Source organism: Pseudorhodoplanes sp., from assembly GCF_050250235.1.
Classification (GTDB): Bacteria; Pseudomonadota; Alphaproteobacteria; order Rhizobiales; family Xanthobacteraceae; genus Pseudorhodoplanes.
The window spans coordinates 1-111458 of record NZ_JBFWPA010000008.1 but is presented as its reverse complement, the minus strand read 5'-3'; the positions used below and the strand labels follow the sequence as shown (position 1 = coordinate 111458).

Here is a 111458-nt window from a genome sequence, read left to right as displayed (position 1 = left end):
GTCCTGTCGCAGTCGGAAATCCATCCGCGCGTCCGGCTGAAGACGGTCGGCAGCATCTGACGCCGCAAGCGATCGTTTCAGCGCCTGTTCGCAGCAAAATTTGCGGATTCAAAGCATTAACCCCCGGCGCAAAAGGCGCGCGACTGGGGCACAACAGTCACGTAGTTTCACATCTGGTCAACGAGATGTGAACGCCCCCTGCGGAACCGAGGGAGGCGCACCACGTTAGGCCCACGTCGAACGGGAGTTGAACCCGGAGACGGCAGATCCCGACCAATCGGGACAAGCAGGACAGGCAAGGGACGTGTCATGAACAATTCCTCGCTGCGCAGCGCTGACGGCGCGACCCATCTGAAGGTGGTCGCTGTGTCGTTGATCGCCGCCATCATGGTGGTGGGCGTTGGCATCCTCGCAAAGCCGAATTTCTCGGACGGCACCGATACCTTCGCGTCGCGCTTCGACGCGGCCGGGCCGGTGATCCGCGCCGGCAGGACGACCGCCACCGCAACCGCGGGCGACCTCGTCAATATCCGCTAGTTTCTGACGTTGAATCTCCCTCCCCCCAGGGATCAACGTTACGTGTTGCGCCCCCTCCCCCCAAGGGGGCGCAACTTTTTTGTGCGGCCTCATGGGTCGGCGTAAGCCGCCTCCACGACCGGCCGGGTCAGCCGGCGGCCCGCCGTTTCGCTCCGGCGCCGACGATATCACCAAAGGTGGCAATCGAAGCCGGACGCCCGATCAGATATCCCTGCACGCCGCTGCACGCTTCACTGATCAGGAACGAAAGCTGATCCGAGGTCTCGACACCCTCCGCGACCACCGGAAGATCAAGCCCTCGGCCGAGCCCGATGACGGCGCGGATGATGGCCGCCGATTGCCCACGCTGCTCCAGATTGCTGACAAAGGCCCGGTCGATCTTGATCTTGTCGAACGGAAATGCCTGCAGATAGGACAGCGACGAATAACCGGTGCCGAAGTCGTCCATGGCAATCCGGACTCCAAGGGTTTTCAGACGCCCCAGAATTGAAATTGCGCGCGAATAATCTCCGATCAGGACGCCCTCGGTAATTTCGAGTTCGAGCCGTCCGGATTTCAGGCCGGTCTCCAGCAGTATCGCATGCACCAGCCCGGGCAGGTCGCCGTGCTGAAACTGCACGGGTGACAGGTTGATCGCGACTTGCAACGGATTGGGCCAGGAGGCGGCCTCGCGGCAGGCTTCGCGCAGGATCCACTCGCCGATCGGGATGATCAGCCCGCTTTCTTCCGCGATGGGAATGAAGGTGCCCGGCGCAATCAGACCGCGGGTCGGATGGCGCCAGCGCACCAGCGCCTCGAAGCCGGTGATGGTACCGGCCATGTCGGCCTGCGGCTGATAATCGAGGTAGAGTTCATGGCGCTCCAGTGCCGAACGCAGGTCGAGCTGAAGCGCGCGCCGCTCGCGCAGGCTCTCATCCATGTTCGGCTGGAAGAAGCGAACCAGCCCGCGTCCTTCCGACTTCGCGCGATAGAGCGCGGCATCCGCATTCGCCTGCAATGACTGCATGTCGCGGCCATCCATCGGATAGATTGCGACCCCGACCGAGAGGCCTGCCCGAAGCAGGTGGCCCCCGATTTCGATATCCCGCGCCATCGCCGCAACCAGCCGCTCGCAAAGGGCTTCCGCTGTTGCGGGCTGCGGGCCCTCCGCCGAGATCAGAGTGAATTCATCGCCGCCCAGGCGCGCGACAAAGGCGCCATCGGCGGCGGCCTGCAGCCGCTCTGCGACCTCGCGCAGCAGGCCGTCGCCGGTCTGATGGCCGAACACGTCATTGACCTCCTTGAACCGGTCGAGGTCGATGCACAGCAGTGCGAAGTTCGCTTTTTCCCGGGCCGCGTGATCGACGCTCCTTTGCAACTGCTCGACGAATAGCGCGCGGTTGGGGAGGTCGGTGAGGCTGTCGTGATGCGCCATATGCGCGATCAGCCGCTCGGTCCGCTTGCGGTCGGTGATGTCCTCGTGGGTGCCGACCCAGAAGCCGTTCCCGATCGGCCGGTTGACGATGTAGATGACCCGGCCATCCTCATATTCCACGGTCGCGCTGAGCGTGGATCCAGACGACATCGCGGCGACGAGTTCCTCCTTGTATCGCTTCGGATCGCGCTTCAGACCATTGCGGCGCACCCGCTCATCGATCAGTTGCTCCAGCGTGCAGCCGGGCTTCACGACATGGGGCGAGAGATCGTACATCTCGAGATAGCGGTCGTTGCAGACGGCAAGGCGATGATCGTCGTCGAACATCACGACGCCCTGCGCCATGTTGTTGACCGCGGTCGCGAGCTGGCGCTCCTTGTCGCGCACCCGCCGGTCGGCAAGCGCTCCCGCGAGGCTCGCGAACAGAATGGCAAGCGCGGCGTTCGCGACCGCAAGCGCAAGCATGGCAGGCGACATCGATGATGTGTCGACGATCTGCGTCGGGTCCGGGACGATCGAGGCCGCTCCCATGGCGGTGAAATGACACGACAGAATTGCAAGCATCAGCAACAGCGCGGACGCCGTCAGGTGCCGCAGTCCGTCGCCGCGAACCGCCACAGTCAGCGCGGCCGCGCCAAGGACCACCCCGAATGCGATCGATGCGACGACAATCGGGATATCCCAGGTGACGCGGCCCGGCACTTCCAGTGCACTCATGCCGGTATAGTGCATCACGGCGATTCCGCCACCGACGACCGCGCCGCCGAGCGGAGCGGCGAAATGCCAGTCATCAGCAAGCGCGATCCAGAATCCAACCCCGGTGATCGTGATGGCCGCCACGAGCGAGAGCGCGGTGAGTCCGATGCCGTAGCCCAGCGGCACGCCCGGCGAATAGGCCAGCATCGCAATGAAATGCGTCGCCCAGACGCCGCATCCCCCGGCCGCCGCCGCGGTCGCGATCCAGACCAGGCGTACGCGGCCGCGTGCGGCGCGCGCGCGGCTGAAAAGACTGATTGCAGTCACGCTGGCGACCAGACAGGTCAGCGCGGCGAGCGCCACCAGACGCCAATCGTGATCAACCGTCAGACAGGTGAGAACCTTGAACATCGCAGAAACCGTTTCTGCGCAAGCTGTAGCGAGCCACCGGAAACAAGCCGTGACCAGCACGCCCCCTGATCCGGGTTCCACTCCGTCAGGTTAGCAACGGGTTGAGAAAGCCGCTTCGATTTGTGCCTTGCGCGGCCCGCGTCCGCTACGGCACAGCCTCGATGAGCTTGCCGACATAGACGATCGGTCCGGTCGCGACGCCCGTCGGCGAGCCGCCGGGAGGCTCGACCGTCACCGCATAGGTCGCCTCGTTGATGATCTGCCGGTCATAGGCGGAGAGTTGCGCGCGGGTAAATTCATGATCCCCGATCACGCCAAGCGAGCGCGGTTGCGGGAACTTGTCGTGCACCAGCCAAAGCTCGAAGGAACGATCGCGCTGCGGGTCCGCACCGACCCGGCGCACCGTGAATTCCTTGGTCTTCAGGTCCACCGAAAGCAGAAATCCGGGCGATACCTTGTCCGCCTGCAGGACAGCGACATAGCGGCCGCTATCGGGCTTCGGCAGCGTGGCTTCGCGCACCCCGATGAACAGCAGCAAAGACGCGGCGAGCGCGCCGGCGACATAGGTCGCGGTGCGCCAGCGCTTCAGGCGCCGGCCGAGATCGACGATTTCCGCATTGCCGGATGGCACCCCGGGAAGCAACGATGCGCCCGGCAACGCAGCGGCGATCCTGTTCCAGACGCTGGCGGGCGGCTCGACCGGTTCCACCGCTTCGGCGAGCAACGACAGCCGGCGCTCCCAATACGCCACATGCGCCGCAAATTCGGGATCGGCCGCAACCAGACGCTCCGCCTGCGAGCGCTCGGACGCATCCAGCGTACCGAGGGCGTATTCGGCGGCCAGGATTTCGCGGTCCTCGTCCATGCTCATGTCCGCCATCTCATGATCCGAGACAGTCCCGGATCTCGATCAGGCTCCGTCGCAGCCAGGTCTTGATCGTGTTGACAGGTCGTTCGAACTTCGCCGCCAGTTGCTCGCGGCTCAGCCCATCATAATAGGCCAGCAGCACCATCTGCTTGCGGTCGGAATCAAGCGCGCCGATGCAGGTCATCAGGCGCTGGAGATCCTCGCTCAGCTCGCGAGCGGCGAGCGGGTCGGGCGAATCTGCGGCGACATCCATGGCCTCGGGCTCCTCTTCGAGCGAAGCCTCGCTGCGCTTGCGAACAAGGTCGATCGCCCGGTTGCGCGCGATCGTCACCATCCAGGTGATCGGAGACGCCCGCGACGGGTCGAACGATCCGGCGCTGCCCCAGATTTTGAGGTAGGTCTCCTGTATCACCTCGTCGGCGAGGTCGTTGCGCCTCAAGATACGGAGCACGACGCCGTAGAGTTTCGCCCGCGTCGCGGCGTAAAGCTGTTCGAACGCAGCCTGGTCGCCCTGGGCCGTGGCGACCAGATAGGCGGTGAGGTCGGCGGGCGTCGACATGAGGAAGTCCGGACAATTTGGGTATGCATAGCACGGCCCCGGAGCCGCGGCATGAGACACGGTGGCCGTTGACTTCCGGTTTCAGACTACTACCTAATTTCCGTGATGATCGCGCACCAGACCCGTCTCCTGCTTCGCGCCGGACGCCTGCACGAAGGCTCCTGACCCGGACGGCTGCGCTTGTCAGCCCTCCGGGCTGACTTTTTTCTGATCCTGGCCTCAGGGCCGACGGCTCCCCGATCCCGAAAATTCGAATCCTGGCCCGAGCCGGTGCTTCGCGCCGCTTCGGCCCGCTCACCGCTTCAAGCGAAGGAGAACAACAATGAGCGATTTCCGCCCCGAACTGCCCCCGATCGCCATGATCCGCGCGGACGCCGAGAAGCTGTCCCGGATCGCCAATTCGTCCGCCGGCGCGTTCGCGCAGACCGCCGAATTCCTGGCGCGCGAGATCGACCGCGCCCAGGTGATCGAAGAATCCCAGCGCCTGCCTGGCCTGGTGACGATGGGTTCGCGGGTGACGTTCCGCGACGACGTCACCGCTGCGGTTCGCACCGTGAGGCTGGTCTATCCCGGAGAGGCCGATGTCTCGCAGGGCACCATTTCCGTGCTGACGCCGATCGGCGCAGCGCTGATCGGCCTGTCGGCGGGCCAGTCGATCGAATGGGAAACAGTGAGCGGCGGTCGACGGTCGCTGACCGTCCTGGCTGTGGAAGCGGTGAACTGACCAGGACCGAAAGATCTCGCTCGTCACCGCAGAAAGTGGACGAGCGGCAATCAGATGACGGCGCCGGCCGTTCCATGCCCTTGTTCTTGAGCACGGAACGGCGAGCGCCACCCCGCCCCTACATGGAATGCTTGTCTTTGACCGGCACGGCCGCTCTAATCATTCGACAAAGCCCGCCGTAAAATGGGCAATCGGGGAGGACGTCATGCTGCGAACCCTCAGGTCCTGGGTCGTCTGCATCAGCGCGTTGCTGTTGCTGTGGCCCCGCGGAGCCGTCGCGCAGGATTATCCCTCAAAGCCGATCACTTTCGTCGTCGCATTCGCCGCCGGAGGGGTGGCGGACGGTATCGGCCGCATGATCGCGCAGAAGCTTGGCGAAGTGCTCAGGCAAACGATCATCGTCGAGAACCGCGGCGGCGCCGGCGGCAATCTCGCAGCAAGGCAGGTCGCAGCCGCCGCGCCGGATGGGTACACCATCCTTGTCACCACGACCGCGCTCGCGATCAACGAGACGCTGCACCGGAGCAAGGGCTTCGCCGCCGACGACCTGACCACCGTCGCGATCGTCGCCTCGTCGCCGGAAGCCTTCGCGGTCAACAAGGCGAATTCCGCTTCGTCGCTTGCCGAATTCCTCGCCAGCGCCAAAGGCAAGACCATCAATTTCGGCTCGGCCGGCGTCGGCTCCGGCTCGCATATCGCGGGCGAATACTTCTTCAAGGAGATTGCCAGGGTCCCGGCGACCCATGTGCCGTTCCAGGGCGGCGCACCCGCAATCAACGCCGCAATCGGCAACCACATCGACCTGCTGTCGATCACGCTCGGCGGCGGGCTGGTTGCGCAGGTCCGCTCCGGAGCGCTGAAGGGCCTTGGCGTGATGCATGACAGCCGGGTCGGCACGATGAAGGATGTGCCGACCTTCGACGAAGCCGGCTTCCCCGGCTTTCACGCGGCGTCATGGGTCGGGTTGTTCGTGCCCGCCAAGACGCCGGCCGATATCGTCGCCAAGCTGAACGGCGCGGTCGACGCCATCGTCCGGCAGCCGGACTTCCAGCAGCGCCTCGCCGCCCTGGGATTCGATCCGGTGACCGGCAATCAGGCGGCGGCCGCGAAGCGCTTCAAGGACGATGTTGCAGAATGGGGAAAGCGCGTGAACGCGCTCGGCATGAAGATCGAGTGAGCGGCGCAGCGCCTGATAAGCGTGCCGGATATTCCGCTCCAGTCCGAGCAACCCCACGCAAGACCTGGGCATGACCGGTAAGGTTAACGCGCCCGGGCCTCGCGCGGCAGCCGCGTTCAGCAAGAAATCAGGTAACGCTCGACACTCGCCTCAATCCTGTCATTTGAATCCATATTTACGGGAGGTGGCCCCAAGCGGCAAAGCCGGAGACCACGCCCAAGTCCAGCGTTCGAGCATCGTCATGATCAGACTGCCCGCAGGTTTCGATTTTCAGAAAGTGCCGCGCCTCGCCGTTTACGCGGTCCTGGCCGTACTCGCCACGACGGCCCTGTTCGCAGCCGAGGGCGCGTATCGATGGATTGTCGATGCGGACGAGACCGCCACCGTGCCATCCACCCAAGAACTTGCGGGCACCCAGGAACCTACCCGCTCTCAAGAACCTACCCGCTCTCAAGAACTTGCCGGGACCGCGCCCGAACCAGCGCCGGTCGCCGTGCAGCCCGAGGACATTGCGTCGCAGGCGCCAGTTCCGCTGCCGAAACCAGAGGTCGTTGGGCAAGAGGTCGTTGAAGCCAAAGACCGCCTTGAGAATCGAACGGCTGGCGAGCCGGTTCCGAACCCGGTCGTCGCTGCCGATCCGCCCTCAGCGAGCGTCCCGTTTTCGAAGCCTGCGGATGGCCGGTCTGCCGGCGCCGCCCGCACATCCGCTCCAACCGAGGCTTCGCCACGACGCGCGGAGCCCAAGTCGCCGCGGCAGCCCAGGCGACCGCAGGCGCGGCGCCCTTCCGCGAAGCAGGCCGCGCCTGACCGCGCGGCGCGGCGCCGGCCGGCGCAGGCACAGAAGCCGAATGTCTATTGGGAACGCGACAATCAGCTGGGCTTCGCGCCCCAGCTCAGGAAGCGGACCTGCAATCCGGCAACGGGCCAGATGCCGATGCAGTGCTATTATCCGCGCGAGGGCCGCGAGCGGTTCCCGGCCAAGCCGCTGAATTGAAGCGGCGACTTCGCGCTACGCCCGCGCGGCGTTCTTGATCCGCATGATGCCGATGGAATCCAGTTCCACCTGCTCGCGCATATTGGCATCGGCGCGCTCGCGCGCCTGATCGCGCTCGTCCAGCAATTCCACCTTCTTCAGTTCCTCGAAGGCTTCGCCGAGGGCTGCCTTGGCATCGTCTAGCTGCACGCGCAGATCGTCGATCGAGCGCTTGAGATTCTCTTTGCGCTGGTTTGCGGCCTTGGCGTAGGTCGGATAGGCGAAATGCGAGGGATCCTGGATGCCGGCGCGATCCTGTTCGGACTTCACCTCGCGATCGAGCTCGACCGTCATGCGTTCAAACTCGGCGATCATGGTCTCGATCTGCAAGGTCCGGCGGCGTTTCTCGTCCACCTGAAACTTGCGCAGCCGGATCAGCGTCTCACGCGACTTCATCGACACATACTCCCCGAAGCCCCAATTCCAATTGCCGCGCGAAACACGCACGGCGACATATGGCGGCATTGTGCCGGCCTATCGTTATTTTTCGGTTTCCAGACTGCCGAGAATACTTGCAAGCCGCTGATATCCTTCGGCCAGAGTGGTGGTTTCCTCCTTCTGCTGCCCCAGAAAAGCCTCCAGCGGCTGGTGCAGGCGGATCGCCTCGTCCACTTCGGCACTTGAGCCCGGCCGGTAGGCGCCAAGCCGGATCAGTTCCTCCATGTCGGCATAGGTCGCCATCACCTGCTTGGCGCGGGTGATGACCGGAAGAAAGTCCGGGTCGGCGGAGCGCGGCATGGTGCGGGAAATCGACTTCAGGACATTGATGGCCGGATAGCGTCCGCGCTCGGCGATGGCGCGCTGCATCACGACATGCCCGTCGAGAATGCCGCGCACCGCATCCGCTATGGGCTCGTTGTGGTCGTCGCCGTCGACCAGCACGGTGAACAGACCGGTGATGGTACCGCTCTCGGTGCCAGGGCCGGCGCGCTCGAGAAGACGCGGCAATTCCGAGAACACCGTCGGCGTGTAACCCTTCGCGGTCGGCGGTTCACCGGCCGACAGCCCGATCTCGCGCTGCGCCATCGCAAAGCGCGTCACCGAATCCATCAGCGCCAGCACGTCGCGGCCCTCGTCGCGGAAATATTCGGCAATCGCGAGCGTCAGATAAGCCGCCTGGCGCCGCATCAAGGCTGGTTCATCCGAGGTTGCGACCACCACCACCGCGCGCTTCAGCCCCTCTTCCCCCAGGTCTTCCTGCAGGAATTCCTGCACCTCGCGCCCGCGCTCGCCAACGAGGCCAATGACCGACACATCGGCCTCGACATTGCGCGCCAGCATCGACAGCAGCACCGACTTGCCGACGCCACTCCCTGCGAAAATGCCCATGCGCTGGCCCCGGCAGCAGGTGAGAAAGGTATTGAGCGCACGCACGCCCAGATCGAGCGGCGCACCGACGCGCCTTCGGGCATGGGCCGGCGGCGGCGGTGCACGGAACGGATAGGGCGAGGCGCCCGCCGGCAATGGTCCCTTGCCGTCGATCGGCTCACCCATGGCATTGACCACGCGGCCGAGCCAGCCATCCGAGGGCCGCACCGCAGCAGGCGCCGCACTGACGATTGCGCGGCAGCCGCGCCGCACCCCGTCGAGCGCCCCGAACGGCATCAGCAGCGCATTGTCGCCGGCAAAGCCGACCACTTCGCCCGCGATCACCCGGCCGGGCGCGGTCTCGATCGATAGCTTGCAGCCGACCGACATGGCGTGGATCGGACCCGCTACCTCGACCATCAGTCCACGCACGCCGACCACCCGGCCATAGATTTCGACGCCGTCGAGTTCCGCGATCTCTTCGGCCAAGGCTTTCATGATGCGGTCTCGAAAGAGCGCACCCCGGCGCAACGAACTCGGTCCTCACCCTCCCCCTTATGGGGAGGGTCGATCGACTGAGCGCAGCGAAGGAGATCGGGGCGGGGGTAGCTGCGGCGAATTCCTGCAATCACCCCCATCCCGCCTCGCTTCGCTCGGCGACCCTCCGCACAAGGGGGAGGGTAAAAAATCGCAGCTGAAGCCGCGGTTTCTTCACCCGCGCTTAAAGTTACCGCCGAAGCGGCCACCTTAACTTCGTGTTTACCCGCGTCGTTAATCATTGCGACACCGTTCCTGTGACGGTGCGAAGGTGCCTGCCGGAGACACAAATCAAAGGCTGGAACCCGGGAGTCGGTTAACGCCGGCTCTTGAGACGGAACATGAACTCTCGCTCGGGGAAAAAACTGTATCCCGGTAAGACTTTAGGCCGATTCGACTGCTCCTGCCTAGAGAAGCCTTGCAGACGGGAATCAGCATTTGTTAACCATGCGGGAATAGTGTTTCCGAATCGTATTGTTGCAAGGCGTTTGAAAGGCCGCCGCTCCGGCGTGCCGACCTTTGGGGCCCGCAGCGGCGAGAGAGGGCACTGGCATGCGCGTTTTGCTGATCGAGGACGATAGCGCGACCGCGCAGTCGATCGAATTGATGCTGAAGTCCGAGAGCTTCAACGTCTACACCACCGATCTCGGTGAAGAAGGCGTCGATCTCGGCAAGCTCTATGACTACGACATCATTCTGCTCGACCTGAACCTGCCCGACATGTCGGGCTTCGAGGTCCTGCGCTCGCTTCGCGTCGCGAAGGTGAAGACACCGATTCTGATCCTCTCCGGCCTCGCCGGCATCGAGGACAAGGTCCGGGGCCTGGGCTTCGGCGCCGACGACTACATGACCAAGCCGTTCCACAAGGACGAGCTGGTGGCGCGCATCCACGCGATCGTGCGGCGCTCCAAGGGCCATGCCCAGTCCGTCATCAATACCGGCGATCTCGTCGTCAATCTCGACCAGAAGACGGTCGAGGTCCACGGCCAGCGCGTGCATCTGACCGGCAAGGAATATCAGATGCTGGAGCTGCTCTCGCTGCGCAAGGGCACGACGCTGACCAAGGAGATGTTTCTCAACCATCTCTATGGCGGCATGGACGAGCCCGAACTCAAGATCATCGACGTGTTCATCTGCAAGCTGCGCAAGAAGCTGGCGAATGCCTCGTCCGGCAAGAACTACATCGAGACGGTGTGGGGCCGCGGCTATGTGCTGCGCGAGCCGTCCGACGACGAGGCCAGAATTCCGGCGTGAGGCCCTGGCCGGGCTTCCGGCCATCCGTCGCGCGACACGAGTTTCGTCCCTGGGGATGTAAGACGTGCGTTGAACTCTCCTCTCAAGGTCACCCAAACTTGAAACCCCGCCGGCAACGGCGGGGTTTTTTCTTGGAGTTTTTCATGGCGCTTGCCGGCTCTTCGCGACGATCGGCGCGGGAACCCGCTTCATCTCGCAGGTATTGTCCGTACCGGAGGACTTCACATGACCCATGATCCGCATCGAGACGAACCCGTAGGCCGGCGCTATCGCCACCCGCGCGATGCAAACCGCGCCAGTGCGAGCGTTGCCATTCTGCTCGGCGCGCTGCTGCTCGCGGCCATCGGCAGCTTCATCTATTTCTATGCCGGTCCCGGCGAAAATGTCGCGACCAACGATATCCGTCCACCGATCACCCAGCCGTCGACCACGGGCTCGGCGCCCGCGCCGGACGCGACCGATGCCGCTGAAACTCGCTCAGCCCGTGAGCCGAAGGCAGAACCCAGGATGAAGCCGATCGACTGACGGGTTCACCCCCGAGGAAAAACAGCGCGGCGGTGCTTCTTTGGGAACTTCCGCCCGCACTCCCCGTTCACCTTGGCGACTGGAGACATTCATGCCGACGCCTAGGGAACTCGAAACCAAATTCTGGAAGGCGCTGAAATCCGACATGACCGTGATGCTTGGCGTCGACGGCGTCGAAAACCGGCATGCGCGACCGATGACGGCGCAGGTCGAGGAAGAGCGCAGTCCGATCTGGTTCTTCACGGCACGCGACAGCGAACTGGTGAAAAACCTCCGCAACGGCGCGCATGCCGATGCGACCTTTGCGTCGAAGGGCCACGATCTGTTCGCCACCATTCACGGCTCCATCGCGCTTGACACCGACCGAGCGGCGATCGAGCGGCTTTGGAATCCGTTCGTCGCGGCGTGGTTCAGGGGCGGCAAGGACGATCCCAATCTGGCGCTGCTGCGCTTCGATGCCGAACGCGCCGAAATCTGGCTCGACGAATACAGCCTGATTGCCGGCGTGAAGATGCTGCTCGGCGCCGACCCGAAGAAGGATTACCAGGACAAGGTGGCCGAGGTGAATTTGACTTAGATGTAAGCGGGCTTCGAAAGCCCGAGAAACTAACCCGCATTCTTGATTCGGCGCCCGGGGAGTAGCTTTCGTAATGCTGCGTTGAAGCCATCAGCCAACAATTCGCGCCGCGCTTCCCAAAACTCTTCGGCTCTGTCGATGCGCCACAACGTTGGATCGTTGGGAATACATTGGCTTTGACGAACCTGCTCCCCCACCTCTGCCAGATAAACGTCCGGCGACGGGGCCCCGAGCGAACGATTTGCGGCGCCGGTTACGAAAGCGATATTTGCGATCGTATCCGCGCCCGCTCTAGACTTCTCTGGAAATTGCGCTCGGGGCAAAAGGTGATGGCGATCCACGTTCGCCTGCAGAAGGATCGACTCGCCCGAAAACAAGTCGCGCAACCCCATCTCTCTGCAAGCAACATAGGACGCGAACATCGCGCCCTTGTCGTTCAAACGACCAGCAAAATCAGTGGCAGTCGCTCCGAAGAACTCAAAGTCTCGCCGAACATTGGTTAGCAGCTTCCCGATCGGATCGTCCGCCCGGCAAGCTTTTAGATCTTGATCGAGCGCGGATTCGCTGGATTTGCTGTAGCGATGCAACAATGCTGCCATCGCCAGCCAACCGGCAATTCCTTTGGGATCGAGTTGTCTCGCTGATTTTGTGGCACAAAGTGCGATGACAGGAACCAAAAGCGCTCCGCTCCAGAGAATATCCATATTCACAAGACCGAACTGATTTCTGACTAAAGCAATCGCCTCCTTCGTCGCACGTTTGGTTTGTGTCCACGCAGCCCCAACTTCTGATCGGGTAAGCTCATTTAAAGGCGTCCTACTTCGACCATCAGGCAAAGCAATGAACGCGCACGCGCGGAAAAGGTGCATTACGTTGAGGCGCGAAAATCCCTCCCGACGCAACTCGCCGACAAATGGAGCGACTTCATCTGCAATAAATCCGGTGTGCTTCGCAGCTACGCGAGCGCTCTCAATGTCCTCCGTCTTTAACTTCACCCCAAGCGTATTTATTCTTGTGAATGCATCAACGGCCTCTTCGAACTCGTAGTTCAACATTCTGACTGCAGGAATTTCGTAGTCCAAGATCGACCTAACCCGGTCAAATTGCTTCTCAAGCCTCTCCCCTCTGGAAGTTTCAGGCAACGCCCGTCTAATTTGACGATATGAATCTTCGTCGAGAATTTCACTTACTCGAACCCAGTTATTATCTTTCGCGGTCGCGGCGTTCGAAAGCCTAAATTCGTCGTCGACCGGATTGAAAACGACATCAATGCCTTCATCACCGCTCAAGATTCTTGACAGAGTAATGACCCGCTGCTGCCCATCGATTAACCAAGAGATCGTACCGGATCGTACGGGGCGCGGCTCTCGACGGCGGGCTCTCGCCTCAGCATCGCTTGTCCAAAGCAACAATACCGAGATCGGGTAGCGGCGGTAGATGGAATCCACCAGTTTCGGTGCTCAGCTAGGTTTCCAAACATACTCCCGTTGAAATTCGGGTACAACCAGCCTGCCGCTACGGTAATCCTCGACGACGTCCTTGACCTTTAAATTCTTTATTTCGAGGCGGGCGCCTTCCATATTGTCCACTCCGATCCACTGAGCCAAATTTTTCGCATAAAACCTAAAGTTGACAAGCGCCAATTCCTATGCTTATATTCCTATCGCCTGCTCAACGAGGGGCGTCAACCGGTGACGCCAGTTGATGGAGCAGGTGCGGCGCCCGCGGGCATGGCTTCGTCGGCCGTGCTCCCGGGGGATTTCGGGACCCCGCTCTACGGGCAACACGACCCGTGCGCGAGGAGCTCGCTGAACGGCCTGTGCGAAGTTGGCGCAGGCACGCAAACGCGGCCCGGGATTCGTGCGGTCAGGCTGGAGCCGCGCACTAAAATCGCCGCGGGCGGTGCGCCGAGAGGCGGCTGCGCCCGGCAGATCGTTTGCGCAGGCTGCGTAAACTTGTCTGCGACGGGACGCAGCAATTCGGAACGGCCCGCGTCTGTCGGCGCGCCGTCCCCCTCACCCATAGCTCGGAGGTTTCAACACCCCGCGAGAAGGATGGTCCATGCCCGCAATCAGGCCAGGAATCCGCAAGGAGAGACAGCGCGGCCCGCGCCGCGGCAAACGCAAGCGCAGCGACCCTTCCGAAACGCGAACACCCGCCCAGATCGCCGCTCAGGCGCGACTCGATCGCGAAGCCGACCATGACAATCGCGCGCTCAGCAACACGTTCAAATTCTGGCGCATGTGCGCCAACCGGCGCTGCCGTCGCATGCATGCCTGCGCCGGACTGCCGGATTGCTTCTCCGACAAATGGCGGAATGTGCATCCCGATGACCGGTTTCTGGTGCGCGAGGCCTCGCTGGCGCGCGCACGGGGCGCCGATCTGCAACGTGCATCGGAGATCGCACAGGAGAAGCTCGCGGAGCGCGATGCGCTGTGGCGAAAATACGATGCGCCAAAGGCATCACGCGCCGCGCAGCCGCCAGAGCAGGAGGCGCCCTCACCGCAGCCGCGCATCAGGAGGCTTTGATGTCTGTTCCCGGTCGTCCCCGCGAACGCGGGGACCCATATTCCAGAGTGGTGGCTATGGGTCTCCGCTTTCGCGGGGACGACGTGGAGATATTCGGCGCCCTACTCCTTCGCCCCGCAGCTCTTCTCCACCGCGTTCCAGCGCTGCTCCAGTCCCGCATTGGAAATGCGCGTCACCTGCGTCCTCGCCTCGGGCGCACCGGCGTTCAGCGTGATGCGCAAATCCATCACGGGCTGGGCGGCGAGCGCCGCAATCTCGGGGGTCGGCACCGCGACCCGGCGGCGCAGATAGGGTGCCGCCGGCTCGGTCGGATTCTTGTGCGTCGACATATCCTTCGGTGAGAATACGAACTTTCGCTCGCCGGCGGTCAGTTCCACTTCGGTTCCGGCGCCTTTGTCACCGTCGATCGCCGGACGCACGAACACGATCGACGAAGCGCCACCGGCATCGCATTGCAGTTCGAGCCAGCCCATGCGCTTGCCGCCATCGGCGCCGGTGGCCTCCAGCAGCACCTTCAACGTGACCTGCGCCGATCCCGGCTTGCCCATCCAGGGGGTCTCCGCGATATCGCTCTGGTCGATGCCAAAACGGATGAGCTCTTCGCGCGTCAGGTAGCGGATCTCGTTGTGCGGCACCTTCTTCATCGCCTCGACATATCCCTGGCCGATGCCCATCTCGCGCGCATAGCGCGCCAGCTGCTCCGCGCCTTGCGCGGTGAACTTGCGGCACTGGGCGGCCAGCGAGCCGTCGCCCTTTTGCCCAACGATGCGCCCGCTTCTCAGGAAGCAGTAATAGGCCGGCGAGTGGATGCCGATGGCGCTGCCCGGCGGAATCCAGCGCTCGACTGCGCCGATCAGGGCAATTCCGCAGGCCGAGTTGCAGTTCGCGTCGAAGCTGGTCCATTCGGCGGCAAGAGGTTTGCCGGATTTCTTGGCGGTCTCGCACACCGCGCGATCGTTCGGACGGCGCACGCAGATATCCGGCCGGGTCAGCGCGATTCCCGCGCGCATGCCCCGCTCGCGCATGATCCGCCCGATCGCAATCGCCTCCTCCTGCAATCCGCCATTCGAATTGAAGAAAACCGGCAGCTTGCCGGCCCGGGTCCTGGCGAGGAAAACGCGGAACCGCGCGGCCGAACCTTCATCAAACTGGCCGTCGGCTGCAATCCATTCCCGGCACCCCGGGCCGCAGGAATCTTCCGGCCCGCGCCCCAGGAAGAAGGTCAGCGGCTGCCGTGCGAGCTTCGATTGCAGGTCGGCCTTGCGGGCAACGGGTTCGCGGCCAACGGGTTCGCGGGCGCCTGCCGCGAGGCTGGTGGCGCCGACCAGTATTGCCGCCAGGGCGATCCGACCGATCATGGGGCTGTTCCCGCCTTAACCAAGCCTAGCGGCAATGGCATAAAGCGCAAATCCGAGTAAGATTTTGACAGGCTCCGCCGCGATCCTGTCACAGCTGCGTGCGAGACGTTCGTCATGCCCCGGTACTATTTCAATACCCGCATCGACGGGGAACTCATCCGCGATCCCGATGGCGCCGAATTGCGCGATCCCGATCACGCCTGGACCATGGCCCGCGCCATGATCCGCGACATCCTGCATGACGAGGATGCGGAGCCGCGGCTGATGCGCGCGGCGATCGAAGTGACCGACGAGGAGGGCGAGGTCGTGCTGGAATTTCCCTTCACCGAGGCACTGATCGAGCCGGGACAAGGGTCGCTGCGGCTGCACTGAGACGCAGCCTGTAGATGGGCTAGGCCGGACGAGAGCGAAATCCGCGACCGGTCATCCCGCATGTCGCTTCGCTCATGCGGGCGAAACATAGATCAAAAACCCTACTGCTTCCACGCCGCGAACGCTTCGGCAAAAGCGCGCTCGCCGGGAGTGCCCTTTTCGATCGCCAGGATGGCGCGGCGGTTGTTGTTGTAGACAATCGGAATATCGAACCAGGCCCGCTCCTTCAGCAGCTGAATATTGCGGGCCTGGTCGGACTCCACCGCCGACAGGCCGATCAGAAAGAAATTGTTGGTCACCTTCACCGCCAATCCTGCGAGCGGCGTTCCGCGAGTCTGCTCGGCCTGCTTCATCAGCACGCCCGGCACGTTGGAGATGCCGCCAGCCGGGAAATCCGGCGGCAGGTTGAACATCACCTCCATGGTGTGGCTCGCGGGCAGGGTCTGGTCGGTGTTGCGCCGGATCGAGAACGACATGGTCATGCGCCGCTCCGGCACTTCGACATCGGCGCGCACGACCAGTTCGGGTGGACGCCCCGGCCCCGGGGAGACGGTCTCGGTGCGCCAGATCGCCGAACCGACATAGCGCTTGCCCTGCGGATCGTTCGGCTCTTCCTCATACAGGACAACGCGCTGCGCGACCGCGGGTCCGGATTGCGTGTCCTGGGAGCCCAGCCGGTCGGAAATCTTGGGCCGTCCGGCGGTCGGCTGGCCGGGCTTGCTTTCGCCGGCCACCTCGGGAGTCGAAGAGCCGCGGAAGGATTGCATCAGATCGGTCACCAGCCCGCGCTGGGACCAGGCAAGCCAACCGATTCCCAGAACCAGCACCACGGCGACCAGCGCCTTGACGATGGCGCCGATCGGACGGCGGGGCCGGTCCTCCTCTTCCTCGTCGAATTCCTCCTCCGGATCGCGCATGTCGCGCGGCGGGCGGCCGCGCGGCGGCGGCGCCTCGCGGAACGGATCCATCTCGATCGAGGATTCGTCGCGTCCGGGGGGACGCATCTCGCGGCTGAAGTCCTCCTGCGCGAGCCGTGGCTCCATCAGGCGGTCGAAATCATGCGCTCCCGGGATTTTCGCAAACGGATCGCGCCCGGGATCGCGCCCTTGCCGCGGCGTGCCGGGCGGCGCAAATTTTGGCGGCACGGCAGCCTTGGGCGGGGGTGCTGCGGCACCCGGCCTTCCCGCCGGAGCAGCGGCCGGCGGTCGTGGCGGCGGAGGCCGGTTCTGCCCGGGACCGGCCGCTCCCGGGAAACGTGGCGCGGAACCGACAGGTGAGGAGGCGGTCGGTGCCGGTTGCTCGACCCGGGTGCGTCGCGCGGAATCCGCTTCGACCTTGCGGATCGCCTCCTCCAGGGCCAGGCGCTCGCGCGTGATTTCCGCTTCCTGCAGCGGCGGATTCACGCCTCGCAACTGGGCGACCAGAGCCGTCCGCGCCCGCTCATAGAGGGCGCGGCGAGCCTCGCCGGTGTTCTTGTCGAGACCGGCAATGGCACGCTGGATCAAAGGGTAATAATCAGCCATGCGTCCCCGATCGACCTCGGATCACAAAGCAGTCCCGATTCGCCATCGTGTCATGCCTCGAACGGATTCTGCACAAGAATTGTATCCTCGCGCTCGGGTGAGGTGGACAAAAGGGCGACCGGACATCCAATCAGTTCCTCGATCCACCGTACATACTTGATCGCCTGAGCCGGCAAGTCCGCCCATGACCGGGCACCGGCGGTGGCATCCTGCCAGCCTTCGATGGTTTCGTAGACCGGCTCGACCAGGGCCTGGGCGCGCTCGCTGGCAGGCAGATAATCGATCGGGCGCCCGTCCAGCCGGTAGCCGACACACACCTTGATTTCCTCGAACCCATCGAGAATATCGAGCTTTGTCAATGCGATCCCGTCAATCCCGCTGGTGCGGACGGTCTGGCGCACCAGCACCGAATCGAACCACCCGCAGCGCCGCGGCCGGCCGGTCACGGTTCCGAATTCGCGTCCGCGCTCGCCGATCAGACGTCCGGTCTCGTTGTCCTGCTCGGTCGGGAACGGCCCCTCGCCTACCCTCGTCGTATAGGCCTTGCAGATGCCGAGCACATACCCGATCGCGCCGGGACCGAGCCCCGAACCGGTCGCTGCCTGGGCGGCGACCGTATTGGACGAGGTCACGAACGGATAGGTGCCGTGGTCGATGTCGAGCAGCGCCCCCTGGGCGCCCTCGAACAGGATGCGGCGGCCTTCGCGGCGCTTCGCATCGAGCATCGACCAGACCGAGTCCAGATAAGGCAGCACCCGCGGCGCGACGGCGGCAAGTTCATCGTAGACGGTGTCGGACGAAACTTCGGGCAGCCCGTTGCCGCGGCGCAGCGCGTTGTGGTGCGCGAGCAGCCGCTCGATCTTGCCACGCAACGCCGGCAGATCGGCAAGGTCCATCATGCGGATGGCGCGCCGGCCGACCTTGTCCTCATAGGCCGGACCGATGCCGCGTTTGGTGGTGCCGATGCGCGCAGCACCCGCTTCGCGGATTGCTTCCAGTTCGCGATGCAGCGACAGGATCAGCGTGGCATTCTCGGCGATGCGCAGATTGTCCGGCGTGACAGCGACGCCCTGCTCCTCCAGCCGGTCGATCTCGGCCGTCAGCGCATGCGGGTCGACCACCACGCCGTTTCCGATCACCGACAACTTGTTCGGCCGCACGACACCGGAAGGCAGGAGCGAGAGCTTGTAGGTCTTGCCGTCGATGACCAGCGTGTGCCCGGCGTTGTGCCCGCCCTGGAAGCGGACCACGATATCGGCCTGTTCGGACAGCCAGTCGACGATCTTGCCTTTGCCTTCGTCGCCCCATTGCGCTCCGACGACAACTACATTCGCCATCCGTCCAGTTTCCTCCCGCGGGCCCCTGATCAAGCGTGTGCCCGGCGAGGGCCCGTTCCCGATACGGCAAGCAGGGCGCTGAGGCAAGATGAAGGCCCCGCCGGACGGTCGGAAATGGGGCGATAAGCGGTTGAAAAAGATGAAATTTTGGGAAGGTTGGCTGGTTAACGCGCGGCCCGCATGCAGCAGGCGGGCCTTCCGGCACCAGCGATGCTTGTGTAGTCAGGTCAGCGCCGCCGTCCGGCGGATGCTCATTCCCTACGCTCCCCGGGGGCATGCAATGGCCAGTCTAATCGGCCGGTTCGGCGGCTGGCTCTATCAGCAAGCCTTCCTGCTGGCGTGCCTCACCTATCTGATGTGGTCGCTCAATATCGTGCTCGGACGTCATGTCGCCGGCGCGATTCCGCCGGTCACGTTGAGCGCGCTGCGCTGGGGCATCGGCGCGCTGATCCTTCTGCCATTCGTCTGGCCGCATCTGAAGCGCGACTGGCACGCGATCCGCACCCACCTGCCGATCCTCTGCCTGCTCGGGCTGACCGGCACGACGGGCTACGCGATCCCGTCCTACTGGGGCCTGCAATACACGCTCGCGATCAATGGGCTGCTCATTCAATGCACCATGCCGCTGGTGGTCGGGCTCATGTCCTATTTCCTGGTCGGCGACCGGCTGAACCGATGGCAGGTCATCGGGATCATCGTGTCCTTCATCGGCGTCATCGTCATCCTGACGCGCGGCGACCCCGACGTGCTGCATTCGATTTCATTCAACCGCGGCGATCTCTGGTTCCTTCTCGCCGTGCTGATCTTCGCGACCTATTCGCCGCTGCTGCGCAAACGCCCGGCGATGCACCCGATCTCCTTCCTCGCCGTCACCGCGATCGCGGGAACGGTGCTCATCCTGCCGCTCTGCGCCTGGGAATTGTGGCGCCTGGGCGTCCCGACATTCGGCGCGCATGAGACCGTCATCGTGCTCTATATGGCGATCTTTCCCTCCCTCATCGCCTATCTCTGTTTCAATCGCGCCGTGCAGTTGCTGGGTCCGAACCCGGTTGCGGCGCTCTATCCGCTGATCGTCGTGTTCGGATCGATAGAGGCGCTGCTGTTGCTGGGCGAAGTGCCGCAATGGTTCCACTTCGTTGGAACCGTGCTAATCGTCGGCGGCGTGCTGCTGGCGACCTGGCTGGCAGGAAAGGTCAGAACACCTTAGCTAGAGCTTCAGGTCCTCAGCGCAAATTCTTCGGAGCGATTCTAAATGTCACAGACCGCGACGGCCGAACCCAAGCATAGCGATCATCGTACGCCTTACCGGGTTCGCCACGACACCAGACGCCGGCGCCTCGTGGTGCAGGATGTCAGGAAACTGACTCCGCATATGACTCGCGTGACGCTTGGCGGAGACGAACTTGCGGGATTTGTCAGCCTCGGCTTCGACGACCACATCAAGCTGTTCTTCCCCGAGGTTGCGTCGGACGAACGCGACGTCAACGGGGAGCCGAAGCCGGTGAGCCGCGATTACACCCCGCGCCGTTACGATGCCGCCGCGAATATCCTCGAGATCGACTTTGCGCTCCACGAGGCCGGCCCTGCGACGCAATGGGCCGAGCAGGCCCGGCCCGGCGATGTCCTGAATATCGGCGGTCCGCGCGGCTCGCTGGTGATACCGACCGGGTTCGACTGGCACCTGCTGATCGGAGACGACACCGCCCTGCCGGCGATCGGGCGACGTCTCGCCGAGCTGCCGCGAAATGCCCGCGCCGTTGTGCTGGCCGAAGTCGACACCGCCGCGGACGAAATTCCGTTCGAGCATGCGGCGGATGCTTCGATCACCTGGGTTCATCGCAACGGCGCGGAGATTGGCTCACCTCATCGTCTGGCTGAAGCCCTTCGCGCGCTCGAATTGCCGAGGGGCGACTATTACGCATGGGTCGCGTGCGAAAGCCTGACCGCCAAGGCGTTGCGCACACAGCTCGTGGAAAGGGGCGCCAACCCGAAATGGTTGCGCGCTGCCGGCTATTGGCGGCGCGGCGCGGCTGCCGTTCACGACACGTATAACGATTAGCGATTCCAACACTCGGTTACGAAACGACTCGGCTGAGCAAAGGGACGCGCGGGAGGCCGTGCAAGTCCTGCCGCGAGATCATTCGATCAGATCGTCGGCGCGAGACAGAAGCGCCGGTGGCAGCGTGATCCCGAGCGCTTTCGCAGTCTTCAGGTTGATGACCAGAATGAATTTGGTCGGCATCTCGACCGGCAGTTCGGCAGGCTTTCGGCCCTTGAATATCTTGTCGAGGAAAATCGCAGATTGACGGTAGACCGACGCGATGTCCGCGGAATAAGATAGCAACCCTCCCGCATAGGGGAATTCCGCGTTGGCGCGAACAGCGGCAGCCGATGCCCAAGCGCAGTCTCAGCCGCAAGAGCGCGCGGCAGGCTGGGTTGCACCATCACCGCTCCGACATGTTCTTTTTTCAAATCTGCAAAGGCTGAGACCAGACCGTCGGCGCCTTGCGCGAGAACGACGCTGACCTCGAAACCAAGAGATCGTCCCGCGGAATTTACGTATTCGAGAAATGGCTTGTGAAACGGGTCGAGCGCATTGCCAATGATTCCGACACCTCGCACGACCGGGAGCGCCTCGCGCACGAATTCGAGACACTTGCCCGCGACCTCGGTCGTGGCCGTCGACATTCCCGTTATGTTTCCTCCCGGACGCGCCAGACTTGCCACCAGACCGGAACGTATCGGGTCGGCGGCCGGACACATAACGATCGGGATAATCGCGGTGGCTTCCTTGGCTGCAATTACCGAGGGAGTCTGAAATCCGACGATAGCATCGACGTTCGACGCGACCAGCTCATGGGCAAGCGACTTCAGCGCTTCGGTCGACCCCTTGGCATCGCGCAATTCGAGAACTATCGTCTCGCCCTCGACATAACCCAACTCTCGCAGCCCGTTCCTGACCTCTCGCAAAAACGAGGCGAGATCGGGGTTGCCCAGCATCAACACGCCGACACGCGGCACTCTCACCGACTGCGCTGCGGTGCGCACAGGCACGGTGATGGCCGCGCCGCTCAGGAACACCAGGACGTCCCGTCGTCTCATGACCATTCCGGTGAGCCATAGGCCAAAGCTGACATTCGCATCAGCTTACGACGAACACTGCCGCGATGCACCTCTGGCGACCGAACAATTTCGAAGTTGCGAACCGTGATACAGTCCGTCAGAACCGCAGCGGCTTGGCCTGCTGGACTTGCGGCAGCGCGCGCACCTTCTCCAGCACCGCCTCGGGCAACTCGCCGTCGATCTCGATCAGCGCCACCGCGTTGCCGCCCGGCGCGTCGCGGCCGACATGGAAGGTCGCGATGTTTATTCCGGCCTCGCCGAGCGTGCCGGAGAACGTGCCGATAAAGCCCGGCTTGTCGAGATTGGTGATGTAGATCATCGAGGGACCGAATTCCGCGTCCATCCGGATGCCCTTGATGTTGACGATCCGCGGGCGGCCATCGGCGAACACGGTGCCGGACACCGAGCGGGTCTGCCGCTGCGTCGTGACCGTCACCGTGATCAGGCTCTCGTAATCGCATTCGCCCTCACGCGTGATCTCCTCGATCACGATGCCGCGTTCCTTGGCGACCACCGGCGCCGACACCACATTGACGTCCTGCAGCATCGGACGAAGGAGCCCGGCCAGCGCGGCGGAGGTCAGCGCCTTGACCTTCATCTGCGCCACCGCGCCTTCATAGGTGATGGTGACCTTCTCGATCCCGGTCTCGGTGAGCTGGCCCGCGAACGAACCGAGCTTCTCGGCAAGAGTGATGAACGACTTCAGACGCGGCGCCTCTTCCGCAGTGATGGAGGGGAAATTCACCGCGTTCGAGATCGCGCCGCGCAAGAGATAGTCCGACATCTGGTCGGCGACCTGCAGCGCGACATTCTCCTGCGCTTCCGAGGTGGAGGCGCCGAGATGCGGCGTGCAGATCACGTTCGGATGGCCAAACAGCGGATTCTCGTTCGCCGGTTCGGTCGAGAACACGTCGAAGGCCGCGCCCGCCACCTGCCCGGAATCGAGCGCCGCGCGCAAAGCCGTCTCGTCGACAAGCCCGCCGCGCGCACAATTGACGATGCGCACACCCTTCTTCATCGCCGCCATCGCCCTGGCATCAACGATGTTCCTGGTCTTGTCGGTCAGAGGCGTATGCAGCGTGATGAAATCGGCGCGCCGGAACAGTTCATCGAGCTCCACCTTCTCCACGCCGATATCCATCGCCCGCTCCGGCGACAGGAACGGGTCATAGGCGATCACCCGCATGCGAAGACCTAAAGCGCGGTCGGCGACGATCGAGCCGATATTGCCGGCGCCGATGATGCCGAGCGTCTTGCCGGTGATCTCGACGCCCATGAAGCGGTTCTTTTCCCACTTGCCGGCCTGTGTCGACAGGTCGGCCGCCGGAATTTGACGCGCAAGCGCCAGCATCAGGGTGATCGCATGCTCGGCGGTGGTGATCGAATTGCCGAACGGCGTATTCATCACGATGATGCCTTTTCCGGTCGCCGCCGGGATGTCGACATTGTCGACACCGATGCCGGCGCGGCCGATCACCTTCAGGTTTTTGGCGTTCTGCAGGATTTTCGGCGTGACCTTGGTCGCGGAGCGGATCGCGAGCCCGTCATAATCTCCGATGATGGCGGCGAGCTTGTCCTTGTCCTTGCCGAGATCGGGCTGAAAATCGACGATGACGCCCCGGTCCTTGAAAATCTGGACGGCGGCAGGCGACAGGGCATCGGAGATGAGAACGCGGGGATGGGCGGTCATGGGCTTGGTCTCTTGCGTCGGGCGCGTGAAGGATCAGGGAAGAGCGTATTCGACGGCGAACCAGGTCGATTCGTCGTTGTGGGAATCGGGCTGCGCGCTCGCGTAGGAAATCGCCAGCGGGCAGATCACGGTGTCGCCGCGGTACAGCTTCTCGATCTCGACAAGGAAACCCTGCGGCCGGTAATGCATCAGCCAACTCGCGAAGTCCGCCGCGAACGGATCGGCGCGAAGATGCGCCGGCACCAGCTTGCGCTCGATGCCATGATCCAGCATCCAGTGCGCATCGCGGGCAGCCAGGCTGACTTGGGTGCCGAGCGCGTTGAAGCGCACGGATTCGAGTCCTTCGCTGCTTTCAGGCGAGCCCTGATCCTGCGGACAATCGAGCAGGAACGCGAACATCATCGGTGCGATGTCGGCCAGCGCCTTGATCTGTACGTCGATCCGCACGGTGCGGTCGACCCGCATGCCGGCGGGCAGTTCGGGATGCGCCTCCGACACCGTCGCGGAAGCCGAGACCTGCGCATGGATGGGCAGATGCAATTGCGCACGCCCAAGCGGCGTATCGACCTGCGCGATGACATTCGTCTCGTCGCTCATGGCGGTCTCTGGTTGAACTGGGCTCGTTTCTCTTCCGCCTTGCGCGGAGAGAAACGATGGTCAGGCCGCTTTCGGCCGCGCGTCCCTGGCCTTCGCATAGGCCCAGTCGAGCCACGGCAGCAGCTTCTCGACATCGCCGGTCTCGACGGTCGCGCCGCACCAGATTCGCAATCCGGGAAGCGCATCGCGGTGATTGGCAAAGTCGTAGGCGACGCCTTCCTTTTCGCACGCCGCGACGAGGTCCTTGACGAACGCCCATTGTGCATCGACGGACAATGCCGTGACCGCCGGATCGACGATCTTCAGGCAGACCGAGGTGTTGGAGCGCGTTTTCGGATCGCTCGCGAGATTGTCGATCCAGGCCGTCTTTGCAATCCAGTCGTGGATCGCCTTCGCATTGGCGTCCGCGCGCGCGATCAGACCCTTGAGCCCGCCGACCGATTTCGCCCAGGCGAGCGTATCGAGATAATCCTCCACGCACAGCATCGACGGCGTGTTGATGGTCTCGCCGACGAAGATGCCCTCGTTCAGCTTCCCGCCCTTGGTCATGCGGAAGATTTTCGGCAGCGGCCAGCCGGGCTTGTAGGTCTCGAGCCTCTCAACAGCGCGCGGCGACAGAATCAGAATGCCGTGAGCAGCCTCGCCGCCGAGCGCCTTCTGCCAGGAGAAGGTCACGACATCGAGCTTTGCAAAATCGAGTGGCTGCGCGAACGCCGCGGACGTCGCGTCGCAGATCGTCAGTCCCTTGCGGTCGGCCTTGATCCAGTCCGCATCCGGAACGCGCACACCGGATGTCGTGCCATTCCAGGTGAAGACGATGTCGGTGTCGCTGTCGACCTTCGACAGGTCCGGCAACTCACCGTAAGGCGCTTTCAGCGTGGTGACATCCTTCAGCTTGAGCTGCTTTTCGATGTCGGTGACCCAGCCTTCGCCGAACGATTCCCAGGCCAGCACGGTGACCGGACGCGCTCCGAGCAGCGACCACAGCGCCATCTCGACCGCACCGGTGTCGGAGGCCGGCACGATGCCGATCCTGTAGTCGGCCGGGACTTCAAGGATTTCACGCGTCAGGTCGATGGCGCGCTTCAGCTTCACCTTGCCCTCTTTCGAGCGGTGCGAGCGGCCGACCAGTGCGTCTTTGAGGGCTTGCAGGCTCCAGCCGGGGCGCTTGGCGCAGGGGCCGGAGGAAAAATGCGGGTTTGCCGGCCGCAATCCGGGCGTCGTCATGGTCATTCAGTCTATCCTTCCAGATAGCACGCCCCTCGTTGGGGAGGGGTGGCCCGCCGCGGCATGTATAGGAATGCCGCGAAAACCGCAAGAAGCCTCAGTTCACGACTTTCGGACCTTGCGGCTCTTGCGGATTTCGCGTGGCTCATGCGATCCGATTTTCGTTGCGGGCACGGACTGCAAATGGGCCGGTCGGAAGGAAGCAGCCCGCCCTGGTCGTGTCGGGCGGGCCATTGTTCACTGCGGCTTTTGCTCTGGCGCGGGCGCAGCGGCCGGCGGAGCAGCCGGTGTGGTGGTCGGTGCCGGTGTTGTCGGTGCCGGGGTCGCGGGTGCCGAAGTCGTTGGCGCCGGTGTCGTTGGTGCTGACGTGGTGGGTGCTGGCGCAGTGGGTGCTGGCGCGGTTGCTGCCGGCGGTGGCGGCGTCGCTGGTGCCGGCTTGGTCGGGGCTGAAGTCGTTGGTGCCGGCGTTGCTGGCGGCGTCGGTTTCGTCGGACTCGAACCGCCAAGGTACATGTAGCCGATCACGAGTATGACGATTACCACGGCGGCACCGATTAGAATGTTTCTATTCGTCGGCGTCATTCGGGTACTCCTTCTCAAGTTCGTCGCCCCGAAAAACCTTTAGCCAATTCGATCACCTGCTCCAGTTTGAGTGGATGACAGATCACAAGGCTTTTCCGATTAGCGACGAAATGTCGCCGCGAAATGTCACGGAAATCGACGGATGTGACTACGATGAAGCGCGCCGCATGCAAGCAGAAGACTGCAGGCGAACGGCTGCCGAAATGGAAAGAGCGAGCTGACGGCGGCGCTTGCCGATACCGTCATCCACACGCCGACACGGCAGCGATCACGGACGCGACCTCATCGCACCTCCTGCCGTCACCAGTGCGACACGCGTCCGGCCCTGAAGCGTCCGTCGACCCCGCACCGTCGCGAGGCTGGCGATCAGTCGAAATTGTAGCGCAGACCGATGCGGAATTCGTTCGCCGTGAGATCTTTCAGCGTCAGCTCGTTGGCAAGCAGCGGGTTGAACGTCACCTCGCCCATGTTGAGACGCCGATAGCTGAAATCCACCAGCCAGCGCGGAGCGAAGCACCAGGCGAAGCCAGCCATGTAGGCCCAGGCAAACTGTGTGTTGCTCTGATAGTCGAGCGTCAGCGGTCCGGCCGGCGCTTCGAAATCGTAGGTGCGGAAAGTGATGGCGCCGGCACCGGCGCCGATATAGGGCGTGAATCCGTTCCAGGTGCCGAGGTCCAGATAGAAGTTCAGCAGCGTCGTGAACGACTCGATCTTGCCGGTATAGGCATCCAGCGTCGGGCCATCGCCCGCGAATTTCGCCTTGCCGGCATAGTCGAGCGTGACGTCGGAACGGAACCATCCGGACTTGTAGCCGCCGCCCACGCCGATGGTTGCGATCTCGCGGATATCGACATCGGTCGGCAGCGGGAAGGTCGAGGTCATGTCGCCGATCTTCGTGTCGGTGCGGTAGCCGATATCGCCGCGCAGATACCAGCCGGAACCGAATTCCTGCACCACGGCGGCAGGCTCGTATTGCGGATAGGGCGGCATGTCGGCGGCGTTCGCCGTTCGCGCCTCGCATGCGACCGCCGTCAGCCCGCCGCAGATGAGTACAAGAGACATCGACCGACGCATGGGCACTCTTCCTTCGCGATTCACCCACCGGGCTTCAACGTTTCGGAAACCATAATTGCCCTTGGTTAATGCATCGCTAACCATAACCGGCGGCGTGGCAGCGTTAATAAACCGACATTGACTCTATCTTGCGGAACCGGCTGCTCCGAGGCGCGATAGCGGTTACCTTTCGGCCGGCGGAATTTTCCTCTCGGAGCAGCCAATGACTTCCTCCGCGCGGATCGACTGGGTCGACTACGCAAAGGGCATCTCGATCATTCTGGTCGTGATGATGCATTCGACGCTGTCCAGCGAGGAAGCGCTTGGCGCTACCGGCTGGCTGCACGGCGTCGTCGAGTTCGCGAAGCCGTTCCGTATCCCCGCATTCTTTCTGATCGCGGGGCTGTTCGCCGCACGCGGAATCGACAAGGACTGGCGGAGCTTCCTCGACGGCAAGGTCGTGCACTTCGCCTATTTCTATGTGCTGTGGCTCACCATCCAGTTCATGTTCCGCGGGCCGGTCTACATCGCCCATGACGGTGCGCTCGAGGCGCTGCGCCTTTATCTCCTCGCGTTCATCGACCCCTTCGGCACGCTCTGGTTCATCTATCTGCTGCCGGTCTTCTTCCTGGCCGCGCGGATCACGCGCCGCCTGCCGCCGATGCTCGTGCTGTTCGCCGCCGCCGCGCTGGAGACCGCGCCGATCGACACCGGCTGGATGCTGATCGACGAATTCGCCGGCCGTTTCGTGTTCTTCTATGCGGGCTATCTTGCCGGCGGATGGATCGTCGCGAATGCCGAGTGGATTCGCGCGCGCCCGGGCGTTGCCGCGGCCGGGCTTGCGGCATGGGCGGGCGTGACCGCGGCCTGCGTGACGGCCGATGTCGCGAGACTTCCTGTCGTCTCGCTCGCGCTCGGCTTCGCGGGCGCCGCCGCGGTGATCGCCGTTTCGGTCCTGCTCTCGCGCATCGGAGTGTTCGGCGGCATCCGCCGCTGCGGACGCGATTCGCTCGTGATCTATCTCGCCTTCTTCCTGCCGATGGTGATCACGCGGCTCGTGCTGGTGAAAAGCGGTGTCATCACCGATCCGGGCAACGTGGCGGCACTGGTGACGCTTGCCGCCGTGGTGTCGCCGCTCATCGTGTATGCGCTCACGCGCGGCACGATCCTCGATTTCCTGTTTCATCGACCGGCATGCTTCCGGCTGACCGCGCCAAAGGCGCCGGTGCTGCAGCCTGCCGAATAGCCGCCGGATCGGCGGCAAACGAAAAAGAGGCGGGGCCGAACCCCGCCTCTTTCGTTTTTCCATTTCGCCGGTGTCTTGAGTCAGCCTCTGCTTCAGCCCTTGCGCATCAGGGGCGGCGGCGGCGAATAGACCGGCGGCGGCGGATTGTAGGCCGGCGGCGGCGGTGCATAGGCCGGAGCTGCGACCGCAAACGGCTCGCTGGGCGAAAGGCTCCAGCGCAGCGCGAGCTTGAAGTCGTGCGAGGTGACGCCGTTCAGATAGATCGGATTGTAGGCGGCATTGGCGCCGTTGAAGCCGATCATGTCGGTGGTGGCGAAATCGCCGAGATTCACATAGCGATAGGCGAATTCCGCGGTGAAGTTGTTGGTGACCTTGTAGGCCAGGCCGGCATGCAGGGCCCAGGCGAATTCCCATTGCGAGTTGGTGTCCGCATAGGCGGTCGCGCCGGTCTGATTGTTGATGTCGCGCCAGTTGCTGATGGTGTTGCGCGAATAGCCGATACCGGCGCCGATGAACGGGGTCACGCACCACCACGTTCCGAGATCGAGATAGGCGTTGCCGAGGAACAGCCACTCGCTCTTGGTGCCCCAGTAATCGTTGGAACCGGCGCCGTAGCTGTCGAGGCCGCGGAACGCGGCACCGCCGCGATATTCGCCGGTCACGTCGACGCGGAACCAGTTGTTGAACTGATAGCCGAAACCGATACCGCCGAACGCCGCGGAATCGACTTCCTTCTTGAGCACCGTCACGGCCGGGGTATAGGCCGGGCTGGTCAGCTCTTCGACCTTCTGGTTGGAGAAGCCGATGTCGCCGCGCAGATACCAGCCACCGGTGTCCACAACAACGGGCGCCTTGTAGATCATCGGCGGCGGCAAATCGGCAGCGACCGCGGGGGCTGCGACCGTCACGGCTGCGATGCCGGCGATCAAACTCGTTTTGATACTTTTCATGATCCGTCCTCACTCGGCGAATGGAGTGAGGCGACCCTCGCAGCAATTGCTTAAGCGGCGCTTAACCTTGATTTTTAACCGCGATTATTAACCTTTGGCGGGCGGGAACCCCGCTTTGTACCACTCCCGTTCCTAAAATCTTTACCGGACGTCAACCTTTCCGAACAAAGCGTTACGAAATGGCCGTCCGCGCACCGCATGCAGGTCTTTGCCGCTGATTCGCCCGGGGCTCGCGCAGTTCGCGGAATCAGTCGTCGTCGAGCTTGCCGATATGCTTCTGCGAATAGAGTTCGAGGCCGACCTTCTTGATCAGATCGAGCTGGGTCTCGAGGAAGTCGATGTGGTGTTCCTCATCCTTCATCAGCTCTTCGAACAGGTCCCGCGAGACATAATCCTTCACCGAGTGGCAATAGGTCGCGGCCTCCTGGTAGAGGCTGCGCGCCTCGTGTTCGGCGGCGAGATCGCAGTCCAACACTTCCTTCACGGTCTGGCCGATGCGCAGCGGATCCAGCACCTGCATGTTCGGGAAGCCATCGAGGAACAGGATGCGCTCGGCGAACTTGTCCGCGTGATGCATTTCCTCGATCGATTCCGCCCGCCATTTCTTGGCGAGGTCGCGGAAGCCCCAATTGTCGAGGATTCGGTAATGCAGCCAGTATTGATTGATTGCGGTCAATTCGCTGCGCAGGCCCTTGTTCAGATATTCGATGACCTTGGGATCGCCCTTCATGACCGCATGCTCCTGACGCCGTATTAGTTTGGAGCAATTCTAAATTGTATGGTGTGCGCGTGCAAGGGCAGTGGTGGGAGACGCCGCGGAACTCACATCGAAGATTTGAGGGAACTCAGGCGGTTTCGGCAGGAACTGGGTGCCCGGCCATCGGGCAGACCGGACAGCCCGCGGCGCAGTTGCCGCCCAGCGCCTGATCCAGAATCGTCTTGATGGTGCGCGCGCAGCGGCCGCATCGCGGGCTGCAGCCGAGGCAGCCATAGACCTCGCCGGTGGTCCGCGGCCGCTCCGAATGGCAGGCGGTCCGGATCGCCGTATCGGTCAGGACGTTGCAGGAACAGACAATCATGACGCTCAGGTGGCCGACGGGTCCGATAGTTCAACTTGCAACCAGTTCGTAGCAGGGCGCCTTGCGCTGCCGCAAAGCGAAAATGCAGATTTTACAGGTAATCTAAACTGGATCAGGCTGATTGACCCGCCTCCACGATTGCCGCCCGGCTATGCTGGCCTGGATTCAGCCGACCGGGCCTGGCTGCCCGATCGGAGAGGCAAGGGAGACGCAGAAGCGTGAACGCAAGGCTTTGGTCCGCGGTTTTGGCCGTTTCAGTCTGTCTTCTTGCCGGCGCCAGTGCCCAGCAACGGCCGCTCACCGATCCGGGAGACCGTTTCTTTCCCGCCTTTGCCACGCCGGAAGAGCGTTATGCGCGCGAGGTCTATCTCGAATTGATGCGCGTGCAGCCGGGGATGATCGACAAGAAATACGAGCGGCACCGCCGCAATGCGACGGCGGAGGTATCGTTCACTGTCGGCAAGAGCGGGCAGGTGCGGTCGTTGAAGATTGCGCGTTCCTCGGGCGATCCGGAGCTGGACAAGATCATCGTCAGCACAATCGAAGCGACGCGATTTTCCCCACCCCCGGCCGGCGTGACCGCGGATTTTCTGCTGCCGCTGAAATTCCAGCTGAACTAGAAGACCCGTTCGACGTCACGCAGCGGCTTGCGTCAGCGCCTCGACGATCTCGTCGACCACCTCTTCGACCAGATACTGATCGTCGCCTTCGCCCATCACGCGGATCACCGGTTCGGTGCCGGACGGGCGGATCACCAGCCGCCCGTTGCCGTTCAGCCGAGCGGTGGCGCCGTCGATCGCGAGCTTGACCTGCGCATCTTCCAGCGGCGCGCCCTGCTTGTAGCGCACATTCTTCAGAATCTGAGGCAGCGGATCGAACACGTGGCAGACCTCGGAGACCGGCCGGCCCTGCCGCTTGACCACCGCAAGCACCTGCAATGCCGCGACCAGGCCATCGCCGGTGGTCGCATAGTCCGACAGGATAATGTGACCGGACTGCTCGCCACCGAGATTGAAGCCGTGCTCGCGCATATGCTCCAGCACGTAGCGGTCGCCGACCGGGGTGCGGGCGAGCGAAATGCCGAGCCCCTTGAGATGACGCTCGAGCCCCAGATTGGACATGATGGTCGCGACCACGCCGGCCTTGGACAATCGGCCATCGTCCTTCCAGCTTCCCGCGATCACCGCCATCAGCTGATCGCCGTCGACCAGATGGCCCTTTTCGTCGACGATCACCACGCGGTCGGCATCGCCATCGAGAGCGACCCCGACATCGGCGCGCACTTCGCGCACCTTCGCAGAGAGCGCCGCGGTATCGGTCGAGCCGCAATCCTTGTTGATGTTGAACCCGTCCGGATCAATGCCGATCGCGACAACCTCGGCGCCAAGCTCCCACAGCGCCTCGGGTGCAACCCGATAGGCGGCGCCATTGGCGCAATCCACCACCACGCGCAGGCCGTCGAGCGAAAGATCGCGCGGCAGCGTGCGCTTGGCGAATTCGATATAGCGGTCCTGCACGCCGTCGATGCGCTTGGCGCGGCCGAGATCGGCGGATTTCGCCAGCCGGCGCGTGACATTTTCCTCCATCACGGCTTCGATCTCGGCCTCGACCGCGTCGGACAGCTTGTAGCCATCCGGCCCGAACAGCTTGATGCCGTTGTCGTCGTAAGGATTGTGCGAAGCGGAAATCATCAGCCCGAGATCGGCGCGCATCGAACGCGTCAGCATGGCGACCGCCGGCGTCGGCATCGGGCCGAACAGCAGCACGTCCATGCCGACCGATGTAAAGCCCGCAACCAGCGCCGTCTCGATCATATAGCCGGACAGACGCGTATCCTTGCCGACCACAACCCGGTGGCGATATTCGCCGCGCTGGAACACCAGGCCCGCGGCCTGCCCGACCTTGAGCGCGAGTTCTGGCGTGATCACGCCATTGGCGCGCCCGCGAATGCCGTCCGTGCCGAAAAATCGACGTGCCACGCGACCCCCCGTCCCCGTTATCGCTATCAGGCCGGTCTCATAAGGTTATCCTACCGAAAAGGACTTCAAAAGTTGTGAGTAAAGATTGCAGATGCCGTGAGCCCGGCCGTTAGCGTTAACGCCCTGCCAAGGCACGGGAATCTCAAATTTCGTCCTTGTCCTGCGGAGAGTGCGGCGGCTGGGTGACGTTGACCGGGTCGGAACCCGGAAACGTCTCTTCCAGCCCTTCCTCCAGCGCCTTGTCCAGACGCTCCTTGTGCTGTTTTTCGGCTTCGGTTTCGGCTTGAGATTTGGCTTGGGTTTCGCCGTGCTTCTTGCCTGCGCTCATGGCGGTGTCCTTTCCTGCACGACAAAGGGCAAAAATGCTTCCCGCGTTCCCGCGCTTTTTCCGCGCCCGCAGGCTATGCTACGTCACAATATATGGGACGGAACCGCCGATGACGCCAATTACCTGCATCGAAGACCTGCGCCAGCTTGCCGAAAAGCGCGTGCCGCGCGCCTTCTTCCAGTATGTCGATTCCGGCTCCTATGCCGAGGAGACCTTCCGTGCCAACCGCGCCGACATGGAACGCGTCAAGCTGCGCCAGCGCGTGCTGGTCAATGTCGACAAGCGCGATCTGTCCACCACCATCGTCGGGCAGAAGGCCTCGCTGCCGATCGCGCTGGCGCCGATCGGGCTGTGCGGGATGCAGCACGGCAATGGCGAGATTCTCGCGGCGGAAGCCGCAAACGAGGCGGGAATTCCATTCTGCATGTCCACCATGGCGATCTGCTCGATGGAGCAGGTGGCGGAAGCGACCGGGCGGCCGTTCTGGTTCCAGGTCTATGTGATCCGTGACCGCGGCTTCATCGCCGACCTGATCGCGCGCGCCAAGGCGGCGAACTGCTCCGCGCTGGTGCTGACCGTCGACCTTCAGGTGCTCGGCCAGCGCCATCGCGACATCAAGAACGGCATGACGGTGCCGCCCCAGATCAAGCTCGCCAACGTGCTCGACATCATGTCGAAGCCGCGCTGGGTGAAGAGCATCATCAACGCCAAGAGCAAGACCTTCGGCAATCTCGCCGGTCACGTGAAAGGCATGGACGGCGTCAACTCGCTCGCGCACTGGACCAACAGCCAGTTCGACCCGACGCTGAACTGGGAGGACGTGGCCTGGATCCGCTCGCTGTGGCCGGGCAAGCTCATCGTGAAGGGCATTCTCGACGTCGAGGACGCGAAGCTTGCGACGAAAAGCGGGGCCGACGCGATCGTGGTGTCGAACCATGGCGGCCGTCAGCTCGACGGCGCGCCGTCCTCGATCGCGATGCTGCCGAAGATCGCGGACGCGGTCGGCTCCGACATCGAGGTGATGTTCGACGGCGGCATCCGTTCGGGGCAGGATCTGTTCCGCGCGCTCGCGCTGGGAGCAAGAAGCTGCCTGATCGGCCGCGCCTATATCTACGGGCTCGGCGCGCTCGGAAAGGACGGCGTGAAGATGGCGATCGAGATCATCCGCAAGGAGCTCGACATCACCATGGCGCTCACCGGCGTCACCAGGATCGCCGACATCAACCGAAGCACACTCGCGACCGAGACCATCCCCGAAGAGACCCGCGTGCTGGAGCTGGCCGAGGCGCGGACCGCGACCGCCCGGTAATTCGCCTCAGCGAAGGCGGCCACTTCGCTTCGCTGAGACGCGCTGCGGCCGGCTCGAAGCCGGGCGGAACGGTCCGATGCCACTGCCGTTCATGCAGGCAAAAGCCGCGGTACAACGTCGCGCCTTTGCCGGATTGGGACCGGCTCGGTACACGCAAAGGAGGTATCCCCGTAGAAATACGTAGTTCACTTTTCCTTCAAATGGCTGTTTTTCTGCACGCATCGAGTGCATATCAAAATTTACATGACGGCGTTGCGAATTTGCATCGCTTCTCGCTTTCCACATCAGACTGGAAGAGTTCCTATTTACCGCCTCCGCCTGTTGATGGTGAGTTTGCACAACGATTGAGCGGTCGGGGGGACTTTCAATGGCCAGCTTGCGACTGAAATTGATGGCGAGCGCCTCGGTGCTCGCACTGACCGGTGCTGCGGGCACCGCTTATGCAGCGGACTTTCCCGTCAAGGCGGTTATTCCGGTTCAGCCGCAATGGGTCTGGAGCGGCTTCTATTGGGGACTGCATGCCGGAGTGGGCTGGCGCGACGATGCCGACTCGGCGGTTTACCTGACCCGTCTCGCGGGCGGAGCGCCGCCCTTCCGGGTGTCCCAGGGAATCGATCAGTCCAGCGGGTTCCCGCTCGGTGGCGCGCAGATCGGATACAATTATCAGTTCGGAAACTGGCTGCTCGGATTCGAGGCGGACATTTCGGCGGCCCGCGCCGAGAATTGGGTGGCCTCGCTGACCCAGGGTCCCGCCACCTTCACCGTGAATGCAGCCGAGGGTGTCGACTGGTTCGGCACGATCCGCGCGCGGCTCGGCGTCATTTCCTGGGAACGCGCCTTGCTCTATGTCACCGGCGGGCTCGCCTATGGTCACATCGAGAGCAACTTCATTGGCGTGCTGACCGGCCCAGGCCCGGTCGGCCGCTGGAATTTTGCCAACGACGCCTCCGACACCAAGTGGGGCTGGACCGTCGGCGGCGGTCTCGAATATCTGCTTGACCGGAACTGGAGCGTGAAAGCCGAATACCAGTATGTGTCGCTGGACGACACCGAGGGCGGCATCGCGACCACGAGAATTCAGATGGTCGGCGCCCCCGGAAAGGGACAGCGCGCGGTCGTCACCGCCACCGGAACCGACAGTTCCGATTTCCAGGTGGTCAAGGTCGGGTTGAATTATCGATTCTGGACGCCGTAACGACACGCGGATGGTGGAACAGACCGCACCCTCGTCCGAAGACAGCTATCTCTATGCCGATCTGGAGTCGCTCGTCGTCCCCGGGCGGCAGTGCGGAACATGCACCTTGTGCTGCCGGCTGATCGCCGTCGAGGAGCTCAACAAGCCGCGGTCGCGCAATTGCATCCACTGCATCGCGGACGTCGGTTGCGGCAATCGCGAGCATCGGCCGCACCTTTGCAGGGCGTTTTTCTGCAACTGGCTGCTGGTCGAGAACCTTGGCCCGGAGTGGAAGCCGGACCATTGCGGGCTCGTGCTGCAGCCGGTGGGCTTTTCCAACGGAGCACAATGCCTCGTCATCAATGTCGATCCGGATCGTCCGGATAGCTGGCGTCGCAGTCCCTATTTCGATCAGATCAAGGCGTGGGCCGCCCGGGCGGCCGGGCAGACCACCGGGGACGTCTATTATGTGCTGGTCATCGTCGACGAACGCCGCATCGTCGTGCTGCCGGACCGGGACATCGACCTCGGCGACTTCGGTGCGCAGGATCAGATATCGATCGAGCGCAAGGTCACGCCGCTGGGCGCCAGCTTCACATTCCGAAAGGTGAGCGGATCGGACAGCGGCGTCACCACCCGGTTTGTCTGAGCGATCGGCCGGGCCCTGCGGCCGACGCATCCCGCTTGGGCCGCCGAAGCCGCGCTACTCCTTCCGCAATCCCAGCGCCTTGATCAGCGTGGTCATCGACGCGACCTCCGCCGCCAACAGCTTCGCCATTTCGTCCGGCGTCGAGGTCGCTACCTGCGCACCGGAACGTTCGAGCTGCTTGATGACATCGGGATCCTTGGACGCCCGCACGAATTCATCATTGAGTTTCTTCACCACCGCGTCCGGCGTGCCCGCAGGGGCCGCGAGACCGAACCAGTTCGCCACCCGCTCCCTGGCGAGGCCCGCCTCGATCAGAGTCGGCACATCCGGAATCTGCGCGATCCGCGCTTCTGAATCGATCACAAGCCCCTTGAGTTTCCTGTCGTCGATCTGCGGCTTGGCGGCGATATACGACACCAGGCCGAAGTCGATCCGTCCGGTCACGAGATCGGCCATCATCGGCGGACCGCCGCGATAATGCACGAACTGCATCGGCGTACCGGTCGCAAGCCCGATCTTGGCGCCGAGCAGATGCGCCGGGCTGCCGGCGCCGGGCGTGCCGAAGGACAGCCCGCCGTCCTTCTTCTTGGCGAGCGCCAGCAACTCGGCGAGCGTCTTGGCCGGAGAATCGGCCGGTACCGCCAGAAGCTGTGCCAGCCGGAAGGTCAGGGTGATCGGCCGGAAGCCACCAATCGGATCGAACGGCGGCGGATCCTGCATCGCCGGGATCGACGCCAGTTGCGCGCCGACTACCGTCAGCAGCGTATATCCGTCCGGCGCCGCACTCTCGACCGCTTTCGCCGCGACCGCGCCGCCGGCGCCGGTGCGGTTCTCGACCACGATCTTCCAGCCGGTGTTCTTCGCAACCGCATTCGCATAGGCGCGGGTCGCGAGATCGGTGATGCCGCCGGGCGAAACGCCGACGATGATCGTGATCTGGCGCGTGGGGAAATCCTGCGCCTGCGCTGCGGATACGCAGGACAACAGCATCGCCGCGACAAAGCACGGAATCTTCATGGCGTTTCCTTCCTGACGAATATTGCCTGACGATTGTCGCCTGACGATTCTTGGCGCTGGCGCGTGCTCCGGAGACTGGCGGCGCAACGCCATCTTTTGGGTTCGCGAGGCCAACGTCAAGGCGACGCTGATCGCATGCAGGAAGACTTTGCGCGGGCGGCTGCCCAACATGCCGATCGCGCCGCGCTCGCGTTGTCGCTCAGCCAGTGCGGACGATCGACTGTTCGACTGATGACAGGCGCGCGCAGCGCAGCCCTCTGCCTCACTCAGCACCATCAGGATATGCGCCTTGTCCGGCCGCGCCGCGCGACTCTTCGCCGTGATCCGGCCTCATTTGATTATGACAGAATTACTACGGATAAATGTCAGACCGATTATTTGGAGTGGTTTGATGAATGTCCGACGCCCGGCGCAGCCGCATGTCCTGGTCTGGTCCTATCCGGTGGCGCGCTGGTGGGGCCTGCTGACGCTGGTGAGCGTCGTCAACATCGCGGTCTGGTTCGTGCTCTACCGCAATCTGCACGAGCCGCAGGCCGGCAGTCTCGGCGGCCGCTTCGGCATCGAGCTGATGCTCGCGCTCTGCGCGGCCTATGTGTTCGGCTGCGCCTTCCGGTCGCTGCTGCCGCGCGCCGATGTCCAGCGCATCTGCCTGTTCGACACCTGGCTGTCGAGCGTCATGGTCGGCCGCACCGTCGCGACCGTCGCCGAGGTCTGTTTCGCGATTCAATGGGCGATCATCCTGCACCGGCTCGGCACCATCACCGGCGCGGACACCACGCTCAATGCCTCGCTCGCGATCGTGCCGCTGATCCTGATCGCCGAGGCCTTCTCCTGGTATGCGGTGCTGACGAAGAAATACTGGGCCAACGCGCTCGAGAATTCGATCTGGGCCGTCGCCTTCTTCATCGTCGGGCTCGGGCTGTTCCGGTTGCTTCCGGAATTCGAAGGCCCGGTTCGCGTCATTCTGGCGATCGCGATCCTGGGGATTGCGGGCTATCTCGCGTTCCTGGCGACCGTCGATGTGCCGATGTATGTCAGGCGATGGCGCGCCGAGATGGCGAGCGGCCGCAAGCCGCTGCATCCGCTGGACGGCCTGCGTGATGTCAGCAGGCGATGGGTGGTGACCCGCGAGCACTCCGAGTGGAAGGAGGAGATGCCGTGGATGGCGCTCTATTTCAGCGCGGCGGTCTGGGCGAGCCTCGCGCTGTGCGTGTTCTTCTCGCTGGAAGGCGAGCTTCCGCGCTATCGCGCCGACACGAGCGCAACGGGGTTCACATCAGCGCCGGTCGACCATGACGCCAGCGCGGTGCGCGGGTCGCGCAGCGATCCGTTGCCCCGAGTGGACTGAAAGCAGCGTCCGCGTCTACCGCGTCACGATCACCTTGGTTCCGAAGCGCACCCGGTCATAGAGATCGAGCACATCCGCATTGAACATCCGGATGCAGCCATAGGACACGGCCCCGCCGATCGAGCGCGGATTGTTGGTGCCGTGAATCGCGCGTTCGCCGCCGGCCAGAAACAGGACGGCCGCGCCCACCGGATTGTTCGGCGCGCCGGCGGGGACCACGGCCGGCAGGTTCGGCTTGTCGCGTCTCACGATGGCCGGCGGCACCCAGGCCGGCCGCAGCATCTTGTTGTTGATGAAGGTGGTGCCGCTCCATTGCAGGCCCGAGCGGCCGACGCCAACCGGGTAGCGCACGGCCTTGCCGCCACCGAGCACGTAGTACAGCGACCGCGCATTGGTGCGCACCACCACCGTGCCGGCCGGATAAGCGCTGGAGAAGCTGACGATCGAACGGGCCTGCGCAGGGAGCGGAGCCATTGTCGCCACTGCAAGGACACATGCGGCTGCCACCGCTGTCAGCGATCGTGAACCCTGCATGACTTTGCCGCTCCTGTCTGTTCCTGCTCGTCCCTTTGATGGCAGATCGGGTTCAAAATTCCCCTAACTTCAGCGTTGTAAACGATAGCAAGGTGTGCGCGGCAGATCGACCGAACAAGCGCGATGACGCGGAACGATCAGAGATTGGCAGCGACCGTGCCGATCCCGCCACAACAGGAGCGGCGTTCGAGGCTGCAGACGGCAATCGGCTACCCGCGAGCCTGCGAAGGATATCCAGGAAATTTTTTCGCGGCAGTCAGTTTCTCGTCGCAGATGCCGAGACTGATGACGTCTTCCAGAAGCATCAGCGAAGCCCCATCCACGCAACATCCTTACGGGATTGCAGAGAGCACGTTGTAGGCGGCAACCGGACGACTGATACCCTTAAGACTGAAATCACCAACGTGTTCGACGTCTACGGTACTTTCCACGGCCATCAGCACGCGAGGGCTTATCAGCACCTGTCCGGTCCTGGCTTCGTCGCAAAGCCTTGATGCGACGTTGCAGACGGTCCCAATGGCTGCATAATCAAACCGCCCGTCAAAACCGATCGTGCCGAGCGTCGCAAAGCCGTGCGCGATGCCGACACCAAAACCAAGCTCATGGCCAAGCCTGCGCCACTTCTCGGTCAGAGTGACAATCGCCGCACGCATATCGAGTGCCGCATGAACCGCCTGCAGAGCCGGATTCGGGATCGGAATGGGATCGTTGAAGAACACCATGACGCCGTCACCCGAATAGTGCCCAACGGTGCCGTTATAGGCGACGACAATTTTTCCGATCGCCGCATGATATTCGCGCAGCAGCAACATCAGATCTTCCGGATCGGACCGCTCGGAGAAACCCGTGAAGCCGCGCAGATCGCAGAACAGGACCGTAATTTCGCGGCGATGGCTTTCAAGCTGACTTTCGCCTCCCGAGGCAACGATCAGATCAGCCACCTGGGCAGGAAGAAACCGGCGCAACCTGCCCATGCGCTCGATTTGATCGACCTGATCGGCGACCCGTCGTTCGAGCTGCTGATTCATGTTGACGACCTGTTGCGATGTCCTTTCCAATTGATCGGCAGTCTCACGCAGTTCGTTGATAAGCCGCGTATTCTCGATGGCGATAACAGCCTGGTCGGCGAAAATCTTGCCAAGCTCGATCTGCCTGTCCGAGAACAGGAGCGCTTTGGTTCGGGTCAATACGATGACTCCGATCGATCGCCCGTCGCGCAACAGCGGAATGCCCAACCCGGTACGAACGGCACCATGCATCCCGCGTTGAACCATGGACACATCGGAATCCTTCAGCATATCCTCAACGTGAACGATCTTGCCCTCCAGCGTGACACGCCCCGCAATGCTGGCACGATCGAGGACGACCGGATTTCGTTCGAGGTAAGATCGAAATTCGGGCGACTGCCCGAAGCTTGCAGCTTGATGAAACGTCGTGCCGCGAGGGATCATGATCGAGGCACGATCCGCCTGGCAAAGACGCGCGGCTGCCTTGATCAAGGTATCCAGTACGGACGGCAGATCGAATGTCGAGCGACTGATGGCGTTGAGCACGTCTGCGGTCGCGGCCTCGCGCGCCAACGCGTCATTGAGCTCCCGGGCGAGAGTCTTGGCGTCAGCACCTGACCCGGCGCGCGGCGCCGATTTGCGCACCTTGCGTGGCTTCGATTTCGACGTCTTGCCTTGTCGTCCGCGCGTGGTCCGTCCAACGGTTTTGGTCAGCCGCGTCATCTGGGATCCCTGCGGACGAAACGTCCTGGTCCGTCAAATGTAGGCGGCCCGGCTGGCCGCTGTCGATGCTCCGCCCTACCCACCCACCACTCCGCCCTTTACATAACTTTACATCCCGCACATCGCCCCGAAACGGGGCTCATCCAGATTGGCGACCTGGCCGACGCCACACCGCTTCTGGAGACCCCCCGATGACCGACAAGCCTGACATCCGCCCGGACCATCCGATCGACACGCACGGCGCCATCGCGCTCCCGCCTGTCCCCCGCACGCGGCGCGGCCGCACCTTTATCTTCGCAACGCTGGTGATCGCGGCGGCATTGACCGGCGCCGCCGCCACCAAGGCCATCAGCAATCCGTTCGGCTTCGGCCAAGGTTCGCAATTTGGTTGGCATGGCGCACGCGGCCACTGGGGCAGTGTGCCGCTCGATCCCGCCCAGATCGAGGATCGCGCCGACCGCATGATGCGGCATCTGGCGATCGAGATCGACGCCACCAACGAGCAGCAGGAGAAGCTGCGTGGCATCATGCGCGGCATGCTGAGGGATGTGCTGCCGGCGCGCGAGCGCGCTTTCGCCGCCCGCCGTCAGGCCCGCGAATTGCTGACGGCAACGACCATCGACCGCGCCGCGATCGAGAAGCTGCGAGCCGACCAGATCGCGCTCGCCGACACCGTCTCGAAACGGATCACCCAGGCTCTTGGCGATGCGGCGGAAGTGCTCTCGCCCGAGCAGCGGCGCAAGCTCTCCGACCGCTTTCCGCCCCGCGGCCCCATGATGGGCTGGCGCCGCGGCTGAGCTGCATCCCCTCCGAGCCAAGCTGTGGCTCGAAGGGTATCGGGTGGGGGTCGGTCATGAGTCCCCGCGAAGGCCTGGCCCCCACCCGACTTGGTTCTTGTTAACCGGTTCCTTTCCCTCGCCCGGGGAAAGGCAGGGGTGGGGGCCCGCCAAGTCCCCAACGCGTAGACTCCCACCCCGCTCTCTTGCGCTACAATGCAACCCGTGACCGATCGCATCCTGCTCATCGAAGACGACAAGCGCCTCGCCGAAATGGTGTCGAATTATCTCGGCGAAGCCGGCTTTGCGACCGCCATCGCCGGCACCGGCACCGGCGGCATCGCGCTGCATGACCGCGAACCGTTCGATATCCTCATCCTCGATCTGATGCTGCCCGACATGGACGGACTCGATGTCTGCCGCCGCATCCGCGAAAAGTCCCAGACCCCGATCCTGATGCTGACCGCACGCGGCGACGCCATGGACCGCGTGGTCGGTCTGGAAATGGGCGCCGACGATTATCTCCCCAAGCCGTTCGAGCCTCGCGAATTACTGGCGCGGCTGCGCGCGCTTCTCCGTCGTGCGAAGTCCGAGCGAAAGCCCGACATGCTGCGCTTCGGGCGGCTGGAGATCGATGCCGGTGCGCGGCAGGTGCGGCTCGACGGCGAGGACAGGAGCGTCACCGGATATCAGTTCGCGCTGCTGCTGGCGCTGGCGCAGAATGCCGGCCGCGTGCTGACGCGCGACGCACTGATGACGCTTCTGAAGAACGAGGCGCTGGAGGCGTTCGACCGCTCGATCGACGTGCACGTCTCGCGTATCCGCGCCGCGATCGAGGACGATCCGAAGAAGCCGAAGCGCGTCATCACCGTGCGCGGCACGGGTTACGTGTTCGCGAAGAACCAGGATTGAGCGTGGTGAGGGTGACGAAGTGCGGACCACATTCTCCGCTCATTCCCGCGAAGGCGGAAATCCAGCAAGAAAGAACTGGGTCCCCGCCTTCGCGGGGACGAGCGGCGGAAACAGCCCGCTTGTCGGGTCAGCGATGCGTCTATTGATATGAAGCGCCTGTATCTCAAAATCTATCTCACCATCGTGGTGGCGCTGCTGCTGGTGGTGCTGGTGGCGGGCGCGATCTGGCGGTTCGGAAAGCCGCCGGCCTTCGCCGAAGGCTTCGAGGTGGCGGGTGAACTCGTCTCCGCGGTACTGCCGCCCGCCGATGCACCGGCCACCTCACAGCAGGCGGCCGTGCGGCAATTCGCGCAGCGGCTCAACGCCAATATCGGCCTGTTCGACAGGAACCTGCAGCTGGTCGCGTCCTATGGCGACGGACCGATTCCGCCGCCCCAGCCGAACCGCCCGGGCTTCATGCCCGGTCACGGCGCCTGGAGCATCCCGCTGCCGGACGGCCGCTGGATCGTGGCGCAGGGTGCCGAACGGCCGCATCCCGCCATCGGCCTGGTCATTCTTCTCGGCGGCATTGCGCTGGTGATCGCGCTCTGCGCCTTCCCGGTGGTGCGCGGGCTCACCCGCCGGCTGGAGCGGCTGCAGACCGGCGTCGAGACACTCGGCGCGGGCGATCTCACCGCGCGCGTCAAGGTCGAAGGCTGCGACGAAGTGGCGGGCCTTGCCGCAAGCTTCAACCGCTCGGCGGCCCGCATCGAGGAACTGGTCAACGCGCACCGGCTGATGCTGGCGCATGCCTCCCACGAGATTCGCACGCCGCTGTCACGCATCCGGCTCGGCATCGAGATGCTCGCCGAGAAGAACAACCTGAAATACAAGGCCGCCCTGAGCCAGGACATCGCCGAACTCGACGCGCTGGTCGACGACATCCTGATGGCGAGCCGGCTCGACATGATCAAGGCGCTGCCGCAGCCCGAGCCTGTCGACCTGCTGGCGCTGGTCGCCGAGGAAGCCGCGCATTACGACGATTGTGTCGTGGACGGCGAACCGGTCACCGTCACCGCCGACCGGCGCTTTCTGCGCCACATGATCCGCAACCTGCTCGACAATGCGACGCGCCACGGCAAGCCGCCGGTGAGCGTCACGGTTTCCCGCGACGGAGCCAGCGCGCTGATCGACGTCTGCGACGGCGGCAACGGCATTCCCGACGACGAACGCGAGCGCGTGTTCGTGCCGTTCTTCCGCATCAATGGCGAGACCAAGGGCTCCGGCCTCGGCATGACGCTCGCCCGCGGCATCGCGCGGCTGCATTCCGGCGATGCGGTGGTGATGCCATTTTCGGAACGTGGCAGCTGCATCCGGGTGACGCTGCCGATCCTGCCGGAGCGGCAATGACCGACATTGGCTGTCGAAATAGTAGCGTTTGTAAAGTACAAATCAGCGACGCCGTTTGTTTGCGATCATAGAGCGTCCGCCCAGGTTGAATGTCTTCAACGTCGCGCCATACGGCACCGCGGGTCGATCTTTAACGGCCTCATCGAGCGATACGATCTGAATATTCTGGGGACTGCGGTTGATCATAAGCGCTCGGATACCATCCCATCCATCGGGTTTTAGGCGGCCCAACAGCGCACGCCGGGTAGCATTTGTGACGATGTCCACGAGTTCAAGACCCGGCTCTGCCTGGCTTGAAAAGCGGAGACTTTCAGTCATGAGCTTTTTGATGTCGACAGGTGGGGGCCCGTTCGGATCTGACCTGAGCAACTCGGTCTGAAAAGGTGTCGGGTCCGCGAGATTAAATCGCTCCATGTAAGAGTAATCTGCTTCCGTAAAAAAATGAATTGGTTCGCTGTGACATTCGGTTTGCATCCACGGCATTATAACGCGCGACCACCACTGTTCCCATGCAGTAGGCGTTTCGAGAACGCCCTTTGCGTCGATCACCCAGTGAAAGTATTCGAGCTCGCGCGGTTTGCGCTGACCCCAGTACATGCTTCCGTGCTCTATCAGCCGCTTAATGAGAAAAAACATCAACGCGCTTTGGACGTGTAATGGTAGGCTATGACTTTCCAATTCTCGACGTATCGTCCAAGCAAAGTTAGTGGCGCCCTCGCTATGCTCACGGGTAAGGCCATTGGTCATAGCCTCCGCTCGTCTAACTTGATTCCTTCTTAGGCCCTCGGCGGTGTGTAACCCAAGGTCGATGCCAATGACCTCGAAGATTACATCATGATGACAGAGAAGAGGCGTTACCTTAGCAACGTCCTTTTCCATCATTTTTCGGCCCTTAACTTCGCCGTCTTCTTGCGGGAGTGACCGGCGCAGGCGCTTAAATTCGCGTTCTAGACTGCCACGGCGACTGTCGGGAACGATCAATGCCCCGATTAGGGAAAGGCTTGTGCCATGCCCAACGCCGGTGAATGAGCCGCTCTCGTCGATAAAGAAATGCACGGTACAATCTAAACTTTGGCCCCTGATTGGGGTCAAGATGCCTAGTGGGTGCAGTTTCGGGAATTTCTGAACCCGACCATTTTCAGCAACCAGTGCCGTCCGGATGCTAATCCCGCAGTGCATCCCACAGCTGGCTGGACCGGCGAACTCGGTTCGAGTGGAAATTTATTCCGCGGCTTCGCGTGACGCCATCAGGTCGTCGGCCCTCGGCAGATGCAGCGGTCGCGCCGGCTCGTCATCGAGCTCGGCGATCCGCTGATCGATCTGCCCGATCACGTGTCGCGAGAACGGACCGAGATGCAGATAGAACGCCATCAGCGTCACGATGGTGCGAAGCGAGCTCGGATTGCTGGTGGCGCATTGCACCAGGATCTGTTTGAACGCGTCGCGCGCGCCCGGCAGCCGCTCGATGATGCGCGCCACCGTGCTCTGGAATTTGCGCCTTGTGTCGCCGGTCGCGCTCTGATGCACGCGCGTTGAATTGTCGAGCAGCGTCACGAGCTTGCGCAGCCGCCCGGCAAAGGCTTCCGGCTCGTAGGCCTTCTGCAGGATGTCCCGGTAGTCGGTGAGGATTTCCCGGCGCGGCCGCAGCGTGTCGTAATTCAGTCCGAGCGTGCATTGATCGGCGCGGCTGGATGCGAATTCCGGCGGCGGATGCAGCCGGCCCTCCTTGGTGAGGCGGCGCGTGAGCTGCGTGTTGGGGAGCGCATAAAGCAGGCCCACCATGCAGACGGGGATCGAGGATTCCTCGATCAGCTCGATCATGGCGTCGGCCATGCCGCTCTTTTCGTTGTCGAAGCCGACAATGAATCCGGCAGTCACGAACATGCCGGCGGCGTTGATCTTGTGGACGCTTTCCGGGATGCTGCGGCGCGTATTCTGCTTCTTGCGCATCTGCACAAGCGTCTCGGGATCGGGACTCTCGATGCCGACGAACAGTCCGACGAAATTCGCCTCGTTCATCAGCCGCAGCAATTCGTCGTCATCGGCGAGATTGAGCGAGGCCTCGGTGGTGAACTCGAACGGGTAATCGTGCGCCTCGAGCCACTTCTTGAGGTCGGGCAGAAACGCCTTCACCGCCTTCTTGTTGCCGATCAGGTTGTCGTCGACGAAATCGACATGGCCGCGATAGCCGAGCGCGTACAGCGCATCGAGTTCCGCCAGCATCTGCGGCGTCGACTTGGTGCGCGGCACGCGGCCGTACAATTCGATGATGTCGCAGAATTCGCAGGTGAACGGGCAGCCGCGCGAGAATTGCACGCCGACATAGAGATAGCGGTCGAACTTCAAGAGGTCGAAGCGCGGGATCGGCGTCTTGCGGACATCGATCTCGAATTTCCTGGCCTGGAACACGCCTTCGCGCGCGCCGGCCTCCCAGGCGGCGATGAAATCGTGGATCACATCCTCGACTTCGCCCAGCACCTGGAAATTCGCCCTGGCGTAGAAGTGCGGCACCGAGGTCGCGGCCGGCCCGCCGATGGCGACCGGCTTGCCGCGCGCGCGGCACAAATTGATGATCTCCAGCAGGTCGTCATGCTGGGGCAGCATGCCGCCGGTCATGACCAGATCGGCCCAGTCGAGATCGCTGTCGTCGAGCTCCTCGACGTTGCGGTCGACCAGCCGGAGATTCCACGAGGATGGCAGCAGGGCCGCGACGGTGATCAGGCCTAGCGGCGAGGTCGGATATTTGGCGCCGAAAATCTCGCAGGCCGCCGCGAAGTTCCAGAAGGTCTCGCCGGCAAAGCGCGGATAGATCAATAGGACGTTACACGCGCCGGGCGCGATTGACGTCGATTGTTCTGGCACCCGGGTCACATCCACCATTTTCGATAGTGCAATTGGGCACTCAAGTCCATGCGGCAGGAGGTCTTTCATTTCGAGGTGCCTCCGTACCGAAGCGCGGAGCCGCGCGGGAGGCCCGCTCCCGGCCTTTCGACTCGGCGCCGCCCTTGTCTATGGTCGCGCCCCATGCTCGCCGGCACCCCCAGCCCCTTCCTCACCGTGGTCTGTCTCGGCATTGTCCAGATTCTGGCCTGGGGGTCTTCGTTCTACTTTCCCGCCGTGCTGGCCGCACCCATCGTCAGCGACACCGGCTGGCCGCTATCCGCCGTGGTCGGCGGCGTCTCGGTCGGGCTTCTGACCGGCGGACTGGTGTCGCCGCAGATCGGCGCGCTGATCGGCCGGCATGGCGGACGCCCCGTTCTGGCGTCGAGTTCGCTGCTGTTCGCCGCGGGACTGGCCGGCATCGGGCTCGCTCCATCGGTCCCGTTCTATCTCTGCGCCTGGGTGATCGTCGGGCTCGGCATGGGCGCAGGCCTCTACGACGCCGCGTTCGCCGCGCTGGGCAAAATGTACGGACAGGCCGCGCGCGGGCCGATCACCCATCTCACCTTGTTCGGCGGTTTCGCCTCCACGATCTGCTGGCCGCTGAGCGCATTCCTGGTGGACAGCATCGGCTGGCGCGGCACCTGCTTCACCTATGCCGCGCTGCATCTGATTGTCGCGCTGCCGCTGCAGCTCGCCGCCATGCGCGGCGCGCCAAAACCCGAACCGGATGCGGCGGCGTCATCGGCGTCGGCTGCCGCGGACGCGCCTGCCGCCACCGTCCCTCACGAGACCGCGATCCTGATCCTGATCGCGCTCATTCTCTCGGTCGCCGCCGGCATCGGTTCGATCATCGTGGTGCATCTGCTCATCGTGCTGCAGGCCCGCGGCCTCGACTTCGCGTCCGCCGTCGCACTCGGCATGCTGTTCGGCCCGGCGCAGATCGCCGCCCGCGTGGTCGAAAGCCTGGCGGGCGGCCGCTATCACCCGATCTGGACGCTTGCGGCTTCCGTCGGCCTGATGGCGATCGGTCTTCTGCTGCTGCTCTCCGGCTGGCCGGTCATCGCGCTCGCGGTGATCCTCTATGCCGCGGGCTACGGCATTTCCTGGATCGCGCGCGGCACCCTGCCGCTGTCGATCTTCGGCGCCCTCCGCTATCCGCTGCTGATGGGCAGGATCGCGATGCCGAGCCTCGTCGTCCAGGCGCTGGCGCCGGCCGCGGGCGCGCTTGCGATCGAGCATGCCGGGGTCTCGCCGACGCTGGCGATGCTTGCGGCCTTCGCACTTCTCAACATCGCGCTGACGGTCGCATTGTATTTGCGCCTGCGTCCGGCACAATCGCGCGCATGACCCGCCCCGCGCCCGAACGCCCCGTACCGCAACCCCGCTCCGCTTTTCCGTATCTGCGCGCCATCCCGACCCGCTGGATGGACAACGACGTCTACGGCCACGTCAACAACGTGACCTATTACTCGTATTTCGACACGGTCGTGAACGGCTACCTGATCGAGCAGGGCGCGCTCGATATCGTCAACAGCAAAGTGATCGGCCTCGTGGTCGAGACGAAGTGTCATTACTTCGCGCCGCTCGCCTTCCCCGATCCCGTCACCGCCGGCTTGCGCGTCGCGCATCTCGGCCGCACCAGCGTGCGCTACGAGATCGGCATCTTCCGCGGCGATGACGAGCAGGCCGCGGCGCAGGGCCATTTCGTGCATGTCTATGTCGACCGCGCCGGCGGCCGCCCGGTAGAGCTGCCGCAGCCGCTAAAGCACGCGCTCAAGGGGCTGGTGGTGGGATAGCCGGCGCTCTTCACCCTCCCCCTTGTGGGGAGGGTCGATCGACTGAGCGATAGCGAAGGAGATCGGGGTGGGGGTGGGGCCGGAGAATCACGACAACAACCCCCACCCCGCCTGGCTCGCCATAGCGCGTCGAAGACGCGCGTAAACGCGCTTATGGCTCGCCAGGCGACCCTCCCCACAAGGGGGAGGGTAAGAGCGACCACTTGCCCCTCTCCACCAACAGGACTATATTCCTCTCCATGCCTCTCCCCTACCGCTCCGTCCTCAACGAACCCGTCATCCGCCGGGTCCGCGTCACCCCGGACAAGCCCGATGGGTTTCCGCAGCGCGCGCCGCGCACTCGGCGGCCGCATGGCGAGGCGCAGGTCGCCGCCGTGCGCCACCTGATCGAGAACACCGAACTCACCTACAGCGAGATCGAAAGGAAGACCGGCGTCGGCCGGGCCAGCATCTGCCGCTGGACCAAAGACCAGAAATGGGTGCGGCCGGTATTCGCGCCGCGCGCGACCGACACCGTGCCGCGCGCCAGAGCCAGCGCAAAACTGAAGCGCCGCACGCTGGCCGCCCGGCTCGACGCGCTGGCCGAGCGTTATGTGCGCGACCTGGAAGCCGACCCCGGCGTCGATCTCGATAAGCTCGCGGCCGCGCTCGAGCTTGCGAAGATGGCGAAGCTCGCGGCGATGCCGCGCAAGCGGCGGCGCACGCTCGCCCACGAACGGCGGGAAGCGACGGACGCAACCCTATCCCCGCTCGTCCCCGCGAAGGCGGGGACCCAGGGGCCACAAGCGCATGAGTCAGTCGCGGACACCCTCGCCCGCCTGCGCGCCGAGGGCGTGCGGCTCGATCGCGCGCCGGAAGCGGCGGTGAAGGACTTCATCGACAGCCACCGCCCGCCGGAGGACGACCGCGCACTCCGCCCGCGCGGGACCAGGTCACGGCGCGTGCGGGCGCATCGGCGGATGTTCGATTGGGGGCGGGATTAGGGGGGCGCTTCCCCTCTCCGGCTCATCCTGAGGAGGCGCGCAGCGCCGTCTCGAAGGATGGGGCGGCCACGAACTTGAGATGTAGCCCGGATGAAGCGAAGCGGAATCCGGGGCAACTAACAAATCCTAGATTGCATTGCGGCCCATCCGATCTACGCTTGCGGGATCGCTTGGTATTCTGGAGGTCAACAATGTTCTTTGCGTGGCTTGGACGCATTCTCGCAATTCTAATTCTGATTTTTGCACTTTTTAAAATTGCGGTCGCACTGGCGATTGCAAGCGACGTTCTCGGGCCTTACGACGCAGCGCTTGCGAGATATTTCCCAAGCGCAAAATCGACCGGTCAGGTCATCGATAAAGGGGTATATGCGGTAATTCTCAGTATCGCACTAGGGATTTTGGCTGAAATTCGCTTTACGCTTCGCGACAAGGTCATGTCCTAATCAGAATGAGGCAGTGGGTAGCTCGAACTGCAAGGTCCGAGATGCCCGGATTGCGCGGCGCTCTATCGAGGCTACGTTTGCCGTTATCCGGGGAATTATCGGGATTAGTCTAAATTTATGGGATACGGAGTTTTCATTCACCGCTCGGATTCGATCTACGACGATAGTCCTGCCGAGCGCTACCAGTTTCCGAGTCAATATCTCGGCCGCGTTCAATCCTGCGTTGGCGACTGGATCATTTATTATGAGCCTCGCAAAGTCGAGCAGACCCGAGGCTATTTTGCTATCGCTAAAGTGGAGCGGGTTGTTTCCGATCCAACGACGCCCGGCATGTTTCTCGCTCTGATCGAGCCGGGAAGTTATCTTGATTTTGTGAGCCCCGTACCTTTCAGTGACGCGTCCGGCGTAATCGAAAAAGGTGTGCTGAACGAGCAAGGAAAAATATCCGGCCGCGCGCAGTCGGCTATCAGACCCCTCTCAGCAGATGATTTCCGCCGAATTGTCACGCTGGGTCTGAACGAAACCGAGCCACTGCTCCCGCGCATCGGCGAAGAGCTGCCGCCATCAGGTTTTCACGACGAGCAAACACCGTTCGAGTTCGAACAGAACCGCGAACGAACAAGCTTTTCTGTATCTAGAATTGTGCGCGACCGCATCTTTCGCCGCAACGTGTTACGAGCCTATTCTGAGCGTTGCGCCATTAGCGGCCTCCGGCTGATCAACGGAAGAGGCCGGGCCGAAGTCGCCGCGGCGCATATTCGTCCGGTGGAGGCGAACGGACCTGATATCGTGAACAACGGCATTGCACTTTCCGGCACTGTGCACTGGATGTTCGACAGAGGACTGATCAGTCTGGCCGACGACTTGCGGGTGTTGGTTTCACGACAGACCAACGATCCCGACGGCATTCGGGCTCTGATCAATAGCACGGGCTACGCGCTTGCGACGCGGCATTCCATCGAACGTCCCCATCCGCATTTTCTGCAATGGCATCGCGAGCATTGTTTTAAGCAGTAGACAACGCGCGACGCCACAATTGGAGCGCGTAAGATGCGTTGCGCTGAGGCGTAACCGACCGGCGAACTCGCCGCGAGCACAAGACGGTGGGTTAAGGCGCTGTGCGCCTAACCCACCTCACAATGTAGTACCCATCATCGCCCCACCCCTCACACTCCCACCACACTGATCCGCGCCGCCGCCCGTGACCGCGGCTTCGCCCGGATCACGATCTCCACATCCTGATCGAGCGGGGTGAGCAGCGTCATCAGCCGCTCCACCGAAAAGCCTTCGATCCGGTAATTGCGCAGCGCCGAGACCTTGGGCTGATTGAGTCCGAGCTTTGCTGCCGCCGCGGCCTGCGTGAGACGTTGCGCATCCATGATAGCGTTCAGCGCGTAGGCGAGCCGCAGCTTGGTCTGCCGCTCGTCGGCATCGGGGAAGCCTAAGTCCGCGAACACATTGCCGCTGCCGCGGGTGACCGCAGCCGACTTGTGCCTGCTAACTTTGGTTCTTGCCATGACCTCCAATATCCCAGAACAGGGATACGGACAACGCGGAAAGGCCCTCACCTGCCCGCCGTCGCTTCCGTTCGGCGGTTCACCGCTCCCCGCACGCGGGGGAGAGGTGATCTGCCGATACCGCACCCGGTCCATTGTTTTCCCGGCGGCCGCTTGCGATATAATGGGTTGATCGAAAGGACCGGGACGTGAACAACCTGCCCCGCATTACCCAGGACCCCGCCGTGATGGGGGGCAAGCCGTGCATTCGCGGGTTGCGCGTCACCGTGGGCGCCATCGTCGGCCAGATCGGCGCGGGCCGCACGATTGAAGAGCTTCTGACCGATTATCCCTATCTCGAGCGCGCGGATATTTCCGAGGCGCTGCGCTATGCCGCCTGGCGCGCCGAGGAGCGCGAGATCGAACTTACCCCGCGCTGATGAAAATCCTGGTCGACATGAATTTGTCGCCGGGATGGGTGAACTATCTTGCTGCGTCGGGCTTTGAGGCGGTTCACTGGTCCGCCATCGGGCGGGGCAACGAATCCGATGCAGAATTGATGCGCTGGGCGGCGGAGCACGAGCATGTGGTGCTCACGGCCGACCTCGATTTCTCCGCCATCCTCGCCGCGACACAGCGCCAGCACCCGAGCGTGATCCAGATTCGCGCCGACGTCCTCACGCCTGCAGCCATTGGCGAGCGGGTTATCGCAGCCCTTCGGCAGGCACGCGATGAGCTTGAGCGTGGCGCCATTCTCTCGATTGATGCCGAGCGGGCGCGGCTGCGCATCCTGCCGTTCAGTGCGTAGGATGCGTAGGCCCTAAAGCCTCTAGTCGACCCCTACATCTGAAACGTGGATGCCCGGGTCATAAGGCGTCAACGACGCCGTCTTCGACGGCTAATGCCCGGGCATGACAGTGAGAGTGGCGAGATTGTCGAGCTGGGTCCGCGCCTTCGCGGGGACGAGCGGAGCGAGCTGCGCGTGTTATCCCCCCTACTCCTCCTTGAACCCATACGCCTGCGCATTCCCGGTGGCGCCGTAATACTTGAACGGCAGGAACTTGCCGGTCATGCCGAGCTTGACGCGGTCGCCCTTCGGGTCGGCCTGGCGGTCGATGGTCATGTCGAAGTCGATCGCCGACATGATGCCGTCGCCGAATTCCTCCTCGATCAAGAGCTTCATCGCCGGCCCGTTCACAAGAACCAGCTCATAAAGCCGGTAGATCAGCGGGTCCGTGGGCGGCATCGGGGTCGCGGTGCCGCGCATCGGCACCTCGTTGAGCATGGTCTCTTCGGTCTTCGACAGCCCGAACAGCTTCGCCGCGTTGGCCGCCATCGGCTTGGTCATCTTGTGCTGGCCGAGAATGGCGCCCGTCACCAGCACCGGCGACATGCCGCCGATCTGCTCGCAGATATGTTTCCAGGTCCAGCCCTTCTCGCGCTTGATGTCGAGCAGCTTCTCGGTGAGGTCTTCGCGTTTCATGTGGGGTCTCCTTGGATATGCCGTCGCACTCGGTGCGCTCCCTCTCCCCAAAGCCCGTCGAAGACGGGCGTGAACGCCCTTTCGGGGGAGAGGGTTGGGGTGAGGGGGTAATGTCGAGCGATGGGGTGTAACCCCTCACCCGCCCGCGCTTCGCGCGGTCGACCTCTCCCGCGCAAGCCGGATGTTTCCGACTTGCGCCACGTATCGGGGCCGAAGTCGGGAACACCCGACTTCGGCAGGAGAGGTGAATCGCAGCAAGCGGAGTCAGCCATTGGCTACACGCGCTTTCGTGGTGTCGCCGTTCGCCACCACCACCGGCTCCACCGCGCCCGGCCGCACGATCGGAACATGCCGCGGGTCGAAGCCCGGATTTTCCTGCGTGAAGGTGCGGCTGCGCTCGACCAGGAAGTCGATGATGTGGTTGCGCAGCGCGTAATAGAGCGGGTGCTTGTGGAAGTCGGTGCGGGCGCGGGATTTCGGCAGCGGGTTCTCCACGATCTCGGCGAGCACGGCGCCGGGGCCGTTGGTCATCAGCACGATCCTGTCGGCGAGATAGATCGCCTCGTCGACGTCGTGGGTGATCATGAACACGGTCTGGCCGGTCTCCTGGCAGATGCGGCGCACCTCGTCCTGCAGCGTGCCGCGGGTCAGCGCGTCGAGCGCGGAGAACGGCTCGTCCATGAGCAGGATTTTCGGATCGATCGACAGCGCGCGCGCGATGCCGACGCGCTGCTTCATGCCGCCGGAGAGTTCGGACGGGCGCTTGTGCTCCGATCCGGTGAGGCCGACGAGGTCGATGAACTTCTGCGCCTGCGCGTGGACCTGCGCGGACGACCACTTGCGCCATTTCGAGGTGACGGCATAGGCGACATTGCCCATCACGCTGCGCCAGGGCAGCAGCGAATGGCCCTGGAAGATCACCGCGCGGTCGAGCGAAGGCCCCTCGATCGCCTGGCCGTCGACGATCACCGCGCCGTCCGACGGGGCGTCGAGGCCGGCCAGGATGTTGAGCACGGTGGTCTTGCCGCATCCGGAATGGCCGATCACGCAGACGAATTCGCCGCGCTGCATCGGCAGCCAGAGATTCTCGAAGATGGTCGTGGTGCCGCCGCGATTGCCTGCGGCTTGCGGCGCCGGATAGCGCTTGGCGATGCCTTCGATGGAGATGAAATTGTCGGGCATGGTCGGTCCTTCGGCCTATTCCGGGAAGGTGACCGCGCGCTGGCAATACGCGAGGATCTGGTCGAGGATCATGCCGACCACGCCGATCAGGAGGATCGCGTTGATCACGTTCACAATCGACAAATTGTTCCATTCATTCCAGACGAAGTAGCCAATCCCCGTTCCGCCGACCAGCATCTCGGCCGCGACAATCACAAGCCACGCGATGCCGATCGAGATGCGCATGCCGGTCAATATGGTCGGTGCGGCGGCCGGGAGGATAACTGTGAACGCTCTGCGGATCGGCCCGACCTCCAGCGTGCGCGCGACGTTCAGCCATTCCTTGCGCACCGCCGATACGCCGAATGCGGTATTGATCAGCATCGGCCAAACCGAGCAGATGAAGATCACGAAGATTGCCGACAGGTTGGAATCCTTGATGGTGTAGAGCGCCAGCGGCATCCAGGCGAGCGGCGAAATCGGTTTCAGCACCTGGATGAAGGGATCGAGCGCGCGGCTCATCAGCGCCGACATGCCGATCAGGAATCCGATCGGGATCGCGACAATCACCGCGAGGAAATAGCCGGTCAGCACGCGGCCAAGCGAATAGGCGAGCTGGATTCCGACGCCCTTGTCGTTCGGGCCCTTGTCATAAAACGGCTGATTGAGGTGTTGCCAGAGCACTTTGCCGACATCGAGCGGACCGGGCATTGCGGACTTGCCCTGAGTCGCGGTCGCGCCCATCAGCTTGGCGTATTCCGGGTCCATGTTCGCCACTGCCCCGGTGCCTCGGGTGGCGAGATGCCACGCAGCAATGAACACGGCGAACAGCGCGACTGAAACGATCGCCGCACGGAGCGATAAAGAGCGGGTCATCGACGTATCCCTCTCGGGCACACCCCTCCCCTTTCGGGGAGAGGTAACGATTGGAGCATGCGTGCCGGCAGCATCCGCATGCCTACGCCGACTTCTTGATCTTGAAGCTGGCGAGATACTCCTCCGGCTTCGCAGGATCGAAAGTCTTGCCCATCACGACGAATGACTTCGTCGTGGCGGTCGGCGGAGTCAGCCCGACTTCCTTCATCAGCCTGGTGGTGTCCGTCGCCAGGAAAACCTGCTTGGAAATGCCGGCATAATCGACGTCACCCTTGATCTGACCCCAGCGCTTCATCTGGGTCATGATCCACACTGCGAAGGATTCCCACGGGAACGGATCGAAATCGATGCGATCGGGAACCTTCTGCACGTTACCGAGGCCGTCGGCGAATGTGCCGGTCAGCACCTGCTCGACCACCGTCACCGGCTGATTGAGGTAATTCGCGGGCGCGATCGCCTCGGCAATCTGCTTTCGGTTCTCGGACTTGGTCGCAAACGCCGTCGCGTCGATGATCGCCTTGAGCAGCGCCGCATAGGTGTTCGGCGAACCGGTAACGAATTCCTTCGAGGCCGCGAAGGCGCAGCAGGGATGCCGATCCCAGATATTCTTCGACAGGATATGGATAAAGCCGACGCCGTCATACACCGCCCGCTGGTTCACCGGATCGGGCGCAAGGAATCCGTCGATGTTGTCGGCGCGCAGGTTGGCAACCATCTCCGGCGGCGGAACGCTGCGGATCTGGATGTCCTGATCGGGATCGAGCCCGTGTTCGGCGACGTAATAGCGCAGCAGGTAATTGTGCATCGAATAGTCGAACGGCACGGCGAACTTCATGCCCTTCCACGACTTCGGGTCGCGCTTGTCCTTGTGCTTCATCGCAAGCGTGATTGCCTGGCCGTTGATGTTCTCCACCGCGGGCATGGTGTAGGGAATCGCGTTCGAGCCGGCACCCATGGTGATGGCGATCGGCATCGGCGACAGCATGTGCGCGGCGTCGTATTCCTTGTTGATGGTCTTGTCCCTGACCACCGCCCAGCCGGCAGTCTTGATCACGTCGACATTCAGGCCGTGCTTTTCATAGAACCCCATGGGCTTCGCCATGATGATCGGCGTGGCGCAGGTGATCGGGATGAACCCGACCTTGAGGTCCTTCTTCTCCAACGCGGCGCCCTGCCCGAACACCTCGGTTGCGGTCGACAGCGGGAAGAATTGCGAGATCGCGGCAAGTGCAGTCGAGGCGCCGACCGACTTCAGGAATGCGCGTCGGGCCGCGTCCTTCGGAAACATTGCGCGCATGACCGCGGAGGCAACCACGCCTTCGTAGCGCTGCTCGTCGCCAGCCTCAGTAATGGGTGCGTCGACCGGGCCACATTGCAACTGCCTTGCGGCATCGCGTTCGTGCTCGGCCTGATTGATGTGCCGACCGCATGGGCAGCCGGACGACAGCGTGCGCTTCGGGTCGAAAGGATTGTCGAAAGTGGACATCGGACTTCTCCCGTCTGGAGCAACTCGAAAAATCCGGGCGCGTCGTTCGCGCGCTTTTCCGGCGGTTGAGATGGGATGAGCAAAGTCGGTGCCAGACGAGCGATCCGCGTCTGTCAAATCTGCCGCAGCGCAAATGAGTGAGGAAAACCGGGGTTCGGAATTTACGACTTTTCGTAGATTACGAATTTTAGTAATTTTTCTTCCCACACGCGGCGGGTGAGTCATGGTGGCCTTTTCAGAACTGCATCAAAATCGGGCAATCGATGCTGGCCCTGTCGATTTCGAGCGCATTTTTGAGGCTGCTGCAGAACCTATGCTGGTCCTGAATCCGGCGGCGGATCGGGTCATCGATGCCAATCCGGCGGCCTGCCGGCTGCTTGGTTACGACCATGATGCGCTGCGCGACATACGCGTTACCGCGCTCCATCCCGGGCAATTGCCGGCACTGATTGTCTTCACCGATGGCGTGCTGGCGAAAGGCGAATTCCGCACCCGCGGGCTGAAGCCGCGCCATGCCGCCGGCCACGAACTGCTTGTGGAATATGCCGGCAGCCGGCTGGGGGACGGCCCGACGCCCGACCTGCTGCTGATCGTGTGCGACCTCGCCGCGCTGCGCAAACGCGAGACCGACACCGAGGCGGATCTCTACATCCGAGGTGGCATCGAGGAATGGCAGAGGGTCGAGCGCTTCTTCCGCGATGTCGAGCGCGAGAACCAGTTGATCCTGCGCGCGGCCGGCGAAGGCATCTACGGCGTCAACGCCGACGGAAAAACCACGTTCGTCAATCCGGCGGCGGAGCGCATGCTGGGATGGAAAGCGGAAGAACTGGTCGGCAAGGACATGCATTCCATCGTCCACCACACGCATGCCGATGGCTCGCATTATCCCGCGATCCACTGCCCGATCTATGCGGCCTTTCGCGACGGCGCGGTGCACAAGGTCGACAGCGAAGTATTCTGGCGCAAGGATGGCGGCCGCTTCTTCGTGGAATACACATCGACCCCGATCCGCGACCGCGGCTCCCTGATCGGCGCGGTGATCGTGTTCCGCGACATTACGCAGCGCAGGGAAGCCGACGAGCGACTGCGCGCCGCGCTTGCCGAGGTCGAGCAACTCCGCACCCGGCTGGAGCAGGATAATGAATATCTGCAGGAGGAAATCCGGCTGCAGACCAACCACCGCGGCATCATCGGAATCAGCGCCGCGATGCAGAAGACGCTGCAGCAGATCGACCTCGTGGCGCCGACCGAAGCCAGCGTCCTGATCTCCGGCGAATCCGGAACCGGCAAGGAACTGATCGCCCGGGCCATCCACGGCGCAAGCAAACGCAGCCATCGGCCGCTGATCCGCGTCAATTGCGCGGCAGTGGCGCGCGACATGTTCGAGAGCGAGTTTTTCGGTCATGCACGCGGTGCCCTCGCCGGCGCATTGCGCGACCGGCCCGGACGTTTCGAACTCGCCGATGGTGGCACGCTGTTCCTCGATGAGATCGGGGACATCCCGCTGGAATTGCAGGGCAAGCTTCTGCGCGTGCTGCAGGAGGGTCAGTTCGAGCGTGTGGGCGAAGCGCGTACGCGGAACGTCGATGTGCGGGTGATCGCGGCGACAAACCGTGATCTCGGCGCAGCCGTGCGCGACAGGCGCTTCCGCGAGGACCTGTATTTCCGGCTGAATGTCTTCCCGATCGAAAGTGTTCCGCTGCGCGAGCGGGTCGATGATATCCCCCTTCTCGCACAGCATTTTCTGAAGGCCGCCGCGCACAAGCTGAAGATTTCTGATCCGCGCCTGACGGAGGGCGACATGCGCCGCCTCGTGCAATATGCGTGGCCGGGCAATGTCCGCGAGTTGCAAAACGTGATGGAGCATGCCGCCATCCTGGCGCGCAACGGACGCATCAGGATCGACCTGCCGTCGGGCGGGTTATTGCGCACCGCGGCCGGGCGCAACGGGACCGCAACGCTTCTGACCGAAGACGAAAGGCGCGAGCGTGACCGCGCCAATATCATTGCGGCGCTGGATGCCTGCTGTGGGAAGGTGTTCGGCCCCGGCGGCGCCGCCGAACTCCTCAATGTGCGGCCGACAACGCTGGCTTCCCGGATCAAGACGTTGGGGATAGAAGTGAAACGTGAGAACGTTGGCCGTCGTGGCCGCGAAAGCGGGGAGCCCATAGCCACAGTCTGAGAAGGGATCCCCCGCTTTTGCGGGGACGACGGAAGTTGACTGCGCCACGCACGGGGCCGCTTGCCAATCCCGCGGCTGCATGTCACCGGAATGGCGCATGAGCGCGGAAGTCATCATCGGCGACAAGCGGCTTGAGCCCCACCGGCTGCGGGCGGCGATCCTGGGCGAAGTGCATGCGCGTCCTTTCCGCGCGCTTGCAACGCCGGCGCGCGTCCTGCATTTCGCCTTCGATACGGTCGGCGAGCAGGCGGTTGAGGACCGCCGGGCGCTGAGCGCCTTGTGCGTGCGGCGCGGCATTGCCCCGCCGCGTCCGACCGACAAGCACTTTCACATCACGTTCGGTGGGACCGGACTGCGCTGGGAGCAGCATTCCGAATTCACGACCTACACGCTCGAATTGCCGGGCGATCCGGCATTGTCTCCGTTTCATCCGACCGCGTCGTCGCTTGCAACCCCGATGACACTGGTGGCCCAGCCTGGCCCGGTGCTGGTCGCCATAGACATGCAGTTGATGGCCGACCGGCCGGACCGGCTTGCGATCGAGCGGCACTTCAATCGGCCCAGTCTAGCGGTCGCAGAGAACTCCGACGGCACCGCGGTGTATGGGACCGATTTTCTCCCCGATCCCGATGGCTTCGTGCGCATTCTCGTGCTTGACCGGGGCCTCGGTGACGAACGCGCCGGCGCTCTTGTCCAGCGGCTTCTCGAACTGGAGACCTACCGCACGCTCGCATTGCTGGGCCTGCCGAAAGCACAGGAACTTGCGCCCTCGATCAACCGGATCGAAAGGCGGCTAGCCGAACTGACGAACGAATTGCAACAGACATCGTCGCTGGCCGACAACAACCGCCTGCTCGACGAACTCACCGCGCTCGCGGCCGAACTCGAAGCCGGCGCCGCGGGAAGCCTGTTCCGCTTCGGCGCCAGCCGCGCCTATGACGAGATCGTGCACACGCGGCTTCGCATCATCGGCGAACGCAAGGTCGGCGGCCTGCCGACCTGGTCGTCATTTCTCGCACGACGCATGGCACCCGCGATCCGCACCTGCACGGCAACCGAGGAGCGGCAGGCGAACCTGTCGCGCAAGCTAGCGCGCGCCGCCCAGCTTCTGCGCACACGCGTCGACGTCGAGGTCGAGCGGCAGAATCGCGATCTGCTCCGTTCGATGAATGCGCGCACGCGCATGCAATTGCGGCTGCAGGCGACGGTCGAGGGCCTCTCGGTCGCGGCCATCAGCTATTACGTGGTCGGACTGTTCGGCTATCTGGTGAAGGGCGCGCATGACGCCGGCTGGCCGGTCGATCCGACCATCGCGACCGCCGTCTTCGTGCCAGTCGTCGTTCTTGCGATCTGGTGGATCGTGCGACGCATCCGCAACCGGCATATCGGAAAGGAACACGAGCACGAAGTGTAGGCGTATGACATCGCTCGTCCGAGCGGCGAGTTTCCCTCTCCCGCTTCAGCGGGGAGAGGGAAGAAAGAGCGGGGAAGAGGAAAGGAACTTACATCGGCGGCGTGAGCCCGTCCTTGCCTACATTGACCCGCGCCGCGGAAAAGCTGCCATCCGGCTGGCGGACCGCGGCCACGATGAAGATCTTCGCGCCCGGCTTGAGATCCGCCACGCTGCCCGGCACATAGGTCACGACCGGCGCATCCTTCGGCACCACGATTTTCTTTTCGCCGTCCTTGTATTTCACCATGATGGTCTGGCCGTCCACACCCGAGACGGTCTCCTGCACCGTCGCATTCGTCATCATGCTTTTAGGCTGGTTGTCCCAGGGGAAATGCCCCTCGGCGACGCCGCGCAGTGCTTCCGGGAAGACATGGACGTGAATGGCGCGTTGCGTTCCGTCCGGCTGCGGGATGGACGACACGCCAATGTAGCTGTTCGGCTTGATGTCCTCGATCTTGAACGGCACGACGCCCGAAACACCGACCTTGTCGGCGAGCCTGATCTTCATGTCGCTGCCATCGATCGACTTCACCGTCATCACCGGCCCGTCGAGCGAAACGATTTCGCCGCGTACGCGCACCGGCTTGTCCTGCGCGAATGCCGCATCGCCGATGCTCAAGGCGACAACGATGGCGGCAATGGATGTCAGTCTGAGGCAAGCGGTCATGGCGCCCTCCCGGCTCCGGCGGCGTCGCTGCGCCGCGCATGCGAGGAGAACACCCGGAGTCAGGCGCTATTCCGTTCCAGCCGTCCTGCCCGCGTCTGTCGCCAGTTATTCAATAAAACCCCGGCGTCGATCCGCCATCGACCGGGATCGCAGCACCCTGAATATGGCGGCCCTTCGCGCTGCACAGAAACACCGCAAGCTCCGCCACGTCGGCGGGCTCCCCCATGCGATGAATGCCGTCGCGCGCAACGGCCTCCACGCGAATTTCGTCGATGGTCTTGCCGGCGGCGCTGGCGCGTTGTGCGAACAGATCCTGCACGCGGTCGGTCTCGGTCAGGCCAGGATGGATGATATTGACATTGACGCCATCCTTCATGCCGAGCCGCGACAGCGCCTTGGAGAAATTCGCCATCGCCGCGTTGCACGACGATCCGATGGTGAAGTCGGCCCCGGGGGTGCGCGCCGCGCCGCCGCCGATATTGACCACCGAGCCCCGCGCTTCCTTGAGCATCGGCCAGAACAGCCGTGACAGCCGTACGCAGCCGAAGAATTTCAGCGCAAAGCCGTCCTGCCAGGCATCGTCGCCAAGTTCGAGAAAATTGCCGGCTTTGGTCGCGCCCGCATTGTTAACCAGCACGTCGCAGCGGCCGAGGCCCTTCTTCACCAGCGCATGCAGCTTCTGGCAATCCTCCAGCTTGCGCAGGTCGAGCGCGGCGGTGACGGCTTTCGGACCGCCGGTGACAGCGATCGCGTCCGCGGCGGCGCCAAGGTTGCGCTCCGAGGTGGCTGCGATCACGGTCTGCGCACCCTCGCGCGCGAAGGCTTCCGCAATGCCGCGCCCGATGCCGCGGCTGCCGCCGGTCACGACCACCACCTTGTTGCTGAATTCACCCATGATCCGTCGCCCTTGCGCTATCTCGCCTTGCCGCGCCGCACGGGCATTCGCGATCGTGCGGCGGCGGACTTCACCGCGGCCCGCGGCGTCTCAAGGATTCCGATGACCTCGTCGAGCAATCCGTAGATCCGTTCGAGCCGTGCGGGCCCGATCTCCTGCGCCAGCCGCGCATAGATCGCTTCCGATTGCGGCGCGACCGTCTCGAACAGCTTTCGTCCCTTCGCGCTCAGCGACACGATCACGCGGCGCTGATCCTGCTTGTTGGCGCGGCGCGAGATCAGCCCGGCCGCTTCGAGATTCGGCAAGGTGCGCGACAGGCTTGCGGTGTGCAGGCAGCACACGCGCGCCAGCGCCGCGATATCCATCGCCTCGACCTCGTTCAATGCGCGCACGATCCGCCATTGCTGCTCGGTAAGCCCGTGCGCGTTCAGGTGAGGGCGGAATCGCTGCATCACCGATTCGCGCGCCAGCATCAGCTGCATCGGCAGCGAACGCTGGAACGGGCGCATGCGCGAATTCATAGCCCGTCCTCGACTCCGTTGCTCAGCGTCCCGATCTCGTCGACCGTCACCTCCACCTGATCGCCGGGCTTGAGCCATTTCGGCGGGTCGAAGCGCGCGCCCGCGCCGGTCGGCGTGCCGGTCACAATCATGTCGCCCGGTTTCAGCGTGGTGAAGGTCGTGATGTAGGACAAAAGGTAGCCGAAATCGAAGATCAGGTTTGCGGTGGTGTCGTCCTGTCGTACCTCGCCGTTCACCGTCGTGACGATCCGCAGCGGCTTGCCGTATGCGATCTCGTCGGCGGTCACCATCCACGGCCCGATCGAACCGGAACGGTCGAAATTCTTGCCCTGCGTCACGTTGAACTTGGCGTGCCGCAGCCAGTCGCGGATCGTGCCCTCGTTGCACAGCGTATAGCCCGCGATGTGCTCCTGCGCCTGATCCGCCTTGATGCGATGGCATTCCTTGCCGATGACCAGCACGATCTCGCCTTCGTAATCGAGCTGCTCGGATTCCGGCGGACGAATCAGCGGCGCGCCATAGCCGACGAACGAACCCGGGGTGCGAAAGAACATGCTCGGATATTTCGGCTTCTCGGAAGCGTCCTTGTATTCCTCGTTGCGGTTGGCGTAGTTCACGCCGATGCAGAGAATTTTCTCCGGCCCGATCACCGGCGGCAGCAGTTCGATATCCATGAGTGCGAAATCCGGCCGCACATCGGCCGAGGCCGCGCGCACCTCATCAAGCGCGCCGTCGCGCAGAACCTCAAGCAGCGAATGATAGCGCGGCAGGCGCGGATGCATGTCGACCACACCGTCGCCCGTGACCACCCCAAATCCCGGGCGACCGTGATGCCTGAAGCTGACCAACCGCATCGTCCTGACACCCTTCCTGTCCTTGCCCCCGTCTTCGGGGCCGGATGCTCCGTCATCCATTCCGTGACGATGGATGCTGGCAACACGGCCGCAACCGGCTTGACGCTCGCCCCGGAATAATGATTAACATGTTAAAGGTCTCCGCGGGGGCGCGTCAACGGCCCCTGTGAACACAGGCGACGGGAGGTTCACAATGCCGCACATCATCGTCGAATATTCATCCAATCTCGACAATGCGATGGACGTTCAGGGCCTCCTGAACGCGCTGCATCAGGCGATGATCGATTCCGGCCATGCGCCGCTCGAAGGCATCCGCACCCGCGCGGTGCGCCGCGAGCATTATTGCGTGGCCGACCGCAATCCGGAAAATGCGTTCGTGCATATCATCGTGCGCATGCGCGAGGGCCGGCCGAAGGAAGCCTACCAGAAGGTCGGCGAGATGATCATGGCGGCGGCCGAGAAGTCGCTGGAGCAGGCGCTGAAGACGCATCCGATGCAGCTTGCATTGGAGATGCACGAGATCACCCAGCTCACCTTCCGCCGCGACACGCTGCGCAAGAAAGAGAAGGCGGCGTAGTTCTTCACCTTTCGCCACTTGCTCCATCACCTCCCTCCTTGGGGGAGGCAGTCACACCGTGCAAGCGGAGAATAACGTGGCCGCCATAAGCACCAGCCTCGACGACACCATCGCGCTCGCCGAAACGCACCTCGCCCGTTTCCGCAACGGCGTCGTGCCGCATCTGATCGACGGCAAGCCGGAAACCAGCGCCGACACGTTCGAGACCGCCTCGCCAGTCGACAACGCACCCATTGCCAAGGTCTCGCGCGGCGGCGCTGCCGAGATCGATCGCGCGGCGAAGGCCGCGATGAAGGCGTTCCGCATCAACTGGGGACACACCACGGGCGACAAGCGCCGCGCCATCCTGCACAGGATCGCGGACGCCATCGTCGCGCGCGCCGACGAGATCGCCTACGTCGAGTGCATGGATACCGGTCAGCCGATCCGTTACATGTCGAAGGCGGCGTTGCGCGGGGCGGAGAATTTCCGCTTCTATGCCGACCGCGCGCCCGGCGCCAATGACGGCCTGTCGCTGCCGACCGACACCCATCTCAACTACACCATCCGCCAGCCGATCGGCCCGGTGGGCGTGATCACGCCCTGGAACACGCCGTTCATGCTGTCGACCTGGAAGATCGCGCCGGCGCTCGCCGCGGGCTGCACCGTCGTGCACAAGCCGGCGGAATGGTCCCCCCTCACCGCGCAACTGCTCGCGGAAATCTGCCTCGAAGCCGGGCTGCCGGCCGGCGTTCTCAATGTCGTGCACGGCATGGGCGAGGAAGCCGGCAAGGCGCTGACCGAGCATCCCGACATCAAGGCGATCGGGTTTGTCGGCGAGAGCGCCACCGGCTCCGCGATCATGCGGCAGGGTGCGGCCACGCTGAAGCGCGTGCATTTCGAACTCGGCGGCAAGAACCCGGTGATCGTGTTCGGCGATGCCGACATCGACCGCGCGCTCGATGCCTGCCTGTTCATGATCTACTCGCTGAACGGCGAGCGCTGCACCTCATCCAGCCGCGCCCTGGTCGATGCCTCCATCTACGAGGAATTCGCAAAGCGTGCCGCCGAGCGGGTGAAGAAGATCAAGGTCGGGCATCCGCTGGACGCCGCGACCGAGATCGGCCCGCTGATTCATCCGCGCCATGTCGAGAAGGTGTTGAGTTACGTCAATGCCGCGCGCGACGCGGGCGCCATCGTGGCCGTCGGCGGGGGTCGTGCCAATGGCGGCAAGGGAGCCGAAAAAGGCAATTTCGTCGAGCCGACGCTCTACACCCATGCCCGCAACGACATGTCGATCGCGCAGGAAGAAATTTTCGGCCCGGTGCTCACCATGATCCCGTTTGCCGACGAGAAGGAAGCCGTCGCGCTCGCCAATGACGTGCGCTATGGCCTTGCGGGGTATCTGTGGACCCGCGATGTCGGCCGCGCCCACCGCATGGCGCAGGCGCTCGACGCCGGGATGATCTGGGTGAATTCGGAGAATGTCCGCCACCTGCCGACGCCGTTCGGCGGCGTGAAGTCGTCCGGCATTGGCCGCGACGGCGGCGACTATTCGTTCGATTTCTACATGGAGACCAAGAACATCGCGATCGCGCTCGACAATCACAAGATTCCGAAGATTGGAGCGTAGATCTCGTGTCCCGGACGCAGCGCAGCGGCAAAAGCGCGTTCACGCGCGTCTTTCAACGCGCTATGCGGTGCGCTGCAGAGCCGGGACCCACGATGCATAGAACGAATGGGTCCCGGTCCAGCGCCGCACCGCTACGCGCTGCGTCGCGCCCGGGACGCGAGGGAGAAAGAAATCCATGCCCATACGCAAACCGAACTTCGCCCCCCCTTTCAACATCATCCGCGCCAGCCATGTCGAATTCGGCGTGCGCGACCTCGCGGCATCCCGCGCTTTCTATGTCGACTGTCTCGGCTATCTGATCACCGACAGCGACCCGGACGCGATCTATCTGCGCGCCGTCGAGGAGCGCAACCATCACTCGATCGTGCTGCGCAAGGCGAAGGAGGCCTCGATCCCGGCGCTCGGCTACAAGGTCGCGAGCGAGGAAGATCTCGACCGCGCCGCCTTCTGGTTCGCACACAAGGGCTATCCGACTTCGTTTCCGGAACTCCCTTATCAGGGCCGCACGTTGCGCACCTGCGACCTGTTCGGCATGCCGCTCGATTTCTATTTCCGCATGGATCAGGCCGATTGCATGCTGCGCAAATACGCGACCTACAAGGGCGCGCGTATCCAGCGCATCGACCACCTCAATTGTTTCACGCCGGATGTGCAGGCGTCGTACGATTTCTACACCGAGCTCGGTTTCCGGCTGACCGAATATACCGAGACCGACGGCGACAATCCGCAGCTCTGGGCGGTGTGGATGCACCGCAAGGGCAACGTACACGATATTGCCTTCACCAACGGACGCGGTCCGCGGCTGCATCACATCGGGGTGTGGACAGCCAGTTCGCTCGACATCCTGCATATCTGCGACGTGATGGCCTCAAGCGGCTATCTCGCCAACATGGAGCGCGGTCCGGGCCGGCACGGCATTTCGAATGCGTTCTTCCTCTATATCCGCGACCCCGACGGCCATCGGGTCGAGCTGTTCACCTCGGATTACCTCACCGTCGATCCGGATTTCGAGCCGCTGCGCTGGGGGTTGCACGACGAGCAGCGTCAGACGCTGTGGGGACATCCGGCGCCGAAGTCATGGTTCGAGGAGGGCTCGGTGTTCACCGGCGTGCCGGTACAGGAGCCGGTGCTGGAAGCACAGCCGATCGTGGCAAGGTAGCGATGGGCTAGAGAGTGGGTTCGGACGCTATTCTATTGCCACTCGGAATCGGGAATGCCGGAGCCTTTGAGCAAATGCCGCAGCAACCCGGTTTTCAGCGGCTTGTTTCCGTGAATCGGAATCGAAAGGCGGACAACACTGCCGGGCTTTCCATAAATGTGGTGACTGCCGGCCACTCGTAGCAGTGTCCATCCCTGACGCTCGACGAGACGCGCCAGTTCGCGCCCCGTCATGGACTTCATAGCGCAATTTCCAGAATGCGTTCCTTTCCGCCGGAGACCGGCGTCTCGACATCAACCGAGAGGCACCCCTCAATCGCCTCATGCAGGTTCGCGAGCAACTCTTCGATCGTTTCGCCCTGGCTGGCGCAGCCGGGAATGGCCGGGACCTCGCCCCAGAACCCGCCCTCTTCCGCTTCGTGGACAACAACTTTGATCTTCATGGCAGCCTCGTTCCGGATGCAAATGTACGCCGCACTTCGTCGCATTCAAGGTTGCGTTCCTGCCATGCCGGGTCACCCCTTGACGAAGTGACCCCACGCCGCCTGCCAGTCGTTGCCGGCGAGATCCTTCACCCGGCCTTCCTCGTCGTAGAACTTGTTCGGGATCTGGAAGATCGCGAGCATCACGCCGCCCTCGGGGCACCAGGCCGAATGCCGGCTGCCGGGCTCGCGCCAGACGAATTCGCCGGGGCCGACGGTGAGCCCCGCCATCGGCCCATCCTTGTCGACCAGCGATCCTTCGATCACCCAGGTCTGCTCGATCCCGACATGCTCGTGATCGGGCAGAACCGAACCCGGCGCCATGCGCATCAGCGCGGTCACGAGCCCGGTCTTCCTGTCGAACATCAGCGGCTTGGCCTCGCATCCCTCGAAACGGGTCTTCTGCCACTCCATCGCCCCAGGGCGCACAAGATGCGAATGGCCGTCAACGTGCTCAGTCATGGTGTCCTCCCTGACGAAAGACCGACGGCTTCGGCGGCAATGTCTCTCACATCGCCTTGACGATGTTCTCCGTCATCTTCTTCGCATCGCCGAGCAGCATCATGGTGTTGTCGCGATAGAACAGCGGATTGTCGATGCCGGCATAGCCGGAGGCGAGCGAGCGCTTGTTGAACATCACGGTGCCGCCCTTCCACACCTGCAGCACCGGCATGCCGTAGATCGGCGAGGACGGGTCGTCCTCCGCGGCCGGGTTGGTCACATCATTCGCTCCGATCACATACACAACGTCGGCCTGCGGGAATTCCGAGTTGATGTCCTCGAGCTCGAACACCTCGTCATAGGGCACGTTGGCTTCGGCAAGCAGCACGTTCATGTGGCCCGGCATGCGGCCCGCGACCGGATGGATCGCGTATTTGACCTCGACGCCTTCCTTCTTGAGGTGGTCGGCCATTTCGCGAAGGGCATGCTGCGCCTGCGCCACCGCCATGCCGTAGCCCGGCACGATGATCACCTTGCTGGCATTCTTCATGATGTAGGCGGCGTCTTCCGCAGAGCCGAGCTTCACCGGCTTCTGCTCGCCGCCACCGGCAGGGCCCGCGACCTCGCCGCCGAAGCCGCCCAGGATGACCGAGATGAAGCTCCGGTTCATGCCCTTGCACATGATGTAGGACAGGATCGCGCCGGACGAGCCTACGAGGGCTCCGGTGATGATCAGCGCCGAATTGCCGAGCGTGAAGCCGATGCCGGCGGCGGCCCAGCCCGAGTAGGAATTCAGCATCGAGATCACCACCGGCATGTCGGCGCCGCCGATCGGGATGATGATCAGCACACCGAATGCCAGCGAGGCGATCACCAGCAGCCAGAACGCCGCATAGCTTTCGGTGCGTGCGAGCCAGATGATGAGGACCACGATCGCCACCGCGAGCCCGATATTGATCGCGTGTCGCGCCGGCAGCATGATCGGCGCACCGCTCATGCGGCCCGACAGCTTCATGAATGCGATGATCGAGCCGGTGAATGTGATGGCGCCGATCGCGGTGCCGAGCGACATCTCGACCAGGCTTGCACCCTTGATCGCACCGACATTGCCGATCCCGAACGCGGCAGGCGCATAGAGCGCACCGGCCGCCACCAGCACGGCCGCCATGCCGACCAGCGAGTGGAAGGCGGCGACCAGTTCCGGCATCGCCGTCATCGGCACCTTGCGCGCGATCATCGCGCCGATGCCGCCGCCGATCGCGATGCCGAGGATGACAAGAAGCCAGGCGATGGCGCCGGCCGGCGGATGCGAGGCGAGCGTGGTCAGGATGGCGATCGTCATGCCCGCCATCCCGAACAGGTTGCCCTGCCGGCTGGTTTCGGGCGACGACAGCCCGCGCAACGCGAGAATGAAAAGGACACCCGCGACGAGATAAAGCAGCGCGACGAGGTTCGGGGTCATGCCGCGCTCACTTCTTTTCCTTCTTCTGGTACATCGCCAGCATGCGCTGCGTGACCAGGAAGCCGCCGAAGATATTGATGGAGGCGAAGACCAGCGCGATGAAGCCGACGACGCGCGCGAAGGTCGATCCCGATTCGATGATCGGCACGCCGACCGCGAGCAGCGCGCCGACCACGATCACCGAGGAGATCGCGTTGGTCACCGACATCAGCGGCGTGTGCAAGGCCGGCGTCACCGACCAGACCACGTAATAGCCCACGAACACCGCCATCACGAAGATCGAAAACTGGAAGACGAAGGGATCGACGTGGTCCATGCTTGGCGCCTCTCAGGCCTTCGGCTGGAAATTCGGATGGACGACCTTGCCGTCGCGCGTCAGCAGGGTGCCCTTGACGATCTCGTCGTCCCAGTTGATCGCGAGCTTCTTTTCCTTCTTGTCGATCAGGCTTTCGAGGAAGGTCAGGAGGTTCTTCGCATAGAGCGCCGAGGACGACGCCGCGAGGCGACCCGGCACGTTGAGATGGCCGACGATCTTGATGCCATCCACGGTCACGACCTCGCCCGGCTTGGCGCCCTCGACATTTCCGCCCCGCTCGACCGCGAGATCGACGATGACCGAGCCCGGGCGCATCGACGCCACCATCTCCGCGGAGACGAGCTTCGGCGCCGGCCGACCCGGGATCAGCGCGGTGGTGATGACGATGTCCTGCTTCTTGATGTGCTCGGCAACCAGCGCGGCCTGCTTCGCCTGATAGTCCTTCGACATTTCCTTGGCGTAGCCGCCCGCGGTCTCGGCCTGCTTGAATTCCTCGTCCTCCACCGCAATGAATTTCGCGCCGAGACTCTGCACCTGCTCCTTCACGGCAGGCCGCACGTCGGTCGCGGTCACGATCGCCCCAAGCCGGCGCGCCGTCGCGATCGCCTGCAGGCCGGCGACGCCGACACCCATGATGAACGCCTTCGCCGCCGGTACGGTGCCGGCCGGCGTCATCATCATCGGCAGCGCCCGGCCATATTCCGCCGCGGCGTCGATCACCGCGCGGTAGCCGGCGAGATTGGCCTGGCTGGACAGCACGTCCATGGATTGCGCGCGGGTGATGCGCGGCATCAATTCCATGGCGAAGCCGGTCACCCCGGCATTGGCCAGCGCCTTCAGCGCCGCGTCGTTGCCGTATGGATCCATGAGGGCGACGACAATGGCGCCCTGCTTGTAGTCGATGATTTCGTCGGCGCGCGGTCGCCGCACCCGCAGCACGATATCGGCATCCCGGACGGCATCCTTGGAGACCGTGGCGCCGGCGGCCTGGTAATCCGCATCGGAGACGCCGGATTTCAGCCCCGCACCCGGCTCGACCGCCACTTCGGCGCCAAGCCCGATCAGCTTCTTGACGGTTTCCGGCGTACCCGCGACGCGCGGCTCTGCCTTGTCGGACTCCGCAGCAACCGCGATTTTCATTCGGCCCCCCGGCCTCAAAATCCGAAATCAGACCAGAAAATAGGCCATGAGGATCAGGATCGCGACCACGATGATGATGCCCCATTTCACCATCGCAAGGAACAGCAAATAGGTTTGCTCGTGCTCCTTGTAGTCGTTGCCGTCGGCAGTGGTGTAGGCGACTTCGCTGTGGTCGGCCATTGCGGTCCCCGTGAGAGCCAGAATTTCGGCCCACCGGTTACCGCAATTGGGCTTTCGGGGCAACGGTGCGGACGCCGCAAGCCGCGGCCGATCGTCAGCCTTCCGGCTGCGGCAAACCTGCCTTGTCGAGCGCTTCGGCCTGCCGCGCGGTGACCTGATCGAGCGAGAAATTCTCGATGGCCTCATTGAACAGGCGATAGAAATTCAGTTCGGCGCCCAGATGCAGGAAAACCCCGCCCAGCCCGATCGCCGCCCGGTCCATGAACATGAATTCGCGCGGCACTGTGACCGGGCCCTTTGCCTTCAGCGCCTGATGCACGCGAAACGCCTCGCGCCTTCCGTATTCGCCGGGCTTGACCCCGTCGGCGATGGAGCGGACGCGATCGTCCAGCAACGGGCCGTAAATGAACCTGGCCCAGATGTTGAGGATGTCGATCAGTTCGCGCGACAGATCGCGGAAGCCCCAGGTCTCGTAGGCCTGGACCACAAGCGCTTCGTCGTCGTCGCGCAGACCGTGATAGAGGTCGACCACGCCGCCGACAAAGCGCGGCGGGAAAATCCGGATACAGCCGTAATCCAGCAGATTGATTCCACCCGGCACGCCGTCATCCTCGAACACGCTGTAATTGCCGAGATGCGGATCGCCATGGATCACGCCGAAGCGGCTGAACGGAAACCACCAGGCGGTGAACATCGCCTGCGCCAGCCGGTTGCGGTCCGTGAGCGGCGCCTCCTTGAAGGCGAGCATGCGCTTGCCCTCGAGCCAGTCGAGCGTCAGCAAACGGTTGGTCGACAGATCGGGCCAGACTCGCGGCACGCGGATCAGGTCGATGCCGGACAGCATCTCCCGGTACAGCGCGGCATGCTTGGCTTCCCGCACATAGTCCAGTTCCTCGCGGATGCGCGCGCCGATCTCCTTGTTGATCTCGCTGGTGTCGATGGCCGGCTCCATCCGCCGATGCAGCGCGAACAGAAGATTGAGCTGCTTCAGGTCGGCTTCCACCGCCGACTGCATGTCCGCATATTGCAGTTTGCACGCAAGCCAGGTCCCGTCATGCGCGCGCGCCATGTGGACCTGACCAAGCGAAGCGGCGGCTGCCGGCTTGTGCTCAAATTCGGCGAATTTCGACTGCCAGCCGGGTCCGAGTTCGGCGATCATGCGGCGCTTGACGAACGCCCAGCCCATCGGCGGCGCTTCGCTCTGCAGCTTGGCGAGTTCCGCGGAATATTCCGGAGGAAGCGCATCGGGGATGGTGGACAGAAGTTGCGCCACCTTCATGATCGGACCCTTCAGCCCGCCAAGCGCTGCGGCCAGTTGTACGGCATTCCTGCCGCGGTCGAGATCGAGCCCGAACAGGCGCGCGCCGGCGATCCGCGCGGCGACACCTCCGACATCGGTGCCGACGCGGGCATAGCGACGCGCGCGGGCGGTGAAACGGTTGGCTTCGGAATCCGACATTGCAGCAAAGCTAGGTATTCACGACGCTGCGCGCCAGTGCTGCGCACGACGCCATGACTATTGCGCGTCACGTCGCGGGCCAGTTGTCGCGAATCCAGCGCGTCAGGCCTTCTTCCGCCACTTCGCCTGCGGCAAGCGAGAGGATCATGGCCGTGGCCGCTGCCGGTGGCACATCGAAGTCGATCCCGTTCAGGCCAAGAAACACGATGATGGACGCGAAGGCAGCCCGCTTGTTGCCGTCCACGAACGGGTGATTCCGGGCGATACCAAAGGCATAGGAAGCCGCAAGCGCGGCAAGATCGGTTTCGCCGTAAGCGAATTTGTTCATCGGTCGCGCCAATGCTGATTCAAGCATTGCAATATCGCGAACACCCTCTGGCCCGCCGAAGAGGGCCAGTTGCTCGGAATGGACATCAATGACGATGGACCGTTCGAGCCAAACCGGCTCTGTCACTTGGCGAGAGCCCTGTAGGTGTCAGCGTATTTCCGGAACGAACGCCGGGCAATCTCCATCGCTTCGGCATGCTTCGGATTGAACGGCGTCAGCTTCAAGCCGCGCTCCGGCTGCTCCACGATGTGAAGCTTGTCGCCTTCCTGCAGGTTCAAACGCGCGAGCAGTTCCTTCGGCAATATGAGACCAAGGGAATTGCCGATCCGGCGGACCTGAAGAACCTCGGTCTCGTCCGGCTTGGACACGGGCTTGTTCACGGCTCACTCCATCGCTATACGTTCTGTATAACACCGTTTTACAAAACGTACAACGCCTCACCCGGCCCGATCCAGCGCCTCCAGCTCCCCGATCAGCCGCTCGATCACCCCAAGCCCACCCTGCCAGAAATGCGGGTCGCGGGCGTCGAGCCCGAACGGCTTCAACAGTTCCGCATGGTGCTTGGTGCCGCCCGCGGCGAGCATCGAAAGATAGCGCTCGGCAAAGCCGGCATCCGCCTTCTCGTACACCGCATAGAGCGAGTTCACGAGACAATCGCCGAAGGCATAGGCATAGACATAGAATGGCGAATGCACGAAATGCGGGATATAGCTCCAGAAAACCTCGTAGCCCGGCTTCAGCTCGATCGCGGGACCGAGACTCTCATTCTGCACCTCTAGCCAGATCTCGCCGATGCGGTCCGCGGTAAGTTCGCCGCTCTTGCGTTCGGTATGGATCCGCCGTTCGAAGCTGTAGAACGCGATCTGCCGCACCACCGTGTTGATCATGTCCTCGCACTTGGCAGCGAGCATCGCCTTGCGCTCGACCGGATTGTCGGTCGTGGCGAGCAGCCGCTTGAATGTCAGCATCTCGCCGAACACGCTTGCGGTCTCGGCCAGCGTCAGCGGCGTTGGCGCCATCAGCGGGCCGTTCGGCGCCGCCAGAACCTGATGCACGCCATGGCCAAGCTCGTGCGCGAGCGTCATGACGTCGCGCGGCTTGCCCTGATAATTGAGCAGGACATAAGGATGCGCGGAGGGCACGGTCGGATGCGCGAAGGCGCCCGGCGCCTTGCCCGGCCGCACCGGCGCGTCGATCCAGCGGTCATTGAAGAAGCGTTCCGCGATCCGCGCCATCACCGGCGAGAACGCGCCATAGGCCGAGAGCACGGTTTCGCGCGCTTCCGGCCAGGGGATGGTGCGCATTTTCACTTCCGGAAGCGGCGCATTGCGGTCCCAATGCGGCAGACGCTTCTTGCCGAACCATTTGGCTTTCAGCGCATAATAGCGGTGCGACAGCTTCGGATAGGCCGCCTGCACCGCGGAGACCAGTGCGTCGACCACCTCGCGCTCGACGCGATTTGACAGGTGGCGTTCATCGGCAACATCGGAAAAGCCGCGCCAGCGGTCGGAGATATCCTTGTCCTTGGCAAGCGTGTTGGTGATCAGGGAGAATGTTCGAACATTCTCCCTGAAGGTTACAGCAAGCGCTTCCGCCGCGGCCTTGCGGTTCCTTTCGTCGGGGTCCTGCAACAGGCTGAGTGTCGGCTCGATCGCAAGCTCCTGACCGTTCACCTTGAAGCGCGAGGCTGCAATCGTTTCGTCGAACAGCCGATTCCAGGCCGCCGAGCCGCTGACCGACTTCTCGTGAAACAACTGCTCGATGCGGTCTTCCAGCTGATAGGGCTTTTCCTTGCGCAGATCCTCGATCCACGGCCGGTAATGCCCAAGTGCGGGATCCGTCATCGCCCGCTCGATCAGAGCGTCGTCGATGCGGTTGAGTTCGAGCGCGAAAAACAGCAGGTTCAGCGAAATCGCGGTGATGCGTTCGCGCACGTCGCCGTAGAATTTGGCGATGTTCGGATCGGCGGTGTTGCCGGTATAGACCAGCATGGCGTAGGAGAGCAGTCGCCCGAGCAAGTCCTCGATCGACTCGTAGCGTCGCACCGGTTCAGCCAGCGCTGCCCCGGCATGCGCTCCCGCGGCCAGTTCGCCCAGCCGGCCCTTGTAGGCCTTCTCGAACGCGACGCATTCGGCCTCCGCGCGGTCGAGGTCGCGCTTGAATTCGGGCGCCTCGATCGAATGATAGAGGTCAGCCAGATTCCATTCCGGCAACGGCCCAAGATCGGGCTCAGCCGCAGGGTTGCGGGAAGGCCTTGCGGCGGACTTCTTCGGTTTGGCGGAGGTCGCGGCGGCTCGGGGGGGCATGAATGGATGGTTTCACATTGTTTCGAGTGGTTGCCATCATATCGCGACTCGGCCCGCTTTCCGCAACCGGACACCGGAACACCGCAGGAGCCCATTTTTACCGGTCGTCGCGCTTCAAATGGCGACCACACTCGCGTAGTTTCCGCCCGCCATTCCACCGAAGCCTGCCGCCATTCGTCCTGGTGTGCGAGGGAACGCATTGATGAATCGCAAGGAACGTCGCGCTGCTCAAAAATCCGGGGGGCCCAATCTCAGCCCCATGGCCGCGACCCTGGCGCAGGCCTTTCGCGCGCATCAGTCCGGCCACCGTGCCGACGCCGAGCGCATGTATCGCGACGTGCTGGCGGCGGAACCACGCAACGACGCAGCGCTCCACCTGCTCGGCGCGCTCCTGCATCAGAGCGGGCGCAGCGGCGAGGCGATCTCGCTGATCCGTCAGGCCGTCGCGATCGATCCGCGCAACCCGGATTATCACTACAATCTCGGACTGATCCTTCTGCAGTCAGACCGGGCCGCCGATGCCATCGCGCATCTCGCGAAAGCGGTGGAGCTGAAATCGAGCTATGCCGAGGCGCATTTCGAGCTCGGCAACGCCTATGCCCGCCTCGCGCGCTGGCCCGAGGCCGCCGCACAATTCCGGCGTCTGCTCGCGCTCAGGCCCAGCGATCCGGCCGCCCAGAACAATCTCGCGCTGGTGCTTCGCGAGCAGGGTTTGCTCGATGAAGCGGCGGCGTTGTGGGAGCGCGTGGCCACGGCCTCGTCGTCCTTTCCGCTCGCGCAGATGAATCTCGGTCTCGTCTACAAGGCAATGGGCCGGCTCGAGGAAGCCGAGGCAAGTTTGCGGCAAACCATCGAATTGCAGCCGAACCTTGCGCAAGCGCATTACAACCTCGCCTCCATCCTGGTCGAGCGCGATGACACCGAGGGCGCACTCCAGGCCTTGCGGCGCGCATTCGACATCGACGACACCAGCGAGACGCGCCAGTTGTTCATCCGATGCGTCACCACCGGAACGCAGATCCCGCTGGAGCCGGAGCTCGAACCGCTGCTGCTCCGCGCCCTGACCGAATCGTGGACCAATCCGCGGCACCTCTATGCGTTGTCCCGCTCCTATCTCGAAATCCAGCCCGCGATCGCAAGCGTGCTGAAGCGCGCCGAATCCGAGCAGCAGGATCCGCTTCCGCTGCATCAATTCATACGGCCGGAAACAGCGGACCATGTCGGGACCAACCGGCTGCTGCTGGCGCTGATCTCATCCACGCCGGTGATCGATACCAACCTCGAGCGATTGCTGATCCGCTTGCGTTTTTCGCTGCTGGACGCGGTCCGACGCCAGAGCGAGGCCGACACGCTTGCCGACAGCGTCGTCGATCTGTGCTGCGCCATCGCAAGGCAATCCTTCATCAATGAATACATTTTCAACGAAGCGCCGGAAGAGGCCTCGATCGTCGGAATCGTCACCGACCGCGTTGAAGCTGCGTTGCGCGACGGGCGGCCGGTCGCGCCCGAGGCGATCGCGATGATCGCCGCCTATCGGCCATTGCATGCGACACCACTTCTGGAACACCTGACGACATTCGATGCGCCGCCGCCACTCGCCGCCGTAATGAAGCAGCAGATCGAAGAACCGCTGGCGGAGCGGGCGCTGCGTGGCGCGGTTGTACCGCTGACACCCATCGGCGCAGACGTTGCGGCGGTCCGGCAGCAATACGAGGAAAATCCTTGCCCGCGCTGGGTCACGACGTCGCGCCTGGAAACGCCGGTACCCATCGATCGATTCCTGCAGCAGGCCTTTCCCCATGCACCGCTCCGGCCGCTGCAAAAGGGGGGCGACCTCGAAGTGCTGATCGCCGGTTGCGGTACCGGACTCGACGCGATCACCGCCTCGCAGACGATATCCGCGGCTGAAATCCTCGCCATCGACCTCAGCGCCGGCAGCCTCGCCTTCGCCGAACGGCAGACCCGCGCCTTCGGCCTGACCAACATCCGCTATGCCCAGGCCGACATTGGCGCGCTGGCCTCGCTAGGGCGCAGTTTCGACGTGATCGAAGCGGTCTCGGTCCTGCATCATCTCGCCGATCCGTGGGAAGGGTGGAAGCTCCTGCTGTCGCTGCTGCGGCCGGGAGGCGCGATGCGGATCGGGCTGTATAGCGCGCTTGGCCGGCGCAATATCGCGCTGGCGCAGGATTTCGTACGCAACGGCAATTATCAGCCCGACCACGAAGGCATGCGGGCCTGCCGACGCAACCTGCTGCGCCATTCCGCGGATTCGCCGCTGCGCAAGGTGCTTGAGTTTCCCGAATTCTACACCACCAGCGAATGCCGCAATCTGCTGTTCGCCGTCGAGGAACACCGGGTCGCGATCCCCGATATCGCATCGTTCCTGAAGGAGAACGGGCTCCGCTTCCTCGGATTCGACGCATCGCTGCGCGTTCTCAAACGCTATGCCGATGAAAATCCCCATGACGGCGCGATGTCGGATCTCGGTGCTTGGCACGCTTTCGAGACCCGCAATCCCGACGCCTTTGCGACCCTTTACGATTTCTGGGTGCAGAAGGTGTAACAGGCGTTGTGACGCAGCCTCGCATTTGATGGCGGCGCTTCACGGCACATTAACGATCCTTGCGCACACTGCCCCGAAACGGCACAGGCCAAGGTGATGGAATGCCCGAGCGTATTCTCGTCGTGGACGATGATCCGGTTCAGCGCCGGCTGCTCGAGAACATGGTGCGAAAATTCGGCTACGAGGCGGTCCTGGCGGAAGGCGGCGACCAGGCAGCACGCATCCTCAGCGGAGACGAGGCCGAACGCATCGACTGCGTGATCCTCGATCTGGTCATGCCCGATCTCGACGGCTTCGGTCTGCTCGCGCGCATGCGCAGCGACGAACTCGCGATCCCGGTCATCGTGCAGACCGCGCATGGCGGGATCGACAATGTGATCTCGGCGATGCGGGCCGGCGCTGCCGATTTCGTGGTGAAGCCGGCGAGCCCGGAACGGCTGCAGGTATCGCTGAAGAACGCGCTCACGCAAAGCGCGCTCGCCGGCGAATTGCAGCGCATGAAGCGCAGCCGCTCCGGTACGCTGAGCTTCCGCGACATCATCACGCGAAGTCCGGCCATGGGCGCGGTGCTGCGCCAGGCGCAAAAAGCCTCGGCCTCGACCATTCCGGTGCTGATCGAGGGCGAATCCGGGGTCGGCAAGGAGATGATCGCGCGCGCGATTCACGGCAGCGGCGAGCGCCGGGCCAGGCCCTTCGTTGCGGTGAATTGCGGTGCGATCCCGGACAATCTCGTCGAATCGATCCTGTTCGGCCATGAGCGCGGCGCGTTCACCGGCGCCACCGAACGGCATGTCGGAAAGTTCGCGGAAGCCAATGGCGGCACGCTGTTTCTCGATGAGGTCGGCGAATTGCCGCTGGCGGCGCAGGTGAAGCTTCTGCGCGCGCTGCAGGAAGGCGAGGTCGAGCCGGTCGGGGCGCGCAAGAGCATGCTGGTCGATGTCCGGGTCATCTCCGCCACCAACCGCAACCTGATTGCCGACGTGAAATCCGGCCGCTTCCGGGAGGACCTGTTCTATCGCCTGCATGTCTTCCCGCTCTCGGTACCGCCCCTGCGCGAACGAATTGAAGACCTGCCCGAACTCGTCCGTCATTTCCTGGTCCGGTTCTGCGCGGAGGAAGGCAAGTCGGTGAAGGTGGTATCGGGTGACGCGATGGTCCTGCTGAGGGATGCACGCTGGCCCGGCAATGTCCGCCAGCTCGAGAACGCGGTATTCCGCGCCGTCGTCCTCGCCGAAGGCGAAGAGATCGGCCCGAACGAGTTCCCGCAGATCGCAGCGCGCGACGCCGAACTCGGCGCGCCAGCCTCGCTGGTCCCCAACGGCGACGAGAACCGGCTCGGTGAACAGGCCCTGGTGGTCGAGACCCCGCGCTTTTCGGCCGACCGCCTCGGGCTGCTGGATGGCGAATCGCAGTTGCGCCCGCTCGATGAGCTGGAGGCCGAGATCATCCGCTTTGCCATCGCCCATTACCGCGGGCAGATGTCCGAAGTCGCCCGCCGGTTGCGGATCGGCCGTTCGACGCTCTACCGGAAGCTGGAAGGGCTCCAGCTTTCGGACCAAAACCGCCATCCGACCGGCCACCCCGTGGCCGTGGCGGTCGAGTAACATCCGCGCCAATAACGCAGCCGTGCGCGGCGTAATTGCCGCAGTGCGATTGCGCGGGTTTGAAATTTCGCGTCTTTTGCGGAGCTTGCCGCTAAGATGCCGGTTATCGACGACATCCCGGATCCGTCCGGGGCCTTGGCTGAGGAGACTGTAATGCGCGGCCACCGCATTGATTGCATTCTGGCGAGTTCGGCGCTCGCCCTTGTTATCGGATTGTCGACCCCTTCATTTTCGCAATCGGTTGCCCCCGAGGAGATGGCACGGATCGAAGGGCGCGCAGCGGTAGCCACCGCGTCCGCCGTGGCCGAGCCGGCCTCGACCCAGTCCATCGCTCCATCCACGCCCGAACCGGCTCCCGCCGCCACAGCGCCCGTTGCCGAGCCCACCGCAACACCGGCAAACCCCGAGCCCGTCGCAACGCCGGCCGTGGTTCCGGCCCCAGTGGCCGCCGAGCCCGCTGCTCAGCCCGTCGCAGCCCCTGCGGCCGAACCTGCGCCGGCGGGGGTGGCCGCCGAACCGGCTGCTGCTCAGCCCGTCGCAGCTCCCGCCGCCGAACCTGCGCCGGCCACGGTGACCGCCGAGCCGCCGACGGCGCCGGAACCGGTCGCCCAGACCGCCGCCGTGGCGGACCAGGCGCTGTCGGACCGTCTGCGTGAACTTCTGTCCAGCCGCAATGCCGACCGCTATTTCGCCCGCCGCAACGAGCGCACCGCCGCCGAGGCCTTCTACAAGGATCGCAATTACGAGCCGGTCTTCGTCGAGCAGCGCAAGCAGTCGCCGCGCGGGGTTGCCGCCGTCGCCTACCTGCAGAATGTGGATGCGGATGGCCTGGAGCCCGGCGATTATCCGGCACCGAATTTCAAGGAGGGTGACGTCGATGCACTGGCCGAGGCGGAGCTTCGCCTGACCGGCGAAATCCTCGAATTCGCGCGCCATGCCTCGATCGGACGCGTTCATTTCAGCCGGATCAGCAACGATATCGGTTTCGACCAGGATGTACCCGAGCCCTCCGACATTCTCGCGAAGGTTTCGGCCGCGGCCGACCTCAAGCAAGCGCTGGATTCCTATCAGCCGCAGCATCCGCAATACAAGGCGCTGAAGGCCGCACTCGCCAAGGCGCGCGGGCGCAGCGACAAGCCCGCCGAAGAGATCGTTCGCATTCCGGAGGGTCCCAAGCTCGGTGCCAATGCCGACGATCCGCGCGTGACGCTGCTGCGCAAGCGCCTGAAGATCGCCGGCGATCCGTCGTCCACCGTCTATGATCAGGACGTCGTCGAGGCCGTACGCAAGTTCCAGCAGGGCGCCGGCCTCTCCGTCGATGGAATCGCAGGCCCCGCCACCTTGCGCGCGCTCAACGGGACCGGCGCGCAGAAGCGCGAGCGTACGACCGATATCATCATCGCCAACATGGATCGCTGGCGCTGGATGCCGCGCGACCTCGGCAATAACTACGTGATGCTCAATATTCCCGAGTATCGCCTGCGGCTCTACAAGGACCAGAATCTCTATTGGGAAACCAAGGTCGTCGTCGGCAAGCCGTCGCAGGCAACACCGATCATGACCGGATCGATGAAATTCATTACCGTCAATCCGACGTGGAATGTCCCGCCCTCCATCATCGCAAACGAATATCTGCCCGCCGTCCGGCAGGACCCTGGCGTCCTGGAGCGGATGGGTCTGCGCATGGAGCAGAATCGCGATGGCACCGTGCGCATCTATCAGCCGCCCGGCGACCGCAACGCGCTCGGACGAATCCGCTTCAACTTCCCGAACAAGTTCCTGGTTTACCAGCACGACACGCCGGACAAGCACCTGTTCGCCCATGACAAGCGCGCCTACAGCCACGGCTGCATGCGGGTGGAGAACCCGCTGCTCTACGGCGAGAAGCTGTTGTCGATCATGCTTCCGAACGAGAAATACTCGCAGGAAAAGCTGCGCTCGATGTACGGACCGGCTGAGATCAACATCAACTTCCCGAAAACCTTGCCGGTGCACCTGACCTATCAGACCGCCTTCGTGGATGATTCGGGCAATCTCCAGATCAGGGACGACATCTACGGCCGCGATGCCCGCCATATCGCGGTATTCCGCAGCGACGAGCGCCGCGTGGCCGACGTCGCGCAGGCGACCCGCCCGACCGGGACCGGCATTTCGGCGGATCAGCTCCGCTATCAGACCCGCGAGGCGAGCCCCTTCGCGGACTGGTTCTCGTCGCGCAACCAGCAGCCGGTCGACCGGCGCGGAAACCGGGTGGTTCGCAACGACCCGTTCTCGAACTTTTTCGGCCGGCTGTTCCGCTAGCCGCCGAAACCCCCTCGGACCAGTTCCCGGCCGCCCGTTAACCATACCGGTTGACGGGCGGTTTTGTTTGGCGGGCACTGGCCATTTTTTGCCACAGTCAACTCTTATCACAATCACGACAACTCGTCGGGGGACGATAATCTCGCATTAACCCAACCTCGTAACACTGCGTTAGCCACGCCGCGCAGCAACGCGGCTCCTTGATCTTCGTGCCAACAGCCAACGGAATGCTTCGTGCCATTCGGTAACGTGCGCAAGGCCAGACACCGGACCGCATCGCGCATCACGCAGCGCCTGGCGCTTGCCGCCGTTATCACGATATCCGGCTCCGAGGGCCTGCACACCGCCATCGCCAACGGCGATACCCGCACCATCTCGATGCACCACACGCATCGCGGCGACGACATCACGGTCACCTTCAAGCGCAACGGTCGCTACGACGACGATGGGCTGAAGAAACTCAATCACTTCCTGCGCGACTGGCGTACCGATGACGCCACCACCATGGATCCGCAGCTGTTCGATGCGGTCTGGGAGGTTCAGCGCGAGTTCGGGACCGACAAGAAAATCCACATCATTTCCTCCTACCGGTCGCCCCGCACCAACGCGATGCTGCGCAAGCGTTCCAGCGGCGTGGCGCGCCACAGCCTGCACATGCAGGGCAAGGCGATGGACTTCTTTATCCCTGGGGTGCCGCTCGACAGGGTGCGCGAAGCGGGCCTGAGGCTCCAACGCGGGGGCGTTGGTTTCTATCCGACCTCAGGCTCGCCTTTCGTGCATATGGATGTCGGCGGCGTGCGGCACTGGCCGCGCATGACCCGCGAGCAGCTGGCGCGGGTGTTCCCGGACGGCCGCACGGTGCATCTGCCAACCGACGGCAAGCCGCTCGCCGGCTTCGCGCTGGCCCAGGCTGACCTCGCAAAACGAGCTTCATCGCCCTCAAGTTACGAGACCGCGCGCGTCGCCAGCGCCAATCCGCTCGCCCGCCTGTTCGGCTTCAAGCCGAAACCTGCCGAGGATGAGGACGAGAGCGAAGCGGCAAGTCCGGCCGCAGCCCCGACCCAGGTCGCCTCGGCCTTCCCCGCACCCGTTGCGCCGCGCGGCCGCGACAACGTCCTGTCCGGCATGCCGACCGAGCAGTCCGCCGCCGGCAGGCAGGCGCCCATGTCCGCGGCAGCGGTCCCGCTGCCGAAGAACCGTCCGGAGACTGCGCCCGCGTCCACGCCGATGTCGGCGCCGATGCAGGTCGCCGCCGCCGCGCCCAACGATCCACCGCGCCCGCCGGCCCCGATTCCCGGCACCTTCGCGCTCGCCGCCACCACGCCGAACGACATCATTCTATCGCGCGGCTATTGGACCGGCCGGCCGGACAATGCGGGGGAAGCCTCGACCGGGAGCATTGGCCCGTTCGCAGCACCGCCAGGCTATGGCGAAGACAAACCCGGCGATACGCTTCTGTCCTACGCCAGGGATATCGAGCCGGAGGCCGCGCCGCAGCGCGCCAGGCCGGCAACCCAGGCCGCGCGCATGGCCGTTGCGCCCAATACCACCCTCGCCTCCAAGGCCCGTCCTGACGCGCCGACCGTGGTCCATTCCGCGCCGCCGCTGAGCGAGGCACGTGTGGCCGCCGAGCGCCGCTTCGAGGGGCCCTGGATGCGCGCACTGATCCTGACCCCCAGCGTCGCGCGCTTCATGACGACGACGCTCTACGGTGCACCGGATTTCCTCAGCCTGCGGCCGCTCCTGCAGATACCGACCGGAATGGTGGTGATGGCATTCGCCGCCGAAGCGAATGCCGGCCTCGCCCATGGCAGCTTCGAAGGCCGTGCCATCGAGTTCCTCGCAACCGCGACCTTCCTCCCGCGCAGCACCGCGCAACTGCGATAGACCACCCGTCTTCCCTCGCGGGCATGACGTCGCGATACTAAAACGGCAATGACGGATCGCGCGGCGCTCAGGCTTTCAACATGCCGAGTGCATGCATGTAGGTTTCCAGAATCGCTTCCTGCTCGTCCCGCTCGGTCGGCTCGATCTTGCGCAGCTTGATGATCTGGCGGAGCGCCTTGACGTCGAAGCCATTGGCCTTGGATTCCGCATAGACGTCCCGGATATCGTCGGCGATCGCCTTCTTCTCTTCTTCCAGCTTCTCGATCCGTTCGACAAAGGCCTTGAGCTGATCCTTTGCGAAGCGGACGGATGCCTGTTCGGTTTCGGCGGCGGCGGACGCGGGCATTGCGACGTTTCTCCTTTTGGTTCGACATGTGTTTTCGGAAGCGCGGAGCAAAGGGTCAAGCACGCATTGCCGCTGCGCCCGTCATCCACAGGCGCGAAGAACGAGAGCTTGCTACTGCGAAATCCCGCTTGAATGCGGCTTCGCCGGTTCCGGCGATGCCGGATCGCTATTCGATCACCTCGTCGGCACGGGCCAATACCGCAGGCGGCACGACAAGGCCGAGCGCGCCGGCTGCCTTGAGGTTGATCACAAGATCGAACTTGGTGGGCCGCAGAACCGGAAGATCGGCGGGCTTTTCGCCCTTCAGGATACGCGCGACATAGGAACCGGCCTTTTCATAGGCGTCCGCAACGCTCGGACCGTAGCTGATCAGCCCGCCAGCGGACGCAAACTCGCTCCATTGATAGATCGCAGGGATGCGGTGGCGAACCAGAAGCTCAACCAGCAGGCCGCGCTGGCTGTTGAAGAAAGGGTCGGCCGAAACCACGAGTGCATCCACCGGTTCACCGGCGCCGGCTGCGAACACGGCATCCAATTCAGCCTTCGTGCCCGCCTTGAATACGACAAGACGCTGTCCCGCGGTCGCCGCAGCCGCAGCGAGATCATTGATCTGTCCATCGACGCCCGGACGGTTGGGATTGAACAACGCGCCGATCCGCCTTGCGCCCGGCACCACCTCGCGGAGCAGTTCGAGCCGCTTGGCGTCGAGCTCGGCCACCAGTCCGCCGGTCCCCGTCACGTTGCCTCCCGGCCGGTTCAGGCTCGCAACGAGTTTGTAACCTTGCGGATCGGACACCGCCGTGAACACGATCGGAATGGTCGCGGTGGCCTTGCGCGCGGCGAGTGCCGTCACCGGTCCGCCGGTCGCAGCGATCACGGAGACGCGCAGGCGCACCAATTCCTCTGCGAGCGCGGGCAGACGGTCATACCGGTCATCGGCCCAGCGATAGGTCACCGCGAGGTTTTTCCCCTCGACATAGCCGCCGTCCGCCAGCCCGCGGAACAGCATGGCCACCTGCCCTTGCCGGGCGCCCGCCGCACCGCTGCTCAGAAAGCCCAGGACCGGCATCGACGGCTGCGACCACGCCGCACCGGGCGATGACATCGCCGCGCCAAGCGCATACAGAAAATCCCGTCGCCTCATGGCCTCACCTCGTGAGCCGGCGAAACATCGCTTCGCCACCGGACACGGCAGGTCGACAGTATCGCCGACGCTCATTTGCGCAAGAACGCACGAAGCGCCGTTCCGGATTTACGAGCCGCGCAGCAGCGCCTGCGCCTCGCCCGCGAGCTTCGCCATCAGCGCGCGCGCCGGCATCTCGACGCCCAGCGCAGCCGCCTGCCCCGACCAGAGCGGCGTGAAATCGCCGGAGCCGGCCGCTTCCGCTTTCACGCGCAGCGGAGCAATGGCGCCGGCCGCCAGCGGGAAGGCCGGCGCTTCCGAGATCGGGCCGAGTTCGCGCATCAGACGGTTCATCAGGCCGCGCGCCGGGCGGCCGGTCATCAGATTGGTCAGCGCAGTGCCGTCGTCGCGCGCCGATTGCAGCGCAGCGCGATGCGGCGCGGAAATCTTCGATTCCGGACAGAACAGAAAAGCGGTTCCGACCTGCACCGCCGCCGCCCCCAGCATGAAGGCCGCGGCAATGCCGCGCGCATCGGTCACCGCCCCGGCCGCGATCACCGGAACCTTCACCGCATCGACGACCTGCGGCACCAGCGCGAAGGTTCCCGGCTGGGTGGCGATATCCTCGCCGAGGAAAATGCCGCGATGGCCGCCGGCTTCATTGCCCTGTGCGATGATCGCGTCGACGCCGCGCGCTTCGAGCCAGCGCGCTTCCGCCACGGTCGTCGCGGAACTGAGCGTGAGGATTCCGGCGCGTTTGACCCGCTCGAACAAGGCGGGCTCGGGCAGCCCGAAATGGAAGCTCGCGGCCTCCGGCTTCAGTTCCAGAAGCAGATCGCAGATCGCCTGATCGAACGGCCGGCGGTTGCTGCTTGGCACCGGCGCCGCCGGATCGATTCCAAGTTCGCGATAATAGGGCGCAAGCCGCTCGCGCCAGGCCGCCTCGCGCGCGTTGTTGAGTTCGGGTGGCGTGTGGCAGAAGAAGTTGAGATTGAGCGGCCGCCTGGTTCGTACGCGATATTTCCCGACCTGATCGTGCATCTGCTCGAGATCGAGCATCGCACACGGGATGGAGCCGAGGCCGCCTGCCTCCGCAACCTCCGCCGCGAGTTCGTGATCGATCGAGCCCGCCATCGGCGCGAGCACGATCGGATGCTCGATATTGAACAGATCGGTGAAACGCCGGTCGGGCCAGGGCATCGCGCACCCATGAATTGTGGATGGGGAAACGCAAATCATACCGCGCCACGGCGCCAAACACCCATCAAACTTGATAACGCGAGACGATCCGGATTGGTGATGCGTCAGGACGCGCCCGGCGTCGCAAGCTTCAGCGCCAGCAATTCGTCGGGCTTGAAATAGAACAGCTCGTTGGCCGGTGTTTCCATGGCATGGACCCACACCTGGCTGTCGACGCCCATGTCGCGCAGATAGCGCTGGACCTCGGCCGAGACCCGCTGGGCCGAACGCATCCCGTCGGCCATGGTGGCGCTTCCCGGAGATGTCAGCGCGGACACCTGGTGCACGCCGATCGAGGCCTTCCGCCCGGCGATCCGCTCCACCCCGCCCGCGAAAATCAGCGGGCAGGACGAGGCGCAATAGCGGCCGTTCATCACTTCCGTATTGTAATTCCGGTCACGGATCATCCGGCCGATCTTCAGCGCGTCCTGCACCGAGCCCCCGGGCGAATGCAGCACAACGGTCTTCACATAGCCGCCGCGCTTGTCGATTTCGGCGGCGAAAGCATCGGCGGCACCGGGAACGATCGTGCCGGTCGCGATCAGACGGCCATCGCCGGCAAGCTCGAAGGTGACCGGCGCGCCGAGCGCGTTATCCGCGGTGCGCAGGATGCCCGGCCCGCGTTCGTCGCTCCGGCGCGACGGTAGCGGCTCGGCGGACGGTGTTGCGGTTTCAGTGGTCAGCCCGGGTGACGTCCGGGCCTCCCGCCCCGCGCCATTCAACATGTCCACGTAATCGAGCGCAATCACCGCCATCGTTGCGGTCACCATGATCGCGAACAGCCCGCGCAGGAGATGGTCGTCGGGCCGGTCCTGCAGCCAGTTGATGAGCCGGTTGCGCACCGGGGATGAATCAGCCGCCACCACCGCTATTCCTTCTTCGCGGCGCGGGCGGTGGCCAGAGCGGTGACGTTCTCGTCGGCCGGCGCGACGGGTGCTGCAGGTATCGAATCCGGCGGCGAAAATTTCGCGGCAGCGTTGGCGGTCTCAACCTCACGCGCGAGCCTGAGCGCAGTGATGATATCGGCCGCCGACATCGTTGCCGCCCCCATCTCCGTCTGGCCTTCGCGCCGGATCGAGGCATGGACCACGCAGAAAATCAGCACCAGCACCGCCGGCATCAGGTCGATGGAGATGGCGCCGGCCCAGCTCGGGATGAAATCGCCGGCATAGCGCAGCACCGCTTCCGCCGTGGACAGCGGCTGGAATCGGGCGGGCTCGACCTGCGGCACATCGAGGATTTTGGACGCCGCCGCCGACAGCGCCGCCGATTGCGCCGCCACTGCGCTTTCGACGCGGCCGACCACGCTGGTCTGCCGCTCGCCGAGATCGCCGCGGCCGCCGGCCGCCGGCGCGATGAATCCGGCGGCGAGACCATCGGCGGCACGCTTCACGGCCGGCGCGACCGACGTCTGCTGCAGCGCTGCGATCACCCCCATCAGCGACATGGCTTCGGACCCGAACGCGTCGCTGCGCTCATTGATCGGACCGCGCGATGAAATGACCTCCCGCATCCTGGCGAGATTCTTGCCGCCCTGTTCATACAAGGTCTTCGCACGGTCCGCCGATCCGGAGACTTCCTTGGCGAGATTGTCGAGCTGGGTCGACATCTGCGTCAGGAGTTGCACCACCGTGCCGGAACCGGCGGTGCCGGTCAGAGAGCCGCCGCGCTCGGCTTCGGCCAGCCGGGAGAAGCGCGTCGCCGCCATCTGGATGTCGGGCACCAGGCTCTGCACCGCCAGCACGTTGGAATGCGCGCGGTCGAGATCACGGGTATAGGCCTGAACCGAAACCGCGAGATGCTGCTGGATCGCCGCGGCGCCGGCAAGTGCGGAAGCGTTGAGCCACGCCGACATCGCGATGATCATCAGCGAGCCAAGACCCATGCAGCCGAACAGCAAGCCCCGGGCGCGGTTCTCGGTCACGTGCGGCAGGAAACGCAGCAGGAAGGTCCAGAACGCATAGATGCCGATCGAGACCGCAACCGAATAGATCACGGCTGCGAAGAACACCACGGTCGCGTTGCCGTTGAGCAGGTCGCGCACGCCGAGATAGGTATAGACACCGCTTGCGAGCGCGAGCACGCCGAGCGTCACGCGGGTGGTGATTTCCAGGCGCTGGACGCCATCACGAAGCGGCGACAGCATGTTGGCCGATGACATTTTGGCTCCGGCGGCCTTCTGCCGCTGCAATCGTGAACCGCAACCGGACCGAAATCCGTTCCCCCGTCGCGATACATGGGAGCGCCCCCAATTCTTTTCGAGCGAAAATCCGCCGACAATGTGTCGCTGCGCCTTCAATCGGCGCCTGCTCTCCACATTGTCCGTATGTCTTTTTACAAACTGCTCGATGCTGCTTCCGGCACATGCCGGAGTTCCGGAGTCAGGCCGGCGCGCGCACCAGATCGAGCGAGACCGCGGCGATCCCGGGATCGTCACGGTCCTCCATGATCTCAAAACCGAGTTCGCGGCACATCGTCAACATGGATGTATTGTCGCGCAGGACCTGACCGTGAATCCGGACGAGCCCTTCCTGGCGCGCATAGTCGATGATCAGCTCCATCAGCATCCAGCCAAGCCCGATGCCCTTGAAGTCGGACCGCAGCAAGATGGCGTATTCGCCGGTCCGATGGTCCGGATCGCAATGCAGCCGCACCACGCCGATCAAGGCGCCGGTATCCTCGTCGAGCGCCAGCAATGCGATCGAGCGCCCGTAATCGAGCTGCGTCAGCCGGGCGATGAAGGCGTGGCTGACGTCCTTGACCAGACCGAAAAAGCGCAGCCGCATGTCGTCCGCGCTGACATGGCGGAAGAATTCTTGGTAGCGGCCTTCATCCTCGGGCCGCACCGGGCGCACGGCGACGGGCCGGCCGTTGCGCAATCTCAGGACCCGTTCCCATTCGCGCGGATAGGGCCGGATCGCGAAATGCCGGTGCCGGGGGCGGCCCGCCTCTGCCGGAACCGGATCGATCGCAATCCGCGCGTCCAGCGCCACCACGCCGGTATCGTCGGCGAGCAGCGGATTGATGTCGATCTCGAGAATTTCGGGGATGTCGGCGGCCAGCTGCGACAGCCGCACCAGCACACGCGCAACCTCGTCGCGACGCGCCGCCGGAACATTGCGGTATCCATCGATGAGCCGCGAAATCCGGGTTCGCGCGATCAGATCAAGCGCGCGCGGCTCATCGAGCGGCGGCAGGGCAATCGCCTTGTCCTTGACGATCTCGACGGCAACGCCGCCATGACCGAACACGATCACCGCCCCGAACACCGGATCGCGCGCCAGACCCGCAATCAATTCACGCGCCCGGGGCCTGACAATCATCGGCTGAACGACGACACCTTCGATGCGGGCCCCGGGTCTCAGCCGCCGCGCATTGCCGGTCACCGCTTCGGCCGCGGCCCGGACATCGGCGTCGCTGGTCAGGCCAAGCCTCACGCCGTCGACGTCGGACTTGTGCTGGATGTCACGGGACAGGATTTTCACCGCGACCGGCAGGCCCTGTGCGATGAATTCGCGGGCCGCGTCAGCGGCGGCCGCTGGATTGCCGGCCTTGCGAAGCGGCACCGAGGGTATGCCGTAGGCCTTGAGAACCGCATCGGTTTCGAACGGATCGAGCCAGTCGCGTCCGTCGCCGCGCGCGGCCTCGACGACTGCCCGCACCGCCTGTGGGTCGCCCGTAAAGTCATCGGGAGCCGCCGCCGGGCGCGCCATCAGCGATTGCAAGAGTCCGCTGCGCCGGGCGAGATGGGAAAATCCGCGGATCGCCTCGATTTCGGTCTCATAATGCGGGACATGCGCCGCGCGGAACACCGCCTCCACTTCCTCCGGAGCGCCGATCCAGGAGGTCAGCACCGGCTTCGGTTTCACAAGACGCGAGCGCTGCGCCGCGATGACCCCGGTGACGGCTTTCGCCGTGTCGAGCGATGAGGCGAGCGCGGTCTGCACGTCGAGGACGAGGATGGCATCGTTCTGCGGGTCATCGATCAGGGCTTCGAGCGCGGCCGTGAAGCGAGCGGCGTCGGCATCGCCGATGATGTCGACCGGGTTGGCGTGCGACCAGAGCGGCGGCATCGCGGCATTGAGACGCGCCATCGTGTCCGCCGAAAGGCCGGCCGGCGCATAGCCCTCGTCGACAAGACTGTCGACGGCCAGCACCCCGAAACCGCCGCCATTCGTCAGGATGGCCAGCCGGCTGCCCTCGATGCTGCGGTGATGCGCAAGTGTCTGCGCGGCCGCGAACAGCTCGGCCATGTCGTTGACGCGCAGCAGACCGGCACGGCGGAATGCCGCGTCGTAGACGGCGTCCGATCCGGCAAGCGCACCGGTATGCGTCGCCGCCGCACGCTTGCCCTCGTCGTGGCGGCCGGACTTGATGACGACGACCGGTTTCACGCGGGCCGCGGCGCGGGCAGCCGACATGAATTTCCGGCTCTCCTTCACCGATTCGACATACAGCAGGATGGCCTGCGTGCGCTGATCCAGAGCAAAATAGTCCAGCAGGTCGCCGACATCGACATCGATCTGGTCGCCGACCGACACGATCGCCGAAAAGCCGATATCGTGGCGCATGCCCCATTCCGCCATCGCGGCCGCGATGGCGCCGGATTGCGAGATCACGGCAAGCGCGCCGCGCTCGGGCATCACCGCGGCGAAGCTTGCATTGAGCCCGGCATGCGGCGCGATCACGCCAAGGCAGTTAGGACCGATGAGGCGCAAACCCTTCGCCCGCGCCGCCCCGTGCATCTCCTCCGCGAGCGAGCCTTCGCCATGGCCGAGCCCTGCGCTCAGCACGATGGCGGCTCCGGCGCCGCGTTCCGCGGCGGTTGCGATGATCGAAGGCACGGTCGGTGCCGGGGTCGCGACCACGACCAGGTCCGGCACGGCTTCGAGCCGATCGATCGACGCTACACAGCGCCGTCCGTCGATCTCGCTGTATTTCGGATTGGCCGGATCGATGCGGCCACGGAAGCCGGCGGCAATCACATTGGCGTAGACCGCGCCGCCCAGCGATGACCGGTTCGGACTCGCGCCAACGACTGCAATCGATTGTGGTGTGAAGGCGCGGTTCAGGCCGAATATGGACATGAGGGCTTTTCAGGTTTCGCGGCGGCCCGGGTCGAGTATGACCCCTTCCAACGCACGTCGCTGACCTGAATCAACCACGTCTCTTTGTCGCAGTCCTGGCAGAACGGACCGATCGGCGCCCGCCTACCGCTCCACGAATGCCTTCTCGACCACGAAATGGCCGGGCTCGCTGTGGCTGCCCTCCAGGAAGTCCTCGGCCTCGAACATCACGCGCAGGTCTTCGAGCATCGCAGGGCTTCCGCACAGCATCACGCGATCGGTCTCGATCGAGAGCGGAGCCTGTCCGATATCGTCGAACAGCCTGGCGGACGAGATCAGGTCGGTGATCCGGCCGCGGTTGCGGAATGGCTCGCGGGTCACGGTCGGGTAATAGGTGAGTTTGCCCTCCAGCATCTCTCCCAGCACCTCGTCGGCTTTCAGACGCGCCACCACGTCCTCGCCATAGGCGAGTTCCGACACCTGCCGGCAGCCATGCACGAGCACGATGTTCTCATAGCGCTCATAGACATCCGGGTCCTTGATCAGGCTGACAAATGGCGCGAGCCCGGTCCCGGTCGAGAGCAGCAGCAGCCGCGATCCGGGGAGCAGATTGTCCATGATCAGGGTGCCGGTCGCCTTGCGTCCGACCAGCACGGTGTCGCCCTCGCGGATCCGCTGCAGGCGCGAGGTCAGCGGCCCGTCCGGCACCTTGATGCTGAAGAATTCCAGATTGTCTTCATAATGGGCGCTCGCCATGGAATAGGCGCGCAACAGCGGACGTCCCTCGACCTCGAGGCCCATCATCGCGAATTGCCCGCTCTGGAAGCGGAAGCCCGCGTCGCGGGTGGTGGTGAAGCTGAACAGCGTGTCGGTCCAGTGCCGGACCGAGAGAACCTGTTCCCTGTTGAGTGCGCTCATCCGATGATCGAAGCCACGTTGCGGTGGCCGCTGCTTTGCAAAAAATCAGACGCTTTGCATCGACAAAATCACCGAACATGCAAGAAGACGACAGACGCTCTGCAGAACCCGCATGGCGGAGGATGATGTTCTGCGGCGTTCGGAAACGGAAGAAGGGCCGCCCTCGCGGACGGCCCTTCCATTGTCAAACCGCAGCCCGGTTTCTCGGACTGGTCGTTACCGCCTTGTCAGGCGGCCGCGTCCTCGAACGAGCCGAGGGACCAGTTCACAAGCCTCCGCGTATGCGGCGATAGACAATGAGACACTGGATCACCTCCTTTCGGTTGTTAACGATGCGCAGAATCTAGGCACGAGATCACGATTCGGAAAGACCAAAAGTCCGGCAGAGCCTGCCTGCGCCGCCATCAGTGGCGATGCGACTTCTCGAAGGCGGCCTTCTGCTCGGGAGAGGCCTCTTTCTGGTATTTGGCGCGCCATTCGTCGTAGGGCATGCCGTAGACTGCCTCGCGGCTCTGGTCCTTCGACAGCGGGACGCCGCTTTCGTCGGCAGCCTCCTTCATCCAGTTGGAGAGGCAGTTGCGGCAGAACCCGGCAAGATTCATCAGGTCTATATTCTGCACGTCGGTCCGCCCCCGCAAATGCGAGACCAGGCGTCGGAAGACTGCGGCTTCGAGTTCGGTGCGGGTCTTGTCGTCCATGGCGAAACCTCACGTTCTGGCTCGCCCGCAAAGATAGGCATTTGCGGGCCGAATTGCCATTCGCGCGCAAAGGGGTGGCCCTGCGCAGCAGTGACTTGCGCGGGGTGACGCAATAAAAGGCAGTTGAGCTCATGCCAGACTTCCCTGACCCAGCCCGCGCGGCGCCCCTGCACGCAGCCACATCGAGCGAACTCGCCGTGAGGGCAGGCGCACGGCCACGCCCCGCGGCGAGCGGTACACTGCCATGACCTCCCACCGGGATTTCCTCGAAGGCTTGTTCCGCACGGCGATCAACGCGGCGCATCCATCAGGCTGCCTGCCGCCGATGCTTCCAGAGGTACCCAAGGCCGGGCGGCTGATCCTGCTCGCGGCCGGCAAGGCGGCCGGATCGATGGCCGAGGTTGCGGAGGCGCATTATCTCGACGGCGGCTTTTCGCCAGAGCGGCTCTCAGGCATCGCAGTGGCGCGCCACGGTTACGGACGGCCGCTCCGCAAGGTCGAAATGGTGGAAGCCGGTCACCCGGTGCCGGATCAGGCCGGACTCGATGCCGCCGCGCGGACGCTCGCGCTCGCCGACAGTGCAACGCGCGACGACCTTGTGCTCGTGCTGATGTCGGGTGGTGCCTCCGCAAACTGGATCGCTCCCGCAGACGGGATTTCACTGGAAACGAAGCAGGCGGTAACGCGCGCTTTGCTGCGCTCCGGTGCCGCCATCGGCGAGATCAATACGGTGCGCAAGCATATCTCGCGCATCAAGGGCGGGAGGCTCGCGCGCCATGCCTTTCCCGCGACACTTGTCACCATCGGCATCTCGGATGTCCCGGGCGACGACCCGGCGGTGATCGGGTCCGGCCCCACCGTTCCCGATCCGACCACGCTCGCGGATGCGCGTGCCATCGTTTCGCGGTATCGCCTCACCCTGCCCGACGCCGTGGCGGCGGCTCTCGATGATCCGGCCAATGAGTCGCCGAAACCGGACGATCCCGCGTTCCGGGCCGCCCGATATCACCTCGCGGCACGTCCGCTGGACGCCTTTATAAGCGCCGAGGCGGTGGTCCGCGCCGCCGGTTACGAATGCATCTTCCTGGGCGACCGCGTGGAAGGCGAGGCGCGCGATGTGGCGGCCGAGCAGGCCAGGCTCGCCCGCGACCTGAAGGCGCAGGGTCGGCGAGCCGTGATCCTTTCGGGCGGCGAACTGACCGTCACAATTCGCGGCGACGGCCGGGGCGGACCTAACCAGGAATTCGCCCTCGCCCTTGCCGCGGAGCTGGACGGCGTAGCCGGCATCGCGGCGCTCGCCGGCGACACCGATGGCACCGACGGCGGTGGGGGCGAAGCCGACGACCCTGCCGGCGCCTATGTGGATGGTCTGAGTGCGGAGCGCGCCCGCGCACGGGGCGTGGACCCGCACCGCTGCCTTGCGGACAACAATTCGACAGCTTTCTTTGCTGTACTCAAAGACCTGATCTCGCCGGGCCCGACCTTTACGAACGTGAATGATTTCCGTGCGATCATGGTGAACGACGTTGACACACCCTGAAAAATCGCGGCTTAACAGTAACTTAGCTCGCTTCCGGCGCCCGATGGAACTGATCAGACGACCGTGATCCGCTTGGCCTTCCCCCTTCCGTCCCGCAGGTTCGGCTCCCTTGCCGTGTGCAAGCTCGCACTGGCACTGGCCATGCTCGGCACCGCGCCGGAGATCGCGGCGGCCGATTTCCGGCTATGCAACAACACCCCCGGAAAAGTCGGGATTGCGCTTGGCTACAAGGACAACGAGGGGTGGGTCACCGAAGGCTGGTGGAATCTCAGTCCACGGTCCTGCGAGACACTGCTGCGCGGCAATCTCGTCGCACGATATTATTATGTTTATGCCATCGACTATGACCGCGGTGGCGAATGGTCCGGCAAAGCCTTCATGTGTTCGCGTGACAAGGAATTCACGATCCGCGGAACCGAGGATTGCCTGGCGCGCGGCTTTGACCGCACCGGATATTTCGAAGTCGATACCGGCGAGCAGCGGTCCTGGACCGTGCAGTTGACCGAAACCTCTGATCAGTCTCCGCTGACACCGGGCGGCCCCTCCCTCACCCTGCCACAAACCGGCACACGGCCGCCGCTCGGTCTCACGCCACCGCCGACCACAGGAAGCCAGCGACGATGAGACGGCAGCGCCGGACCAAGATCGTGGCGACCCTTGGCCCGGCATCGTCGGACCGGACCGTCATCCGACGCCTGTTCGAGGCAGGCGCGGATGTGTTCCGTATCAACATGAGCCACACATCGCACGAGCGAATGCGCGATCTGGTCGCCATGATCCGCTCGGTCGAGCGAGAATCCAGCCGGCCGATCGGGGTTCTGGTCGACCTCCAGGGTCCGAAATTGCGGCTCGGCACTTTTGGCAGTGGCTCGGTGGTCGTGAACAAAGGCGATGTCTTCGTTCTCGATTCGAATGTCGAGCCGGGAGATACGGCGCGTGTGCACCTGCCGCATCCCGAAATCCTGAAAGCTGCGCAACCCGGCCAGACCCTGCTACTCGACGACGGCAAGGTTCGGTTGCGCTGCACCGAGTCTGAAGAGGGACGGCTTACGACGCGGGTCGAGGTCGGCGGAAAACTTTCCGACCGGAAAGGGGTGAGTCTGCCGGAGACGATGCTGCCATTTTCCGCTCTGGCACCTAAGGATCGCTCCGACCTGGAAGCCGCGCTCGATATCGGCATCGACTGGCTGGCTCTGTCCTTCATCCAGCGACCTGAAGACATCGCGGAGGCCAGAAAGATCACCCGCGGACGCGCGATGATCATGGCAAAGATCGAGAAACCGCAAGCCGTCGAGCGTCTGGACGAGATCATGGAAGCAGCCGACGCGCTGATGGTCGCGCGCGGCGATCTCGGCGTTGAATTGCCGCTGGAAAAAGTGCCGGGCATCCAAAAGCAGATCACGCGTGCCGCTCGCCGTGCGGGCAAGCCGGTGGTGGTTGCGACCCAGATGCTCGAATCGATGATTTCGAGCCCGGTTCCGACACGCGCGGAAGTCTCCGACGTGTCGATTGCAGTATTCGAGGGCGCCGACGCGATCATGCTCTCGGCCGAATCGGCGGCCGGTCAATATCCCGCCGAGGCGGTCGCGATGATGAACCGCATCGCCGAAGAGGTTGAAAGCGACCCGACCTATCGTGCGGTGATCCAGGCACAGCGCGCCGAACCGGAAGCAACCGGCGCCGACGCGATCGCCGCAGCGGCGCGCCAGATCGCCGAAACCCTCGACCTTTCGGCGATCATCTGCTGGACTTTCTCCGGCTCGACTGCGTTGCGCGTGGCACGCGAACGGCCGCAGCCGCACGTGGTTGCGATCTCGCCGAATCTCGCGACCGGACGCCGTCTATCGCTGGTCTGGGGCGTGCATTGCGTGGTGGCGGAAGACGCTCATGACCAGGACGACATGGTCGAGCGGGCCTGCCGCATCGCCTTTACCGACGGCTTCGCCAAGTCGGGGCGGCGCGTGATTATCGTGGCCGGCGTACCGCTCGGCACCCCCGGCGCAACCAACATGCTGCGGATCGCGTTTGTGGGGGCGGACCAGAGCGAGAACTGATTACTCCGTCGATCCGAAGGGACGTGGCTGTGCCCATCACGACCCACGAATAGACGCGGACCATCCTCGCCGGATGACCTAAATCTCGCGGCCTTCGACCTTTTCGGTCAGAGACTTGATGAGATCGGGGATACGCGGCATGTGAGGATTCACCTCGATCGCCTTGCGATAGATTTCCAGAGCACGCTTGTCCTCGCCAAGCTCCTGCATGATGAGGCCCAGACCGGCGAGCGCGCCGAAATGCCGCGGCTCGCGGGCGAGCGTCTGCCGGATGTCGTCAAGCGAGCGCGTGAAATCCTTACGCATGAAGTGCAGGGTCGCGCGCCGGTTCCATGCCTCGAGATAGTCCGGCCGCAGCACGATGATCGAATCCAGCAACTGCACCGCAAGGTCGAGATTCTTGGCCTCGACCGCCGCGCGCACGCGGCTCATCAGCAGAGTCGCAGTATCGCTGGGCGAGATCATCCAAACGGCCCAGATCCTTGCTTCGACCGCTTTGGCCGCTTCCGCGCTCGGCGCCGTCTTCAGCGCACCGAACAACCGTTCGATATCTTGACCGCGGCCGACCTTGGGAAGCGTGTCAGGCGGCTGCGCAAAAGTCCCATTCTCATCAGGATTTTTAACCTGCGCCACGGCCGGGCAGGCGAACGTGACTGCGCAAAGCAGCGCAGCCATGCCTATCTGGAATCGAGCTTTTCGCATAAACCAAGCTTATGCCGCCTGGGCCGCCGGGCAAGCCTTCAAAACGGTCACGCCTGCGTGAAGATTACGCGAAGCCCCGTGCGCTGGAGTCAGCCCTGGCGGGCTTTGAAGCGGCGCTGGGTCTTGTTGATGACGTAAACGCGGCCCTTGCGGCGCACCAGACGATTGTCGCGATGTCGGGCTCGCAACGAGCGGAGTGAATTGCGGACTTTCATGGCCGTTCTCGAAACTCGGGCGGCCGAGCGGGCCGCATTAAAATGGCCGCGCAAGCGCGGCCAAAACGATCAGGTCGACGCGGAAACTAGGGATGCCGGGCGCGAATGTCAACGCGGCAGCGGCCTGCTTCGGTACCAAAATACCTAAACGCGCCCGTGAAAGAGGCCGCCTGCTCATGCAGGCGGCCCTCCGAATAGCTCAGTATTTCGGGCACCAGGCGCCGAGGCAGAAGCCCGGCGTCGGATACCAGGCTGTGGCGGAACCGGTCCACCAGCACCGCTGATAGTGGCAGCCCCACTTGCCGCAAGTACCCTTCGTGACCCGCACCGATCCGGGCACGCATGCCGGCGCCTTCTTGGCACCGCGCGCCATCGTGTCTCCGCTGGTTCCGGCAATTGCCAGACCAACAACCGCACCCGCGAGTGCAAGCTTCGAGATAACCTTGAGCATTCTTCGACTCCCCCAGTCAGTTCAAACAGGTAACGATTACACAGCATTGTACCATCGGCAAGCCGGCGGCGGTGCGCCGAAATCGCCACCGACGTCTCGCCCATCCGAGCAGATCAGGATGACGGCCCGATTACTTGGGGCACCAGGGCTTCCAGCACGCGACCAGCGACGGGTACCACTTTCCGTCGGCCCAGCAGCGCTGCATGGTGCATCCTGCCGGTCCGCAGGCGGCCGTCTTCAAGGCGCCCGGCGTGCAGGCGGCCATTGTCTTCTTTTTGCCTTTGGCGATGGAATCGCCGGCCGAACCGGCAATCGCCAGTGCGGCAATCGCCGCCACCAGCGCGAATTTCGACACCATCTTCATCATGGAACAGCTCCCCCAGTGAAATGCGGTAAGTTGACGATTGCAAAGCGCTTTTTCGCGCAGCAAGCGCCGCGCCGCGCCCCGATCGCAGACCGCACGCAGCCCATTTGCTTTTGGGTGACGGGCCATGAACCCAATGTGAATACCTGTGCGCCGGCTCTGTTCGCTGCCTCGTAATGACGCAGCGGTATCTTGATACAATCAGAAAGCTGAACGGCTGTATAGAATTCGCTGGGCGTTCCGACGGCCCGCCTCGAGACTAAAATTCATCGGAGGCTAATCTGCAGCCATCACTCTCGTCGGTCCGGGCTGGCACAACCCCAGCCGAGCCGACGCCCTCGAGCCTATGTTGGATGCCATAATCCCATTGGCGATCCTCAGCGCTCCGAAACCGGCCCGAGCTCACTTGCCGCGGCTACAACAGCCGACCGGGCCGCATCCCAGCCAGGAAATATCTGGAAATCACATGACTCCTTTCGCGCGTCGCATCTTGCTTGTGCTCTGCCTCGCGGGCTCCGTCGGCTCCGCTCTCCTCGCGCAACCCACCCAGGCACAGAGCCTCGCAGCGTTGAACCAGCGATTCAACGCGAGCATGCAGGCCGGGAACTATGCCGAAGCCGAGCGCATCGGCAAGCAGCTGGTATCGCTCGCGGCCAAGCGATATGGCACGCGACACCTCAACTACGCCATCGCGGTCAACGAACTTGCCCGAGTCTACAATGTTCTGAAGCGGCCTGCGGACGCCATACCGCTGTTCCGGCAGGCGCTTGCGATCTTCGAAAGAGAGCGCAACAACACCGCCGTCGCCATCACCCTGAACAATCTCGGCAATGCTCTGCGGAATCAGGGCAGTCTCGCCGCTTCCGCACAATTCCTCGAACGCGCACTCGCGATCTACGAGAAGGAAGTCGGCCGCGATCATCGCAGCTTCGCGGAAACCGCAATCAACCTGGCATCGGTCTATCAGGCGCAAGGCAATTATCCGAAAGCCGTCGCGCTCTTCCGGCAATCGTTGCAGGGACTGCAGAAGGCGCTGGGGCCGAAGCATCTCAATGTTGCAATCGGCCACGAGAATCTGGCCGGCGCCTATCGGGCGCAGGCGAACTACCCCGAAGCCATCACGCATTACGAAGCCGCGCTCGCAATTTTTGTCGCGCAGCAAGGCGACCGGCATTCCAACGTCGGCAACACCTACAACAACATGGCCAACGTCCATTACGCGAAGGGCGAATATCTGACGGCCATCGACCTCTATCTCAAGGCGCTCGACGTGTATCAGGACGCCCTCCCACGCGAGCATCCGTTTGTCATCAGCACTCTGGGTAACCTCGCGAATTCCTACTCTGCTGTCGGACGCAACGATGAGGCGGAGAAGATTTACCGGCGCGCGATCGTATCCGCGGAAAAAGCCCTGGGACCCGACCACCACCTGGTCGCCGACAACAGCAACAATCTGGGAAACATGCTGTGGCAGACGAAACGGTATTCCGAAGCCGATCCGCTGCTGGTGAAGGCTTTGGACATCTACGAACGGCGGTTCGGTGGCGAACATCCCCGGGTCGCCTCCACGCTCGACAATCTCGGGCTTGTACGCTTCCATCAGGGTCGCAACAGGGACTCGATCCGCTTTCACCAACGCGCGCTCGATATCCGCGAGAAGCTCCTGGGTGGAGAACACCCGGAGGTTGCCACCAGCGCAACCAATCTCGCGAATGCTTTGCGCGCCGACTCGCGCCACGCCGACGCCATCCGACACTATGCGCGGGCCAGGGAGATCTTCGAAAAGACGCTCGGCAACACCCATCCGAAACTTGCCGTTGTTCTCGACAACATGGCAGTCTCCCGCTTTCGCGAGAAACAATATGATGAGGCAATTGCGCTCATCCGGTCGGCTGCGCTGCTGTTATCCGATCGACAGAAGCAGTTGGCCACGGCACCCAATGCCGTCAGCGGCAGCGAAAAGCTGCCCTTCAGAAACATCTATGAACGACTGGTGACGATCGCCTACGAAGCCGGCCATCGCGAACCGGCCTCGCTTTCCGCCATGACCGACGAAGCATTTGTTGCTGCCCAGAACTACAATTTGACCGGGGTTTCCGCAGCGCTGTCGCAGATGGCCGTGCGTTTTGCAGCGGGTGACGACACGCTTGGCAAACTGGTGCGCGAGCAGCAGGACCTGACCTCGCAATGGCAGAGCCTCGACCAGGCGCTGGTTCAGAGTCTTTCTACCGCACGCAGCGAGGACAACCACCGCGTTGCGTCGCAATTGCGCAAGCAACGCAATGACGTGGAAAAGCGCCAGGAAAGCCTGGCTGCGATCCTCGGTGAGAAATTTCCGGAATATCAAGAACTCACATCCGCGCCCGCGCTTCCGATCGCTGATGTCCAGGCATTGCTCGGTCCGGACGAAGTGCTGGTTACCTATCTCGTCGGGGCTGAGAGCACGTTCGTTTGGGCCATTACCGACAAGGACGTGCGCTGGGAGGCACTCGGCAACCAACTTCATGCCGAATCGCTCGCCGGACGAGTCGCGGAATTCCGGCATGGCCTCGCGATCGAAGCGGCCGGAACCGATCGGAGCAAGATGTTCAATCTGGAAACGGCCTTCAATCTCTACAAGGACATCCTGGGTCCGATCGACGACGTCATCAAGGACCGCAAGAAACTGTTGCTGGTCCCCGCCGGCGCGCTTACCGGTCTGCCGTTCAATGTATTGGTAACGGAGAAGCCGTCGGCTCCGGTTCCCTCGTCGATTTCGGGCTATGGCGATGCGGCCTGGCTGGTGAAGCGTCATGCCATCACCATCCTGCCATCCGTCTCATCGCTCAGATCACTGCGGAAGTTCGCGCAAGGGGGCCGCGCCCCCGAAGCCTTTATCGGGTTTGGCGATCCGGTTTTCGGCGACGAATCGGCCGGGACCTCCCGCGGCAAGGCCGCGAAGCCGGATGTCGGAAACTTCCGCAGCTATTTCGCCGGCACGCGCGCCAACCGTGACGCACTCGTCAACGCGCTGCCGCCGCTCCCCGGTACGGCGATTGAATTGAAGGCGGTGGCGAAAAGTCTCGACGTTCCTGCGGACAGGGTCCGTCTTGGAAAGCTGGCGAGCGAGGCCGCGGTGAAGAATGCGCCGCTCGACCAGTTCAGGATCGTGTATTTCGCCACCCACGGCCTGGTCGCCGGCGAAACCGCCTCGGTCGCGAATTTCGCCGAACCTTCGCTCGCCCTTACCATCCCGGCAAAGCTTAGCGATGAAGATGACGGGTTGCTGTCAAGCTCCGAGATCGCACAGCTCAAGCTCAATGCCGACTGGGTGGTCCTGTCCGCCTGCAACACGGCTGCCGGAGACAAGCCTGGGGCGGAAGCGCTGTCCGGGCTCGCCAAGGCTTTCACCTATGCGGGCGCGCGGGCACTGCTTGTGTCGCATTGGCCGGTCGGAGACGATGCTGCGGCCAGGCTCACGTCCGATGTGTTCGCTCGCATGACGTCCGATCCAAAGCTGGAACGCTCCGAAGGATTGCGACAGGCCATGCTTGCGATGATCGCTGACAAATCGGACGAGACCAATGCCTATCCGGCTCATTGGGCCCCATTCATCGTGGTCGGCGACGGTGGAAGATGAATGCGGGAGGCGCCTCATGACAGGAGCGACCCTCTCATTAAAAATCCACGCGCGGTTGGCGCTCCTGATTCTTGTTGCGTCTGCCTCCCCCGCGGTGGCGCAGAACCCGACCTGCCGCGATCTCGTCGATGGAATCGTTCGGCAGGCCACGAGCGATGTCCTGAGCGACGCCGCAAAAGCCAGGCCTTCCATGAAGGAACTTGGCAGCGAACAGCTCGCCAGACTCGCGGGCAAGCAATTTCTCGGCGCCGACCGGGCGGATTTCAAGGCGTATGGCTACATGATGCTGCTATGGTACGGGGGCAAGGAAGGACGCGACATCGCCGCGAGCCACTCAGCCAGCCTCTCCACCGAAGAAGACCGTGCGCATTTCTACTTCGTTCTTGGACTTTTCCAGCTTCGCTCGGCCAATATCAAGACGGCCAATACCGGGCGCGATTACATCCGCCAGGTGCGGGCCAGCGGCAAGGTGACATTCGTCAAGGACGAAATGTGGAACGAACTGGAGACGGGTTGCCGGCTGCCGTCATAATGGGAACGTCGAGGCCATTGTCATGTCGGTCGAGGTCATGAGTATCAAAATCGATGCTGCTCCAACTAGCAGTTCAGCTTGATCAGCTTGTTGGCGGCGTCGGTCATTTTCGGATCCTTCACCAGAACGAGCACCTTGCGCGCATCGCGGCAATTGGATGCCTTGTTGTCACTGGTGCTGGCTCGAATCCCGTAGAAAAGGCCGACGAGTTCATTTTCCTTGGCGGCATTGTCGATGAGCCACGAACAGGCGGCCACGATCTGCTGCTTTGTGCCCTTGCTCTGCGTACATATGGCAAAATTTCGGGACATCGTGTCCGCGCTTGCCAGCGTTGGCACTGCACCAACGCAGATGACGGCGAGGATGCTGCTCAAACGATCGAATGCCATGCTCTCTCTCGGTATTCACTTGCCAGGTTGGAAGCCAACGTCTCACGATCGAGGTTGTTTCCACAGGCGACAGCTGGTCGCGGTCCGGGTTTCGCGCGGACTGAGCGTATCGCTGCGGTGAAAGCGCGCGTGCTTGTCGCCGCGCAGACGGGCAAGCCTGCGAACCGCGGTTCGCGAAATGGACCGCATGCCTCGCGACGGCGACGGTTTGCGCGCACCATTCACGTGAATTGCAGGGTCTCCGACAGCGCTCTCATCGAACGCGGACCATTCGCGAAGGTCCGCAGGACGCATCCGCAAAGGGCTCGTGCCGCAAGACCTGATCGGAAGTGGGAAGCGGCGAGACGGCCGGTCTCGGGGCTATTCGCAAGCCCGGCGGTGGCGGGTCTGGAAGCGCTGAAGACCGCGAGCCTGAATCAAATCAGAATGGCAGGAGCGAAATCGTGAAAATTCAACAACATAGGTGGTGGCGCACGCAGTGCCATTCGAACCCGTCTCTGACTCCACTCCGCCCACCAGAATTGGGAAAAATAATAGGAAACCCGCGCAAATTGCCGCGGGAGACGACGAAAATGCAGAAAACCCCTGTGGCACAGGCGTTTTTGAGGATTCTCATGTCGAAAAATAATTGGGAAAACAACTCTCGGAATTGGGAAAGCCGGCAAAAATAATGGGAAAATTCTTCAATATTTTGTAAGCGTCCATCCCTCACACACTTGTCGCGAGCCTCATGAGCACGATCTGTTCTCGCCCTCGATTTGCAAATCAGGAGAGAACAGATGGCGAGCGAGCAAAGACCGTGGAAGCGTCAGCGAGAGGACTTCTGGCGAGCGCATCATGAGGCGTGGAAGCGTAGCGACTTGAACCAGCGGCAATATTGCGAGTTTCACGGGTTGCCACAGAAGGCATTCGAGAACTGGCGCCAGATGTTCAGGCTCGAACCGGAGCCCCCACAGCGCAAGTTGCTCTATCGGCGGCGGCCCTTAAGCCCTCCCTTAGTCCGCTCGTTAGTCCTCCCCTAAGTCCGGGGGCTTATCCCTCCTCGCAGCTGTCGGCTCCCATTGTTCAGCGGCCGCGCGAGGGTCATCGACGCCGGTTCAGCGACGCAGACAAGCGATGGATTCTCAAAGAAGCGGCCCGACCTGAGGCGAGTTCCGCGGAGGTGGCGCGCCGGTATGGCATCGATCAACGTCTTCTACGTCGATGGAAGCAGGAACTGACGGAGACAGCGCCGAGCTTCGTCACGGTGCAGATCACTGATGAGGCTGCGCCGCTTGCTCACACCAATGCCGAGGAGGCCGTGTCATGACGGTGCTTCCTCCGAACGTGAAGGTCCACCTGGCGCTGGGCTTCATCGACATGCGCAAGGGCATCGACGGACTCGCCATGCTGGTGCAAGGCATCCTGCACCAGGATCCGTTTTCAGGCCACCTGTTCGTGTTCCGGGGCCGCACCAGGGCCAATCTCCTCAAGATCATTTATTGGGATGGCACCGGCTTCTGTCTGTTCACCAAACGGCTCGAACACGGCGTCTTCCTGTGGCCTCCGAGCATCGAGCCTGGCGAGACGCTGTCGATGAACTCGGCGCAGCTGTCGCTGCTGATCGATGGCGTCGACTGGCGAGCGCCGGAACAGCGGTGGCGTCTGGCGGTGGCGGGATGATCGCTGCGGCGGATTGACTCAACACCGCGTCGCTTGGTGTAGCGGTCTGCGAGTCAGGATATATTCCGCTCATGGACATCGATCTTGCCGCTCTGCCGGACGATGTGGAGACGCTACAGCGGTTGGTGCGCTCGCTCGCAGCCGAGCGCACCGCCCTCTCCGAGGCCCAGGCGGAGATCGAACGGCTTAACCTCATCATCAAGAAGCTGCAGCGCAGCCAGTTTGGCCGGCGCGCGGAGCAGCTCGATGACGATCAACTGCAGCTCGGCCTCGACGACCTCAACACCGACCTTGCGCGCGTCGAAGCCAGCCTTCCGCCTGCTCCGGTCGGGACCAAGACTCCGAACGTAAAATGTGAGCGGCCGAGCCTGCCGGCACATTTGCTGCGCGAAGACATGCAGCTCGATATCGAGCATGAGGCCTGCCCCTGCTGCGGCGGTCCGCTTCATCCGATCGGCGAGACGGTCAGCGAGATGCTCGATCATGTGCCGGCGCGGCTGCGGGTGATCCGCATCCGCCGGCCACGCTATGGCTGCCGCGCCTGCGGGACCATCCATCAGGCGCCTGCTCCGGAGCGGCCGATCGCCAAGGGCCTGGCCACGCCCGGCCTCCTGGCCCATGTCCTGGTCTCCAAATACTGCGACCACCTTCCGCTCTATCGGCAGAGCCAGATCTTCGCGCGGCAGGGCGTCGAGCTGGATCGCTCGACGCTGGCCAACTGGGTCGGCGGAGCGGTCTGGTGGCTGGAGCCGCTGCAGGCGTGGCTCGCCGAGCATGTGTTTGCCTCGCAGACGCTGTTCGCCGACGACACGCCGGTCCCGGTGCTCGATCCCGGCCGAGGTCGCACCAAGACCGGCCGGCTCTGGGTCTATGCCCGCGATGGTCGACCCTGGAACGGGCCCGAGCCGCCGGCAGCTGTTTACTTCTATAGTCCGGATCGTCGGGCCGAGCGCCCAGCTGTTCACCTGGCGAAGTTCAAGGGCATCGTTCAGGTCGATGGTTATCCCGGCTTCGAGCGGCTGACCGAGCGCGGCAACATCGTGCTGGCAGCGTGTTGGGCTCATGCCCGAAGGAAGTTCTACGACGTGCACGAAGCGACCGGCTCGCCTGTTGCGGCCGAAGCGCTTGGCCGTATCGCCGAGCTCTATGCGATCGAGGCGACCGTCTGTCATTGGGCGTTGAATACTCCCCGATTGTGGGCATCGAAAATTCCCTAGCTGGCATGGCTGCCTGAAGGGGCCGGGGCGCGAAGGCTCCATATACCGCAGCGCCACGGCCCCTTCAGGCGTGAGGCGCCGATCCTTGTCGTCCGGACTGATTCGGGCAGGGACGGCGCGGATGATCCAGCTTGGAGACCTCATCGTGATTTTGGACCTTCACCAGCAAGGTTTGTCGATCAGCGCGATCGCGCGCCGCACCGGCCGCGATCCGAAAACCATCCGCAAATACATCGAGCGCGGGCTGGAGCCGCCGGCTTACGGTCCGCGGCAGGTGGGCCGTCCCTCGAAGCTCGCGCCTTACCTCGACTATCTTCGCGAGCGCGTCGAGGCATTCCCAGAACTCAGTGCCGTCCGACTGAACCGGGAGATCCGCGAGCGCGGATATACTGGCGCCTATACGGCGGTGAAACGGTTCGTGGCGGCGATCCGTCCCGAGAGTTTGCCGAAACCGTTCGAAGTTCGTTTCGAGACGCCGGCCGGCCAGCAGGCGCAGGTCGATTTTGCGCGATTTGTCGTCACCTTCAGCGACGAGCCGGGGATTGTTCGTATTGTCTGGCTGTTCTCGTTCGTGCTCGGCCACTCGCGCTACATCTTTGCGCGCTTCGTCATGCATCAGGACCTGCAGACTCTGTTGCGCTGCCACATGCAGGCATTCGCGGCGATCGGCGGGGTGCCGATCGAAATTCTCTATGACCGCATGAAGACGGCAGTGACCAGCGAGGACGGTGCCGGCCATATTGTCTACAATCGCTCGCTGCTGGCGCTGGCGCAGCACTACGGCTTCCTCCCGAAAGCCTGCCGGCCCTACCGCGCCAAGACCAAGGGCAAAGTCGAGCGGCCGTTCAGCTACATCCGGCAGGACTTCTTCCTGGCCCGGAACTTCCGGAATCTGGACGATCTCAACACTCAGCTCGACGACTGGCTGATGACCGTCGCCAATGCACGGGTGCATGGCACCACGCAAAAGGTGGTGTCCGAAGCGTTCGCAGCCGAGCAGCCGGAGCTTCAGAGGCTTCCGGCTACGCCCTTCGACACCCTGCTCAAGCTCGAACGGCGCGTCAGCCACGATGGCCTGGTCTCGATCGGTGGCAATTATTACTCCGTCCCCGACCGCACCCGCAGGATCGTCGAGGTTCACCAACTGCCGGACTCAATCCGCATTCTCGACCAGGGCCGGCTGGTCGCGGTCCATCCCGTGCTCGAAGGGCGCCGCAGGACCCGTGTCGTAGCGGAACACAGACAGGGCGCCGCGCGCGCTCGAACAATGTCTGCCTTCAGTCGTGCGACCGATCATGGTGCTGTGCTCGGGCGCCCTGGCGAGCATGTGGCGCGTCGCTCTTTGGATGTTTACCAGTCCGTCGCCGCCCGCCTCGCAACCAGGGAGGGCCGGTGATGAACAGCCAAACCACGCTCGACAGCATCAAGAGGAGCCTGGTCGCCCTGAAGATGCCGCGGGCTCTCGAACTGCTTGATGCCACGCTGCGTCAGGTGGAACAGGGCGAGAGCAGCTGGGTCGAGGCGCTCGACCGGCTGCTGCTCGAGGAGCAGACCTTGCGCGACAACCGCCGCACCAGAACGGCTTTGCGCATGGCCCGTCTCTCCGCCATCAAAACGCTGGCTGGGTTCGACTTCGCCTTCCAGCCCTCGCTCGACCGCAATCGCATCCTGGCGCTGGCAGAGCTCAAGTTCATTGAACGCGCCGAAGTCGTGCATCTGCTCGGCCCGCCCGGCACCGGCAAAAGCCATCTCGCAACTGCGCTCGCTGTCGAGGCCGTAAAGGCCGGCAAGAGCGTCGCCTTCGCCACCCTCGCCGAAATCGTCACCTCCCTCGCCAAGGCCGAACGAGAAGGCACCTTGCGCGAGCGCATCCGCTTCCTGGCACGCGCCTCCCTCCTGGTCGTCGACGAAATCGGCTACCTGCCTGTCGTTCCCGGCGGCGGCAATCTGTTCTTCCAGCTGGTCAACGCTCGCTACGAGAAAGGCGCCATGATCCTCACCTCCAACCGCGGCTTCGCCGAGTGGGGCGAGGTCTTCGGCGATCAGGTCGTCGCAACCGCGTTGCTCGATCGGCTGCTGCACCACGCAGTCGTCATCCAGATCGAAGGATCCAGCTATCGCATGCGACAGCACGCCGATCTCGTGCCCGAAACCGTCAGGCCGAGGACCATCGTCACCCCTCAGGCCGGGCCGAAACGGCGCGGTCGCCCGCCATTACGGAAGACCGAGGATCAACAATCCGGCTGATCACCGACGAAAACTTCAACCGCCGACTAGGGAAAATTGGAAGCCCAGATTCACGGAAAGTTCGCCGCCCGTTGACACCGTCCGGGGGCAACCACCCCAGGCAAGACAGGCAACACGGCAAGCCAGGTCGTTGCCGGTAGTTCGCTCCATGAAGGGTTGGCTCGAGGCGCAACTTAATCGGATCCCGCCAAAAGGCGCTCTCGCCGATGCGATTCGTTATACGCTGGCCCGCTGGGAGGCTCTCTGCCGGTTCCTCGATGATGGCCGCATCGAGCTCGATAACAACGCCGTCGAACGCGCTATCCGGCCGATCGCGCTCGGTCGCAAGAACCATCTCTTCGCCGGCTCCGACGGCGGCGCGGCCCGCTGGGCGGTCGTCGCTTCCCTCTTGGCCACCGCTAAGCTCAACGACGTCGAGCCCTTCGCCTACCTCAAGGACGTGTTAGAACGCATGTCCAGCGGACATCCCATGAGCCGGCTCGACGCCCTGCTGCCCTGGAACTGGCCTCGATCACGCGCTGCAGCCTGAGCGATGTGTTAGAAATGGACGGTTACAATATTTTTGATTCGCGATTCAAGTTGCACAGTCTCTTTTGACGCCGGGCTGGGGGGCGCTGTGAGGACGCTTGACATCAAATACAAGGACCCACGCAAGCTCCAACCTCGCCTTAAAAATCCCCGCACGCATACGCCCCGGCAGATCAAACAGATCGCTGCCAGCATCACCGAGTTTGGATTCATCAGTCCCGTCCTGATTGACGCTCGTGACGAAATCGTCGCTGGCCACGCCAGAATCACAGCTGCAATTTCCCTTGGAATGGCGGACGTACCCACCGTCCGGGTGGACCATCTCTCCCCAACGCAGATCCGCGCCTATGTGATTGCCGACAACCGGCTCGCCGAAAACGCCGGCTGGGATCACGATTTGCTCGCCCTGGAACTGCAGGAGCTGTCGTTTCAGTCTGATTTTGACGTCACTGTGACAGGCTTCGAGATGGGCGAGATCGATCTCATCATCGGCGAGACGGGCGATAACGCGCCGGACGAGGCGGATGTCATTCCGGAGATCGACCGCTCCCTCCCCGCGGTATCACTACCTGGCGACTGCTGGCAGATCGGGGACCATTTTCTCCTGTGCGGCGATGCCCTCAAGCCTCGGAGCTACGAACACCTCCTTCATGGCAAACGCGCCCAGATGGTGTTCACCGATCCTCCCTACAATATGCGGATCGCGGGCAACGTCTCCGGTCTGGGAAAGGCCCAGCACCGCGAGTTCGCGATGGCGTCCGGCGAAATGAGCGAGCGGGAATTCACAACTTTCCTGCGCCGGGCATTGACGAACCTCGCTGAATTCAGCGTCGACGGCTCGATCCATTTCGTGTGCATGGATTGGAGGCACATTCGTGAGTTGGCCGATGCCGCCGACGACATATACACCGAGCTCAAGAACATCTGCGTCTGGTCGAAGAGCAATGCCGGCATGGGCTCTCTATATCGATCGGCCCACGAATTCATATTCGTCTACAAGAACGGTCGAGCCAAGCACATCAACAACGTCGAACTCGGACGCTTCGGGAGAAGCAGAACGAATATTTGGCAATACGCAGGCATGAGCAGTTTTGGGAAGGACCGAGACGCCACACTTGCCGGGCATCCGACGCCGAAACCCCTCGTGCTTGTCAGCGACGCCATTCTCGACTGCTCGAAACGAGGTGGCATTGTTCTGGACGCATTCGCTGGCAGCGGCACCACGCTGCTCGCAGCCGAGAAGACCGGCCGGCGTGGCTATGGCATCGAACTCGATGCGCATTATGCCGATCTCATCATTAAGCGATTCGAAGAGGTCTATGGCCTAGGAGCTATCCACGTAGATTCAGATTTGAGTTTCGACCGAGTTCGGGTTGAGCGGACGGAGCGCAACAAGCATGGTCAAAAGGATACGGTTAACATCCAAAGAATCAAAGCTCGAAAAAAACGCGCCGGCAGCGAAGGTGAAGCGCGTACGCATCGAAGAGACAGCGAAGCGGAAGCGCGCTCCCATCGAAGAGGCAAAGAAACCGATGCGCGTTCGCCTCAAAGAAACAAGCGAATCGGACCCAAGCCAAGGTGATTATGAGGTCGGTCGCGGTAAACCGCCCAAACATGGTCAATTCAGATCGGGCGACGGCAGACCTCGGCCAGGCAGGCCAAAGGGCAGCAAGAACCTTGCCACCTATATGATGGAGGCCGCCCGTAGCAAAGTCCCTGCGAACATCGGAGGAAAAAAGCGCAAAATTTCAATGGCACAAGCGGTAACGATGCGGCTCGCTACGAAGGCGCTCAACGGCGACAACAAATCAATCACTGCGTTTCTTGATTGGATCAACAAAATCGAAACGCAAGCGGAGGCCGCTCGGCCGTCTGAATATCCCTTTAGCGATGCCGATAAGACGGTGATCCGGGAAATCTATAAGCGCTTGCGGCCATACGACGAGCGGGTGAACGACTGATGGCACTGTTGCCTGCAACAATGACCGCCGAGATCTATCGGCAAGATCTACTTGCCTTCATCCATCGGTCCTTTCTTGAACTGAATCCAGCGCAGACATTCGAATCCAACTGGCATCTGGAGCTCATTGCCCAGAGTCTCGAAGACGTTGCTTACGGCAACTGCAAGCGCCTAATCATCAATGTTCCACCACGACACCTGAAGTCTCACTCTGCATCGATCGCATTTCCGGCTTGGTTCTTGGGTCATTTCCCGGAAAAGCAGGTAGCGTGCGTATCGTACTCTCAGGATCTTTCCGACACTTTGGCCCGACAATCGCGTCGCCTCATGGATAGTGCGTTTTATCAATCGCTGTTTGACACTAGGATTTCTCGCAAGAGAGACACCGTCGCAGACTTCGAAACCACCCAAGGTGGCTTTCGCTTCTCGACGTCAGTCGGAGGTGGGTTCACGGGTCGTGGCGGCGATGTCATTGTGATCGACGACCCCTTGAAGGCTGACGAGGCACTGTCGGATGCACGACGCGAAAGCGTGAACGAATGGTTCGACAACACGTTGCGGAGTCGCCTCAACAGACAAGTAGAAGGCTCAATTATCATAATCATGCAAAGATTGCATGCCGATGACCTGGTCGCTCATGTCCAAGAGACAGAAGATTGGCGGACACTGTCGTTCTCGGCAGTCGCCGAGGAAGACGAATCTTATGAAATTCGAAACCCCTACCGAACCAGCCGATTGCTTCGAAAGGAGGGAGATATTCTACAACCAGCGCTGACCCCGCGCCCGGTCCTGGAGGCGCTTCGTAAGGCGATGACACCTTATCATTTTGCCGCTCAGTATCAGCAGAATCCTCAACCACCAGCCGGAAATATCGTCAAACGCGAGTGGTTGAAATTTTATGCTCCGGAGGAGAAACCTGACAATTTCGGCACTATCCTTCAAAGTTGGGATACGGCGGTTACAGATACCGAGCTTGCCAATTTCAGCGTATGCACGACTTGGGGCGTTACGGGCCGAAAAGCTTACTTGCTCGACGTTTTCCGCAGGAAGCTTTTATTTCCTGATTTGAAGAGGTCCATCGAAGCACACGCCGAGCTTCACGATGCCACGGTCGTTTTGATCGAGGATAAGTCATCGGGCTCTTCACTGATCCAACAATTGCGAGCCGAGGGCCTTTCGAAGGTGCGGGCCGCACCCTCCCTGGACGGGAATAAGGTCATGCGATTGAATGGTCAAACGCCAATGATCGAAGGCGGGTTCGTTCTATTTCCAAAATGGGCGGATTGGCTCGACACCTACTTGAACGAATTGCTGTCATTTCCCAGTTCGAACTACGACGATCAAGTCGACGCCACGGTCTACGCCCTGGCTTGGATCGGCGAAAATCCGATAGGACCGAGTGCCATTATCAAGCGGCCGTGGATCCACTATTACACGGCCCCACCTGAAGAGCCGAAATACAAACGTATTGTCATGTCATGGGACACTGCCCTCAAGGATGGAGGACAGAGCGACTGGACCGTATGCACCATCTGGCAGCTTCTTGAAGGAAATTATTATCTGTTGCACATGGAGCGCGGCATCTACGAGTACTCGGAATTACGAAAAACGTTCACTGCACTCATGCAGCAATACCGACCATATCAAATCTGGTTCGAGGAGACTGCCACAGGCGTGGCACTCCGGGAGGATCGCGAGTTGCAGTCAGGCCACTTAATAAAGCTTCAACCGATCGAACAAGACAGAAAAGGTCGCCTCTATGTACAACAGGCCAAGTTTCAAGATGCCCGTGTGCTATTCCCAAGGGACGCCTTATTCATGCCGATGGTCGAAAGGGAGCTCCTTAGTTACCCGTTCGGCGATACTGACGACATAGTCGATAGCATCAGTCTGGCTCTGAAATTCGGCGGGACAGGGTACGACTCCACCCTGAGTTGGGTGTAATTGCGGAACGCAAAGGGGAAACAGAGCTATTCGCGGAAGTTGGTGACGGCATGAAGGTATGAGGCGGCGTATCGTCGGGGTGTTCGACGCCAGCACGGCCTGCTCGATCTCGGCCGACACCCGGTTGGGGTGCGGTCCCCGCGCGCCGGGCAGGCGGTCGATCAGCCCCTCGGCCCCGTAGGTCTGGAAGTTGCGGCGTATCTCGTAGAACTGCTGGC

The 111458-nt window shown here is 63.3% G+C and carries 108 protein-coding genes and 4 pseudogenes; 54 read left to right on the top strand and 58 right to left on the bottom strand.

Annotation, left to right across the window (positions count from 1 at the left end; all coding sequences use genetic code 11):
* Together AB7F49_RS06260 and AB7F49_RS06255 are read left to right on the top strand one after the other, a co-directional pair.
* Positions 1 to 191 (top strand): hypothetical protein (locus tag AB7F49_RS06260; RefSeq protein ID WP_428520963.1); only part of this gene is annotated, 191 nt, incomplete at its 5' end.
* Between the two features lie 118 nt (positions 192 to 309).
* Positions 310 to 537, top strand: coding sequence for a hypothetical protein (locus tag AB7F49_RS06255; RefSeq protein ID WP_428520962.1), 228 nt, complete (start codon positions 310 to 312; stop codon positions 535 to 537).
* 127 nt (positions 538 to 664) lie between these two features.
* On the opposite strand, the gene AB7F49_RS06250 is transcribed toward AB7F49_RS06255, so the two are convergent.
* From AB7F49_RS06250 to AB7F49_RS06240, 3 genes are all read right to left on the bottom strand, one after another.
* Positions 665 to 3058, bottom strand: a complete 2394-nt coding sequence (locus tag AB7F49_RS06250; RefSeq protein ID WP_428520961.1) for a bifunctional diguanylate cyclase/phosphodiesterase — start codon at positions 3056 to 3058, stop codon at positions 665 to 667.
* 145 nt (positions 3059 to 3203) lie between these two features.
* Positions 3204 to 3938, bottom strand: coding sequence for an anti-sigma factor (locus AB7F49_RS06245; protein ID WP_428520960.1), 735 nt, complete (start codon positions 3936 to 3938; stop codon positions 3204 to 3206).
* Between the two features lies 1 nt (position 3939).
* A complete protein-coding gene (locus tag AB7F49_RS06240; protein WP_428520959.1) occupies positions 3940 to 4485 on the bottom strand; it encodes a sigma-70 family RNA polymerase sigma factor in 546 nt (181 codons plus the stop codon).
* Between the two features lie 322 nt (positions 4486 to 4807).
* On the opposite strand from AB7F49_RS06240, the gene rnk reads away from it, so the two are divergent.
* The 3 genes from rnk to AB7F49_RS06225 all read left to right on the top strand — a co-directional run bounded on the left by rnk (position 4808) and on the right by AB7F49_RS06225 (position 7380).
* On the top strand, positions 4808 to 5209 hold the full coding sequence (gene rnk, locus AB7F49_RS06235; RefSeq protein ID WP_428520958.1) for a nucleoside diphosphate kinase regulator: 402 nt from the start codon (positions 4808 to 4810) through the stop codon (positions 5207 to 5209).
* Between the two features lie 205 nt (positions 5210 to 5414).
* Positions 5415 to 6386 carry a Bug family tripartite tricarboxylate transporter substrate binding protein gene (locus AB7F49_RS06230; RefSeq protein WP_428520957.1) on the top strand — a complete coding sequence of 324 codons (972 nt, stop codon included), beginning with the start codon at positions 5415 to 5417 and terminating at the stop codon, positions 6384 to 6386.
* A gap of 241 nt (positions 6387 to 6627) precedes the next feature.
* A complete protein-coding gene (locus AB7F49_RS06225) occupies positions 6628 to 7380 on the top strand; it encodes a hypothetical protein (protein WP_428520956.1) in 753 nt (250 codons plus the stop codon).
* Positions 7381 to 7395: 15 nt separating this feature from the next.
* Here AB7F49_RS06225 and fliJ read toward each other — a convergent pair whose 3' ends face one another.
* A complete protein-coding gene (gene fliJ / locus AB7F49_RS06220; RefSeq protein ID WP_428520955.1) occupies positions 7396 to 7815 on the bottom strand; it encodes a flagellar export protein FliJ in 420 nt (139 codons plus the stop codon).
* Positions 7816 to 7899: 84 nt separating this feature from the next.
* Complete coding sequence (gene fliI / locus AB7F49_RS06215) at positions 7900 to 9225, bottom strand: flagellar protein export ATPase FliI (RefSeq protein WP_428520954.1); 1326 nt, start codon at positions 9223 to 9225, stop codon at positions 7900 to 7902.
* A gap of 591 nt (positions 9226 to 9816) precedes the next feature.
* Here fliI and ctrA point away from each other — a divergent pair.
* The 3 genes from ctrA (at position 9817) to AB7F49_RS06200 (ending at position 11620) form a co-directional block, all read left to right on the top strand.
* Complete coding sequence (gene ctrA, locus AB7F49_RS06210; RefSeq protein ID WP_428520953.1) at positions 9817 to 10518, top strand: response regulator transcription factor CtrA; 702 nt, start codon at positions 9817 to 9819, stop codon at positions 10516 to 10518.
* Positions 10519 to 10743: 225 nt separating this feature from the next.
* On the top strand, positions 10744 to 11043 hold the full coding sequence (locus tag AB7F49_RS06205) for a hypothetical protein (RefSeq protein ID WP_428520952.1): 300 nt from the start codon (positions 10744 to 10746) through the stop codon (positions 11041 to 11043).
* 91 nt (positions 11044 to 11134) lie between these two features.
* On the top strand, positions 11135 to 11620 hold the full coding sequence (locus AB7F49_RS06200; protein WP_428520951.1) for a pyridoxamine 5'-phosphate oxidase family protein: 486 nt from the start codon (positions 11135 to 11137) through the stop codon (positions 11618 to 11620).
* 29 nt (positions 11621 to 11649) lie between these two features.
* On the opposite strand, the gene AB7F49_RS06195 is transcribed toward AB7F49_RS06200, so the two are convergent.
* Positions 11650 to 13068 (bottom strand): GmrSD restriction endonuclease domain-containing protein, encoded by a 1419-nt coding sequence (locus AB7F49_RS06195; RefSeq protein ID WP_428520950.1) that lies wholly within the window; start codon positions 13066 to 13068, stop codon positions 11650 to 11652.
* A 613-nt stretch (positions 13069 to 13681) separates the two neighbouring features.
* Between AB7F49_RS06195 and AB7F49_RS06190 the strand changes: the two genes are divergently transcribed.
* Complete coding sequence (locus tag AB7F49_RS06190; RefSeq protein ID WP_428520949.1) at positions 13682 to 14149, top strand: hypothetical protein; 468 nt, start codon at positions 13682 to 13684, stop codon at positions 14147 to 14149.
* Between the two features lie 101 nt (positions 14150 to 14250).
* Here the strand turns inward: AB7F49_RS06190 and AB7F49_RS06185 are convergent, their stop codons facing one another.
* Entirely contained in the window at positions 14251 to 15507 is a 1257-nt protein-coding gene (locus tag AB7F49_RS06185; RefSeq protein ID WP_428520948.1) for a hypothetical protein, read from the bottom strand.
* Between the two features lie 114 nt (positions 15508 to 15621).
* Here AB7F49_RS06185 and AB7F49_RS06180 point away from each other — a divergent pair, with 114 nt between their 5' ends.
* The gene (locus AB7F49_RS06180) at positions 15622 to 15879 is read left to right on the top strand and encodes a DUF6894 family protein (RefSeq protein WP_428520947.1); all 258 of its coding nucleotides are present in this window, start codon (positions 15622 to 15624) and stop codon (positions 15877 to 15879) included.
* Positions 15880 to 15980: 101 nt separating this feature from the next.
* Here the strand turns inward: AB7F49_RS06180 and AB7F49_RS06175 are convergent, their stop codons facing one another.
* Together AB7F49_RS06175 and AB7F49_RS06170 are read right to left on the bottom strand one after the other, a co-directional pair.
* Entirely contained in the window at positions 15981 to 17402 is a 1422-nt protein-coding gene (locus tag AB7F49_RS06175) for a hypothetical protein (protein ID WP_428520946.1), read from the bottom strand.
* Between the two features lie 50 nt (positions 17403 to 17452).
* Positions 17453 to 18739 carry an adenylosuccinate synthase gene (locus tag AB7F49_RS06170; protein WP_428520945.1) on the bottom strand — a complete coding sequence of 429 codons (1287 nt, stop codon included), beginning with the start codon at positions 18737 to 18739 and terminating at the stop codon, positions 17453 to 17455.
* A gap of 280 nt (positions 18740 to 19019) precedes the next feature.
* On the opposite strand from AB7F49_RS06170, the gene AB7F49_RS06165 reads away from it, so the two are divergent.
* Positions 19020 to 19946, top strand: a complete 927-nt coding sequence (locus tag AB7F49_RS06165; RefSeq protein WP_428520944.1) for a DMT family transporter — start codon at positions 19020 to 19022, stop codon at positions 19944 to 19946.
* Positions 19947 to 19991: 45 nt separating this feature from the next.
* The gene (locus AB7F49_RS06160; RefSeq protein ID WP_428520943.1) at positions 19992 to 20798 is read left to right on the top strand and encodes a siderophore-interacting protein; all 807 of its coding nucleotides are present in this window, start codon (positions 19992 to 19994) and stop codon (positions 20796 to 20798) included.
* A 78-nt stretch (positions 20799 to 20876) separates the two neighbouring features.
* On the opposite strand, the gene AB7F49_RS06155 is transcribed toward AB7F49_RS06160, so the two are convergent.
* The 5 genes and pseudogenes from AB7F49_RS06155 to AB7F49_RS06135 all read right to left on the bottom strand — a co-directional run bounded on the left by AB7F49_RS06155 (position 20877) and on the right by AB7F49_RS06135 (position 25382).
* Positions 20877 to 21083 carry an ABC transporter substrate binding protein gene (locus tag AB7F49_RS06155; protein ID WP_428520942.1) on the bottom strand — a complete coding sequence of 69 codons (207 nt, stop codon included), beginning with the start codon at positions 21081 to 21083 and terminating at the stop codon, positions 20877 to 20879.
* 98 nt (positions 21084 to 21181) lie between these two features.
* Positions 21182 to 21739, bottom strand: a pseudogene (locus AB7F49_RS06150) (ABC transporter substrate-binding protein); the annotation flags it as partial.
* Positions 21740 to 21959: 220 nt separating this feature from the next.
* Positions 21960 to 23552: a phosphoglycerate dehydrogenase gene (gene serA, locus AB7F49_RS06145; RefSeq protein WP_428520941.1), complete on the bottom strand. Its 1593-nt coding sequence runs from the start codon at positions 23550 to 23552 to the stop codon at positions 21960 to 21962.
* 33 nt (positions 23553 to 23585) lie between these two features.
* Positions 23586 to 24149 carry a hypothetical protein gene (locus tag AB7F49_RS06140; RefSeq protein ID WP_428520940.1) on the bottom strand — a complete coding sequence of 188 codons (564 nt, stop codon included), beginning with the start codon at positions 24147 to 24149 and terminating at the stop codon, positions 23586 to 23588.
* Between the two features lie 60 nt (positions 24150 to 24209).
* A complete protein-coding gene (locus tag AB7F49_RS06135) occupies positions 24210 to 25382 on the bottom strand; it encodes a phosphoserine transaminase (RefSeq protein ID WP_428520939.1) in 1173 nt (390 codons plus the stop codon).
* Between the two features lie 134 nt (positions 25383 to 25516).
* Between AB7F49_RS06135 and AB7F49_RS06130 the strand changes: the two genes are divergently transcribed.
* Positions 25517 to 25909: a hypothetical protein gene (locus tag AB7F49_RS06130; RefSeq protein WP_428520938.1), complete on the top strand. Its 393-nt coding sequence runs from the start codon at positions 25517 to 25519 to the stop codon at positions 25907 to 25909.
* Between the two features lie 415 nt (positions 25910 to 26324).
* Here AB7F49_RS06130 and AB7F49_RS06125 read toward each other — a convergent pair whose 3' ends face one another.
* Positions 26325 to 27032: an outer membrane protein gene (locus tag AB7F49_RS06125; protein ID WP_428520937.1), complete on the bottom strand. Its 708-nt coding sequence runs from the start codon at positions 27030 to 27032 to the stop codon at positions 26325 to 26327.
* A gap of 202 nt (positions 27033 to 27234) precedes the next feature.
* Between AB7F49_RS06125 and AB7F49_RS06120 the strand changes: the two genes are divergently transcribed.
* Positions 27235 to 28257, top strand: a complete 1023-nt coding sequence (locus AB7F49_RS06120) for an acyltransferase family protein (RefSeq protein ID WP_428520936.1) — start codon at positions 27235 to 27237, stop codon at positions 28255 to 28257.
* A gap of 92 nt (positions 28258 to 28349) precedes the next feature.
* Here the strand turns inward: AB7F49_RS06120 and AB7F49_RS06115 are convergent, their stop codons facing one another.
* The 3 genes from AB7F49_RS06115 to AB7F49_RS06105 all read right to left on the bottom strand — a co-directional run bounded on the left by AB7F49_RS06115 (position 28350) and on the right by AB7F49_RS06105 (position 30286).
* The gene (locus AB7F49_RS06115) at positions 28350 to 29207 is read right to left on the bottom strand and encodes an outer membrane protein (protein WP_428520935.1); all 858 of its coding nucleotides are present in this window, start codon (positions 29205 to 29207) and stop codon (positions 28350 to 28352) included.
* A 247-nt stretch (positions 29208 to 29454) separates the two neighbouring features.
* Positions 29455 to 29937, bottom strand: a complete 483-nt coding sequence (gene bfr / locus AB7F49_RS06110; protein ID WP_428520934.1) for a bacterioferritin — start codon at positions 29935 to 29937, stop codon at positions 29455 to 29457.
* 115 nt (positions 29938 to 30052) lie between these two features.
* Positions 30053 to 30286, bottom strand: coding sequence for a (2Fe-2S)-binding protein (locus tag AB7F49_RS06105; protein WP_428520933.1), 234 nt, complete (start codon positions 30284 to 30286; stop codon positions 30053 to 30055).
* Positions 30287 to 30504: 218 nt separating this feature from the next.
* On the opposite strand from AB7F49_RS06105, the gene AB7F49_RS06100 reads away from it, so the two are divergent.
* Entirely contained in the window at positions 30505 to 30906 is a 402-nt protein-coding gene (locus AB7F49_RS06100; RefSeq protein ID WP_428520932.1) for an energy transducer TonB family protein, read from the top strand.
* A gap of 15 nt (positions 30907 to 30921) precedes the next feature.
* On the opposite strand, the gene glmM is transcribed toward AB7F49_RS06100, so the two are convergent.
* Entirely contained in the window at positions 30922 to 32265 is a 1344-nt protein-coding gene (gene glmM, locus AB7F49_RS06095; RefSeq protein ID WP_428520931.1) for a phosphoglucosamine mutase, read from the bottom strand.
* Between the two features lie 142 nt (positions 32266 to 32407).
* Complete coding sequence (locus AB7F49_RS06090) at positions 32408 to 32593, bottom strand: hypothetical protein (protein ID WP_428520930.1); 186 nt, start codon at positions 32591 to 32593, stop codon at positions 32408 to 32410.
* Between the two features lie 109 nt (positions 32594 to 32702).
* On the opposite strand from AB7F49_RS06090, the gene AB7F49_RS06085 reads away from it, so the two are divergent.
* From AB7F49_RS06085 to AB7F49_RS06075, 3 genes are all read left to right on the top strand, one after another.
* Positions 32703 to 33902: an alpha-hydroxy acid oxidase gene (locus tag AB7F49_RS06085; RefSeq protein ID WP_428520929.1), complete on the top strand. Its 1200-nt coding sequence runs from the start codon at positions 32703 to 32705 to the stop codon at positions 33900 to 33902.
* A 367-nt stretch (positions 33903 to 34269) separates the two neighbouring features.
* Positions 34270 to 35097 (top strand): outer membrane protein, encoded by an 828-nt coding sequence (locus AB7F49_RS06080; protein WP_428520928.1) that lies wholly within the window; start codon positions 34270 to 34272, stop codon positions 35095 to 35097.
* A 10-nt stretch (positions 35098 to 35107) separates the two neighbouring features.
* Complete coding sequence (locus tag AB7F49_RS06075) at positions 35108 to 35725, top strand: hypothetical protein (RefSeq protein WP_428520927.1); 618 nt, start codon at positions 35108 to 35110, stop codon at positions 35723 to 35725.
* 54 nt (positions 35726 to 35779) lie between these two features.
* On the opposite strand, the gene AB7F49_RS06070 is transcribed toward AB7F49_RS06075, so the two are convergent.
* Positions 35780 to 36742, bottom strand: a complete 963-nt coding sequence (locus AB7F49_RS06070) for a Bug family tripartite tricarboxylate transporter substrate binding protein (RefSeq protein WP_428520926.1) — start codon at positions 36740 to 36742, stop codon at positions 35780 to 35782.
* A 391-nt stretch (positions 36743 to 37133) separates the two neighbouring features.
* On the opposite strand from AB7F49_RS06070, the gene AB7F49_RS06065 reads away from it, so the two are divergent.
* On the top strand, positions 37134 to 38090 hold the full coding sequence (locus tag AB7F49_RS06065) for a hypothetical protein (protein WP_428520925.1): 957 nt from the start codon (positions 37134 to 37136) through the stop codon (positions 38088 to 38090).
* A gap of 15 nt (positions 38091 to 38105) precedes the next feature.
* Here the strand turns inward: AB7F49_RS06065 and AB7F49_RS06060 are convergent, their stop codons facing one another.
* Both AB7F49_RS06060 and AB7F49_RS06055 read right to left on the bottom strand, forming a co-directional pair.
* The gene (locus tag AB7F49_RS06060) at positions 38106 to 38564 is read right to left on the bottom strand and encodes a L,D-transpeptidase (protein WP_428520924.1); all 459 of its coding nucleotides are present in this window, start codon (positions 38562 to 38564) and stop codon (positions 38106 to 38108) included.
* 392 nt (positions 38565 to 38956) lie between these two features.
* On the bottom strand, positions 38957 to 40354 hold the full coding sequence (locus AB7F49_RS06055; protein WP_428520923.1) for an adenylate/guanylate cyclase domain-containing protein: 1398 nt from the start codon (positions 40352 to 40354) through the stop codon (positions 38957 to 38959).
* A 191-nt stretch (positions 40355 to 40545) separates the two neighbouring features.
* On the opposite strand from AB7F49_RS06055, the gene AB7F49_RS06050 reads away from it, so the two are divergent.
* The 3 genes from AB7F49_RS06050 to AB7F49_RS06040 all read left to right on the top strand — a co-directional run bounded on the left by AB7F49_RS06050 (position 40546) and on the right by AB7F49_RS06040 (position 43431).
* Positions 40546 to 41151, top strand: coding sequence for a Spy/CpxP family protein refolding chaperone (locus tag AB7F49_RS06050; RefSeq protein WP_428520922.1), 606 nt, complete (start codon positions 40546 to 40548; stop codon positions 41149 to 41151).
* Between the two features lie 204 nt (positions 41152 to 41355).
* On the top strand, positions 41356 to 42042 hold the full coding sequence (locus AB7F49_RS06045) for a response regulator (RefSeq protein ID WP_428520921.1): 687 nt from the start codon (positions 41356 to 41358) through the stop codon (positions 42040 to 42042).
* 147 nt (positions 42043 to 42189) lie between these two features.
* Entirely contained in the window at positions 42190 to 43431 is a 1242-nt protein-coding gene (locus tag AB7F49_RS06040) for an ATP-binding protein (RefSeq protein WP_428520920.1), read from the top strand.
* Positions 43432 to 43473: 42 nt separating this feature from the next.
* On the opposite strand, the gene AB7F49_RS06035 is transcribed toward AB7F49_RS06040, so the two are convergent.
* Positions 43474 to 44487, bottom strand: a complete 1014-nt coding sequence (locus tag AB7F49_RS06035; protein ID WP_428520919.1) for a hypothetical protein — start codon at positions 44485 to 44487, stop codon at positions 43474 to 43476.
* Positions 44488 to 44652: 165 nt separating this feature from the next.
* Positions 44653 to 46311: a B12-binding domain-containing radical SAM protein gene (locus AB7F49_RS06030; RefSeq protein WP_428520969.1), complete on the bottom strand. Its 1659-nt coding sequence runs from the start codon at positions 46309 to 46311 to the stop codon at positions 44653 to 44655.
* Positions 46312 to 46455: 144 nt separating this feature from the next.
* Between AB7F49_RS06030 and AB7F49_RS06025 the strand changes: the two genes are divergently transcribed.
* From AB7F49_RS06025 to AB7F49_RS06005, 5 genes are all read left to right on the top strand, one after another.
* A complete protein-coding gene (locus tag AB7F49_RS06025; RefSeq protein ID WP_428520918.1) occupies positions 46456 to 47661 on the top strand; it encodes an MFS transporter in 1206 nt (401 codons plus the stop codon).
* Complete coding sequence (locus AB7F49_RS06020; protein ID WP_428520917.1) at positions 47658 to 48110, top strand: acyl-CoA thioesterase; 453 nt, start codon at positions 47658 to 47660, stop codon at positions 48108 to 48110. The genes AB7F49_RS06025 and AB7F49_RS06020 overlap by 4 nt, the downstream gene beginning before the upstream one ends.
* Positions 48111 to 48313: 203 nt before the next feature.
* The gene (locus tag AB7F49_RS06015; protein ID WP_428520916.1) at positions 48314 to 49093 is read left to right on the top strand and encodes a hypothetical protein; all 780 of its coding nucleotides are present in this window, start codon (positions 48314 to 48316) and stop codon (positions 49091 to 49093) included.
* A 191-nt stretch (positions 49094 to 49284) separates the two neighbouring features.
* Positions 49285 to 49536, top strand: a complete 252-nt coding sequence (locus AB7F49_RS06010; RefSeq protein WP_428520915.1) for a hypothetical protein — start codon at positions 49285 to 49287, stop codon at positions 49534 to 49536.
* A gap of 117 nt (positions 49537 to 49653) precedes the next feature.
* Positions 49654 to 50553, top strand: coding sequence for an HNH endonuclease (locus tag AB7F49_RS06005; RefSeq protein ID WP_428520914.1), 900 nt, complete (start codon positions 49654 to 49656; stop codon positions 50551 to 50553).
* 149 nt (positions 50554 to 50702) lie between these two features.
* Here AB7F49_RS06005 and AB7F49_RS06000 read toward each other — a convergent pair whose 3' ends face one another.
* On the bottom strand, positions 50703 to 51053 hold the full coding sequence (locus AB7F49_RS06000; RefSeq protein WP_428520913.1) for a helix-turn-helix domain-containing protein: 351 nt from the start codon (positions 51051 to 51053) through the stop codon (positions 50703 to 50705).
* Positions 51054 to 51241: 188 nt separating this feature from the next.
* On the opposite strand from AB7F49_RS06000, the gene AB7F49_RS05995 reads away from it, so the two are divergent.
* Complete coding sequence (locus AB7F49_RS05995) at positions 51242 to 51472, top strand: DUF433 domain-containing protein (RefSeq protein ID WP_428520912.1); 231 nt, start codon at positions 51242 to 51244, stop codon at positions 51470 to 51472.
* On the top strand, positions 51472 to 51840 hold the full coding sequence (locus tag AB7F49_RS05990; RefSeq protein WP_428520911.1) for a DUF5615 family PIN-like protein: 369 nt from the start codon (positions 51472 to 51474) through the stop codon (positions 51838 to 51840). Before AB7F49_RS05995 ends, AB7F49_RS05990 begins: the two co-directional genes overlap by 1 nt.
* Before the next feature lie 186 nt (positions 51841 to 52026).
* On the opposite strand, the gene cynS is transcribed toward AB7F49_RS05990, so the two are convergent.
* The 4 genes from cynS to AB7F49_RS05970 form a co-directional block, all read right to left on the bottom strand.
* Positions 52027 to 52515: a cyanase gene (cynS, locus tag AB7F49_RS05985; protein ID WP_428520910.1), complete on the bottom strand. Its 489-nt coding sequence runs from the start codon at positions 52513 to 52515 to the stop codon at positions 52027 to 52029.
* Positions 52516 to 52779: 264 nt separating this feature from the next.
* Complete coding sequence (locus AB7F49_RS05980; RefSeq protein WP_428520909.1) at positions 52780 to 53697, bottom strand: ABC transporter ATP-binding protein; 918 nt, start codon at positions 53695 to 53697, stop codon at positions 52780 to 52782.
* Between the two features lie 15 nt (positions 53698 to 53712).
* On the bottom strand, positions 53713 to 54552 hold the full coding sequence (ntrB, locus tag AB7F49_RS05975) for a nitrate ABC transporter permease (RefSeq protein WP_428520908.1): 840 nt from the start codon (positions 54550 to 54552) through the stop codon (positions 53713 to 53715).
* A gap of 82 nt (positions 54553 to 54634) precedes the next feature.
* Positions 54635 to 56038, bottom strand: coding sequence for a CmpA/NrtA family ABC transporter substrate-binding protein (locus AB7F49_RS05970; RefSeq protein ID WP_428520907.1), 1404 nt, complete (start codon positions 56036 to 56038; stop codon positions 54635 to 54637).
* Positions 56039 to 56279: 241 nt separating this feature from the next.
* Between AB7F49_RS05970 and AB7F49_RS05965 the strand changes: the two genes are divergently transcribed.
* Together AB7F49_RS05965 and AB7F49_RS05960 are read left to right on the top strand one after the other, a co-directional pair.
* Positions 56280 to 58220 carry a sigma 54-interacting transcriptional regulator gene (locus AB7F49_RS05965; RefSeq protein WP_428520968.1) on the top strand — a complete coding sequence of 647 codons (1941 nt, stop codon included), beginning with the start codon at positions 56280 to 56282 and terminating at the stop codon, positions 58218 to 58220.
* A gap of 97 nt (positions 58221 to 58317) precedes the next feature.
* Positions 58318 to 59634, top strand: coding sequence for a DUF3422 family protein (locus AB7F49_RS05960; RefSeq protein WP_428520906.1), 1317 nt, complete (start codon positions 58318 to 58320; stop codon positions 59632 to 59634).
* An 88-nt stretch (positions 59635 to 59722) separates the two neighbouring features.
* Here AB7F49_RS05960 and AB7F49_RS05955 read toward each other — a convergent pair whose 3' ends face one another.
* From AB7F49_RS05955 to AB7F49_RS05940, 4 genes are all read right to left on the bottom strand, one after another.
* Entirely contained in the window at positions 59723 to 60340 is a 618-nt protein-coding gene (locus tag AB7F49_RS05955; protein WP_428520905.1) for a hypothetical protein, read from the bottom strand.
* Positions 60341 to 60449: 109 nt separating this feature from the next.
* Positions 60450 to 61235 (bottom strand): SDR family NAD(P)-dependent oxidoreductase, encoded by a 786-nt coding sequence (locus AB7F49_RS05950; RefSeq protein ID WP_428520904.1) that lies wholly within the window; start codon positions 61233 to 61235, stop codon positions 60450 to 60452.
* 17 nt (positions 61236 to 61252) lie between these two features.
* The gene (gene hpaR / locus AB7F49_RS05945) at positions 61253 to 61756 is read right to left on the bottom strand and encodes a homoprotocatechuate degradation operon regulator HpaR (RefSeq protein ID WP_428520903.1); all 504 of its coding nucleotides are present in this window, start codon (positions 61754 to 61756) and stop codon (positions 61253 to 61255) included.
* The gene (locus tag AB7F49_RS05940; protein ID WP_428520967.1) at positions 61753 to 62610 is read right to left on the bottom strand and encodes a fumarylacetoacetate hydrolase family protein; all 858 of its coding nucleotides are present in this window, start codon (positions 62608 to 62610) and stop codon (positions 61753 to 61755) included. The genes hpaR and AB7F49_RS05940 overlap by 4 nt, the downstream gene beginning before the upstream one ends.
* A 193-nt stretch (positions 62611 to 62803) precedes the next feature.
* Here AB7F49_RS05940 and AB7F49_RS05935 point away from each other — a divergent pair, with 193 nt between their 5' ends.
* The 3 genes from AB7F49_RS05935 to hpaD all read left to right on the top strand — a co-directional run bounded on the left by AB7F49_RS05935 (position 62804) and on the right by hpaD (position 65958).
* Positions 62804 to 63187 carry a 5-carboxymethyl-2-hydroxymuconate Delta-isomerase gene (locus AB7F49_RS05935; protein WP_428520902.1) on the top strand — a complete coding sequence of 128 codons (384 nt, stop codon included), beginning with the start codon at positions 62804 to 62806 and terminating at the stop codon, positions 63185 to 63187.
* Between the two features lie 85 nt (positions 63188 to 63272).
* Positions 63273 to 64799, top strand: coding sequence for a 5-carboxymethyl-2-hydroxymuconate semialdehyde dehydrogenase (hpaE, locus tag AB7F49_RS05930; RefSeq protein WP_428520966.1), 1527 nt, complete (start codon positions 63273 to 63275; stop codon positions 64797 to 64799).
* Positions 64800 to 64974: 175 nt separating this feature from the next.
* Positions 64975 to 65958 carry a 3,4-dihydroxyphenylacetate 2,3-dioxygenase gene (hpaD, locus tag AB7F49_RS05925; protein WP_428520901.1) on the top strand — a complete coding sequence of 328 codons (984 nt, stop codon included), beginning with the start codon at positions 64975 to 64977 and terminating at the stop codon, positions 65956 to 65958.
* Between the two features lie 32 nt (positions 65959 to 65990).
* Here hpaD and AB7F49_RS05920 read toward each other — a convergent pair whose 3' ends face one another.
* The 11 genes from AB7F49_RS05920 to AB7F49_RS05870 all read right to left on the bottom strand — a co-directional run bounded on the left by AB7F49_RS05920 (position 65991) and on the right by AB7F49_RS05870 (position 74071).
* Complete coding sequence (locus tag AB7F49_RS05920; protein ID WP_428520900.1) at positions 65991 to 66200, bottom strand: type II toxin-antitoxin system HicA family toxin; 210 nt, start codon at positions 66198 to 66200, stop codon at positions 65991 to 65993.
* A complete protein-coding gene (locus AB7F49_RS05915; protein ID WP_428520899.1) occupies positions 66197 to 66400 on the bottom strand; it encodes a type II toxin-antitoxin system HicB family antitoxin in 204 nt (67 codons plus the stop codon). Before AB7F49_RS05915 ends, AB7F49_RS05920 begins: the two co-directional genes overlap by 4 nt.
* Before the next feature lie 72 nt (positions 66401 to 66472).
* Positions 66473 to 66901, bottom strand: a complete 429-nt coding sequence (locus tag AB7F49_RS05910; RefSeq protein WP_428520898.1) for a cupin domain-containing protein — start codon at positions 66899 to 66901, stop codon at positions 66473 to 66475.
* 46 nt (positions 66902 to 66947) lie between these two features.
* Positions 66948 to 68342 carry an NAD(P)(+) transhydrogenase (Re/Si-specific) subunit beta gene (locus AB7F49_RS05905; protein WP_428520897.1) on the bottom strand — a complete coding sequence of 465 codons (1395 nt, stop codon included), beginning with the start codon at positions 68340 to 68342 and terminating at the stop codon, positions 66948 to 66950.
* A gap of 7 nt (positions 68343 to 68349) precedes the next feature.
* Positions 68350 to 68658, bottom strand: coding sequence for a proton-translocating transhydrogenase family protein (locus AB7F49_RS05900; RefSeq protein WP_428520896.1), 309 nt, complete (start codon positions 68656 to 68658; stop codon positions 68350 to 68352).
* A 12-nt stretch (positions 68659 to 68670) separates the two neighbouring features.
* Positions 68671 to 69798 carry a Re/Si-specific NAD(P)(+) transhydrogenase subunit alpha gene (locus AB7F49_RS05895; protein ID WP_428520895.1) on the bottom strand — a complete coding sequence of 376 codons (1128 nt, stop codon included), beginning with the start codon at positions 69796 to 69798 and terminating at the stop codon, positions 68671 to 68673.
* 27 nt (positions 69799 to 69825) lie between these two features.
* Positions 69826 to 69978, bottom strand: a complete 153-nt coding sequence (locus AB7F49_RS05890; protein ID WP_428520894.1) for an aa3-type cytochrome c oxidase subunit IV — start codon at positions 69976 to 69978, stop codon at positions 69826 to 69828.
* Between the two features lie 94 nt (positions 69979 to 70072).
* Positions 70073 to 71437, bottom strand: a complete 1365-nt coding sequence (locus AB7F49_RS05885; RefSeq protein ID WP_428520893.1) for an ABC1 kinase family protein — start codon at positions 71435 to 71437, stop codon at positions 70073 to 70075.
* A 67-nt stretch (positions 71438 to 71504) separates the two neighbouring features.
* Complete coding sequence (locus AB7F49_RS05880) at positions 71505 to 71891, bottom strand: type II toxin-antitoxin system death-on-curing family toxin (RefSeq protein ID WP_428520892.1); 387 nt, start codon at positions 71889 to 71891, stop codon at positions 71505 to 71507.
* Positions 71888 to 72145 carry an AbrB/MazE/SpoVT family DNA-binding domain-containing protein gene (locus AB7F49_RS05875; protein WP_428520891.1) on the bottom strand — a complete coding sequence of 86 codons (258 nt, stop codon included), beginning with the start codon at positions 72143 to 72145 and terminating at the stop codon, positions 71888 to 71890. Before AB7F49_RS05875 ends, AB7F49_RS05880 begins: the two co-directional genes overlap by 4 nt.
* A 57-nt stretch (positions 72146 to 72202) precedes the next feature.
* Positions 72203 to 74071 carry a M3 family oligoendopeptidase gene (locus tag AB7F49_RS05870; protein ID WP_428520890.1) on the bottom strand — a complete coding sequence of 623 codons (1869 nt, stop codon included), beginning with the start codon at positions 74069 to 74071 and terminating at the stop codon, positions 72203 to 72205.
* Positions 74072 to 74273: 202 nt separating this feature from the next.
* Here AB7F49_RS05870 and AB7F49_RS05865 point away from each other — a divergent pair, with 202 nt between their 5' ends.
* From AB7F49_RS05865 to AB7F49_RS05850, 4 genes are all read left to right on the top strand, one after another.
* Positions 74274 to 76634, top strand: a complete 2361-nt coding sequence (locus AB7F49_RS05865) for a tetratricopeptide repeat protein (protein WP_428520889.1) — start codon at positions 74274 to 74276, stop codon at positions 76632 to 76634.
* Positions 76635 to 76735: 101 nt separating this feature from the next.
* Entirely contained in the window at positions 76736 to 78238 is a 1503-nt protein-coding gene (locus AB7F49_RS05860; protein ID WP_428520888.1) for a sigma-54-dependent transcriptional regulator, read from the top strand.
* A 96-nt stretch (positions 78239 to 78334) separates the two neighbouring features.
* Complete coding sequence (locus AB7F49_RS05855) at positions 78335 to 80539, top strand: L,D-transpeptidase family protein (RefSeq protein WP_428520887.1); 2205 nt, start codon at positions 78335 to 78337, stop codon at positions 80537 to 80539.
* A gap of 234 nt (positions 80540 to 80773) precedes the next feature.
* Complete coding sequence (locus AB7F49_RS05850) at positions 80774 to 82426, top strand: DUF882 domain-containing protein (RefSeq protein ID WP_428520886.1); 1653 nt, start codon at positions 80774 to 80776, stop codon at positions 82424 to 82426.
* Positions 82427 to 82493: 67 nt separating this feature from the next.
* On the opposite strand, the gene AB7F49_RS05845 is transcribed toward AB7F49_RS05850, so the two are convergent.
* The 8 genes from AB7F49_RS05845 to AB7F49_RS05810 form a co-directional block, all read right to left on the bottom strand.
* A complete protein-coding gene (locus AB7F49_RS05845; protein ID WP_428520885.1) occupies positions 82494 to 82772 on the bottom strand; it encodes a DUF2312 domain-containing protein in 279 nt (92 codons plus the stop codon).
* Positions 82773 to 82938: 166 nt separating this feature from the next.
* Positions 82939 to 83916: an ABC transporter substrate-binding protein gene (locus AB7F49_RS05840; protein WP_428520884.1), complete on the bottom strand. Its 978-nt coding sequence runs from the start codon at positions 83914 to 83916 to the stop codon at positions 82939 to 82941.
* Positions 83917 to 84024: 108 nt separating this feature from the next.
* Positions 84025 to 85095: an NAD(P)H-dependent flavin oxidoreductase gene (locus AB7F49_RS05835; protein ID WP_428520883.1), complete on the bottom strand. Its 1071-nt coding sequence runs from the start codon at positions 85093 to 85095 to the stop codon at positions 84025 to 84027.
* Positions 85096 to 85199: 104 nt separating this feature from the next.
* The gene (locus AB7F49_RS05830; RefSeq protein WP_428520882.1) at positions 85200 to 85997 is read right to left on the bottom strand and encodes a hypothetical protein; all 798 of its coding nucleotides are present in this window, start codon (positions 85995 to 85997) and stop codon (positions 85200 to 85202) included.
* 5 nt (positions 85998 to 86002) lie between these two features.
* The gene (locus tag AB7F49_RS05825) at positions 86003 to 87295 is read right to left on the bottom strand and encodes a hypothetical protein (RefSeq protein ID WP_428520881.1); all 1293 of its coding nucleotides are present in this window, start codon (positions 87293 to 87295) and stop codon (positions 86003 to 86005) included.
* Between the two features lie 220 nt (positions 87296 to 87515).
* Positions 87516 to 90221 carry a GNAT family N-acetyltransferase gene (locus AB7F49_RS05820; protein ID WP_428520880.1) on the bottom strand — a complete coding sequence of 902 codons (2706 nt, stop codon included), beginning with the start codon at positions 90219 to 90221 and terminating at the stop codon, positions 87516 to 87518.
* 123 nt (positions 90222 to 90344) lie between these two features.
* Positions 90345 to 91118 carry a ferredoxin--NADP reductase gene (locus tag AB7F49_RS05815; RefSeq protein WP_428520879.1) on the bottom strand — a complete coding sequence of 258 codons (774 nt, stop codon included), beginning with the start codon at positions 91116 to 91118 and terminating at the stop codon, positions 90345 to 90347.
* Positions 91119 to 91522: 404 nt separating this feature from the next.
* Positions 91523 to 91816, bottom strand: coding sequence for a DUF1244 domain-containing protein (locus AB7F49_RS05810; protein WP_428520878.1), 294 nt, complete (start codon positions 91814 to 91816; stop codon positions 91523 to 91525).
* 244 nt (positions 91817 to 92060) lie between these two features.
* Here AB7F49_RS05810 and AB7F49_RS05805 point away from each other — a divergent pair, with 244 nt between their 5' ends.
* The 3 genes from AB7F49_RS05805 (at position 92061) to pyk (ending at position 95410) form a co-directional block, all read left to right on the top strand.
* The gene (locus AB7F49_RS05805) at positions 92061 to 93356 is read left to right on the top strand and encodes a glycerate kinase type-2 family protein (RefSeq protein WP_428520877.1); all 1296 of its coding nucleotides are present in this window, start codon (positions 92061 to 92063) and stop codon (positions 93354 to 93356) included.
* 141 nt (positions 93357 to 93497) lie between these two features.
* Positions 93498 to 93980 carry a DUF1036 domain-containing protein gene (locus tag AB7F49_RS05800; RefSeq protein ID WP_428520965.1) on the top strand — a complete coding sequence of 161 codons (483 nt, stop codon included), beginning with the start codon at positions 93498 to 93500 and terminating at the stop codon, positions 93978 to 93980.
* Positions 93977 to 95410, top strand: a complete 1434-nt coding sequence (gene pyk / locus AB7F49_RS05795) for a pyruvate kinase (protein ID WP_428520876.1) — start codon at positions 93977 to 93979, stop codon at positions 95408 to 95410. Before AB7F49_RS05800 ends, pyk begins: the two co-directional genes overlap by 4 nt.
* Positions 95411 to 95488: 78 nt before the next feature.
* On the opposite strand, the gene AB7F49_RS05790 is transcribed toward pyk, so the two are convergent.
* From AB7F49_RS05790 to AB7F49_RS05780, 3 genes are all read right to left on the bottom strand, one after another.
* Positions 95489 to 96085 (bottom strand): tetratricopeptide repeat protein, encoded by a 597-nt coding sequence (locus AB7F49_RS05790; RefSeq protein ID WP_428520875.1) that lies wholly within the window; start codon positions 96083 to 96085, stop codon positions 95489 to 95491.
* A gap of 116 nt (positions 96086 to 96201) precedes the next feature.
* The gene (ykgO, locus tag AB7F49_RS05785; RefSeq protein WP_428520874.1) at positions 96202 to 96327 is read right to left on the bottom strand and encodes a type B 50S ribosomal protein L36; all 126 of its coding nucleotides are present in this window, start codon (positions 96325 to 96327) and stop codon (positions 96202 to 96204) included.
* A 199-nt stretch (positions 96328 to 96526) separates the two neighbouring features.
* Entirely contained in the window at positions 96527 to 96778 is a 252-nt protein-coding gene (locus tag AB7F49_RS05780; protein WP_428520873.1) for a hypothetical protein, read from the bottom strand.
* Between the two features lie 203 nt (positions 96779 to 96981).
* Here AB7F49_RS05780 and AB7F49_RS05775 point away from each other — a divergent pair, with 203 nt between their 5' ends.
* From AB7F49_RS05775 to AB7F49_RS05765, 3 genes are all read left to right on the top strand, one after another.
* Entirely contained in the window at positions 96982 to 97164 is a 183-nt protein-coding gene (locus AB7F49_RS05775; RefSeq protein WP_428520872.1) for a hypothetical protein, read from the top strand.
* A gap of 444 nt (positions 97165 to 97608) precedes the next feature.
* A complete protein-coding gene (locus AB7F49_RS05770) occupies positions 97609 to 100761 on the top strand; it encodes a tetratricopeptide repeat protein (protein WP_428520871.1) in 3153 nt (1050 codons plus the stop codon).
* A 16-nt stretch (positions 100762 to 100777) separates the two neighbouring features.
* A complete protein-coding gene (locus AB7F49_RS05765) occupies positions 100778 to 101293 on the top strand; it encodes a hypothetical protein (protein WP_428520870.1) in 516 nt (171 codons plus the stop codon).
* A 65-nt stretch (positions 101294 to 101358) separates the two neighbouring features.
* Here the strand turns inward: AB7F49_RS05765 and AB7F49_RS05760 are convergent, their stop codons facing one another.
* Positions 101359 to 101682 carry a hypothetical protein gene (locus tag AB7F49_RS05760; protein WP_428520869.1) on the bottom strand — a complete coding sequence of 108 codons (324 nt, stop codon included), beginning with the start codon at positions 101680 to 101682 and terminating at the stop codon, positions 101359 to 101361.
* A 779-nt stretch (positions 101683 to 102461) separates the two neighbouring features.
* On the opposite strand from AB7F49_RS05760, the gene tnpA reads away from it, so the two are divergent.
* The 10 genes and pseudogenes from tnpA (at position 102462) to terL (ending at position 111240) form a co-directional block, all read left to right on the top strand.
* Positions 102462 to 102704, top strand: a complete 243-nt coding sequence (gene tnpA / locus AB7F49_RS05755; protein WP_428520868.1) for an IS66 family insertion sequence element accessory protein TnpA — start codon at positions 102462 to 102464, stop codon at positions 102702 to 102704.
* Complete coding sequence (locus AB7F49_RS05750; protein ID WP_428520964.1) at positions 102590 to 102991, top strand: transposase; 402 nt, start codon at positions 102590 to 102592, stop codon at positions 102989 to 102991. The genes tnpA and AB7F49_RS05750 overlap by 115 nt, the downstream gene beginning before the upstream one ends.
* Positions 102988 to 103344, top strand: coding sequence for an IS66 family insertion sequence element accessory protein TnpB (gene tnpB, locus AB7F49_RS05745; protein WP_428520867.1), 357 nt, complete (start codon positions 102988 to 102990; stop codon positions 103342 to 103344). The genes AB7F49_RS05750 and tnpB overlap by 4 nt, the downstream gene beginning before the upstream one ends.
* 71 nt (positions 103345 to 103415) lie before the next feature.
* Positions 103416 to 104510: pseudogene (gene tnpC / locus AB7F49_RS05740) on the top strand (IS66 family transposase); the annotation flags it as partial.
* A gap of 172 nt (positions 104511 to 104682) precedes the next feature.
* Positions 104683 to 105957: an IS21 family transposase gene (gene istA, locus AB7F49_RS05735; protein ID WP_428520866.1), complete on the top strand. Its 1275-nt coding sequence runs from the start codon at positions 104683 to 104685 to the stop codon at positions 105955 to 105957.
* Complete coding sequence (istB, locus tag AB7F49_RS05730) at positions 105957 to 106808, top strand: IS21-like element helper ATPase IstB (protein ID WP_428520865.1); 852 nt, start codon at positions 105957 to 105959, stop codon at positions 106806 to 106808. Before istA ends, istB begins: the two co-directional genes overlap by 1 nt.
* A gap of 79 nt (positions 106809 to 106887) precedes the next feature.
* A pseudogene (locus tag AB7F49_RS05725) lies at positions 106888 to 107337 on the top strand (IS66 family transposase); the annotation flags it as partial.
* Between the two features lie 87 nt (positions 107338 to 107424).
* Positions 107425 to 108918: a site-specific DNA-methyltransferase gene (locus AB7F49_RS05720; protein WP_428520864.1), complete on the top strand. Its 1494-nt coding sequence runs from the start codon at positions 107425 to 107427 to the stop codon at positions 108916 to 108918.
* Complete coding sequence (locus AB7F49_RS05715) at positions 108869 to 109297, top strand: DUF5681 domain-containing protein (RefSeq protein WP_428520863.1); 429 nt, start codon at positions 108869 to 108871, stop codon at positions 109295 to 109297. The genes AB7F49_RS05720 and AB7F49_RS05715 overlap by 50 nt, the downstream gene beginning before the upstream one ends.
* On the top strand, positions 109297 to 111240 hold the full coding sequence (terL, locus tag AB7F49_RS05710) for a phage terminase large subunit (RefSeq protein WP_428520862.1): 1944 nt from the start codon (positions 109297 to 109299) through the stop codon (positions 111238 to 111240). The genes AB7F49_RS05715 and terL overlap by 1 nt, the downstream gene beginning before the upstream one ends.
* Positions 111241 to 111330: 90 nt before the next feature.
* On the opposite strand, the pseudogene AB7F49_RS05705 reads toward terL, so the two are convergent.
* A pseudogene (locus tag AB7F49_RS05705) lies at positions 111331 to 111458 on the bottom strand (helix-turn-helix domain-containing protein); the annotation flags it as partial.

Bases quoted from the DNA above. Each gene is read 5' to 3' on its own strand.
- AB7F49_RS06160 (WP_428520943.1), top strand. From the start codon at position 19,992: ATGTCACAGACCGCGACGGCCGAACCCAAGCATAGCGATCATCGTACG.
- AB7F49_RS05760 (WP_428520869.1), bottom strand. From the start codon at position 101,682: ATGGCATTCGATCGTTTGAGCAGCATCCTCGCCGTCATCTGCGTTGGT.
- AB7F49_RS06070 (WP_428520926.1), bottom strand. From the start codon at position 36,742: ATGAAGATTCCGTGCTTTGTCGCGGCGATGCTGTTGTCCTGCGTATCC.
- cynS (WP_428520910.1), bottom strand. From the start codon at position 52,515: ATGAAACGCGAAGACCTCACCGAGAAGCTGCTCGACATCAAGCGCGAG.
- terL (WP_428520862.1), top strand. From the start codon at position 109,297: ATGGCACTGTTGCCTGCAACAATGACCGCCGAGATCTATCGGCAAGAT.
- AB7F49_RS06025 (WP_428520918.1), top strand. From the start codon at position 46,456: ATGCTCGCCGGCACCCCCAGCCCCTTCCTCACCGTGGTCTGTCTCGGC.
- AB7F49_RS05840 (WP_428520884.1), bottom strand. From the start codon at position 83,916: ATGAGGCGACGGGATTTTCTGTATGCGCTTGGCGCGGCGATGTCATCG.
- AB7F49_RS06245 (WP_428520960.1), bottom strand. From the start codon at position 3,938: ATGGCGGACATGAGCATGGACGAGGACCGCGAAATCCTGGCCGCCGAA.
- ntrB (WP_428520908.1), bottom strand. From the start codon at position 54,552: ATGACCCGCTCTTTATCGCTCCGTGCGGCGATCGTTTCAGTCGCGCTG.
- AB7F49_RS05780 (WP_428520873.1), bottom strand. From the start codon at position 96,778: ATGCTCAAGGTTATCTCGAAGCTTGCACTCGCGGGTGCGGTTGTTGGT.
- AB7F49_RS05860 (WP_428520888.1), top strand. From the start codon at position 76,736: ATGCCCGAGCGTATTCTCGTCGTGGACGATGATCCGGTTCAGCGCCGG.
- AB7F49_RS05800 (WP_428520965.1), top strand. From the start codon at position 93,498: ATGCTCGGCACCGCGCCGGAGATCGCGGCGGCCGATTTCCGGCTATGC.
- AB7F49_RS06255 (WP_428520962.1), top strand. From the start codon at position 310: ATGAACAATTCCTCGCTGCGCAGCGCTGACGGCGCGACCCATCTGAAG.
- AB7F49_RS06050 (WP_428520922.1), top strand. From the start codon at position 40,546: ATGACCGACAAGCCTGACATCCGCCCGGACCATCCGATCGACACGCAC.
- AB7F49_RS06000 (WP_428520913.1), bottom strand. From the start codon at position 51,053: ATGGCAAGAACCAAAGTTAGCAGGCACAAGTCGGCTGCGGTCACCCGC.
- fliJ (WP_428520955.1), bottom strand. From the start codon at position 7,815: ATGAAGTCGCGTGAGACGCTGATCCGGCTGCGCAAGTTTCAGGTGGAC.
- AB7F49_RS06125 (WP_428520937.1), bottom strand. From the start codon at position 27,032: ATGCGTCGGTCGATGTCTCTTGTACTCATCTGCGGCGGGCTGACGGCG.
- rnk (WP_428520958.1), top strand. From the start codon at position 4,808: ATGAGCGATTTCCGCCCCGAACTGCCCCCGATCGCCATGATCCGCGCG.
- AB7F49_RS05970 (WP_428520907.1), bottom strand. From the start codon at position 56,038: ATGTCCACTTTCGACAATCCTTTCGACCCGAAGCGCACGCTGTCGTCC.
- AB7F49_RS05810 (WP_428520878.1), bottom strand. From the start codon at position 91,816: ATGGACGACAAGACCCGCACCGAACTCGAAGCCGCAGTCTTCCGACGC.
- AB7F49_RS05920 (WP_428520900.1), bottom strand. From the start codon at position 66,200: ATGAAGTCCATGACGGGGCGCGAACTGGCGCGTCTCGTCGAGCGTCAG.
- hpaR (WP_428520903.1), bottom strand. From the start codon at position 61,756: ATGAATTCGCGCATGCGCCCGTTCCAGCGTTCGCTGCCGATGCAGCTG.
- AB7F49_RS05790 (WP_428520875.1), bottom strand. From the start codon at position 96,085: ATGGCTGCGCTGCTTTGCGCAGTCACGTTCGCCTGCCCGGCCGTGGCG.
- AB7F49_RS06005 (WP_428520914.1), top strand. From the start codon at position 49,654: ATGGGATACGGAGTTTTCATTCACCGCTCGGATTCGATCTACGACGAT.
- AB7F49_RS06115 (WP_428520935.1), bottom strand. From the start codon at position 29,207: ATGAAAAGTATCAAAACGAGTTTGATCGCCGGCATCGCAGCCGTGACG.
- AB7F49_RS05835 (WP_428520883.1), bottom strand. From the start codon at position 85,095: ATGCCCTGGCCCGACCGGCGTTTCACCGATCTGTTCAATATCGAGCAT.
- hpaD (WP_428520901.1), top strand. From the start codon at position 64,975: ATGCCCATACGCAAACCGAACTTCGCCCCCCCTTTCAACATCATCCGC.
- AB7F49_RS06010 (WP_428520915.1), top strand. From the start codon at position 49,285: ATGTTCTTTGCGTGGCTTGGACGCATTCTCGCAATTCTAATTCTGATT.
- AB7F49_RS05805 (WP_428520877.1), top strand. From the start codon at position 92,061: ATGACCTCCCACCGGGATTTCCTCGAAGGCTTGTTCCGCACGGCGATC.
- tnpB (WP_428520867.1), top strand. From the start codon at position 102,988: ATGACGGTGCTTCCTCCGAACGTGAAGGTCCACCTGGCGCTGGGCTTC.
- AB7F49_RS05905 (WP_428520897.1), bottom strand. From the start codon at position 68,342: ATGACCCCGAACCTCGTCGCGCTGCTTTATCTCGTCGCGGGTGTCCTT.
- serA (WP_428520941.1), bottom strand. From the start codon at position 23,552: ATGACCGCCCATCCCCGCGTTCTCATCTCCGATGCCCTGTCGCCTGCC.
- AB7F49_RS05940 (WP_428520967.1), bottom strand. From the start codon at position 62,610: ATGCGGTTGGTCAGCTTCAGGCATCACGGTCGCCCGGGATTTGGGGTG.
- AB7F49_RS05890 (WP_428520894.1), bottom strand. From the start codon at position 69,978: ATGGCCGACCACAGCGAAGTCGCCTACACCACTGCCGACGGCAACGAC.
- AB7F49_RS06090 (WP_428520930.1), bottom strand. From the start codon at position 32,593: ATGAGCGCAGGCAAGAAGCACGGCGAAACCCAAGCCAAATCTCAAGCC.
- AB7F49_RS05935 (WP_428520902.1), top strand. From the start codon at position 62,804: ATGCCGCACATCATCGTCGAATATTCATCCAATCTCGACAATGCGATG.
- pyk (WP_428520876.1), top strand. From the start codon at position 93,977: ATGAGACGGCAGCGCCGGACCAAGATCGTGGCGACCCTTGGCCCGGCA.
- AB7F49_RS06120 (WP_428520936.1), top strand. From the start codon at position 27,235: ATGACTTCCTCCGCGCGGATCGACTGGGTCGACTACGCAAAGGGCATC.
- AB7F49_RS05870 (WP_428520890.1), bottom strand. From the start codon at position 74,071: ATGCCCCCCCGAGCCGCCGCGACCTCCGCCAAACCGAAGAAGTCCGCC.
- AB7F49_RS06205 (WP_428520952.1), top strand. From the start codon at position 10,744: ATGACCCATGATCCGCATCGAGACGAACCCGTAGGCCGGCGCTATCGC.
- AB7F49_RS05865 (WP_428520889.1), top strand. From the start codon at position 74,274: ATGAATCGCAAGGAACGTCGCGCTGCTCAAAAATCCGGGGGGCCCAAT.
- AB7F49_RS05855 (WP_428520887.1), top strand. From the start codon at position 78,335: ATGCCGGTTATCGACGACATCCCGGATCCGTCCGGGGCCTTGGCTGAG.
- AB7F49_RS05715 (WP_428520863.1), top strand. From the start codon at position 108,869: ATGCGCGTTCGCCTCAAAGAAACAAGCGAATCGGACCCAAGCCAAGGT.
- AB7F49_RS06165 (WP_428520944.1), top strand. From the start codon at position 19,020: ATGGCCAGTCTAATCGGCCGGTTCGGCGGCTGGCTCTATCAGCAAGCC.
- fliI (WP_428520954.1), bottom strand. From the start codon at position 9,225: ATGAAAGCCTTGGCCGAAGAGATCGCGGAACTCGACGGCGTCGAAATC.
- AB7F49_RS06225 (WP_428520956.1), top strand. From the start codon at position 6,628: ATGATCAGACTGCCCGCAGGTTTCGATTTTCAGAAAGTGCCGCGCCTC.
- AB7F49_RS05845 (WP_428520885.1), bottom strand. From the start codon at position 82,772: ATGCCCGCGTCCGCCGCCGCCGAAACCGAACAGGCATCCGTCCGCTTC.
- tnpA (WP_428520868.1), top strand. From the start codon at position 102,462: ATGGCGAGCGAGCAAAGACCGTGGAAGCGTCAGCGAGAGGACTTCTGG.
- AB7F49_RS06105 (WP_428520933.1), bottom strand. From the start codon at position 30,286: ATGATTGTCTGTTCCTGCAACGTCCTGACCGATACGGCGATCCGGACC.
- AB7F49_RS06065 (WP_428520925.1), top strand. From the start codon at position 37,134: ATGAATGTCCGACGCCCGGCGCAGCCGCATGTCCTGGTCTGGTCCTAT.
- AB7F49_RS05825 (WP_428520881.1), bottom strand. From the start codon at position 87,295: ATGTCATCGGCCAACATGCTGTCGCCGCTTCGTGATGGCGTCCAGCGC.
- AB7F49_RS06200 (WP_428520951.1), top strand. From the start codon at position 11,135: ATGCCGACGCCTAGGGAACTCGAAACCAAATTCTGGAAGGCGCTGAAA.
- AB7F49_RS06240 (WP_428520959.1), bottom strand. From the start codon at position 4,485: ATGTCGACGCCCGCCGACCTCACCGCCTATCTGGTCGCCACGGCCCAG.
- AB7F49_RS06175 (WP_428520946.1), bottom strand. From the start codon at position 17,402: ATGGCTGATTATTACCCTTTGATCCAGCGTGCCATTGCCGGTCTCGAC.
- AB7F49_RS06075 (WP_428520927.1), top strand. From the start codon at position 35,108: ATGGTGGAACAGACCGCACCCTCGTCCGAAGACAGCTATCTCTATGCC.
- AB7F49_RS05950 (WP_428520904.1), bottom strand. From the start codon at position 61,235: ATGGGTGAATTCAGCAACAAGGTGGTGGTCGTGACCGGCGGCAGCCGC.
- ctrA (WP_428520953.1), top strand. From the start codon at position 9,817: ATGCGCGTTTTGCTGATCGAGGACGATAGCGCGACCGCGCAGTCGATC.
- AB7F49_RS05980 (WP_428520909.1), bottom strand. From the start codon at position 53,697: ATGCCCGACAATTTCATCTCCATCGAAGGCATCGCCAAGCGCTATCCG.
- AB7F49_RS06140 (WP_428520940.1), bottom strand. From the start codon at position 24,149: ATGAGCGACGAGACGAATGTCATCGCGCAGGTCGATACGCCGCTTGGG.
- ykgO (WP_428520874.1), bottom strand. From the start codon at position 96,327: ATGAAAGTCCGCAATTCACTCCGCTCGTTGCGAGCCCGACATCGCGAC.
- AB7F49_RS06040 (WP_428520920.1), top strand. From the start codon at position 42,190: ATGAAGCGCCTGTATCTCAAAATCTATCTCACCATCGTGGTGGCGCTG.
- AB7F49_RS05815 (WP_428520879.1), bottom strand. From the start codon at position 91,118: ATGAGCGCACTCAACAGGGAACAGGTTCTCTCGGTCCGGCACTGGACC.
- AB7F49_RS05915 (WP_428520899.1), bottom strand. From the start codon at position 66,400: ATGAAGATCAAAGTTGTTGTCCACGAAGCGGAAGAGGGCGGGTTCTGG.
- AB7F49_RS05955 (WP_428520905.1), bottom strand. From the start codon at position 60,340: ATGACCGCTTGCCTCAGACTGACATCCATTGCCGCCATCGTTGTCGCC.
- AB7F49_RS05775 (WP_428520872.1), top strand. From the start codon at position 96,982: ATGGTGCATCCTGCCGGTCCGCAGGCGGCCGTCTTCAAGGCGCCCGGC.
- AB7F49_RS05885 (WP_428520893.1), bottom strand. From the start codon at position 71,437: ATGTCGGATTCCGAAGCCAACCGTTTCACCGCCCGCGCGCGTCGCTAT.
- AB7F49_RS05990 (WP_428520911.1), top strand. From the start codon at position 51,472: ATGAAAATCCTGGTCGACATGAATTTGTCGCCGGGATGGGTGAACTAT.
- AB7F49_RS06185 (WP_428520948.1), bottom strand. From the start codon at position 15,507: ATGATCGGTCGGATCGCCCTGGCGGCAATACTGGTCGGCGCCACCAGC.
- AB7F49_RS06180 (WP_428520947.1), top strand. From the start codon at position 15,622: ATGCCCCGGTACTATTTCAATACCCGCATCGACGGGGAACTCATCCGC.
- AB7F49_RS06055 (WP_428520923.1), bottom strand. From the start codon at position 40,354: ATGACGCGGCTGACCAAAACCGTTGGACGGACCACGCGCGGACGACAA.
- AB7F49_RS05765 (WP_428520870.1), top strand. From the start codon at position 100,778: ATGACAGGAGCGACCCTCTCATTAAAAATCCACGCGCGGTTGGCGCTC.
- AB7F49_RS05910 (WP_428520898.1), bottom strand. From the start codon at position 66,901: ATGACTGAGCACGTTGACGGCCATTCGCATCTTGTGCGCCCTGGGGCG.
- bfr (WP_428520934.1), bottom strand. From the start codon at position 29,937: ATGAAGGGCGATCCCAAGGTCATCGAATATCTGAACAAGGGCCTGCGC.
- AB7F49_RS06030 (WP_428520969.1), bottom strand. From the start codon at position 46,311: ATGGTGGATGTGACCCGGGTGCCAGAACAATCGACGTCAATCGCGCCC.
- istA (WP_428520866.1), top strand. From the start codon at position 104,683: ATGATCCAGCTTGGAGACCTCATCGTGATTTTGGACCTTCACCAGCAA.
- AB7F49_RS05895 (WP_428520895.1), bottom strand. From the start codon at position 69,798: ATGAAAATCGCGGTTGCTGCGGAGTCCGACAAGGCAGAGCCGCGCGTC.
- AB7F49_RS06190 (WP_428520949.1), top strand. From the start codon at position 13,682: ATGCCCGCAATCAGGCCAGGAATCCGCAAGGAGAGACAGCGCGGCCCG.
- AB7F49_RS06135 (WP_428520939.1), bottom strand. From the start codon at position 25,382: ATGACCATGACGACGCCCGGATTGCGGCCGGCAAACCCGCATTTTTCC.
- AB7F49_RS06250 (WP_428520961.1), bottom strand. From the start codon at position 3,058: ATGTTCAAGGTTCTCACCTGTCTGACGGTTGATCACGATTGGCGTCTG.
- AB7F49_RS06080 (WP_428520928.1), top strand. From the start codon at position 34,270: ATGGCCAGCTTGCGACTGAAATTGATGGCGAGCGCCTCGGTGCTCGCA.
- AB7F49_RS05820 (WP_428520880.1), bottom strand. From the start codon at position 90,221: ATGTCCATATTCGGCCTGAACCGCGCCTTCACACCACAATCGATTGCA.
- AB7F49_RS06170 (WP_428520945.1), bottom strand. From the start codon at position 18,739: ATGGCGAATGTAGTTGTCGTCGGAGCGCAATGGGGCGACGAAGGCAAA.
- AB7F49_RS06230 (WP_428520957.1), top strand. From the start codon at position 5,415: ATGCTGCGAACCCTCAGGTCCTGGGTCGTCTGCATCAGCGCGTTGCTG.
- AB7F49_RS05770 (WP_428520871.1), top strand. From the start codon at position 97,609: ATGACTCCTTTCGCGCGTCGCATCTTGCTTGTGCTCTGCCTCGCGGGC.
- AB7F49_RS05960 (WP_428520906.1), top strand. From the start codon at position 58,318: ATGAGCGCGGAAGTCATCATCGGCGACAAGCGGCTTGAGCCCCACCGG.
- AB7F49_RS06020 (WP_428520917.1), top strand. From the start codon at position 47,658: ATGACCCGCCCCGCGCCCGAACGCCCCGTACCGCAACCCCGCTCCGCT.
- AB7F49_RS05900 (WP_428520896.1), bottom strand. From the start codon at position 68,658: ATGGACCACGTCGATCCCTTCGTCTTCCAGTTTTCGATCTTCGTGATG.
- AB7F49_RS06060 (WP_428520924.1), bottom strand. From the start codon at position 38,564: ATGGCTCCGCTCCCTGCGCAGGCCCGTTCGATCGTCAGCTTCTCCAGC.
- AB7F49_RS06085 (WP_428520929.1), top strand. From the start codon at position 32,703: ATGACGCCAATTACCTGCATCGAAGACCTGCGCCAGCTTGCCGAAAAG.
- istB (WP_428520865.1), top strand. From the start codon at position 105,957: ATGAACAGCCAAACCACGCTCGACAGCATCAAGAGGAGCCTGGTCGCC.